Below are 109,934 nucleotides of genomic sequence, written 5' to 3' on the forward strand. Positions count from 1 at the left end.
GCCGCGCCGCCCGTCTTGGTGGGCCACCCGGCGTTGGGAGCGCGGTGTCTATTGAACCCCGAACTCCCTGTCAACGTCCGCTTCTGACTTTGTGCAGCGCTTCTGCAGTCCGGTGTGGAAGGCAACAGCTTTCCGCCCCGGCGCTCAACAAGACCGCCGCCGATGTCGTCCGCTTGACGCGAGGTGGCGGCTTTTATGGAACCGCCAACCCTGTGTCAACCGAGTATTTCCGAACTTGCTGCTAAACCTCATCGGCCTGGCTGCAGAGCATAAAACTCCGCGGCAGCGCCGTAAGCGCGGCCTTCGCAAGTCCTGTCCTACTCGGAAAGGACGCGCAATATGACGAGATTTCGCGGCAAGCGCAAGAGCGAAATGGAGCTTTTCGCCGACTTATCCACACCCCCGCGCTACAATCGGGGCGTCAGGCCGTTTCGATATAGGCTTTCAGCGCCCCGGCCTCGGCTTGCACGCTTTCGATCTTGCGTTTCACCACATCGCCGATCGACACAAAACCGCTCATGCGGCCATCATCCATAATGATGATGTGCCGGACGCGCTTCTCGGTCATCAGCTCCATGAGTGCGTCTATATGGGTGGTGGAACTGGCCGTTACGAGCGCCCGCGTCATCACCGAGGAGACCGGCTGGTCCAGTACGGCTGCACCGTCACGTGAAATGGCCCTGGCCAGATCGCGTTCGGAAAACACGCCGGCCACATCACCGTCCCTGTCGGCCACCACAACGGCACCGATGCGGTGTTCGGCCAGTACGTGCGTCGCCTCTGCCAGCGTTGTGTGAGGCGCAATTGTAATGACGTCCCTGCCCTTTTGGGCGAGTATCGCGGCAACATTCATGGCTGCCTCCATATCGGCAAGATTGCCTGTAGGGATGATGCCTCAAGCTGGTCCCGGGCGCAAATTGTCTCCTTGAACTGGCAGAAACATGCCGGAGGGGTGCTTTCCATGAGCAAAAGACGCGGGCTCGAACGCAATCTCGATCGCTGGATTGCTGCAGGCTGGGTCGAACCAGCGCACCGTGACGCCATCCTCGCCGATCACGCGCAAAGGCCCGGCCACTGGAGCGCTGCAGGCGCCGGCCTGATTCTCGGCGCGGTCCTTCTGGCGCTTGCCGCCCTGTCTTTTGTCGCAGCCAACTGGGCAGCGATGCCGCAGCTGGCGCGCTTCGCGCTGATTCTCGCCGCACTATGGGCGGCGCTGGGGGGAGCCGGCGAAAGCTTCCGGCGGAACAACCCGGCGCTCGGCCACGCTCTGGCGCTTGTAGGGGCATTCCTGTTTGGCGCCGCGATCATGCTCACAGCCCAGACCTTCAATATCAGCGCGTTCCGCAATACCGGCATATTGATCTGGGCGCTTGGCGCGCTTGCGGTCGCCGTCGCCATCCCGTCCCGGCCAGTGCTCGCGCTGTCCGCCTTGCTCGCCGGTAGCTGGATGGTGCTTGAAACCGTCAATCCGCTGACGCCCCGCATCGTCTGGCTGTTTGTTCCGCTATGGCTGGCAGTTACCGGCCTCGCCATCCGGATGGAAAGCCGGCTCACGGCAAACCTGCTCGGCGCGGGATTGCTGGCCTGGCTTTATACGCTGGTGCGATGGGCAGGCGGCGGTGAAGGCGAGCTGTCCACACCGGCCCTCTTTGTGTCCCTTGCACTCATCTGCGCGGCTGGAACGCTTGCCTTTGCGGTTGCTGAGGAACGCGGCCTGGCCATGAGCCGAATCATTTCGCGCTGGCTGATGACCGGCGCCGTCATCAGTGCATTTGCTGCCCAGTTCGCCATTGCCCGCGCCAGCGACGGGGCGACCACCGGCCTGCTGCTCACTGGCATGGTCAGCATTGCCGCCATCACCATGCTTGCTCTCATGCGCGTGCGTACAGGCGCGATGCGGCCGGTCACGGCGCTCACGGTGCCGGCAATCGCGCTTGCCGGCCTGCTGCTCGCACTGATTCCCTGGTTCGCTCCGGGATGGGTAGGCGCGCTGGAAGTCCTGGCAGGCATTGCTGTCTTCGCGCTGGCTGCCGCCATGGTGGCTGAGGGCGCACGTGCAGGGCGCGGCTTTACTGGCGGGCTGGGCCTTGTGCTTTTCATCGCGCAGGCCTTGCACGTCTACACCGCCCTCTTTGGCAGCCTGCTCGATACGGCCCTCTTCTTTCTGGTTGGAGGGCTGTTGCTGATTGCGATGTCGGTCATCGCCATGCGGCTTCAGAGCCGCAAACACGCACGTACGACGGAGGCTCAGCCATGAGCGTGATGATTCGCCTGTCTCTCATCGCCGCCGCCATGACGGCGCTGCTGGCGCTGATGGTCATTAATCAGGCTGCCGCGCGCGCAGGCGGGACCGAGATTCGGCTCACCATGGAGCCGGTTGATCCGCGCGATCTGCTGCTGGGACATTATGTCGAGCTGGTTACGCCCCTGCAGCGCCTTGAAACCGCGCAGCTGCAAGGCGGAACTGAGCATGTGTTTGAGCAGGGCGACCGGATATGGGTCGAACTGGAGACCGGTCAGGACGGCTCCTCCCTGCCCGTATCGGTCTATCCCTCCCCGCGCAGCGGCACATTTATAGAGGGCCGCGTCCGGTATGCCGGCAGCCTTGGCGAAGAGCCCGGCCAGTGGCTGACGGTCCACTATAATATCGAGCGCTATTTCGCCTCGCCTGAAGCGGCACTCGAACTGGAGGCACTGCGCAACGAATCGCGCCTGCGCCTGATCGTGTCACTGGGCGGTTCAGGCAGCGCGGTGATCCGCGGCCTCGAAATCGATGGCGAGGACCATATAGACCGGCTGTTCTAGCCCCGCCTGAACACCCTCACAAAGACCGGATAGAGCAGCATGCCTGCCAGCAGGCCACCGACATGGCCGGCCCAGGCGATGGGTATGGAATAGAAAATTCCGCCAATCGCGATCAGCGCATTGATCAGCAGCCATGGCACGGCCAGACGCAACATCCCGGTCCGCCCCCCTGATGCCCACCCGGCAGCGGCAAACACGCCCGACACCGCCGTTGACGCCCCGACCATGAAGGTCGGCTCATTTATATGGACGAGCGCATGCAGGCCCGCTCCCGCGATGGCACAGGTGAAATAGAAGGCCAGAAATCCCGCAGCAGCGGAAACGCCACGCCCGAACGGCGCAGCCGCAGCGCTGCCTGCGGCCAGCAAAATTCCCATGTTGAGCAGGACATGCCACCAGCCGGCATGGACAAAGACATGCAGAATGTAAGGGCTGAGGCCCGCCAGCGGCGCTTCGGGCGGCGGGCGCGGCAGCATGTCGGGCGCTGTCACCAGCGTGCCAGACCACATGATCAGCCCATGCAGGGCAGGACTGTTGGCGGCTGCCCAGCTATCCACAGCATGCACGGCGAGCGTCAGCACACACAAAGCCAGCACCAGCCCCGATACGCCTGGCCCCAGAAACGGCGCCCTGACCGGCCCGGCGCTTGCTGCAGATGGCAGGGGCGGCTCTGACCTGGCGAGGCCCTCGGGTTCACGTTCGGTCAATGGCTCTTCCTTTTTTTGCAGGTTCACCGGAACCGCAACTGGCACACGCGTTGCAGCCACCAGGTCCAAGCGTATCCAAACAGGACACTGGAAAAGATTATGCCGCGTTTTGCCAAAGTCACCCTCACCGCCGCAGCGCTGGCCATGATTGCCACACCGCTGGCGGCTGCGCAGCAGGCCAGCGACAACTGGAACCAGCCCTACGGCATGGCAAGCGGCGAAGAGAGCAGCCCATATGCCGGTCAGCGCGGGCGCGGTGCCAACCGGGTTGTTATCAATGGCATCATCCAGACAGGCGTTGGCGTCTCGGCGCAAGGCACGGTCACGGGTTCTACCGGGCTTGGCGGCGGGGTCGGCGGCAGCGGCCAGTATACCGGCTCGTCCGCGACCGCCATCGCAAACCAGCTGAATGTCGTGGTGAACGGCAATTACAACACCGTCGTCGTGAACTCGCGCCAGATCAATAATGGTGACGTGACGGCCAATGCCAGCAGTTCCAGCACCCAGTCCCGTACGAGCAGCCCGCTCATCTCCGGTGCAGCGCCGTCGGTTGCTGGCACGGAATCTGCTGGAAGCACGCTGAACGTCATTCCTCAGGCGACCGTGCCTGCCCCCTCCTCTGATCCCAATCGGGAGCCCTAGACATGACCCGCATCAAAAGCCTCCTGGTGGCTGCCGTATCGGCGCTGACCGTGTCGGCCTGTGCCACCTCCAATTCCGGCTCTGACGGGCTGTACGCCACGCCGACGGGCAATGCGCCGGTGACGGCCAACCCGACCCCCTATTCGCAGGCCCTGGTCTGCCTTTCCGGCCATGCGCGCCAGCAGGGCCGCCCGGCCCCGCGCGTCGCGGTCGGCCGCATTGCGGACTATACCGGCCAGCTCGCCCCTGAAGGCGGAACGCGCGTGACGCAAGGTGCATCGCTGATGGCGATGAGCGCCTTTGCCAAGGCCGGCGCCCGTCTGGTGGAGCGTTTTGACACGTCTGTCGCCGAACTGGAGCTGCGCTATACCAACAGCCAGCTGATCGGTGACGAGAACGAGCAGCAGGGCTTCCGCCAGATCTACGCGGGCGCCATGCCTGGCTCTGACTATTTCCTCGTCGGCGGCATTACCGAGCTGAACTCCAATATCCGCTCCAACGGCCAGGATCTCTTTGCCGGTGACAGCGTGGACTCTAGCCCGGCGGGCGTCTTCTCGCGCCGCATCTATGTGATGAATGTCGCGCTGGACCTGCGCCTTGTGGACAGCCGCACGCTCGAAGTGGTCGACGTGGTTTCCTACCAGAAGCAGATCATCGGCCGCGAAATCTCGGCTGGCATGTTCGCCTTCTTCGGTGACGCGGTGGTGGATCTGTCCGCCGGTGGCCGCTCGCTGGAGCCAGTCCAGCTTGCCGTTCGCGCGGTTATCGAGCGCGCCGTGCTTGAAATGTCATCCCAGCTTTATGGCGTCTCGGCGGAAGCCGTCTGCCAGTTCAATGACCCTATCGGACCGTCGAATGTTACCGGCGGTGTCCAGCTCAATACGGCTTATGCCGGTTCGGAGGCTCCTTATGTCCAGGCTCGCACTGACGTCAATCGCGGCCATGACCGCCGCGATAGCGACATCCGCAGCGTCCTTCGCGGCGTCTATCGATAGGGTCGAGAACGACCAGGCCAATAGCGCCCCGGTCGACGCCACTGTCGAGATTGACGCCGTCACGACGGAAATTGCGACCACCATCGCAACCGCGCAAAGCAACTCCGCCGGCGGCAGCTTCGCCAGCGAGGCGGAAGTCACATCCACCCAGGTGACCGATGGCGCGACGAGCGCCACGACCGGCATCGAAGCCGATTCGGTGTGGGGGCTGTCGACCGGGTTTGCGACCGCTCAGGGCAATGCTCTGACGGTGGACGCCGAAAACGGTCTGGCGATGGACGCCGGGCAGACTGCTGGCGCAGGCGCCAGCGTGTCGGCCCTCTCCGCCCTGCGTCTGAACACCTATGGCGGCAATACCGCGCAATCGGCAATGGCGACCGCCAACGCTGTCGAGGTTATGGGCTCGGGCAATATGCCGATGAATGTCCGCCAGTCTTCCGAGGCGGATGTCGAGGCGCGCTCGCAGATTGAGGCCGAAGAGGTCGAAACCGCGCTTGCCACGGCGCAGAGCGCGGGCAACAGCCTGACCGTGACCGGCTATGAGGCCAATATCATCGCGCTCGCCGACCAGGAAAATAGCGGCAATGTGCGCTCAACCGTCGATGCGGACATCGCCCATGCCAACTGGGGCGTCACCGCGATGAGCGAGGCTGCCGGCAATACAGCATCCACCCAGAACGACTGGGGCTATGGCCATCTGCAGGGCAGCCAGACCAATTCCGGCGAGGTGCGCGCCACGACAACGCTGGCCGTCGGCACGTTCGGTGACGGCCCGGTGGTCGGCTCGTCTCACGCGGTTGGTAACAACGCGCTGGTGTCCAATATCGGGGCAGATGCCTTTAGCGGCGTGACGCAGAACAACTCCGGCGCCGTGACGGGTCAGGTCTCCATGCAGCTGGGGACCGGCATGGCCGCCTACGGCACCAGTTCGGCCATCGGCAATGCGCAGTCTGCCTATATCTGCGCGACCTGCCCTGTGGGACTGAACGCCCAGGTCAATCAGGTCAATTCCGGCGCAATCAGCTCGATCACCCAGATGCAGGCCAATGGCTATGTCGGCGGCATGACTGGCACGGCAACAGCCGTCGGCAATGTCTCGACCTTCTCCACCATTGGTGGCGGGAACTAGACCAGGTCGTCCAGATCGACATTCAGCGCTCCGGCCAGCCGCTTGAGCGCTGATACGCTGCCCTCCTTGCGTCCAGTTTCGATCTCCGACAGGAAGGCCGGGCTGATCCCGGCCTTGGACGCCAGCGTCCGCGCCGTCAGTCCGCGATGACGGCGCCAGATACGCACCGGATTGCCGCCAGCCACCAGCTCGGCGACCACGCTGGCCGGAACCAGCTCTTCCTCGCCGCTGCGCACGCGCGCCGAAACTTTCCCGGCCGCCGCTATATCAGCCGCGTCCAGAAGCGCCTCGTACTGCTCCAGCGGAATGACCACCAGCTTTTCACCGGACGGCGTGGTTATGGTTTGCATGGCACCGCTCCTACTCATAGACACCGCCTCGCGCCGCAATCTTCAGGATCTCAAGTACACGGCCCTGATCGTCCATGATGACCCGCCAGTCCCCCACCCGCAGGCGGAGATAAGGTGATCCGGACAGAACCTTCACGTTATTGGCCAAGCTTGCGGGATCTTCAGCGAACTGACTTATCTTGGCCATGATGCGGCGTGCATCCGTGCCCGGCATACGGCGCAATGCCGTTACCGCCTGCTTGCTGTAAGCAATCTCTTTCACATCTTATATTCGCCTAGAGCGAATTCATGTCAAGATTTTCTAGAAAAACCCCAGCGTGTCCGCTTGCGGGTTGCTGGCCATCAGCCGGTCAAGACCGGCATTATAATTGGCAAGCTGGGCCTGCAGATAGGCTGGCACCGTCCCGCCCTTCTTGCCCGCACCCGGACCTTCCAGCAGCTGTTTGAGCGCAGGGTCCTGCGTGAGCTCGCGCCAGGCGCGCTGGACAACCGTCATCGCTTCAGTCAGCGCTTCATTCGCGGCAAGAGCCGCATCGCGGCTGGAAATATTATAGCTGCCGCCAAGCCTGAGCGAGAAGGTTGGGGGCGCAGCCGCGCTTTCATCGCGCGAGCCTTTCTTGGTAAGCGATTTGCCCGTGATCGTGCCGGAGGGAAGCCCCAGGCTTTCCAGCGCATTCTGGCCGTCGGCCCCGGCTTTGAGCTCGATGCTGACCCCGTCGCGCGGCGTGATTCGCAGGAACTCTTCGCCCGTGCGCCGTCCGACAGCCGACGTGCCATTCAGCAACAGCACCGCATTCAGCTTGAAGGTCAGCGAGCGCATGGTCTCACCGGCCTCGATCGTAATCTTGCGCTGGCGCCCGCCATTGACCGAGATATAGAAATGATCGCCCGTCCGCGCCGCGCTCTGGGCCGTTACCACCCGGCTGTCGGCATAGACGATCTTGCCACTCGGCAGGCCGAGTTTTGACAGGACCGAATCGCCCTGCGGATCGACGACAATGCCTGCGCCTTGCGAAACACCGCCGCGCCCTGAAATCTGCTGAGTCCACTCATGCGCGCCGGTGGCCGCATCGAACCCGGCCGCGAACGCATTGCGCGTACCGTTCTGGTTTGCGCCGGGCAGTTCGCCATTTGTCGTGCCGGACAGATAGACCTTGCCGCCGCTAACCTGGATGCCGGTGGCGAGATCATCTACGCCCGTGCCCAGGAATGTCGTGTAGCTGACCGAGGCGCTGGCCCCGTCCTCGATCTTTACCAGGAATGCATCCCGGCCGCCCTCATTCGCTGCCAGAGGCGCGCTCGGCGCGAAGGCCGCCCCGGCGCCGCCTGTCAGATAGATCGCGCCGTCATCATCCACGGTGATAGCCGTTATGCGGCCGCCGCCAAGCGAGCCCATATCGAGCGTCCAGACCGGATCGCCCGTGCCGTCATCGCCGGGCGCGAACTTGGTGATGACCGCCCGCCCGTCAACCTCGCTGGCAATCAGCAGGCCGCCATCCTGCGCGGTTGTCACGGCACGCGCGCGTTCAATACCGGCGCTGGCTTCCACGCCGCGCGTATAGAGTACGCTGCCGTCTGCCCCGATCGCGCGGACATAGCCATCAAGGCTGCCCTGATTGGTCATGCCGCCAAAACTGCCGCGCGCTTCACCGACAACGAAAATCGTGCCGTCATCGCCAATGGTCACGGCGTTGGCACGGTCATCGCCGGCTGCGCCAAAGCGCTGGGCCCATTGCTCCACGCCATCGGCATTGAATTTCACGACAAGGGAATCCTCGCCGCCCAGATCGTTCGTGCCGCCAAGCGCGCCTTTTACCGATCCCGCAACGACGACATTGCCAGCGCTGTCCACGGCCACCGATGCGCCATTGGCCTCGCCCGCTGCACCCAGCACCCGGCTCCACACTTCCTTGCCGTTGGAATCGTAGCGCATGAGGACCAGATCGGACTCGCCCTTGATATCCTGCCCGTTCACCGCCGAGCTGGTGCGGCCAACGACATAAATGCCGCCATCGGGGGCCTGCGTAATGGAATCGATGGTCAGCGGGTTGGCTGTTTCAGAGCTGCGCGTCTCGCCGCCCGGCAAAGGCACCTCGGTGATGGTACCGTCCGCTTCAATGCGCTGTGCAAACTGGACAATGGGCGTGCCATCCAGCCCGGTGATTTTTGAGAGCTGACCAGCCGCGCTGTCGCCTGTCCCGGTCACGCCTGCCATGTAGATGGCCGGCTTGCCCTGCGGCGCAGAGAACGAAACCTGCTCGGTCAGCACCCCACTGATGCGCAGCGCCCAGTCATTGGCCGTGACGATGCCCGCAGGCCCCACCTCGCCCACGCGGACAGCCGAAAAGCGGGTGATGATCTCCTGCTCTTCCAGCTTTGAATTGATGAAGTCGGTGACGTTGCCCATCGTGCGCGGCGTCGCGCCCATTTCGGACAGATCGATGGCGACATTGATGTCGCCGCCATTCTTGCGCACCGTCACCGTGAACTCGACATCGCCCTGGAAGGCCGTCACCGCCTGATCGGCCGGGCCTTTGTGAATGATGCCGGTTGTGTACTCGCTGATACCGCGGCTGACCGCGACTTCGCTCTCCGCCCGGGTAAGCTGGGTGTTCTTCAGAACGGAAATCTCGTCCAGCTTCAGCTTGGAAAAAAAGTCATCCATCTGGCCAAGACCTTCCTGGAAACGGCGGTTCCAGAAGGCCAGATCGGCCGGATTGGCATTGCGTTCACTGGCCGCAGCGGCCAGCGATTGCAGCGCGCGAAGGCCGGTGAACATCGCGTAGAGCTTTTTCTCGTCCTGGCTGACATTCAGCTTGGAAAAAGCGCTGGCGCCTGAATCGAAGAAGCGGCCATTGGCCAGAACCGAGCGGCGCACCGCGTCCAGCGCCGTTACCTCGCCGCGCGGATCCCAGGGCGGTAGCACATCCTTGTCGCGCGTGGAGCCTTGCGTCTGCTGCAAGGGCGCACGCGCGTTTGCCGCCGCATTGCGCGCAGCGTTCTGTGCGGAAAACCACGCACCCAGAACATCGCCTGACAGGCCAGCAATCACGTGTCGCTCCTGCGGACAGAATCGTCCACCAGCCAGTCTCGCAAACCATCACCAACAAAAGGTTAGCCCGTTGCGCATCTGCTCCTGCGGCGTCAATCAAGGCTAAGAGAGTGTTAACGGCTGCGGGCCGAAGGTTAACGCGCATTCGTGATTCGATATTTCCTTGTGAGGACAGATGAGCGCCACAGCGTCCAAAGCCACTGCCCCGGCCGCCGCGAAAGGCGATCTGGAGCCGCTCTTCCTGGGCCGGGATTTTCGCGCTCCGCGCATGAATCTCGATGGCAAGACCGTGCTGATTACCGGCGGCACCGGCTCGTTCGGGCATCATTTCGTGCGAACCGTGATCGAGGAGTTCAAGCCGAAGAAACTCATCATCTTTTCGCGCGACGAGCTGAAACAGTATGAGATGGCGCAGCTCTTCCCGCCCGCGCAATATCCCTTCATGCGCTATTTCATCGGCGATGTGCGCGATGAGGGGCGGCTGGATATGGCGATGCGCGGAGTGGACGTGGTGATCCACGCAGCTGCGCTCAAACACGTGCCGATTGCCGAGTACAACCCGTTTGAGTGCATCCGCACCAATGTGTTCGGCGCAGAAAATGTGGTGCGCGCGGCCATCAAGCGCGGCGTGAAGCATGTCTGCGCCCTGTCCACCGACAAGGCGGCCAACCCGATCAATCTCTATGGCGCGTCCAAGCTCGCCTCTGACAAGATTTTCAGCGCGGCGCAGAATATCGGCGGCGAGGACGGCCCGGTCTTTTCGGTGGTGCGCTACGGCAATGTGGTGGGGTCACGTGGCTCTGTCGTGCCCTTCTTCAACAAGCTGATTGCCGAAGGCGCCGACCATCTGCCCATTACCGACGAGCGCATGACCCGCTTCTGGATCACGCTCACCCAAGGGGTGAATTTCGTGCTGTCCTCGCTGGCCATGGCCAAGGGCGGGGAGATTTTCGTGCCGAAAATCCCCTCCATGCGCACGACGGACCTGGCCCGCACACTCGCCCCCGGCCTGCCGCACAAGATTATCGGCATCCGCCCCGGCGAGAAGCTGCACGAGATCATGGTGCCCGAGGACGATGCCCGTTCAACAGTCGAGCTGGAAGACCGCTATGTCATCGTGCCCCCGCAGCGCACAACGCTGATGGCGCAATGGCTGGACGCGGGCGCAGCCGCCCCTGACGGCTTCTCCTACGCCTCTGACAGCAATCCTGAGCGGCTCGACGCACGTGCGCTGCAATCCCTGCTGGGACAGGCGTTCGGCGGGTAGTTGCCTACCCCAACACCTCACCCAGCGCCGCGCACACCCGCGCCACATCGCCCGTCTGCATCCGCGTGAAGAGCGGCAGCGATAATGTCTGCGCATAATGAGCCTCGGCCCCCGGCAGATGCAGAGCGCCATAGCGCTGCACATAATAGGGCTGGGTGTGGACCGGGATGTAGTGGACCTGCGTGCCGATACCGCGCGCTTTGAGCGCATTCATCACCTCAGCGCGCGTGCGCCCGGCTGCGTGGAAATCTATTCGCACATTCATCAGATGCCGGCACGGATCACTGCCCGGCGGATCGGCAGGCAGGCGCACTAGCGGCGCGAGAGCATGCAGGTGCTCGCGATAAGCTGCCGTCAGGGCGCGGCGCTTGGCGGCGAACTGCGCCATGCGGGCGAGCTGCGCCCGGCCAAGCGCGGCATTGATGTCCGGCAGGCGGTAATTCCAGCCCAGCGACGCCATCTCATGATACCAGGGCTCGTCCGCGCCTTCGGCCCGCTCAAACCTCGCCGCATCGCGTTCAATGCCATGGCTGCGCTGACGCGCCATGCGGGCGGCGAGATCGGGACTGTTCGTGGTTACCATCCCGCCCTCGCCCGTGGTGAGCGATTTGACCGGGTGGAAGGAGAAGGTCGCCGCATCGCCATGCTCACACGCTCCAACCATGGCGCCTGATGCGCCGCGCGAGCCGATAGCGTGACAACTGTCTTCCACGATGGCGAGATCATGCTGGCGGGCGAGGCCCGCAATCGCCTCCATACCGCACGGCACGCCGGCCAGATGCACCGGCAGCACCGCCTTCGCCTTCCCGCCAGCACGCTTGAGCGCGGCGGCCAGCGTATCAGGCGTCAGCAGGCCCGTCTCAGGATCCACGTCGGCAAACACTACCTCCGCCCCGCAATAGCGCGCGGCATTGGCCGTCGCCATGAAGGTGATGGACGGCACGATGCAGACATCCCCCTCGCCCACCCCCAGCGCATCCAGCGCGAGATGCAGCGCCGTCGTGCCATTGGAGCAGGCAATGGCGTAAGCCGCGCCGGTGAACTCCGCGAACTCCGCCTCGAAAGCGGGGATTTCCGGGCCCGTGGTGAGATAGTCCGATTGCAATGCGCGCACTGCCGCTGCGATGTCGTTCTCATCAATGTCCTGGCGCCCATAGGCGAGAAAATCGGCCTGCTCGGTCATTGATCCGCTCCATCGCGTTCGTGTTGCGCGCCAGCATGACGTGAGTCGCGTGTCCGCCAGCTCTCGCCCCGTTTGCGGGCATAGTGGCCCCATCAAGGAGCACAGACGGCGATATTCGCGTTAACAACTGGGAAATACGAAGTCCATATTGACTCATCTGCCGCCGCGTCACGCGATGTTCATGCGGTTCTGGTGATCCGTATTTGCAGAAAAACTTGAGGCCGTGTCCACACGGCCTCATTTCCTGTGCGCATAAAGCACAGATGTTATTCAAGATTTCTGACATTTAATCATTGAGGTATTTTTACCACATTTCGCTGCGTTGCAGCGAAACTGCATCAAATGATGTTGCAGCGCGTCAATGCCTACGCAAAGCTATTGTGACAAAGCGCGGCGTCAGACCAGCGCGAAGCCTCTGCAATGCGATCCCGCCAGCCCCGCACAACGACGCGGAGGAGACGGCGCGATGTATAATTCTGCAGCGTTCGGCTGTGACGGCATGTCCGGCACCGGACCGATCTCCTCTGTTTGCCCGCCGGCTTCCGGCTCAAAAACATACAACAGGGGATTATCCATGCATTCAGACACAATCGGCGCGCCGCGGCGCGCGCGCCCGCTTGCCTGGGGCTGCGCGCTGGCGCTTGGCGGCGCGATAGCCTTCGCCGCGCCCGCAGCGGCCCAGGTTACAGATGAAGCAGCCTACATCTTCAACACGCTGCTTTTCCTGATCGGCGGCTTTCTGGTGATGTGGATGGCGGCGGGCTTCGCCATGCTTGAGGCCGGCTCGGTCCGCGGCAAGCACGCGGCTGCCATCTGCCTGAAAAACATCGGCCTTTACTCCATCGCTGGCATCATGTTCTACGCCGTTGGCTATAACCTGATGTATTATGGTGTCGACCAGAGCGGGGGCTATTTCGGTATTCCCTTCCCCTGGTCGCCGGGCGAACTGACCGGCGATGAGGTGATCGACGTGGCCGAAAACGGCTACTCGACCGCTTCCGACTGGTTCTTCCAGATGGTGTTTGTGGCCACCACGGCCTCCATCGTGTCCGGCGCCGTGGCAGAGCGTATCCGCATCGGGGCGTTTTTCCTGTTCGTGGTGGTCCTGACCGCCGTGATCTACCCCATCCAGGGCGCCTGGACGTGGGGCGAAGGCTGGCTGGACGCTGCAGGCTTCTCCGACTTTGCCGGCTCGACGATCGTTCACTCGGTCGGCGGATGGGCGGCACTGGCCGGCATCATCCTGGTGGGCGCGCGCACGGGCCGTTTTGTCGACGGCAAGGCCATACCGATGCACTCCTCCAGCCTGCCACTGGCAACGCTCGGCACGTTCGTGCTCTGGCTCGGCTGGTTCGGCTTTAACGGCGCCTCACAGCTCGCGCTCGGTTCAGCGGCAGACGCGACCGCCGTCGCGCAGATCTTCGCCAACACCAACATGGCCGCTGCCGGCGGCGTGGTGGCCACCTACCTGCTCACGCTGGCTCTGGGACGCGGCAAGGCCAATCTGGGTGCCGTGCTGAACGGCGCGCTGGCTGGGCTGGTCTCCATCACGGCAGAACCGCTCACCCCCACTATCGGGCAGGCCATCCTGTTTGGCGCCGTCGGCGGCGTCATTGCGACCTTCGGCGCGATCCTGCTGGAGAAGCTCCGCCTGGACGATGTGGTCGGGGCCATCCCGGTCCACCTGTTTGCTGGCATCTGGGGTACGATGATCGTGCCGCTGACCAATCCGGACGCCAACTTTGTCACACAGGCTATCGGCATAGGCGCTATCGGCGCATTCGCCTTCACCGCCAGCTTTATTGTTTTCCTGGTGCTGAAGATCACGGTCGGCATCCGCCTGAAGCCTGATGAAGAGACGGTAGGCGGCGACTACACCGAGCTTGGCCACAGCGCCTATCCGGAGTTCCTGCCGGGAAAGGACAAAGCCCCGGCTACCAGCTGACACAAATGGCGGACCGGGGGGAGCACCCTCCCGCCCGGCCGCCCTTCATCGGTCAGCCCGGGGCAGGACAGCCTGCACCAGACATGGTTTCACAACCGCGTCCGGCGCCGGCAGGCAAGCTTCGCAAACGTGAAAAGCAGGTGCGCCCGCCAAAACGGCAACGCCTGTTCCAGCTGACCATTCTCGATCTCACCTGGGCCTCGCCAGCGCCAAAAAGCTGGCCGGCTCCGGTGCGGTCCAAGGCGCGCGCAAGCTCAGGGGCCCGCACGCCTTTCAGAACCGGCGGCCGGAAAACCGGCCAGCCATACACCCAAGGGGATTAGACATGAAACATCTCATCAGCTCGCGCTACCGCGCATACGGCCTTGCCGCGCTTCTGGCGGCATCTGCCTCTCCGCTCGCCCTGGCACCGTCCGCTCAGGCACAAGAGGCCATCACCATCGAAGCAAACGTCGCTCTGGTCAGCGATTACCGCTTCCGTGGCATCTCGCTTTCAGACCGCGATCCGGCCATTCAGGGCGGCTTTGACATCAGCTTTGCCAATGGCTTCTACGTTGGCACCTGGGCTTCCAGTATCGAGCCGGTGGGCAATTCCGAACTGGAGCTGGACCTGTATGCCGGGTTCGCCTTTGAGGCGGCGGGCGCCGAGTTTGACGTCGGTGCGCTCGTCTACACCTATCCGGGCGAGTCCGACGTGCATTACTGGGAGTTCTACGGATCGGTCGCATTTACGACCGGAGCCCTGGAGTCCACCTTCGGTGTGGCCTACGCGCCTGAACAGGACAATATCGGCGGAGATGACAATCTCTACCTCTATTACGATGCCAGCTATCCCTTGGGCGATAGCGGTCTCAGCCTGATCGGCGGCATCGGCTATGAGACGGGCGCTTTCGGGGACCCGGACGGCGATGGCGATGACAAGTGGAACTGGTCGCTGGGGCTGGCATGGAGTGCCCTCGGAGTGGACTGGTCACTGGCCTATATCGACACGACCGAGAGCCTGAGCGAGGGCAACTCGACGGCAGTTCTGACCATTTCCAAGGCCTTCTAGCCTTTTAGCGGAATGCAGAAAATGCGAAGGGCGCAGCCTTGCGGCTGCGCCCTTTATTCGTCCCCCTCGGACGAAACCTATCGTCCGAAGAGCGACAGGATGATCTGCGGTTCGGAGTTGGCGATCGAGAGGGCCTGGACACCGAGCTGCTGCTTCACCTGCAGGGCGGTCAGCTGCGCGCTCTCGCGTGCAAGATCGGCGTCCACCAGGTTTCCGACCCCGGCGGTGAGACTGTCATTGAGTTTGCCGATAAAGGTCCGGTGCGCCTCCATCTTCTTCAGGTCAGAGCCGAGCCGTGCCAGCGCCGCGTTCACGTTATCAAGGCTGGCATTGACGAACGACACCGCGCTCGCCGCCAGCGTCACCGTGCCAAGGCTGGCTGTGGCAGACAGGGTCATGATCGTGCCAGAGAAGCTCATATCCTGCGTGTTCAGCGTGACCGAACGGGCGGCGTCCGCGTCCGCCAGGAAGGCGATGCCGTTAGGTATGGTACCGTTGAGCATGTTCGCGCCGTCAAAGTCGGCATTCTGCAGAATGACCTGGATCTGGTTGATCAGTGCCTTGAAATCGCTGTCATAGGCAGCACGCGAGAAGCTGTCGATGGAAGCGTCCATCGCGGCCGTGGCCTTTTCTCGCATCTCGATGAGAAGGTCCGAGATGGCCTCGCCTGCCGCTATGGCCACATCGCCGATCGACACCGCCCGGTCCAGCGATGTCTTGACCGATCCGAGCGCGCCAATATCGGCACGCATAGACTGGGCCACGGCAAACACCGAGGAATTGTCCTTAGCGCCCGCAATCTTCAGGCCGGTATTGATCCTGTTCTGGGTGGTCTGCAGATCAATGTTGGTCTTGTTGAGATTTTGCAATGCGAGCATCGCGGATACATTTGTCTGGACGCTTAGCGCCATCGGTCTTCTCCCAGAGTCCCGCCGCCTTTTGGCAGCCCTTCGCGTATGACCGAGCAAAAGCGGGGCCATCAGGGTTAATCTGGGATTAGCTCAATATAATCAGTGCGTTTGCCGGAATCAAAAATGCCTTCGCCGGGCCAGCAGGCCAAACGAAGGCAAAAATTCCCTGCCTGTGCCGGTCAAAATCTGCCGGGCAGGCACTCAGCTCAGGCCGTTTCGTTTATCAGGCCGCCAGTCTCATTTCTCAGGAAGGAGACAAGATCACCAAAGCTTTCCGGCGGCCAGCGGCGCAGCGTTTCGCCCGTGTCAGGGTCCATAAGCTTGTAGATGAAACGGCCGGCCTTGTCCTCGTCCCGCTCAATCTGCAAACGGGTGCGGCCCGTCGCGCTTAGCTGGGCGCGCATCTCTTCAATGGCTTCGCTCTGGCGCAGAGTGTCACGGGCATCGGGGTTAGGCTGGCGTGCGCCCTGCTCCACCGGCTGAACCACGTTGGCCGCCGCGCTGACAGGGGCCGCGCTCATGGCGATGCCGGTGACCGGCACAACGAGCTCCCGCCCGGATATGGCTGTAATAGCGTTCATAACATCACCTGGCTGGCGCTTCTACATTCACGCGCCCCCAAATCCCCTTGAAAAGTCCAATCCCTTTCAGCGCCCGCAGGGCCAAAGTCCCGTTGAAAAAGAAAGCGGCGGAGGCAGAACCCCACGTAATGCCCCCGCCACTCTCCCCACCACTAACCTAGCGGAAGAAGCCCAGCACCGTGGACGGTGCGGAGTTGGCGATCGACAGCGCCTGGATGCCAAGCTGCTGCTTGACCTGCAGGGACTGCAGACGTGCCGATTCCTTCGCGAGATCGGCGTCGACAAGGTTGCCGATACCTTTTTCAAGGCTGTCGGAAAGCTTGCTGACGAACGTTTTGTGGATTTCCAGCGACTTCGAACCCGTACCCATACGCGCGAGCGCAGAGTTCAGGTTGGTCAGGGCCGATTCGATTGCGGTCACAGCTGCAGAGGCATCAGACTGCGTGGCAATATCCGTACCACCGGACAGGCCGAGAATGGTGCCGGACAGTGACAGGTCTTCGTCTGACACGTTGATCGTGTTGGTGCCCTTGGCATTGGCCAGAGCCGAAATGCCACCGGACATCGAGCCGTCGATCAGGTTGGAGCCGTTGAACTCGGCGTTTTCCACGATCGTCGAGATCTGGTCACGCAGAGCCTCGAAGTCTTCATTCAGAGCCGTACGCGACGCACTGTCAAGTGACACGTCCGAAGCGGCCAGCGCCTTTTCCTTCATCTCGATCAGAAGATCGGAGATGGCGTCACCGGCGGCCAGGGCCACGTCGACGGTAGAAATGGCAAGATCGAGGGAGTTGTTGACAGCACGCAAGCTGCCGACTTCCGCCCGCATGTTCTGGGCGATGGCGTAGATGCCGCCATTGTCCTTGGCAGACGAAACAGCCAGACCCGTGTTGATACGGTTCTGGACGGTTTGCAGCTGCGAGTTGGTTTTGTTGAGGTTTTGCAGGGCGACCATTGCGCCCGGATTGGTATTTACACTAGCCATTTCTTGGCTCCTTTCACGTTCTATGGTGTGACGCGCGTTTTGCGTGCCAGGTCTTCTGACCCGACCGCTCCCCAGCAAGGGCGGGGCCAAGTCGAATCACTTTCCCCGGGGAATCTGAATTTCAGATAGGTTTCAGTGGGTTGGCTCACACGTCAAAACAACCGCCTCAACGGCACCCGGCATTTTTTGCCCATTAAGCGCGCATTTACCCGGCAGATATTGCCCAGGCGGCACTTCTTGCCGGTTTCCGAATCAATAATTTTTGTTGAAATTCAATGATTTGCTAACAAACTCTTAACGCCGCGCCTGGCCAGAAAAAAGGGGCCGCCCCGAAGGACGGCCCCGCCATTCTGCCTCTACCGGAAGAAGCTGAGTACGGACTGCGGCGCAGAGTTCGCAATCGACAGGGCCTGAATGCCAAGCTGCTGCTTGACCTGCAGGGACTGAAGCTTTGCGGACTCTTTTGCCATGTCCGCATCGACAAGATTGCCGATACCGCTTTCCAGAGCGTCAGAGAGTTTTGTGACGAACGTCTGATGGATCTCCAGCGCCTTTGATTTGGTGCCCAGACGCGCAAGCGCGCTGTTCACATTCTCCAGCGAAGTGGCGATCTGCGAAGCAATATCCGAAGCGGCAGTCGCCGTACCAAACGAGGCGGTCGAGGACAGCGTCACGATGGTGCCGGACAGAGAGAGATTCTCCGTGCCGACCGTGATTGTCTTCGAGCCGTCCGCATTGGCAAGGGCAATGAAGCCGTCCGTTGCACTGCCATCGATCAGGTTGAGGCCGTTGAACTCGGCGTTCTCGACAATGGTTGCGATCTGGTCGCGCAATGCCTTGAAGTCCTCGTTCAGAGCAACCCGGCTTGGCGTATCGAGCGACGTGTCGCCGGCTGCCAGAGCCTTTTCCTTCATTTCGATAAGCAGATCAGAAATCGCCTCACCCGCGGCGAGCGTAACATCGGTCGTCGAGATGCCGCGGTTCAGACTGTCCTGAACGACACCATACGCGCTCACATCCGACCGCATACGCTGGGCAATGGCGTAGATGCCGCCATTATCCTTCGCGTTTGCGACCTGCAGTCCGGTATTGATCCGGTTTTGCGTGGTTTGCAGTTGCATATTGGTCTTGTTCAGGTTCTGCAGGGCCACCATGGCCCCATAGTTCGTGTTCACAGAATTGGTCATTGTGGGGTTCCTCCATTCTGGAAGTGGGTAAGGGACGTTTTGTCCTGCTGCGCTACGCGCAAACCCCATGCCGGTTCGGCGCCTCGCGCCGCCCTCGCAGGCCTATGATTTCTATGTGGAATTATTCTGCCCGGCGAACCGCTCGCCCTGCCCGGTCAAAACTGCCGGACGCGTTTGGCCTGACCGGCAAAAAGCGCCGCTCCGGCAACCGGGCACAAAAAAAGGCCGGACAGGCGTCCGGCCTCACTGCTCGCCATGCCGTGCGGGCATCACGCCGCGCTGGCGGCGCCCTGTCCCTGGGGGGCGAGCCCCTGCATGATGGTGCGGTTGATCTCGATGAGAGTATCCACCGCGTCATTGTCGCGTATCGCGTCGCTGGTCTGGCGCGAGACAAAGATGGACAGCGAAATGATCGCGGCCCGCAGCGATTCCGGCAGCTTGTTGTCCTCACTGGAACAATCGGCGGCAAACGCCGTCCACATGCGGCGGTTCCAGTCCAGCGCGTCGGCGCGTTTTGACAGCTCCGACGCCCCGCACTCACGCGCAGCCAGCAGCGCGCGCGTCACCTGGCCGAACAGCCGGTATTCTGCTGACCGGGGATCTTCAGTGCGCGCAGCAGCGGTCTGGTAGGCTTGGTAAGACATGAAACGGTCTACCCTTTCGCGGCGGCCGGCGTGCGGCCCGTGCGTTGATCTTCGTACGTGATGAGCTTGCGGCAGCGGATGAGCGCCTTGTAGAAATCGCCCGCCATGACATCGCGGCTGACCGATACGCAATCTGCCAGCACTTCGGGGTTTGTCAGCGCGTTCATGAACTCGGTCATGCGCAGGACGAACTGGTCATAAACCGCGCCCTCGGCCCGCCCCTCCAGATACATCATCATCACCGGGAAATAGATACGGCGTGCAGGGCTGTCGGCCTCATGCTCCTGCATGATGTCCTTTTCACGCAGCACCGACGCCTTGTTCTGGAGAACCAGTATCGCGCGCCGGTCGCCGTTTTCGACAACAGCGCCGTTGAGCACGAATTTCTCGCCCGGCTTCAAGGACAATTTCAGCGGCATGGATGGGCCCCCTTAACAGATCATGCAGATGTGCAGCCCCTGTTGATAGCGATATTCGGCAAACGGGGTGAAGAAACCGTTGCGCACGCCACACAAACTGCACATCGCCAATCGTTAGCAGCTTCTTAATCGAAGCAGGCCTGTGTGGATCAGACCTATGCAATCCAGCCGGCAGGACGCGACCATGAGCATGCTTCTCGATCTTGATGCGGAACTCGCAAAAGGCGTTGAGGACATCATCAACCCGTCGCAGGAAGCGCGCACCACCGCCATACCCGGCCTGGACCTGGACGCCAGCCCCGCCGCCAAAGCCGATCCGAAAATCGCAGCCCGCCTGCGCCGCGCCATGTCGCTGGTCGACGAAGGCAAGGCTGCAGACGGCGCGCGCATCGTCCTGAAACTGCTGGACTCACACCCCGAACACCCGGTCGCCAACCAGGCGATGGGCATGGCGCTGGAGCATCTGGGCCGGCTGTCCAAGGCGCTGGAATTCTATGAGCGCTCGCTGCAGCGCGATCCGGCCAATCCCGAGATTTACAAAAGCCTTGGCGTGCTGGCCTCCAAGCTGGGACTGTTGCCGACCGCAGAAAAATTCATGCGTATCTATTTGCGCATGACCCCAAATGCGAAGGGCGGCGCGGTTCAGCTGGCCAGCATATTGCGCGACCAGTCAAAGTTCGAGGATGCGATCGAACTCCTGCGCCAGGCGATCTATGGCGATCCGGAAAATGCCGATCTGTGGAATGCGATGGGCACCACCGTGATGGAGAGCGGGGACGCCGCCGAGGCCATCACCTTCCACGCCGAAGCGCTCCGGCTCCGGCCGGGCTATGCCCGCGCCGCGCACAACCTTGCCCATGCGCTGGAACTGACCGGCGATGTTGAAGGCGCGCTGGAGCACTTCAAGACAGCCATCGACAATGCGGAAGCCGAGCCCGACCGGATCATTTCCACCCACGGCTATTCGCACACCTTGCTATCCGCGGGGCGGCTGGCGGAGGGCTGGGACCTCTACCGGGCGCGCCTGAACATGCACTACCGCTTTGCCACCAATTTCCTGATCCCCTCCCGTCCCTGGGATGGCGCTGATCCGGCAGAGCTGGACGGCAAGACGCTGGTGGTCATCGGGGAGCAGGGTATTGGCGATGAAGTGCTGTTTGCCAGCACCTTCCACGACGCGCAAAAGGCCGTCGGCCCGGAGGGCGAGCTGCGCATCGCGTGCGAGAAGCGGATGGTCCCGCTGCTGCAGCGTTCCTTCCCGAAAGCCATTGTCGAGCGCCACTACACGGTGGAGCGCGAAGGCCGCCAGCACCGCCACGCCCCGGACCTGTTCAAGGACGGCAAGGCCAATCTGTGGACCCCGGCCGGTAATCTCTGCCGCGCCTTCCGCTCCAGCACGGATGACTTCCCGGATGAGCCCGGCTTCCTGACCGCCGATCCGGCCCGCGTGGCTGCCTTCAGCAAACAGCTTGCGGCGCTGGGTAGCGGCCCCAAGGTGGGCGTGCTGTGGAAGTCATTGAAAATGAACGCCGCGCGCTCCAAACACTTTGCGCCGTTCGAGATGTGGAAGCCGATCCTGAAAACGCCCGGCGCCGTTTTCATCAACCTGCAATATGGCGATGTGGACGAGGAGCTGGCCGACGCCGAAGCGCGCTTCGGTGTGAAAATCCATCAGCCGCAAGACATTGATCTGAAGGATGATCTCGACGGCGTGGCGGCGCTAGGCAAGGCCTGCGATCTGGTGCTTGGCCCGATGAACGCTACCACAAACCTCACCGCCTCGGTGGGCGGGCAGGTCTGGTTCATCCGCCCGATTGCGGTAAGCTGGACGCTGCTGGGCCGCGACCAGATGCTCTGGTATCCCCAGACGCGCACCTTCACCGGCAACCGCTATCGCGACTGGGCAGGTGGCATGAAGAACATGGCGGAAGCCTTTGCGGGATTTGTGAAAGCGCACAAAGCTGAAGTGGCCTAGGCCAGCGCCCTGACCACCTCACCCAGCGCATCGCGCAGGAAGAACGCACCGGCCTGTCCGCGCCCCAGCACCAGAGTATCGGGGAAGAGCTCGGCAAGGCGCTCGCCATGGGCCTTCTGCTGGGCGGCAAGGCCGGGCGTCGGCAACGGAAAGCCCTGACGCACATGGGTAATCGCCTCTGCCAGCACACAGGTGCCAGGCGCGAGAACGCCCATGCGGGCCAGCTCGTCTGTGATCTGCGCTGACGGCGGAGCCTCGCTGTGGTGGGCGTTGAGGATCACCTCCACAGTCAGATGATATTGCCCGTCCCGCATCGGGCGGCCTTGCACATTCGGATAGAGCGTGACGCGGTAGCTGGCAAAGGCCGGATCATAATTGGTGATGTAAAACAGGTCCGTAGCAAACGCCCGGTCGACCACCACATGATAGAGCGCGAGACCGGAGGTCATCCTTGGCGGCGGCCCCGGCGGCAGCGCGCCAGCGGCCCGCAGCAACAAGGCGCCCGGCACACTCCAGACCAGCCTGTCTGCATCAAGCAGGGAGCCATCCGTCAGCGTCAGGCGTGCGCCGCCCGCCGTGCCCGGCTCCACCTTCTCGGCGGCGAGCCCGGTGCGGATGGTGACACCTTCTTCGCGGGCTATGGCCTCAAGCCTCTGTGCCCAAAGGCCAATTCCGCCCCGCGCCGGATAGCGGAACACGCGCGACGGGTCCGACGGCGCGCCCTCATCGCGTGAGTGGAAGGCGAGGCGCGCATCGTGAACCGGATCGGTTTTCAGCTCGCGGGTGCGTTCGGGGGTGAACATCACCAGCCGCGACAGGCCGTAAAGCGTGGCCACGCCTGGCGACAGTTCTTCCGGGGCAAGCCCTGTAATCTTTGTGAGCGCAGGCGCCAGCACATGGTCCAGCGCGGCTGCGCCGAACTTCGCTTTCAGATATTCATCAACCGTTTCAGCATGTTCGTCGCCGCCACCGGCTTCGAAATACCCTGCCTCCACCGCCTCGCGGGCACGGTCAGGCACCCATTGATGTCGAGAAACCCGGTTGCTTTCTGAAACCGCCCGGCGAAGAAGGAGCCAGACGGCAACTGGTTGAACTCAAGCCAGTTTTCACGCGGGGCCAGCGCGTCGTCATCGAGGCTCGCATCACCCAGGCGTGGTACGAAGCGTGTGCCATTGTCGAACTCGAAGCCGTCTATCACGGGGAGCGAGCGCATCAACCCGCCAAGCTCGCTCTCGCGCTCCAGCAGCGTGACGGCAAAGCCCTTGCGTTTCAGCAGGATGGCCGCCACCAGCCCGACCGGGCCGCCTCCGACAACGACTGCGCCGCTCATCGTCCTGTCTCCGTGAAATGCTTCTGGTATACGCCGCCATTCATGGCGGCCACCTCCGGGTGGGCGTCCAGAAAAGTGACGACATCATAAAGGCTTATCGCCAGCGGATCGCCGCCAATGCCCTTCAGCAGCGCCTCCATCATCGCCATGTCGGCCGGCTCATCGACCGTAATCCGGTAGTCTGGCCGCCTAAGCTCTTGCGGCGCCTCCATTTTTACCAGCCGGAAGCGGTCGGGGCGCGTATAGAGGAAGGGCGTCACGTGCTCGCGCTCGAAGGGTTCGGCGGCTTCGCGGGCCGCGATCTCCAGCGCGGCACGGGCGATGATTTCTGCGTTGATTCCGCGTGGATAACCGCCATCTGACCCGCAGGACAGATGGTCCGGGCGCTCAGTGGCGAACACGCCCAAGGCCTTGTCGATCAACGCAGAATCGATGAGCGGGCAGTCCGCCGTCACGCGGACAATCGTGTCGGCTCCGGTGAGATGAAGCGCCCCGGCAAAGCGGGATAAAACATCATCGCGAGAGCCGCGGGCGACGGGGATGGCGAGATCAGCGCAGAGATCGACGATCAGGTCGTCGGCCTCCTCCGCGCTGGTGGCGACGATAATGTCAGAGAGGGTTTCGCTGCGCTGGAGGCGCTCGATCACGAGCTGTAGCATCGGTCGATTACCCAATTCCATCAACACCTTGCCCGGAAGCCGCGAAGAGGTCATGCGCGCCTGGATGATCGCTGCAGCCTTCATGAGAGCCCCTCCAGACAGAGCGCCGCGACCCGGTCTGCGGCCCCGGCATCCACGATATTGAAGGCGCGCGCAGCACGGGCATTTATATCCGCCGGACTATCCAGCGCCGCAAGGATAGCCCGCGCCGCCGTTTCCGGTTCAGGATCAACGGCGAGCGCCAGCTTCTGCGCATCCAGCGCGAAGACGTAATCCGCCGTCGTGTCCCACGGCAGGCAGAAGGCCGGCCGGCCAAGCGCAAAAGCCTCATAAGTCGTACGCCCGCCCAGCGTCACCACGACATCGGCGCTGGCCATCGCACCGGCAAGCGACTTAGGTTGATCAATGATTTCAATGCTTTCACCGACCGATTCAAGCAGGTTCAGCCGCCTCTGCGCCTCCCACCCAGCCCCGATGAGCGCGGTCAGATGGAGGGATAGACCGGAATGGGAGGATAGACGATGAAGCGCCTCCACCAGCGGTTCGGTGAGCCTTCCGGGATCAGAACCACTCAAGGCAATCAATAGCTTGGCATGACTCCCCCCCAGCGGATAAGGGGCTGGCGGGCGCAAGGCCAGCACGTCAGGGCGGACCATGTGGAGATGGGCCCCCACCTCTATCCGCCGCGCCTTGGGCGGGCCGGACTCGGTCAGCACCGGATCATCAATTATCGCCAAGTCGCAGGGAAAATAGCCAATTCTGGAACTGGCGAGCAGCGCGATCCGCCCTGCCCCGGCGGCATAATATGCCTCGCTATCCGCCACCGAGAGATCGGGCCGGTCACAGATCAGCAGATCGCATGGTATCGCCGCTTTCAGGGCGGATAGGGCGGCCTGCCGGTCGGGGACAAGCTGGACCTGAGCCCCCTCCACTTCGATGAAGGTAGCCAGGGAAACCGGTGCTTCTGCAATGACTTGCACCTTCGCGCCGCGTTTCAGCAAAGCAGGGATAAGTGACTGGCAACGGGTGAGATGACCGATCCCGGCATCCCCGCCTCCCGCCGTCCAGATCAATACCCGCATCAGGCCTTCAGCGCCTCCCAGGTGAGGACAGAGCCCCGCTCAAGGTCTCGCGGCACGGCCATTCCGATAATCTTTTCAGCATCATAGGGGTCGATGCCGTGACCCGGACGTTTTGTTTCCAGGTGATCGGCCGTGATGACCTCGCCCGCCTTGAGGCCGCGCTTAAGTATCAGGGATCTAACGGAAACTTCGCGTTCACGCACCTCGGACGGCAGAATGCCGGTGCGTACACCGCCGATGGCCGCCTCCAGACGGCGGATTTCGCGGCAGAGATCGCTAAACTCCTGAGGTGATGAGGAAAACCAGTGGTCCGGCCCGTCCGCGTCCTGATCATAGGTGACGTGCCGCTCGATAATCTTTCCCCCCAATGCCACCGCACCCAGCGCAGCAGTGATACCCACGGTGTGGTCTGAAAAACCTATGACGGCGTCCGGAAACACCCCTTTGAAGGCGGGGATAGTAGCCAGGTTCACCTCTTCCATCGGCGCGGGGTACTGGGCGAGGCAGTGGAGCACCGCAAACGGCACGTTTGCCGCGCGCAGCGTGTCGACCGCGCGGACGGTTTCGGGCAGCAGCGATTTTCCGGTCGAGAGGATGACCGGCTTGCCGGTACGGGCCAGATGCTCGAGGAGGAATCTGTCACGCACATCCGAGGAGGCGACTTTCCACAAGGGCACGTCGAGACGCTGAAGAAAATCGACGCCATCAAGGCTGAACGGGGTGGAGAAGGGAATGACGTCCTTCGACTTTGCGTAGTCAAACAAGGATTTATGCGCCGCGCGCGGCAGGGCCAGCCGGTCAAACAGCCCGCCAATCGTCTCGGTGCGCTCGCGGCCCTCCCGCCCCCAGGTCAGCACCCGGTCCGGGTCAGCCACCAGCTCGGCGGCGCTATAGGTCTGAAATTTAACGGCATCTGCGCCCGCAGCCGCCGCCATATCGACCAGTTCGCGCGCGCGCTCCGGGTCGCCATCATGGTTTGCGCCAATCTCGGCGACGATAAAGCAGGGCGCGTCCCCGCCGACCGTGCGGCCCGCAACATTGAAACTCGCCGCCATCAGCCTGCCTCCGCCCAGAACACCGTCCAGACATGGCGTTCGGTTTCGTTTTGCTTCCAGAGCTCCACCCGCTCCGCGTTCGAGATGGCAAAGCCAGATGCTTTCAGCATCGCCTCGCCCGCCGCCCGGTCATGGAAGGAGTAGAGCGCGCCGGCATAGGGGCCAGCGCGGGCGTCCAGCAGATACGTGCCCCCGCCCTGAGGCGCGCCGAGCCCGGCAAACCAGCTTTCCGGGTGGCGGAACTTCACCCACAGCATGCCGCCGGGTTTGAGCAGTGCGCGGGCGCGTGCAAACCCGTCTGCCATGCCAGCTTCAGTATCGATGAAGGGGCTGTCCCAGACGATGAGGTCAAACGGCTCGGCCGGAGACAGCACGTCCTGAAACGCACCGGTCAGCACGCGCGCCTTCATGCCCGCAGCGGACAGGATCGCGCGGCAGTTATTGGCGGCGTCTTCGGAGATGTCGACGCCCAGCGTTTCAAAGCCCTGCCGCTCCAGCGCGAAGAGATTGCGGCCATTGCCGCAGCCAATCTCCACCGCGCGGCGCTTCGCGTTTCCGGCACGGTCTGAAAAGCGCGTGCCCAGGAAGCGCACCAGATTTTCGTCCGGCCAGCTCAAGACATGGGCCAGCGCCTCCGCCCCCCAGAAGGCGGCAACGCCGGTGCGCACTGCGCTTTCCTCCGCCATCATCTGCTCTCCACCGGCACAAGGGCCGCCAGCCGCCCGGCCATGCGCGTGCCCTCCAGCTCGTCTGCGGTCAGCATCACCATGAAGCCGCGCTGCAAGGCGCTGGCCCCGTCAATCAGGGGGCCAAGCAACGCGCCTTTTTCCAGCTCGCACTTGACCGCGATTCGCCCCGCCTCCGCGATCAGGGGTGCAAAGTCCGGCGTGGCGGCGACGCGCCCAGGCGGCACGGGCAGGAAGGAGAAGAAGGCGGGCCGCTGGAAGGTGAGCGGCGCCATCACCTGCCCCATCAGCACCAGCGAGATGAAGCTCTCCATCACGTTCTGGCCATGGCAGAGCGGGAGAAGCGCGGAATGGATGGCGTGGCCCGAAGGGCGCGGCGCGAGCTCAATGAGGCTCACCTGCCCCTCATCGCTGACCATCATGTCAGCATGGAAAAGCACGTTATCGCACTGAAGCGCGCCAAAGGCCTTCGCGGCGATGGCGGCCACTTGCGGGCTGACCGCTTCGCCTGCCGGGTTTTTGGCGAGATAGCTGATCGCCTGGCGGTGCGGCGCAGGGGTGAGCATTTTCCAGCGGATCGACAATAGCCGCACCTCGCCCCCAATGACCGCGCCATCGACGCCGATCTCCCGGCCCGTCAATGCTTCCTCGGCGAGCCAGTCAGTGCCGTCAAGCGCCACCGGCAATTCGCCCTCCCGCTCCACCAGCACCACGCCTCTACTGCCAGAGCCGGAGCGGGGTTTGACGATGAGCGGGAAGCCCAGAGTCTCCGCCGCCGCGCGCAAACCGCTCGCGTCACCAATGCTGATCTGGCGCGCCATCGGCACGCCCGCATCTGTGAAGGCCTCGCGCATGGCCTGCTTGTCATTGGCAAGGCGGGCGGCGTGTTCGGTGACGCCTTTGAGGCCCAGCGTGTCATTGACGATGCCGGCCGTGATGAGGGGCCTTGCGAGCGGGGCGGGCACGAGGAAATCAGGACGGAACCCGGCAGCGATCTTCAGCACGGCGTCCGCGTCCATCAGATCGACATGGGCAAAGCTGTCCGCTGCGCCCGCGCCTTCCGCATCGGAGCGGCCATCGAGCGCCAGCACCTCAGCGCCGAGCGCGCGGGCAATGGCGATCGGGTCTGCCTGTTCTCTCCCGGCCCCAATGGCGAGCGCGCGCATGATCCGTCCCTGCCGTCTTCCTGGTGCAACGCAAAAGAAAATGCCGTGCGGCACTCGCGATTTGCGTTTTCGCGTTCTAGTTTCTCACCTTAGGTTTGACAGTGAAACGCACCACTAAGGGGTTAACGATCATGCGCTTTGAAGGCACCAGCCAGTATGTCGCGACAGAGGAACTGGCCGCAGCGGTGAACGCGGCCGTCACGCTGGAGCGGCCCTTGCTGGTCAAGGGCGAGCCCGGCACCGGCAAGACAGAGCTGGCCCGCCAGATCGCGAGCGCCATGAACGCCCCGCTGCTGGAATGGCACATCAAGTCCACCACCAAGGCCCAGCAGGGGCTTTACGAGTATGACGCGGTGGCGCGCCTGCGCGACAGCCAGCTCGGCGATGGCAAGGTGCACGATGTCAGCAACTACATCCGCAAGGGGAAACTCTGGGAGGCCTTCACTCACGAGACGCGGCCGATCCTTCTGATCGACGAGATCGACAAGGCCGATATCGAGTTTCCGAACGACCTTTTGCAGGAGCTCGACCGGATGGAGTTCCATGTCTACGAGACCGGCGAAACGGTGAAGGCGGAGGTGCGCCCCATCGTCATCATCACTTCGAACAATGAGAAGGAATTGCCGGACGCCTTCCTGCGCCGCTGCTTCTTCCATTTCATCGCCTTCCCGGACGAGGAAACCATGCGCGCAATCGTGGAGGTACACTTCCCGGGCCTGAAAGGCCGCCTGCTCTCCGAAGCGCTGAAAAAATTCTACGAGGTGCGCTCCGTGCCGGGCCTGAAGAAGAAGCCCTCAACCTCGGAGCTTCTCGACTGGCTCAAACTCCTGCTGGTCGAGGACGTGGACCCGGAGCTGCTGCGCGAGAAGGATCCGCGCAAACTCATCCCGCCGCTCCATGGCGCCTTGCTGAAAAACGAGCAGGACGTGCAGCTCTTTGAAAAACTCGCCTTCATGGCAAGGCGGGATGCGGCGCAGTAGGGGGAAGTATGGGGGGCTGTGAGAATTGTACTTTAGTGGCTAACGCCGATGCGTGGGCCACCATTGTGAGCGCAGTCGTCGGAGCTATGGCTTTGGTGATAGCCGCGTGGATAGCAAAAGCGGGCATTTCCCAGGCAATACGACGGAAAGTGGCGCTCGACCGCGTAGATTTGGCTATCGAAGCGCTTAAGACATATATCAAGGCGCGAGAGGCAATTAAGCAGATTAGAACAGAAACTTACCACCCAAGCGCAGAAGAGCTGGACGATCTTGATACAAAGAGTTCGCTAGAAAGATACAAACACATCAACAGATTACGTATAAGTAAATACTCCAATTTATTTCAAGAATGCGAGAGAATACACATTCTTTTAGAAATATACTATGAAGATGTGGCGCATCAATATTATTATATATTAAAGGTTTGGGAGGATTTAAAACGATCAATACAGTACTATTCCGACCGCGCTGCCGGATCGCGTGACGCTTACACTACAGCCGCTCAAGAACTTTACGAGAAAACAATAAAAATCAAAAATAACGGTGAAGATGAAATAGAAAACACTATAAGAACAAACTACGATCATTTAAATAATATACTCAAAAAGCAAGTTATTGGAAAATCTCAAATTAAAATTTCTTTGCTGTTTTTTGATATTATTGTCTTAATGAGATAACCCCGTGCTTTCCCGCTTCGCCTCGCAATCGCGCCCCCCCACCACCACACCCATTTTGGAACCCATCTGCCCTGACGGGGTTAATAGGGTGAAGCGTCCGGTATCAAAGACCGGGCGTGACCCCCAATGCCTGAACCAAGGAGGCTCCCCATGGCGACGAGTGCCAGCAAGCGCGTAGAAGACATCCGCAAAGAGGGTGAAAAGACCCTGAAATCGGTCAGCCGGGCTGCCGAGAAGGAACTGGAAAGCGCTGCGAAGACCACGCGCCGTCAGGCCCGGAAAGTAGCGCGGCGCGCCGGGAAAATCGAGGACCAGGCCGTCGGCTACGTCAAGGACAACCCCTATACATCGCTCGGCGTCGCAGCCGGCGTCGGCATGCTCGCGGGCGCCCTGCTCGCCCGCCGCTAGGGCTTTACGCATGGCAAGATAGCGCGCTTGCGGGCAGCCCCCGCGAGCGCCTATCCTTGCCGCCATGTTCCATCGCTTCTTCACCGAACTGCGCGCCGCCAAGGTCCCCGTCTCGACACGGGAATACCTCACTTTGCTCGAAGCGCTGGAGAAGGGCGCGGTCTCGCCAGCGATTGACGATTTCTACGCGGTCTCCCGCGCAGCGCTGGTGAAGGACGAGCGCAATTTCGACAAGTTCGATCAGGTGTTCGGCCATGTCTTCAAGGGCGTGGAATTGCTGGGCGAGATGTTCAACGAGGCCGAAATCCCGCAAGACTGGCTGCGCAACGAGATGCGCCGTCATCTGACCGAAGAGGAAATGGCCGAGCTGGAGGCGATGGATTTCGACGAGCTGATGGACACGCTCAATCAGCGCCTCCAGGAGCAGACCGAGCGCCATGAGGGCGGCAATAAGTGGATTGGCACGGGCGGGACGAGCCCGTTCGGCCATTCGGGCTATAACCCAGCCGGCGTGCGCATCGGGGGCACGAGCCAGCAGAAAAAGGCCGCCAAGGTGTGGGAGGCGCGCCGCTACAAGGACTACGATTCCGACCGGGAGCTGGGCACCCGCAATCTGAAACTCGCTCTGCGGCGCCTGCGCAAATTTGCGCGCGAGGGCGCGGCCGAGGAGCTGGACCTTTCCGGCACGATCAACGCGACCGCCAAGCAGGGCTGGCTGGATGTGAAGATGCGCCCGGAGCGGCGTAACGCCATCAAGGTGCTGGTGTTTTTCGATGTGGGCGGGTCGATGGACCCCTATATCCAGCTGACCGAGCGGCTCTTCTCGGCGGCGAAATCCGTCTTCAAATCGCTCGATTATTTCTACTTCCACAACTGCATCTATGAGGGTGTGTGGAAGTCGAACCTGCGCCGCCAGTCCGAGACGATGGCGCTCTTTGATGTGCTGCACAAATACCCGCACGATTACAAGGTGGTGATCGTGGGCGATGCCTCGATGGCGCCCTACGAGATCACCCATCCGGGCGGCTCGGTGGAGCACTGGAATGGCGAGGCCGGCGCGGTCTGGCTCAAACGCCTGGTCGACACCTACCCCCACCTGATCTGGCTCAACCCGCAGCCCGACAAATGGTGGCCGCACACCTATTCCATCGAGCTGATCCGCCAGATCATCGGCCCGCAACGCATGTTCCCCCTCACGCTTGAAGGGCTTGATGGCGCGATGAAGGAACTGGCGAGAAGGTAGGGATGGTGGGGTTTCTCCCCCCGTTTACGGGGGGAGTGGCCTGAAAGGCCGAGGGGGGGATTCTTACAATGCTCCCCCCTCCGTCAGCTACGCTGACACCTCCCCCGCAAGCAGGGGAGGAAAGAGGCCGGCTCGGGGGCGGGGTCCCCGGCGCGCAGCGCCGCAAGCGCGAACGCGCGCCCGCGACTTTTCGCGGAACATCGCAGCCCGGATGGGCTGCGGAACTAAAAAGCCCCCTACCCCGCCATCGCATGATCACCCGCATGGGGCAGGGACAGCGCGCTTTCCACGCGGCGCACCCAGCCCTGCACGGCGGGAAAGTCTGCAAGGTCAAACCCGCCCTCATGCGCGACGCGGGTGTAGGCGACCAGCGCAATGTCAGCCAGGGTCAGCTGCTCAGCGACGAAATACTCGCGCGCCAGCAGGCGCATCTCCATCACGCCGAGCGCGCGGCGCCCCTTGCTGAGAAGGTCCGGGTCGAGATCGCTGGCGCGGCGGGCATGGAATCTGAGCTGGCTGCGGCGCACGGCGATATAGGGCTCGTGCGAGTATTGTTCCCAGAACAGCCATTCCATCATCTTGGCCCGGTCGAACGGGTCTTGCGGGATCAGGTCCGAGCCTTCGGCCATGTAGGTGAGGATCGCATTGGACTGGGCGAGCGTGCGGCCATCGCTGCGCTCCAGCAGCGGCACCTGGCCCGCCGGGTTCAGCGCGAGAAACTCATCGGTGCGGCTGGCGCCCTTGAAGATGTCGATCTCGATCCATTCAATATCCAGCCCCAGATGGCGCGCCGTCCACAGCGTCTTCAGGCAGTTGCCGCTTTCCTTGTGACCATAGAGTCTGAAGGCGTCCATTTGCCGCTCCCACATCCGCCAATCCATTGCCCGGCATGGTAGAAGCGCATATGCGATTCTGACAGCGCAATCGGGCACGGGGTGTATGAAGGCTTTCCAGCCGCGCCTTCGGGCCTGTATGACGGGGCCATGCCTGACAGGATGTTTGCGACATGACACTGCCCTTCGACGCCGATGATCTGAACCGCCGCACGCCGCCGCAGGACTGTGCCAGCATGACAGAGGTGCGTGACGGGGTGGACCGGCTGGACCGGGCGCTGATCGGACTGATCGCCGAGCGCACGCGCTATATGGACGCCGCTGCGCGCATCAAGCCGTCACGCGATGTCGTGCGCGATCAAGACCGGATCGAGGATGTGATTGCCAAGGTGAAGGCGGCGGCGCGGTCCGCTGGCGTGCCGGAGACCCTCGCCGAGCCGGTCTGGCGCGAGCTGGTAGAGCGCTCCATCCAGCATGAATTGCAGGTGTGGGACGCCACGCGCGAACCGCAGCGCAAACGCTCTTAGGACCTAGGCCGCGCGGCGTTCCAGCTCGGTATCAATGGCGCCCAGGGTTTCATCGGCCACGGTGCGGATAGCCTCCAGCGCAGCCGGATCATTCGCCCTGCTTTCCTGCGCAGCACACGCATCGCCCAGCGCCATCGCGCCCACGCCGCGTGCGGCGCCTTTTAGCGTGTGGAGCAGTCTTTGCCACAAGACCGCGTCATCGCCAGCGCGCGCCAACGCATCGAGCGTGGAGACGATCTGGCCACGCAAAAGCCCGTACAGCTCCACCTCCAGCGCCACATCCCCGCCGGTATAACGGTGGAGGTGTGTGCCATCGAGCAGCGTTGAGCCTGCGTCTGTCCGGCTTTCATCCAGCATGAGAGTTTGTTTCCCTGACTGGTGCGGATTGTGAGGGCCCGGCGTTAACACTTGGCTCACAAACACGCTTAACAAAGGAACAAACCGCACCTGATTTCCGTTGCCCTCTGGCAAGCTGCCCTTTGGAACCCTAGCTTGTCCGGTAGACACACCGCTGGCCGTGTGCATGTTTGCGCCCGGCGTATCCGTCCAGACACATCCCGGAGGAGACGCTCATCATGTTGTTGAATTTCACCGCCCGCACTGCCGCCCTGGCCCTTGCCAGTTTTGGCTTCGCTGGCGCTTCTGCCTGTGCAGAAAGCGCTGCCACCCACCAAGAGGAGACAGAATCCATGAGCGCCTTTTCCCTCCCCGGCCTGCCTTACGCCTATGACGCGCTGGAGCCGGTCATTGATGCCGAAACGATGGAGCTGCACCATTCGCGCCACCACCAGACCTATGTAAACGGGCTGAACAGCGCGCTGGAAGGCCGCTCCGACCTGCAGGGCACCTCGCTGGAAGACATTCTGGCCCGCGTGTCGGACCTGCCAAAAGCCTTCCGCAATCATGGCGGCGGTCACTGGAACCACACCTTCTTCTGGGAAAGCATGACCGCGCCGGCCGATAGCGGTGCGCCCAGCGGCGCACTGGCCGAAGCGATCAACGCAAAATTCGGCTCGCTCGACGAGATGAAAAGCCAGTTCAATTCCGCTGGCGCCGGCCAGTTTGGCTCTGGCTGGGCCTGGCTGATCGTCAATGGGAATGGCGAGCTGGAAATCACCGCCACACCGAACCAGGACAATCCGCTGATGGATGTTGCCGAGACACGCGGCACACCGATCCTTGGCAATGATGTCTGGGAGCACGCCTATTACGTCACCTACCGCAATCGCCGCGCCGACTATCTCGACGCCTGGTGGCAGGTGGTGAACTGGGATGTCGCGTCTGAGCGCTATGACGCGGCTGTGGCGGGGAACTAACCCCGTTCCACTTGCACGGATTGATGCAGCAAGCCCCGGACGGAAACGTCCGGGGCTTTTGTTTTGCTGGGGCTGACATAGCTAGCTGAAGCATCATATAGTTTTCTCATGCAAAGCAAGTTTGATAGATCTGTTTATGTTTTCGACTTATTTGGAGTCGTTATTTCATTTGACGACTCACTAGTGAGCAAACGCATCGCCCGGCGCTGCGAGGCGCCCGAAATCGCATTGCGGGAGCTGCAAGATGTAGTGTCGACACAGCAATTAATCACCGGAGCGATGTCGCTGAGTGAGCTGTATGAGGATATTCGCTCAAAGCACGGTTTAAATCAGGACTATGATGGCTTCCTGTCAGAATGGAAGAAGCCATACAGCGAACTCATGCCGGGAATAGATGGCCTCATAGACACACTAAGCAAATGCGCCAAACTGGTGTTGTTGTCGAACGTGGATGCGTACTATTGGCCAACGATTGAGGATCGCCATCCGATCATTAGCCGGTTCGATCACAAGGTTCTTTCCTTTGATTGCGGAATGGCGAAGCCGGACCCAGAGATCTACGCATACACCGAACGCGTAGCAGGTTTCCTGTCGGCAGACTGCCTGTTCCTGGACGACAAGATGGAAAACATTGAGGCCGCCGAGAAAAGAGGCTGGTCCGGGCACTGTTTCACCTCTGTTGCGGCGTTCATGAACGCTTCCGCCACTCCTTGAGGCTGTTTGCTTCAGCCGCCTCAATCGCCGCGAACATGGCCGCAAGCCGCTCATCATGTTCCTGCGTCCAGCGCTGTGTCTCGAACTGGCGGGCAAGGTCTTCCGCCGCCGCGCGGGCAAAGACGGTCTCGCCCGCCGCCAGGCCTGCTGATACCTTCTCTTCACAGAGATCGGTGGCCAGCGGCACGAACTCCAGCACCAATGGGCGCAACGTCTCCACCGCGCCCGCGTCGTCTCCGGCTGCGCGCTGGGCCAAGGCCGCATTGACACGCGCGAACACCGCGCTCATCCGGTACTCATAGCCCAGCTCGCCTTCCGGGCCTGACGGTCCGGTGCGCAACAGAGCCTCATCGAAATAATCGGCCAGCTGGTTGAAGCGCCTCTGCGCAAGGGCGTATTCGCCTTCGCGGTAAGCCTGATAGGCCTGCCCGGCGGTTATGCGGTAGCTGTGGCCATAGGCCATCCATTCCAGCGCCAGAAGCGTGTAGAGCGGCGGCGTCTCCAGCGGCCAGTCTTCTGGTGTTTCATTGTACCAAAGCGGCGCGGGTTCCGCTGCGCCCGCCAGGGGTGCTGAGACGCCGCTACAGGCCATCACGAGGACGATGAGGGCAAGGAGGCATATGCGCATGAGACGGCTCCAGCGGGGCGAAAACCGCCCTTTGCGGCCATGTCAGCAAACCTGCGCCAGTCCGCAACTGAAAAGGCTGGTCAGGCCCATATCAATGTCTCCTCCCGCTTGCGGGCGGGGTGAGAAGCGAAGCTTCGAACGCCCGAAGGGCCGAGGGGGGGGAATCTGAGGGAAAAAGCTCCCCCCTCCGTCTGGCAAGCCAGACACCTCCCCCGTAAACGGGGGAGGACATCGTTCTAGCCCGCCCTAATCGCTAGCGGTGAGTAACATCGTGCTCCATCAGCATGCGGATATAGCGTGTAAAGGGGATGCCTCGCGATTTCGCCTTCTCGCGCACGGCGTCCAGCAATGACTGCGGAACGCGCAGATTCACCTGTGCGCTTTTTTTGGCGAACTCGAAGGATGCAGGCTTGAATCCGGACAGATCAAACTCCGTCAGATCAGCCTGATCGACAAAGCGCTCCGCCTCTTCGTCAGACTTGAATGACGGGAAGGTCTTAAGTGTCTTTTTGGCGCTCATAATGATCGACCTCCTTGCGATGCATGTAGCGGGCGCTGATCGGGCGGATCAGGGTGTTTCCCCTCCTCGTCCGGAACGTGAAGACGATGAACAGGTATCGACCGTCGGCATTGCGGCCTATCGCGTTCAACCGCTCTTCCACGGCCACACTCCGATCCGGAAAGACAGCCGGATCGTGCATCAGCGCATGCTCAATCTCTGACCGGGAGACACCGTGCTTGCCACACTTGGGCCAGTTCCCATCGTCCCAGTCGAACCCGGCTACGGACGCGACCATGATGCACTATATACCAATGTATATACAAATGCCAAGCCAGCAACGGGGGCTTGGTGTCCAATCGGGCCGCTGTCAGTGCGCCTGATTCACCCCGCCCGGCGCGCCTCGGCGCCGCCTTCAGACAGCACGTCTTCGCGCACGGGGCGCGGCGCGCCGAAGAGATGGCCCTGACCATAGGCGATGTCGAGATCGAGGATTTCGACCACCATCGCCTCGGTCTCGATCTTCTCCGCGATAATGTCGACGCCATAACGGGCAAAGAGGCTCGCTATGTCTTCGGGCGCAATCGTGCCGGGCTCGCGGCCCGCCACCGGCATGTGGCCGCCTGCCATCTCGATCAGGCGCACGCCCTCCACCTTGGCAAAGCGCACGCCCGCGCGCTGCAGCTCGGCCAGATCCAGATTGAGATTGCTGACCTGATCGATGGAGAAGCGGAAGCCGTAATCGGCGAGCCTTGCCATGTGGCGCGCGGCCACCGAGGAACGCCCGTCAAAAGCCGCCTGCGGCATCTCGAAGATCAGCGAAGTGGCGAGATCGGAATTGCGGCGCAGGAAATCCAGGAAGGGCGGGAAAAACTCCTCATCGGTCAGCGAGCGCACCGAGATATTGCAGAAAATCCCCACGCGCCGGTCCGACTTGGTCAGCTTGCGCACGATCTGCACGCAGCGCAGCAGAAGGAGATTGTCCACCTCGGCGATGAGGCCATGCTCCTCAGCGGCTTTGAGGAAGCCCGCGGGCGTGACCACATTGCCCTTGGCATCGCGCAGCCGGGTGAAGCCCTCATAAAAATACGTGCGCCGCTGGGGCAGGCCGACAACCGGCTGCAGGTAAAGATCGACCCGGTTGGCGTCGAGCGCATCGCGGATCAGCTCCACGCGCGCTGAGCTGGACACGTTCGCCGCCGGGCCGGCGCCCGCCATTTCCAGCTTTTGCAGAATCTCGTTGAGCAGCTCATCGCCCGGCCCCTCATCGCGCGCCGGCACGGCTGAGCGCGCATAGGTAGCAGGCGTAATCTGGGCTGACGGGCGGGCAGGCTGCGTGGCGAGCTGCGTTTCCACCTCTTCGATGCGCGCGCTGGCCAGCTCCAGCTCCTCGATCAGGGAGAGGTTCGCCGCACGCAGCTCATGCAGTGCCTTCTCGGTCGCCCGGCGCTCCTCGGCGCGCGCGGCTGCGGCATGCGCCTGTCCGGCGATCAGGAACACGACCGCGCCCATCACCCAGGCAAGCCCTGAGCTCATCAGGCCAAACCGCTCGAACGCCAGCGCCGCCACGATGGCAAGCATCGCGTAGGTGATGACGACGAGCATGTCTGTCGTGCGCGGTATGATGGCGAGGCCTCCGTTACGTCCCCGTCAGGCGCGAATCGCACCTGTGCAAGCGCAGTCTATGCTGTACCGGGCCATCCTGTCAGACCTCTTTCCAGTCCGGGAGCTAATCAACCAGGGTAATTTCCAGCTCTCTCAATGCATCGTCCAGACGCTCTGCACGGTCCAGATTGATCGCATGCGAGGCCCAAAGGGCCGACTTCACGGCACGGTCATAGACGGCGATGCAGTCAACCCCGCTGATGCGCGATCTGTACAACAGCCCTTGCACGGAGGGAATCGCATGCAAGGCGGCGCTGAACTGCTGCGCCAAAGTCTGGTTTCTCGCTGCCGCAATATCCGTGTTCACATTCAGCACCTGCAGGGCAAGACCGCGAACGTCGAGGACGGGCAAGGCTCGGCGGACAGCAATCTCGCTGACAACCCAGCGATCAAGCTCGCTCTCTGCCAGATCGCGTGAGACACCGCCTTCAAACCTGTCCCGGATCACCGCTTCAGCAATCGCGGTTTCAAGATCGAGCCCCGCATAAAGCACCTTGAAACTGCGATTGCCCGGCGGCGGAGAAAAACGGGAAAGACCGTGGCCGGTTCCCAAGGGGTCGTCGCGGTGCCGCCGTTTGAATACGCGCAACCAGCGGTTACCGGTGTCAAGACCTGATAGGTCCACCGTGAACCGGCTGACCCTGTTGTGGTTCAGGTTCACGACCGTCAACCCAGGCTGTACTCGGCGGCCCGCACGACCGCTTCGCGGTTACCATCCTTCAGCGCCTCCAGAGGCGCGCGGTGTGCAAAGGCATGGTGGGGGGTCAGCAGCCACCGCCAAGCCACCTTTGGATCGCCATCAGCAAAATCCAGCACCTCGCGTATTCCGTCGAGCGGCGCGTTGTCAGCGAACTGGCTGACCGGGTAGACGTGGGCCCTCCGTCCGCGGGGAAAGGCAATCACCAGCCCGTCCCGCCGCCAGTTGTTCAGGGTGGTGCGCGATATTTCGAAGCGCGCGGCCAGCTCGGACGGCCCCACGCAGATACCTGCCCAAGATTCCAGAGACATCGGCAATGCCATCTGTTTGCGGCGTGCATCCGCGTCTGCACGGCTTAACGGGCGTCCAAGCTCCGATCCTGACGGTATGTGCGGTTGCGGCCCGCTGAATTCATCCGGCGCTACACCCACCTGATGCTCATCCAGCCAGCGAAGGATCACATCATGGAGGGCTCTCAACGCTGCCGGCCGGTGCTTTTGCGGGACCAGCACCACACCCTTGATCAGGGCCGAAACGTCATTTTGAACCTGAGAGGTAATATGCGCCACTTCCGGCTCTGCGATTTCCTGGCCGACGCGCCGAGCAAACGCCTGCAGCGACTCTTCATCAAGGCGTATTACAGCCTCAGAAACGTCAGCACGGGTGTCAAAATCAGCCATAAGACTATCCTCCTGACCGATACAGATAGCGCATATTGTACAGTTTGTCCATATTGTGCAGTTTGAGCGATTTGCAGGTCACGAAAAAGGGCTGCCCATAAACCTGAATTCCCGGAAGCGCGCAGCGCTGTCCGGGACCTTGTGCAGAATAGTTTTGAGACAGGCCCCGGATCGCTGCGCGTCCGGGGGTTCATTTCCGGGGCGGCCACGCAAAAGGGGCAGGCCTTTCAGCCTGCCCCTTCCACAGATCACAGCACCTGCAAACCTAGCTGGTGGTGTGCGGCGCGATCTTGATCTCGACGCGGCGGTTCAGAGCGCGGCCCGCATCGGTGGCGTTGGAGGCAACCGGATAATCCGGGCCAGCGCCAGTGATGAAGAAGCGGCGGCCATCAACGCCGACCTGCTGCAGATAGCCGGCAACGGCCTGCGCACGCTGCGCCGACAGGCGCATGTTCAGCTCACGCCCGCCGGTGGAGTCGGTATGGCCGATCACGTCGACATAGGTCGCCGGATAGGTCTGCAGAACGTCGGCCACATCGTTGAGGATGGGGAAGAAGTTCGGCTCGATATTCGACTGGCCGGTAGCGAAGGTCACATTGCCCGGCATGACCAGATAGAGGTCCTGGCCTTCGCGGCGCACGGTCACGCCGGACCCGCGCAGACGCTCGCGCATCTCGCGCTCCTGACGGTCCATGTAATTGCCGACAGCGCCGCCCGCGAGAGCGCCAATGCCCGCGCCGATGAGCGCGTTGCGGCGGTCATCGCCACCCGCAAGCGTACCAAGCGCTGCGCCAGCCAGCGCGCCGCCAAGGACGCCCGTGCCGGTGCGGTTCTGGGTGACATTGCCGTACTGGTCGGTGGTGGTGCAGGCCGCCGCCATGGTCAACGCCATGCCGGCAACAGTAAGAGAACGAAAGATCATGGCTATCAAGCTCCATGGTGACGTTAAAAAGTTAGGCCCCGAAGACTAGCGCGTCCGGCCGCCTCTGGCCACGAAACTTACATGACAGAGAGATGAACGCAGCTTGAACAAGCCGGGTAAACGCATGAGTGCGAAAAAGGCTCCCGGCAATCGCACCCGCCCCTTGACGCTAACCGGCCCCCTGCTTATCTCCGGCCTGCTGGCAGCCGGGAGCATCGAGTGCTAACGGGACTGAGCCAGAACTCATTTGTTTGCGGGCGCCAACTGCCTGCGCCCAGAAAATGGAGACGTGACGCGATGACTTTTCGTCCTCTGCATGACCGCGTGCTCGTGAAGCGCGTCGAGGAAGAATCCAAGACCAAGGGCGGGATCATCATTCCCGACACGGCCAAGGAAAAGCCCCAGGAAGGCGAAGTGATCGCCGCTGGCAGCGGCACCATCAAGGATGATGGCACCGTGCGCCCGCTGGACGTGAAAGCCGGTGACCGCATCCTGTTCGGCAAATGGTCGGGCACCGAAGTCACGGTTGACGGCCAGGAACTCCTCATCATGAAGGAATCCGACATCCTCGGGATCGTCGGCTAGGTCTGGTCCAAACCTTTCCCTATTCAATCGACTGATCGAACAAGGAGCTGACGCTTATGTCCGCTAAAGAAGTCAAGTTTGGCGCCTCTGCGCGCGAACGCATGCTCAAGGGTGTCGACACCCTTGCCAATGCCGTGAAAGTGACCCTCGGCCCGAAAGGCCGCAACGTGGTCATCGAGAAGTCCTTCGGCGCGCCGCGCACCACGAAAGACGGCGTTTCGGTCGCCAAGGAAATCGAACTGGAAGACAAGTTCGAGAACATGGGCGCCCAGATGGTCCGCGAAGTCGCTTCGCGCACCAATGACGAAGCCGGTGACGGCACCACGACCGCCACGGTTCTGGCCCAGGCCATTATCCGCGAGGGCATGAAGTCTGTGGCCGCCGGCATGAACCCGATGGATCTGAAACGCGGTATCGACAAGGCCGTGCTGAAAGTGGTCGAGGACATCAAGGCCAACTCCACCCCGATCAAGGGTTCTTCGGAGATTGCCCAGGTCGGCACGATCTCTGCCAATGGCGAAAAGGAAATCGGCGAGATGATCGCCCGCGCCATGGAAAAAGTCGGCAATGAAGGCGTCATCACGGTCGAGGAAGCCAAATCCCTCGAAACCGAGCTGGATGTCGTTGAAGGCATGCAGTTCGACCGCGGCTACCTGTCACCCTATTTCGTGACCAATGCCGACAAGATGGCTGTCGAGCTGGATGACCCCTACATCCTGCTGTTCGAGAAGAAGCTGTCCTCGCTGCAATCCATGCTGCCGGTCCTGGAAGCCGTGGTGCAGTCCAACCGTCCGCTGCTTATCGTGGCTGAAGATGTCGAGGGCGAGGCTCTGGCCACGCTCGTCGTCAACAAGCTGCGTGGCGGCCTGAAAGTGGCTGCCGTGAAGGCTCCGGGCTTTGGTGACCGCCGCAAGGCCATGCTGGAGGACATCGCTGTCCTGACCGGCGGCCAGGTTGTCTCTGAAGATCTCGGCATCAAGCTGGAAAACGTGACGCTGGACATGCTGGGCACGGCCAAGCGCGTCTCGATCACCAAGGACGACACCACCATCGTTGACGGTGCTGGCGAGAAGTCCGCGATCGAAGGCCGCGTGAACCAGATCCGCAAGCAGATCGAAGACACCTCGTCTGACTACGACAAGGAAAAGCTGCAGGAACGTCTGGCTAAACTCGCCGGCGGTGTGGCCGTGATCAAGGTCGGCGGCGGCTCTGAAATCGAAGTGAAAGAGCGTAAGGACCGTGTTGACGATGCCCTGAACGCCACCCGCGCTGCGGTGGAAGAAGGCATCGTGGCCGGTGGCGGCGTGGCCCTGCTCAAAGCGGCCAAGGCCCTTGAAGGCCTGGAAGGCGACAATGCCGACCAGACCCAAGGCATCGCCATCATCGCGCGCGCCATCCAGGCGCCGATCCGCCAGATCTCCGAAAACGCCGGGGTCGAAGGCTCCATCGTTGTCGGCAAGATCCTGGAAAACAGCTCGCACGGTTTCGGCTTCAACGCCCAGACCGAAGAGTATGGCGACATGTTCGCCTTCGGCATCATCGACCCGGCCAAAGTGGTGCGTACTGCCCTGCAGGACGCGGCCTCTGTCGGCTCGCTGATGATCACGACCGAAGCGGCCGTTGCCGAACTGCCGAAGAAAGATGCCCCGCCGGCCATGCCGGGTGGCGGCATGGGCGATATGGGCTTCTAGGAAGCTTCTATCCCTTCGGAATACGGAAAAGGGCGGCTGGCAACAGCCGCCCTTTTCTATTTGTGCGGGCTAGGACTCAGAGCGAAGAGCGAACTCGCCGGAAACGAGCCCGCGCGGAGCCCCATCCGCCGTCACCGCCCCCACTTCGAACGACACTGCGGCGTGCCGTCCGGACGTCAGGCGAGGCGTCGCCAACACGCGCTTTTCCGTCACCGACACGCCGCCCAGCTCATTTCTGCGCCATTCGACCGCTTCGAAAACCTCGAACTCCCAGACCAGTTCACAGGCCGGCCGCCGGGCGGCGCGCGCACCCTCCTCAGGCGCCTCCACCGCGCACGCATTCACGATGATGACGAGGCCATACTGCGCCTCGAGCGGCTGGTCCTCCAGGAAGAGCATCACCGGCTCGCCCAGTGCGATCCGGTAATCGCCCGACATGCTGGAGGACTGCGTCGCTTCAGCAACCCGCAGCGCGAATCCAACCTCTACGTCCTCGGCATTTGCCATCGGCGCAAACAGCAGGACCGCCGTGCCCATGGCTGCTGCCGCAGCGGCCCCGATGCCGCCGAATACCCATCTATGACCCTTCATAATTGTCTCCTTCAAGCCTTCAGCCAACGCCGACAGCTGCCGGGGCCGGGTTCTGAGATATTCCAGGATCAGCGACCGGATGACGGCCCCGCTTGAGACGCCTTCCTCGCGGCATCGCGCGAGAAACTCCTCCTTCAGCTGGTCGGGCAGGCGCACGTCCAGCTTCGCGTTGGCTTTCAGCTTTTTGATCCGGTCGCGTTTCATGGCGTCTCCCAGCGTGAAGGCTCTTTGGGAAGCCAAGCTAGCAAATGCGTGTCATGACGCGCACAAAATCCGTGTCGGACATGCGTTTTTCTTGGCAAACTGACCCGCGCTGTCATGGCCCGGCTTGCCTTTTCACCTCGTCATTCCAGAAAGCCCGTTAGGGCTAAGAACCCAGTTGATTTAAAAAAGGGCCTGGGTTGCGGGTCTGCAGCTTCGCTCCGCCCGGAATGACGAAGGGCGGGGCGAGGAAAAAAACGCCCCTACCCCCCTCACATGCCCCTCAAGCGCATCGAGGCGGGCGGTGGCATGGGCGATATGGGCTTCTAGGAAGCTTCTATCCCTTCGGAATACGGAAAAGGGCGGCTCATCTGAGCCGCCCTTTTTGTTTCTCAGTTGGACGGAATTTAAGATGGATGTCATGTCGCGGTAAGGCGCCGCACCCCTTTATTTCCCCCATCAAGGGAGGAACACGTCCATGAAACATCTCATCTGGGCCGTAGCGGCCAGCCCGCTGCTCATCGCCGCCACACCGGCTCCGCCAGAACCACCTCATCCGCCGCGCATGGTGATGGTCGAGCGGCCCGGAGCGCCTCCCGCCCCCGCCGCACCGGGCCGTCATGCCCGGGTGATGCTGGAATTCACGCTTGATGAGGAGACGGGCTGGACGGACGAACACGACGCCATTCTGGACGAGGCAATGGAATCCCTGCGCGCGGCGCTGGATGCCCTGCCCGGCCGCGTAGAGGCCGATGTCGGCCTGCACTGGCGTGACCGCGAGTTTGGTCCTGCGGACCGGGAACGCGTCCGGGCGATGGTCGAACGCGCCCGCGACCGGGCCGCCGAGGCGCGCGCTGAAGGCGAGCATGCAAGGCAGGCCGCACACCTTGCCCGCCTGCACGGCGAACGCGCCCATGCGATCGGCCTGCGCGCCGGTGCGCGCGGGATGGAAGCGGGCCTGCGCGCCATAGACGAGGCGCTGGAACGCGGTGAGGTCACGCGCTACGGCGAAACCCGCCCGATGACGGCGGAGGAGCGTGCAGAGCTGATAGAGACCCGCGCGCGCCTCGAAGCGCGCATGGCAGGGTTCCGCGATGAACACGCCGTGTTCCTGGGCGATGATGCCGAGGGCGAGCGCCGCGTGGTCGTCCTGCGCCGCGACGGCGCGCCCCCGGAGACGATGGAATGGCGCGACCGTTCACAGCGCCGCAATGTCCGCATTGAAGACCGCGATGGCCGCCTGCGCGTCTGGCTGGACGGCGAAGAGCTGGAGGGCGATGCCCTCACCAGCTGGCTCAATTCCGGCGAGGGCCAGCGCATGACCCGCCAGCGCCCGGAACCGCCACTGCCGGGAGGGGAGTGAGGGGAAAACATTTGTCATGGCCCGGTTTATCCGGGCCACCCATGCCTGAGAGCTTGTATTTCGGGCCGTAAAGCGGCCCGCAAGGCCGACCGGCCGCCCGCGACTTTTCGCGGAACATCGCAACGCGGATGCGTTGCGGAACTAAAGAGGCATGGGTCCCCCGGACCGCTTCGCGGCCGGAGGATGACAGCCTTGCTGAGCCGTACGCGAATCCAAATCAAAAAAAAGGCCCGGCATCCAGAAGATGCCGGGCTTTGAAATTTTGGTTGGTCGATAAGAGACGTCTCCTCCCCAGAGCCGTCACTCAAGAAGACAAGACGGTCAGGCCCTGTCTGTTAATGAAACTGACTCGATGGCTCGCATCCGTCAACCCTCTAATGCAAGGCAGGTTTTCGTTTTTGCCGCAGCGCACCCATTATCCGCGCGCGGACAGACGGGTGAGGATCGCCGATACCAGCTCGCTGCGCGGCACCGAGAATTGCTGTTTCTGCTCTTTCCACTCATCGCGGTCGGTGATCGATTCGGCCAGCTGTGCGCCGAGTTTGAGATCCTTGATCTGGACGGTGCCGCTGGCGAACTCCTCCTCACCGCAAATGACGGCAAAGGCCGCATCGCGCCGGTCGGCGTATTTGAGCTGCTTGCCCATATTGCCATTGCCGGTAAAGGCTTCCGCGCGCAGGCCCGCGCTGCGCAGCTCAGCGGCCATCGCGAAATAATCTGCCATGCGCGCCTTGTCGGCAGCGACCACGATGACGAGCGGCGCAGCATCAGCCCCTTCCAGACGCCCCAGCGCGGAGAGCGCGGCAGCAAACCGGCTGACCCCGAAGGAGAAGCCCGTCGCGGGAACCTGCTGGCCGGTAAAGCGGGCGACGAGATCATCATAGCGCCCGCCAGAGGCCACCGAGCCGAACTGCATCGGGCTGCCATCGGGATAGGTGGGGGTGGCCAATAGCTCGGTCTCGAAGACCGGGCCGGTATAATAGCCAAGGCCCCGGACGACCGACGGATCGAACACGGCCAGCTCTTCCGGGATACCCAGCGCCGTCAGGATGGCGTTGATCTCCTCAAGCGCCTCTACCCCGGCCCTGGCGGCGGTTTCGCCTGCACTGCCTGCAAGGCGCGCGGTCACTTCCGCGCGGGTGCCGCCGGCTTTTGAAGCTTCAAGAAAGCCCAGCACGCGCGCGCGGCCCGCCTCGTCCAGCCCGGCCCCTTCAGTGAAGTCGCCGCTTTCGTCCTTGCGGCCCTTGCCGAGCAGAAGCTCCACGCCCTCCATGCCCAGCCGGTCCAGCTTGTCGATGGCGCGCAGCACGCGCATGCGGCGGGTATCGTCGGCGGACCCAAGGCTTTCCAGCACACCATCGAGCAGGCGGCGATCATTCACGCGGATGACGAAATCGCTGTCATTCAGGCCAGCCGCGCGCATCACTTCGGCGGCGAGCGCAATCATCTCCGCATCGGCGGCAGGGCCGGACGCGCCGACATTATCGGCGTCGCACTGGACGAACTGGCGGAAACGGCCCGGCCCCGGCTTCTCATTGCGCCACACCTCGCCAAACTGGTAGCGGCGATAGGGTTTGACCAGATTCTGAAAGCCTTCGGCGGCAAAGCGCGCGAGCGGAGCGGTCAGGTCATAGCGCAGCGCCATCCACTGCCCGTCATCATCCTGCATGGCGAACACGCCCTCATTGGGACGGTCTTCGTCTGGCAGGAACTTGCCGAGCGCATCGGCATACTCGAACGCAGGTGTTTCCAGCGGCTCAAACCCCCAGCGCTCATAGACGGCAGAGGCAGCGCTCACCAGCGCGCGCTCGGCCCGGATCACATGGGCGGCCCGGTCCTCGAACCCGCGCGGGCGGCGCGCCTTGGGACGGAAGGTTTTCTCTTTGGCCATGGGTGTGATCCGTGAAACGGGAATGGAAACGGTATCGAAAGGAGGGCCGGAGTAGCCTTTGCACGCGCCGCTTTCAAGCGGCCCGCCCCTTGCACGATCATCAACTAGCCGTCCAAACTTTAAAGGCCAGTGTTCCAATGCAGCTCATACGCGCCCTCACCGCATGCCTTCTCCTGCTCGCCGCTGGCAGCTCGCCTGTCCTTGCACAGGATGCGGGACAGCTGATTGCACTCTCTGAGCGCTTGCAGGGCGAGGCCGAGGCGCGGGCGGACGCTCTGGAGAATGGCGGCGTTCCGGCCATCGACGCGGACGATGTGTTTCTCGGCGATACCGCCCGCTTCTCGTCCGACATGCGCGCGCTGGCGCTTCATATCGATGCGCATGGCGGCCCGGCTGATCTGCCTTGCATCTTCCGGGGCATGGCCGAAGACGCCGACATGCGCCGCACGTCGCTGGAGGCGGACCCGGCCAGCGTAGAAGACTATCGCCAGCTGGCGCGCACCTTCTCCCACGCCGTCATCATCGCGGCGGACGTGGAAACCGAAGGCCCGGATACCGGCTTTCCGCCTTCCTGTCCGTCTGCGGGATAGATGAAGCCCCGGACGCGCAGCGATCCGGGGCCTCTCTCAACGTGTTCTGCATCCGGTCCCGGATGGCCCTACGGGCCTGCAGGAGTTCAGATCGAACTGTTGCTGAACCCCCGGAACCGCGTTCGCGGTATCCGGGGCCTGTTGCGATCACCTGCTTCTAGTCGACGTATTTCACATTGCAGCCATAGGGCTGGGTCTCGGGCGTTTCCACCTCTTCACCCGCCAGCACGGCATTGAGCGCGATCTGCGCATAGGGGATGGGGTCGGGATCGCCAGCGCGCGGACGCGGCTGGTCATCAATGCCGCCATTATAGCGCAGCGTGCCTTCACCATCGATGACATACATTTGCGGGGTGGTGCGCGCATCATAGGCCCGGCCAATCACGCCTTCCGGGTCCATGAAGACATGGGCGACATTCGCCCCGCGCTCGACATTCAGCTCCAGCGCGCGTTCGGCGCTGACATAGCCCTGCTCGCCGGGGGCCGAGGAGATCACCTGAATCCAGACGACATCATTGCCGGCCGCTTCATCCTGCAGGGACTGCATATTGCCCTGATAGTGGCGCACGACGAACGGGCAGTCATGATTGGTCCATTCCAGCATCACGGTCTGGCCGGAGAAATCGGCCAGCGTTACCGTCTCGCCGGTCGCGGTCGTGGCGGTGAAGTCGGGCGCGCGCTCGCCAATGACAGGCTGTGCATGGGCGGCAGCGCCGAAGCTCAGCGCGGTCGCAGCCAGAAGGCTGGCGGTCAGGGTAAAGGTGCGGCGGGAAATGGCCATGGCGGGAAGTCTCCTCATTGTGAAGGTCAAGGCTTCGAGTGGCACTAGTTACCGGCGGCAGCCTCCACCGCCCGGATCATGATGGTCTCAGTCAACAGCGGCGGAAGGATGTCCGGCTCTCCGCCATCTGCCGGGTACATAAGGTAGAACGGAACACCGGGCGCGCCATGCTCGGCAAGCACCCCGGCGATCACAGGATCGCGGTTGGTAAAGTCGGCGCGCAGCAGGGCGACATTGTTTTCGGCGAAGGCTGACCGCACGCGATTGTCTGCCAGCGCGCCCAGCTTGTTGACCTGACAGGTCACACACCAGGCAGCCGTAAAGTCGACAAACACCGCGCGCCCCTCGCTGCGCAACTCCTCCACCCGTGCCGGGCTCCACTCCTCATACTCACCATTACCCGCAGCAATGGCCGCTGGTTCCAGATTGGCTGTTGTCCAGAGTGCGCCGGCGGCCAGCAGCACACCGGCAATGCCTGCCGCACGCGAAAGCAGGGTCGGCGAGCGAAGGGCCCAGACTGCAAAGCTGATCGCCAAAAACAGGACGAGTATCCAGAGCACGCCAGCTGCGCCGGTCTGCACGCTCAAGACCCAGACGAGCCAGATCGCCGTGGCAAACATGGGGAAGGCGAGGAATTGCTTGAAGCGCTCCATCCACACGCCGGGTTTGGGCAGGAAGGCGAGAAGGCGCGGCTCGAAGCTGACAATCACGAAGGGCAGGGCCAGGCCCACACCCAGGAAGGCAAAAATGGTCAGCGAGGCAAGCGGCGGCTGGGCCAGCGCGAAGGCGAGCGCGCTCGCCATGACGGGAGCCAGACACGGTGCGGCCACGAAGACAGCCAGAACGCCGGTGAGGAACGCGCCGGAGCGGTCATTGCCCTGCACATGGCCGCCGACACTCTGCAGGGACGTCCCGATCTCGAAAAAGCCGAGGAAGTTGAGCCCGATGAGGAACATCAGCGCGGCAAGGCCGGCGACCACCCATGGCTCCTGCAGCTGGAAGCCCCAGACCTCCATGCCGCCAAGCCCCCGCAAGGCCAGTACCAGCCCGCCCAGCGCCAGGAAGGTGAGGATCACCCCTGCCCCGAAGATCAGGCCCAGCTCGCGCGCATGGGCGCGCTCGGCGCCGCGCTTCTGCACGATGGTGAGCGCCTTCATGGAGAGGATCGGGAACACGCATGGCATGAGATTGAGGATCAGGCCGCCAACAAGCGCAAACAGTGCCGCCTGCCAGAAGCTGATGGCCGGGGCAGGCGTGCCGCCGCCAGAGCCGCCGGTTGCTGCCGTGACAGGCGCCGGCGCGGCCAGATCATTGACCTGCTCATCCGCTACAGCCGTCACCTCGATGACGCGGCGCTGCCAGTTGCGGCCCGTAAACGCCTCGAACGACAACACCCCGGTGTAATCGGCATTGATGGCATTACGGGTGAGGAAGCCGGGCGTCAGGTCGATACGGGCAAACCCGTCCTCGATGCGCGCGGGCTGCGGCGCGCTGTGATTCACCACACCGCCATCATGCGGGAAGAAATAGAGCTCGCGTATTCCGTCCGGACCGGGCGCGAATGTCTCGCCTGCCAATGACAGGATCAGGGCATCGCCGTCATGGGTCAGGCCAGCTTCTATGTCCACGCCGCGTTGCGGTGCCAGAGCGAAGGCTGCCTCGATCAGACGGGCGCCATTGGCATCGTCAACGCTCTCTCCGATCTCCAGTGTAATCTCGAACGTGGCATCCTCGGGGATGCAGATATCCTCGCAGACCAGCCAGGTGCCTTCGCCCGTTATGGTGATCGTGCCGGGCTCTGCATCGGCTGGTACCGTCACCGGCACGGGAAGCGTGACCTGGTCTTCATAGCCGTAATTGGTCAACGGGCCGATCCGGTAGGTCGAGGGCGCAGGCCACACCATGTCACCAACGGTCCAGCCCTCGGGAAGGTCCAGGAACAGGCGGGTCGCCTCGCCGCTATCGCCGGGATTGCGCCAGTAGGTATGCCAGTGCGGGGTGATTTCCTGATGCAGGGCGAGGCGGAAGGTTTCGCCCGGCGCTACCGAGCTGCGGTCGCTGACAAGGCTCGCCTCGACCATTGGCCCGCTGGCGCTTTGCGCAGCCGCCAGTCCGGTCGACAGGAAAAGGGCGGCCAGGCATCCGGCAAGAAAGGCACGCAACAAGGCAGTCTCCCTACATTCATCTTCCGATGCAGCCCGACAGATATAGCTGCCATTCCAGTCAGTAACGAGGGGGGCTGACGGTCTTGTGATCCAGCGGCGCAAACCGGATATGCAAATGGCGGCCCCGCAGGGACCGCCATTTTAACTCTACCGCCGTATGAAGCCCGGTTTACGCCTCGGGCGGGGGCGGCGCCATGGTGGGTCGCGACATGGAGGACGAGGTCACCTCACCAGCACGAAATGCCGCACGCGCCATGATCTGCTCCCAGCGGGCCTGGGACAGCACATGGGCATAAATCGCGCCCAGATAGCTGTTGTCACGAAGCTCCTCGAGTGTCTTGCTCGGCAGCTCGCTCAGCTTCTTCAGGGAGAGCCCCCAGTAGGTAGCCACAACCTGCGGCTCCCCAACCGGATTACCGGCCTGATCGCGAGGCTGGAAGCGGGTCGTCTGCTCTTCAAACATATCCAGCTCTTTCATGCGGTCCACGAAGAGCTGGGTGACGGCCACATCGCTCTCGTAACGGCGCACGAATTCGATGGCGCGTTGCGTGAACTCGGTCGGCTTGCCGTCAGCATCGAAGAACTCGAAGTCTGGCTTGTCAGAGAAGAGGTGGGACTGGGTATCCACGCAGACCGTGAAACGGTCCTTCTCTTCGGTATGGACCGCGCCCACAAACGGGTAGCGGCGAACGAAAGCCGGCACATAGTGAAACGGCGCGTACTCGCTGGTCTTCGAGTCGACAAACAGGTTTTCACCAGCCTGCAGCCCCATCACCGCCACGGAAATCTTGGATTCGCCGAGAAAGATAATCGGATAGTCACCGCCCGCAGAGGCAAATTCACCAACCGTCACCGGCACGAAATGCGTTTCGTTCAGAAAATCGAACGGACGGTCGCCGTACTTCAACCCTTTGCCCTTGTGGAGCTGGGCGTTGAGCGGTTCGGGCTTCTTGTAAAGCGGCAGCGTGCCCTGGATCTGGGGCGCGCCGGTTGCGGCATCAGCCATGGAAAATTCCCCTTGAAAAAACACTTGCAGGCTTGTTAGCGGAGCAACCTTTCCAAGGCAACACAGCCCCGCACGTTATTGGTGCGGGGCTGTATGCAAGCCTCTTGCCAGCAGCAATCAGAAACGTGTCGCCAGCGCCACCCGCACATTCCGGCCCGGCAGCGGGATGTAATCCTTCAGGAAGGAGGAGTGAATGCGCGCTTCCTCATCGGTGATATTGCGCACCGCGAAAATCAGCTGGACATCACGCTCGGCAAACGGACGCCAACGGGCATCCGCATTGAGCAGCGTGTAACCATCCGTCGGCAGTTCGTTCTCGAACACGCGTGTCTGCTCGCTCACGAAGCGGGCTTCGGTACGCAAGGAGAGCGGGCCATTGTCGGCGGTGACCGAAAGCGCACCAGACATCGGCGAGATGCGCGGCAGATTGCCTCCGCCATCGATTTCGCCGCGCACATAGTCGATGCTCGCCTCTCCAGTGAAGTCAAAACCTGACAGGGCAAACAGCGGCGCACTCACGCGCGCTTCAAATCCGTAGAGGCGTGCGTCTTCCTGCCGGAATTCCAGAACCGGCAGGCCATCCTCTTCGGCGCCCGTCGGGAACAGCTCGATGAAGCCGTCATAGTCGGCATAGAACACCGACGCTTCCGCGCTGAGGCCGCCCGCGGACGTGTAACGTGCCGTGCCTTCAATCGACCACGCCACTTCCGTTGACAGGTCCAGATTGCCCACCTCATAGGCCTGGGTGGCCAGGTGAGGTCCGTCTGCATACACTTCCACATCGCTGGGCGCGCGTTCGGAACGTGACAGCGTGCCGGCCAGGAACCAGCCCTCTGCCGGGCGCAGGAATACCGCGCCCGAAGCCGAAACGGTGTTGAAGCGGCGATTGGCGCTCTGCGCCGTCAGCTCACGCGTGTCGGCACGGGCACCGATCTCCACGCCCCAGCTGTCAAAGTCCCAGCGCTCGGTAGCAAACAGGCCGAAATCCTGCGTGGTGACAGCCTCGATGAACGCCTCATCGCCGGTCGCTTCAAAGTCCTGGGTCAGCGCCGTGGCGCCCCAGGCACCCTGACGCTGGTTTCCATGGCCGTGCCGCAGCTCAACGCGGGCTTCAAAGCCCTCCTTGTCGAAAATGGTCTGCTCGTCATCCTCGATTTCGGCGTGAACATAGTCGGCATAGGCCAGCGACCAGCGCACCCGGTTAAAGAAGCCGTTGAGGGCAATCTCGCCGCGCAGATCCACACGGCTCTGCTCCAGCACAAGGCGCGGCGCGTGCTCATGATCATGCTCGTGGTCGTGATCATGGTCATCATCGTCGTGATCATCATCATGGTCGTCGTGATGCGGGTGGACGTGGCCGGGAATGCCGTACTCGGCCTCGGTGCGCTTGAACCCGATGCCGACAAAACCCCAATTACCCACAATCGACGCACCCAGCGAGCCGGCCTCAAACACATAGTCGGTGTCCGGGGCGAAGCCGAAGGCCTCGTCGTCATGGTCGTGATCGTGGTCATCGTCATCGTGATCATCATGGTCATGATCGTGGTCTTCCATGGCCCGCAGGCGCGCGGATTCCGCAAAGCCCGGAATGTCGTAGACACCCGCCTGACGGCGCTGGAATTCGCCTTGTGCGACCAGCTCACCCCAGACAAAGCCACCGCGGACAAAGCCCTCGCGGCCTTCATTGCCTGTAGTTGCGCCCAGATAGACTTCGCCGAAGACCGGGTTTTCCGGCATGGTCTCAGGGATACGGCCATCGAACACGTTCACCACGCCGCCAATCGCGCCGCCGCCAAACCCGATCGCAGCCGGGCCGCGCAGCACTTCAACGCCCGTGGAGCCGAGCACATCCACCGCCACAGCGTGGTCCGGGCTGGAGGAGGAGGCATCAAGCCCGTCGAGCCCGTTGATCAGCACGCGCACGCGCTCTGAGCCGAGCCCCCGGATAACCGGGCGGCCGGACGCAGGGCCAAAGAAGGTCGTCGACACGCCCGGCAGACGCTCCAGCGTCTGGGCTATATTGCCGGACAAATCACGGATCAGATCATCGCGGTCGAGCACATCCACCGAGCCGGTCACGGAATCGCGCGACACCGCCAGCGCCGAGGAGGTCACCGTGATGGTTTCCACCTCGTCAGCGAGTGTGTCAGCCAGCGCGCCGCTGGAAGCGGCAGCGAGGACGGAGACGCTGGCGGCCAGCATCAGGGAGGTGCGCGCGTGTTTCATGATGGCTCCTGCAGTCGTGGGGAGATCACGCCGCCGGACAAGCCAACAGCGCAACGTTATACTGTTGCGCGACGTCATATTATTACATAACGCTCGCTGGCAACCCCGCGCGCTGCACCCATATGCAGAAAGGCTCGCGCTTTTGCCGCGATCGCTGTATCGGTGAGGCTTATGGGACACACGCACACCAGTACCGAGACCAAGCTCGCCAAGGCCGACGCCCTGTGCGCGCAGAAAGGCCTGTCGCTCACCCCCTTGCGCAAGCGCGTGCTTGAGCTGCTGCTGGAGGCGGGCGGGCCGGTGAAGGCGTATGATCTTCTGGCTGCGCTGAAACCCGATGGCAGCGCCCAGCCACCAACCATTTACCGCGCGCTCGACTTCCTCACCCAGGCAGGCCTTGCCCACCGGGTAGAGGCGCTCAACGCCTATCTGGCCTGCGTCCACGGGCATGGTGACGAGATCGCCGAGCTGTTCATCTGCGAGACCTGCGGCACGGTGCGCGAGCAGCACGCCCCTGCCCTGCCCGATCATACCCCGGAAGGGTTTCAGATCGCCCGCTCCGTGCTGGAGCATTACGGGCGCTGCGCAGCCTGCAGCAAGGCGTGACGCGCCAGCCCGAACCGGCCTAGGCTTTTACCGGTCAGACAAAGAGGCGGGAGGCCAGCATGCAAGAGCTGTGGCGCGGCAATGCGAATGCGTGGGAGTGCGATGAGCTGGGGCACATGAATGTGCGCTTCTACATCGCCAAGGCCATGCAGGCGGCCGGCACGCTGTCCGACCTCGCCGGCATGCGCCATGCCTTCCGCAGCGACGCCATCGCCACGCTGATCACACGCGAGCTGCAGGTGCGCTATCTGGCCGAGTGCCATGCCGGTGTGCCGCTGGTCATCCATGGCGGGGTGACAGAAGTTGGCGAGGACAGTTTGGAGCTGGCCCTCATCATGGAGCACACCGTCAAGGAGCGCCCGGCGGCCAGCTTCCTGATACGCCTCGATCATTGCGATCCGCGTTCGGGCAAATCCTTCAACTGGTCAGACCGGCTGCGCGAGGGGCTGGAGGCGCTGCGTATCGAGCGGCCTGCCGAAGTGACGCCGCGCACCCTCACCGCCTCCAAACCGCGCAGCGACATCTCGCTGAAGCTCGCCGACAGGCTGGGCATGGCGGTGACAGGGCGCGGCCGCTTCGGGCCGGAAGATGCCGATATTTTCGGGCGCATGCGCGCGGAATCCGCCATCGGCAAAACCTCCGACAGCGTGATCCATTTCAGGGACGGCTTCCCCGAAGAATGGTCCGCCCATGGCGACGGGGCCGGGCTGGAGCTTGGCGGCGCGCTGCTCGAAGCGCGCATCATCTATCGCCGCCTGCCTTTGCCCGGAGATGGCTATCTGATGCGTTCCGGGCTTATCGGCGCGAACGAAAACGTCCGCTCGCTGGTCCACTGGATGCTGGACCCTGTTAGCGGCCAGCCGCTCTGGTCCATCGAAGGCGTCGCCTGCATGATGGACCTCAAGGCCCGCCGCCTGTTCAAGACACCGCCTGACCGGCTGGCGGAATTGCGGGCGAAGGTGATTGAAGGTTTGAGCGTTTAGGGGGCTCGCGCCATTGATAGCTGGGAGATAGCTGATGAAGTATTCTCGCGAAAACGCCGCGCTCCGCTTCGAAGGCTTTCTGGCTGGGAATGACGGAGAGCCTACAGACGAGCCTGCGGCCGTGGTCATACACCTGCCGGACCAAGCCAGTGCAACCAATCCGGCTATCTTGGTCGAGGTGTTTCGTGGCGACCTGACATCGCCCTGGACCACCAAACGCATCTGCGGCGAACACACTCTTCAGTCGCTATCCATGGCTCTTCGGTTTTCTGAAGCGCTGATTGCAACTTTTCGTTGATTTTTGTCGCGAGCGGCGCTAGCTCTGTCCAACCTCCATAGTTTGGCGGAGAGAAAGAAATGAATATATATCGCATTGCCGTTACCGCGATCTTCCTTGCTTTCGTTGCAACCACTAACGCCGACGCCCAAAATAATCCTAGTAGTGGAGCCTGTCTCGATTTCCGGAATTGCAATTCTGGCTCGCCGGGGCTGAACGATCCGCATGGGCAAATATTTGATAGCTCTTATTTGAACTACCTAGCCGGGCAATTTGGTGCCAGATTAAGCACCTTCCAGTGCCTCGCCGAAGAGTGCCAAATGCCAAAAGCCGAGTGCGAGGCCTACTGCGACCGCATTTACAACAACATTATCGAATGGTGCCGCAGCCTGAGGACCAGCCAAGAGCGAGCAGTATGCTATGGCGACGCTTCCGCTGAATACGGGCGATGCCTTGCCCGCTGCCCAAGAAGCTAGCAGGCCCTACCGGCTTGCCAACCGAACTGTCGAGAGGGGCGCAGCCAACAAAAAAACCCCGGTGCGTCACCGCACCGGGGCTCTTCGTCAGTCATTCACCTGAAAATCAGGCCGCCTTCTTCGGCGCGAAGCGGGCGTAGAAGGTTTCCTTCTTCGCCGCCATGTCGCGCAGGAGCTGGGGCACCTCGAACGGCTTGCCGTACTTCTTGGCGAGCTCGTCGGCACGTGTCACGAACACGCCGGTGCCAACCGTGTCGATGAAGGAGATCACGCCGCCGGTATAGGGCGCAAAGCCCCAGCCGAGGATCGAGCCGACATCGGCCTCGCGCGGGTCTTCAACAATGCCTTCGGCCATGGTGCGGGCCGCCTCGATGGCTTGCGCGTAGAGGATACGGTCCTTGATCTCGCCCACGCTGGGCTGCTGGTCTTCGGGCAGCAGCTTGCCGCCCGGAGCGAACTGACCCAGCTCGTCCCACAGGCGCTTGCCGCCCTCCTCATAGACGTAGAAGCCCTTGGCATTCTTGCGGCCATAGCGGCCGAGCTCATACATCTTCTCGATGACCTGTGCGTTGGGCGTGTCTTCGAACTGGTCGCCCAGATCCTTCTTGGTCTGCTGGAGCACCTTGTAGCCGAGATCGATGGCCACCTCGTCCTGCAGGGAGAGCGGGCCGACGGGCATGCCCGCCATCTTGGCCGCATTCTCGATGAGGGCGGGTTTCACGCCTTCGGTCAGCAGATACATGCCCTGCTCGATATAGCGCATCACGCAGCGGTTTGCGTAGAAGCCGCGCGTATCGGCCACCACAATCGGCGTCTTCTTGATCTTGCCGACGAAATCGATGGCGCGGCTGACGGCGAGATCGCCCGTCTTCTCGCCCACGATCAGCTCGACCAGATTCATCTTCTCGACCGGCGAGAAGAAGTGAATGCCGATGAAATTGTCCGGACGCTCCGAAGCCTTCGCCAGCGAGCTGATCGGAATGGTGGAGGTGTTGGAACCAAAGATCGCGCCCTTGGGCATGACAGCTTCGGCCTTTTTGGTGATCTCGGCTTTCAGGTCGGAGTTTTCAAACACCGCCTCGACGACGAGATCGACGTCTTTCAGCGCGCCGTAATCGGTCGTCGCGGTGATGAGGTCAGCCAGCTTTTTGGCCTTCTCCTCGCTGATCTTGCCGCGTTTCACGCCCTTGGCGAAGAAGTCGACCGCGTGCTGCTTGCCCTTGTCGGCGCCTTCCTGATTGACGTCGATCAGCACAACCTCGATCCCGGCCTGGGCCGACACGGTGGTGATGCCCGCACCCATGAAGCCTGCGCCGATGACGCCGATCTTCTTGATCTCGGATTTCTCCTGACCGGCGGGGCGGCGGCTGCCCTTGTCCAGCGATTGCTTGGACAGGAAGAGCGAGCGGATCATGTTGCGGCTTTCCGGGCGCATCAGCAGCTTGGTGAAATAGCGGCTCTCAATGCGCAGACCCGCATCCATCGGCACCTGCAGGCCCTCATAGACGCAGGACAGGATGTAGCGCTGGGCCGGGTAGTTGCCGTAGGTCTCTTTAAGCAGCATGGGGGACGCGCCGCCGAAAATCTGCATGCCCTGCGGGTGGAAAGGACCACCGCCGGGGATTTTGAACTTGTCCTGATCCCAGGGCTGCTTCGAGCCGAGCGGATTGGCCTTCACCAGCTCTTTCGCCTTGGCAACGATCTCCGAAGCAGGGGCCACTTCGTGGACCACGCCCTGCTGCTTGGCAGTGTCCGCATCCAGCTGCTTGCCCTGCAGCATGACAGGGGCCGCATTCATCACGCCGACAAGGCGCGGCAGGCGCTGCGTGCCGCCACCGCCGGGCAGAACGCCGACAAGGCTTTCGGGCAGGCCGAGCTTGGCGCCGGTATCGTTCGCCATCACGCGGTAATGACAGGCCAGCGTCACCTCGAACCCGCCGCCGAGCGCGAGGCCATTAATGGCCGCCGCGACCGGCTTACCGCAGGTTTCCAGCGCGCGCAGCTGCGAGTTCAGGCGGAAGGCAGTGTCAAACAGCTTCTGCTTGGCTTCCTCTTCGGACAGACCTTTCAGGTCCAGCATGCCTGCGCCCAGCTCGGAGAGGTCCGCGCCTGCGCAGAACGCCTTCTTGCCGGAGGTAATGACCGCGCCTTTGATTGCGTCGTCAGAGCCGATCTTGTCGACGATCTGGCCCAGCTCGGCCATCACCGCGGCCGAAAGCACGTTCATGGATACGTTGGGTGAGTCAAAGGTGATGAGGGCAATGCCGTCGCCATCCAGCTCGAATTTGAAATGTGTGTAGCTCATTTTGTTTCTCCTGCGCCCTCGCCCTTCGAGACGCCACGTTGTGGCTCCTCAGGGTGAGGGCTTGGTTCTGTGCTGTTGTCCCTCATCCTGAGGAGGCCGTCAGGCCGTCTCGAAGGACGAGGGACAGGCAAACCCTGTGACCTAGACCCGCTCGATGATGGTGGCTGTGCCCATGCCGCCGCCGACGCAGAGCGTGGCGAGCGCCGTGCCCTTGCCGGTGCGCTCCAGCTCATCCAGCAGCGTGCCAAGGATCATCGCGCCGGTCGCGCCGAGCGGGTGGCCAAGCGCAATCGCGCCGCCATTGACGTTCACCTTGTCGTGCGGGACGCCTAAGTCTTCCATGAAGCGCAGAACGACCGCGGCAAACGCCTCGTTCATCTCGTAAAGATCGATGTCGGATGCGCTCATGCCGGCTTTCTTCAGCGCCTTGCGCGCAGACGGGGCCGGGCCGGTCAGCATGATGGTCGGCTCGGACCCGATGGAGGCCATGGAGCGGATGCGCGCGCGGGGTTTCAGGCCCAGTCTCTCGCCCATCTCCTTGTTGCCAACCAGAATGGCCGCCGCGCCATCCACGATGCCGGACGAGTTGCCCGCATGGTGGACGAAGTTGATCTTCTCAACGTCCGGATAGCGCTGGATCGCCACGTTATCGAGCCCCACAAAGGCCGCGAGATCACGGAAGGCGGGCTTCAGGCTCGCCAGTGACTGCATGTCGGTTTCGGGGCGCATATATTCGTCATGGTCCAGCTGGGTGAGGCCGAGCTGGTTCTTCACCGCGACGACCGACTTCTTGAAGCGGCCTTCATCCCACGCCTTCTTGGCGCGCTTCTGGCTCTCCACAGCGTACGCGTCCACATCATCGCGCGAATAGCCATATTTGGAGGCGATGAGATCAGCGGAGATGCCTTGCGGCACGAAGTAATGGTCAAACGCCATTTCCGGATCGACGACCATCGCGCCGCCATCAGAGCCCATCGGTACGCGGCTCATGGCTTCCACGCCGCCGCCAATGGCCATGTCGGCCTCGCCGGACATGACTTTCGCAGCCGCCAGGTTCACCGCCTCAAGGCCAGAGGCGCAGAAACGGTTCACCTGAAAACCAGACGCCGTCTCGGCATAGCCGGCATTGAGCGCCGCTGCGCGGGCAATATTGCCGCCCTGCTCGCCCACCGGCGAGACGCAGCCCAGGATCACGTCATCAATGACGCTGGTATCGAGATTATTGCGCTCGCGGATCGCCTCGAGCTGCTGGGTAGCCAGCTGCAGAGCCGTGATCTCGTGCAGCGTGCCGTTCTTCTTGCCTTTGCCGCGCGGGGTGCGCGTGGCGTCGTAAATATAGGCGTCGGTCATGGGAGACTCCCTGTTGGCGGTTTCTTATTGGCAGCGGTATCGGATCCAGTCGTAATGACCGTCCTCCACCGTGATTTCGTCCGGGCCGGTGGCCCTTATGGTCAGTGTCCTGTCAGGCTCGCTCTGGCCTTCGGCGGTGCAGGAGACACGGGCAAAGCTCATATCGCCTTCCCGGCCCAGCGTGTTTACCGCGCAGACAAGCTCGTAAAGGGCCCAGCGCTCGGCGGTGAGCGTGAACATGCCTTCGCGTTCGCAGGCGCGGCTCATGCCCCAGCGCCCGGCGAAATTGGCGTTGAAATGGTCGAAAGCGTCGTCAGGCGCGGGTTCCACGCCAGCTTGCTCTGCCTCATCCTCAACGGTCATGCCGTCAACCGGGTCTGGGCGCATATCCTCTTCCGGCGGACGCTCGGGCGGCTCGCACGCGGCAAGCATGACGGCAGCGGCAAGGGCGGTGAAAAACATATAGCGGGTCATCGGGAATCTCCGTTTCCGGCCCCCTTCACCACTACGTCGAAATTCACCGAGTTCGCGATGAAGCAGCGCTCATGGGCCTCGTGATGAAGCCGGGCGATGTCTTCAGCGCCCGGGCGCCTGTCACCTGAAAAGGTTATCCCGGGCCGAAGTTCCACGAATGTCATGCCCGTGCGCCCATCCTCGCGCTTGCCGAGCGCGCCAATCGCCTTGTCCTCATAACGGTCGACGGTGAAGCCCGCCTTGGCGGCCAGCGCGAGGAAGAACAGCATGTGGCAGCTGGAAAGCGCCGCCACGATAGCCTCTTCCGGGTCCACCGCCGCCGGGTCCGACATCGGCTCCGGAACCGAGCTGGGTGCCGACGACCCCGCCACAACCGCCCCGCCATCAAAGTGCCAGTCATGGCGCCTTGAATAGCGGTTGGACGCGAAGTCCTGGCCATCGCGCTCCCAGACAATCGTGGCGGTGTGTTCGCTCATCCCTACAGAGTCCGTGAGATCAGCAGCTTCATGATCTCGTTGGTGCCGCCATAGATGCGTTGCACACGCGCATCGCGCCACATGCGGGCAATCGGGTACTCGTTCATGAAGCCATAGCCGCCATGCAGCTGCACGCATTCGTCCACCAGCTCGCACTGGATGTCGGTGACCCAGTATTTCGCCATGGAGGCGGTAGAGGCATCGAGCTTGCCCTGGATGAGCAGGTCCGAGCAGTGCTGGACGAACACCTCGGCGATGGTCGCCTTGGTCTTCAGCTCGGCCAGCTTGAACTGGGTGTTCTGGAACTCGATGATGGATTTGCCGAACGCCTTGCGGTCCTTAACATAGGCAATCGTCTCGGCGAGCGCGCGCTTCATCATGCCCACGCCCTGCACCGCGATCTGCAGGCGTTCCTGCGGCAGCTGTTCCATGAGGTGGATAAAGCCCATGCCCTCGCTCTCGCCGAGCAACGCGTCGGCCGACACCCACATATCCTCGAAGAACAGCTCTGCCGTGTCCTGGGCTTTCAGGCCCACCTTGTCGAGATTGCGCCCGCGCCGGAAGCCTTCCAGCCCGTCGGTTTCCACGAGGAAGAGCGAGGTGCCCTTGGCGCCGGCCTTGGGATCTGTCTTGGCCACAACGATGATGAAATTGGCCGTGCCGCCATTGGTGATGAAGGTTTTCGCGCCATTGATGCGATAGCCATTGCCGTCTTTCACGGCAGTGGTTTTCACGCCTTGCAGGTCGGAACCTGCGCCCGGCTCGGTCATCGCAATCGCGCCGACATATTCGCCGGAAATGAGCTTGGGGATCAGCTTTTCTTTTTGCTCTTTCGTGCCGTAATGCCAGACATAGGGGCCGACGATGGAGTTGTGCAAAGACGCGCCCCAGCCATCCACGCCGAGCTCCGACACGGCCATGTGGAAAGCGTAGTCGTGGCGCCAGTCGCCGCCCGCACCGCCGAACTCTTCTGGCGCTGCCGGGCAGAGAAGCCCGGCTTCACCGGCCTTGGTCCAGACTTCGCGGTCGACCGCGCCTTCCTTCTCCCAGCGGTCGCCATGCGGCAGGCATTCCTTTTCCAGGAAGCCGCGTACGGCATGATCGAACATATTGACGTCTTCCTGGTCGAGCCAGGCGGGCTTGGGATTGGCCAGAATGGCGGCGGCATTGGCGGACATGGGGGTCGTCTCCTCCGGTCTAGTCTTGTTTCGTGTTTCCAGCCCTCGTGCTTCGAGCGTCACTGCGCTCCTCGACATGAGGGCTGACGGCGAACCCTCATCCTGAGGAGCGCGTCAGCGCGCCTCGAAGGATCAAGGGTTCGCAAGTCATCAGAACTGCTCAGCCGTCAGCGCCATCATGGTGTCGGCGCCGGCCTCCACCTTGGCCAGATGCGCGTCGGCGTCGGGCAGCCAGCGCTGCAGGAAATAGTGCCCGGTCGCCAGCTTGGAGGCGTAGATCGGATCGTCAGAGCCTTCCGCGATCTTCTCCAGCGACACTTTCGCCATCCGCCCCCACATCCAGGCAAAGCAGGTCAGGCCAAAGAGGTGGAGGTAATCGGTCGAGGCCGCTCCGGCATTGTCGAAATTCTCAAGACCCTTCTCGACCAGCCAGTTGGTGGCTTTCTGCAGCTTGGCCTTGGTCGCGGCGAGGCCGTCCAGGAAGGGCTCCAGCTCCTTATTGCCTTTATTGTCGGCCACGAAGGCGTCCATCTCGGCAAAGAAGGTGTTGATCGGGCGCATCCCGTTCATGGCGAGCTTGCGGCCCACCAGATCGAGTGCCTGCACGCCGTTGGTGCCTTCATAGATCAGGGTGATGCGGGCATCGCGCAGGAGCTGTTCGATACCCCATTCGCGGGTGAAGCCTGACCCGCCATGGATCTGCAGGCCTTTCGAGACGCTGTCATACCCCTTGTCGGTGAGATATGCCTTCACGATCGGGGTGAGCAGCGCCATGTAGTCGCCCGACTTGGTGCGGGTTTCCTCGTCGGCCGCCTTGTGTTCGAGATCGCCCTGCAGCGCGGTCCACAGCGTGAAGGCGCGGCCCGCCTCGACGAACACTTTCTGGTCCATCAGCATGCGGCGCACATCGGGATGGACGATGATCGGGTCGGCGGGACCATCAGGATTTTTCGGCCCCGTCAGCGAACGGCCCTGAATGCGGTCCTTCGCGAACGCCAGCGAGTATTGATAGGCGGTTTCGGCGAGCGCCAGACCCTGCAGGCCAACGCCGAGGCGCGCCTCGTTCATCATGACGAACATGATGCGCAGGCCCTTGTTTTCCTCGCCGACGAGCCAGCCGGTCGCCTCGTCATAATTCATCACGCAGGTGGCATTGCCGTGAATGCCCATCTTCTCTTCCAGCCCGCCGCACTTCACGCCATTGCGCTTGCCCGGATTGCCATTCTCGTCGGGGATGAATTTGGGCACCACGAAGAGCGAGATACCCTTCACGCCAGCAGGCGCACCCTCGACGCGGGCGAGCACCAGGTGGATGATGTTCTGGCTCATCGGATGTTCACCGGCCGAGATCCAGATCTTCTGACCGGAGATTTTGTAGGTGCCATCGCCATTGGGCACCGCCTTGGTGCGCAGCATGCCAAGATCGGTACCGCAATGCGGCTCGGTCAGGTTCATCGTGCCTGACCACTCGCCGGAGATCATTTTGGGCAGGTAGAGCTGCTTCTGCTCGTCAGACCCGCCGACATGGAGCGCCTGTGCGGCGCCCCCCGTAAGGCCCGGATACATGCCGAACGCCATATTGGTGGCCGTCACCATCTCGTTGAAGGCAAGGTTCAGATAGTGGGGCAGGCCCTGCCCGCCATATTCGGGATCGGCAGAGAGTGCCGTCCAGCCACCTTCGGTCAGCTGGTCATAGGCTTCTTTAAAGCCGTTGGGGACTACCACTTCGCCGTCAGGCTGGAGGCGGCAGCCCTCATGATCGCCTACCTTGTTGAGCGGGTAGAGTACGTTCTCGCAGAACTTGCCGCCCTCTTCGAGAATGGCATCGACAATATCGGCGCTGGCATCGGAAAAGCCCGGCAGATTGCTGTATTGCTGGATGTTCAGCACATCGTTGAGGACAAAGCGCTGGTCACGGATAGGGGCGCGGTAGCTGGGCATGAGGAGTATCTCCGGTATTGATGTCCTGGGTGTGTTCTAGGGGTGCTCCCGCGGGGCGGGCGCATCGAAAATCTAGGGCTGGTCTGGCGGTCCGACAGACCATTGCATCAGGCGCGCAGCGGCCAGCGCCTCGAAGGCGCGCGCGCGGCGCTTGATGTCTTCAGGCGGATCGCGATCATTGAGGCGCTCCTCCATCCACACGACACCCGCTTCCAGCTCGCCTATCGCATCGTCAATGTCGTCGCGCTGGCGCTTCAGATCTTCGATGCGCGCGCGAAACCGCAGGATCGAGTTTTCCAGATGCCCGCGGCTGGCATGTTCGGTCGCCTCAAGATCGAGCATTTCCTTGATCTCGGCTAGCGAAAACCCGACGCGCTTGCCCCGCAGGATGAGGATAAGCCGGGCCCGGTCCGCAGCCGTATAGAGGCGCGTAGCCCCTTTGCGCTGCGGCGTTATGAGCCCCTGCTGTTCGTAAAAGCGCAAGGCGCGCGGCGTCACACCGAACGATGCGGCCAGATCGCGGATCGAATAGAGTGTCTCTGCACAGGGTGACGCCGTCATGCACGCACTGTCCGCGAAGTTGACGTTCACGTCAACGTCAATTCGAGTTAACGTCAGACATACTGCATGCCGCCTTGACCGCGCCCCAATGGCGCGCTTGGCTCTGCGCCAAGCCTGCGCCGGAGGAAAAACATCCAATGTCTGTCAGCACCATCTTACTGGCTCTGTCCCTCGCGGCAACGCCGCCAGCCGGGCCGTCGCGGCTTGACCCGACCGACATTGAGGCGCTTGAAGCGCTGCTGCGCGCCATGGATGCCCCGGCAGAGGAGCAGGAGGCAGCCAGTGATGGGGACACCTCAGACGAGGCCGCTGAGGACGACGCAGTCCTGGAAGATACGGGACTGGACGAGGAAGCTGCAGAAGAAGAAGCCGGAGACGGCAGCGAGGCGCCAGAGCCGGACGCCGGAGCGGCCGCCGATGACGATGAGCCGGCTCCGGCAGCCTCCGCTGAAGCCAGCCCCGCCCCCTTGCCGCACCGCATGACGCCCCATGTGGGTATGGACCAGTATGAGGCCGTGCGCGGCTCGGCTTTTGGCAGCGCTCTGGCCCTGAACTGGCAGGTGACTGTCGCGCCGCTGGACGATTCCGGCGCACCCTATGCGGATGTGGCGTTTGAGGACGAAGCTCACATACAGTCACGCACCTTTTTCGCCGGAAGCAACTGGGCCGGAGAACGCTCGGTCAATGGCGTCTGGATTTATGATTTCGAGGCAAGCCGCATCCTGCGGCTCGATGCCGCTGGCAGCACCTACACCAACACCTCCGCCTTTGCCGCCGCCCGGCGCAATGTTGATATCTACGCCGCCCTCTCGGGCGGCGGTCAGGCAGAGGAAATCGCGTTCGGTCCGCAGACGAGCTTCCACCGCTTCTGGCTGGAGGCAGCGATGGGTGTCGCCGCTGCGCCGGCCGGCCTGACGCACACCACACGCCCTGCAGACACGGAGGAGGGCGCCCTCTCCGGTGGAACCGTCACAAGCTGGTATCGCGGCGAGGATAGCCCTGCCATTGCCAGCGCCTGGACAGGGTGCAGCGGCGTGGAAATATCACCCGCCGGGCATCGCACTCTGATTACGGCCTTCGCCCACAGGCTGGCCATTCATCCTGACATTCTGACGGCCTTGCGCGATGGCGGCGAACCTGTATGCGGCCTGTCATTCACCGTCATAAGCCCCGAAACGCCGCAAGGGCGGGTCGAGCACTGGCGGCTGGACGGCACCGAACCACTGCCCTTCGACGCCTTCGGATTTGACGAAGCAACCCTTGCCCTCCCCGGTCAGGATCTCATCGAAGACAGCCTGCGGGAGACCATTGCCTCTGCGCTGAACGGTGGGCTGGGCGATCCACCCTCCCCACCCGATTTCATGGTGGAAATACAGAGCCTGCAGCGCGAAGACGACTTCGCCGGTGCCTTGCTCACCCTCGTGCAGGAGACCACCCATTTTGATCTATGCCCAGCCGAGACAATCGGTTCGGAGCGCCTCGCATGCGCCGGTGCCGAAAGGCTCGCCGGGGCAGGGACAGGCGATGCCGGGTTCGAGGCCATATCCGAAGCAACGCAGGCCGCCGGCGAAGGCGCGCACCGTCTCGCGGTGGAGCGCCTCCTGCCCTACCTGGACCGTGATGGTCACGCAGGCTCGGCCGCCCGCGCCATGGTGGCCCGCCAGCTGATTGAATGGGGCGAAGAAGGGTTGGCCGAACACCCCGGCCTCGATCCGGCCGGGCTGCTCACCGAGGCGCTGGCGATGGATCCGTTTGCCGCGAACCTCTACTGGCATCTGGCCATGCGCTATATGGTAGCCGGGGCGCCCGATGAAGCGTGGTATTTCCTTGATACAGGACGGGCCCTGCCCGGACGCGCGTCCACGCCGACGCTTGGCCAGGCAGAGGCGCTTGAACAGCGCCTGCGCTTGCTCGCCCCGGCGCTGTTTCCGGGCAATGCAGCACAGTGAGCCGAATTTAAGGAAACTTTACGCGCCGTTAACCGCATCGCGGGTTCTTGTTAACCGTTAAGGACGGGGGTGGAACGCCCGTGTGCAACGGATAGCTGTGGAAACACCACATATTGCGGTCAGCGATCCTGTTTACACAATATTAACCGTTCCGCTACCCTCGCCCTATCGGGTCGGGAGCGCGTGAGTCGGATGACATCCGGGACACCTTGGAGCGTTAAAGGCATCGACCCGCGCGCGCGGGCGATGGCCAAGACAGCTGCGCGCCGCCAAGGCATGACGCTTGGCGAATGGCTGAACCGCGTCATCCTTGAAGACGGCCCGCTGTCCAGTGACTGGTCGGACCGGCTGAGCGCCTTTCCCGGCTTTACTGCATCGCCCGACGGTGTTGGCGGCGGCGGCGATGATGATCTTCACGAAATGATCGCGCGGCTGGGCGCCCGCATCGAGGCAGCTGAATCGCGCGCGCAACTGGCCATTTCGGGCGTCGATCAGTCAGTAAACGGTCTGGCCCGGCGTCTGGAGCGTATCGAGGACGGGCTGGAGGACGAGGAAGAATCCACCCAGGCCGCCCTCACCCGCATGCGTGCCAGCCAGGACGAGCTGATGGACCGGCTGCGCAAGCTGGAGCGCAATGGCGGCAGCGGCGATACTGCGCCGGTACGCGCAGTCGAAGCCGCGCTCGGCAAGGTGGCTGCGCGGCTGTATGAAACCGAACGTGATTTCCGCTCCGAGATTGACGGCCTGCTGGACCGTGAGGACCGCCGCAAGGACGGCGCGGAAAAGTCGATCCGCACGCTGGCCGAACGTATCGACGAGGCCGAGCGGCGCACGCGCGCCGAGGAGCAGTCACTGCGTGATCTTGTGGAGCAGCGCCACAAGGACATGACCAGCGCGCTGGAAGGCGTGCATGACGGCTCCCGGGCCATGCAGCGCCGTCTGGTGGCAGCGGAAAGCGCGACCTTCCAGGCCGCCGATGCGCTGGCCAAGTCCCATGAGCGTCTCGAAGCGCGCCTTGCCCAGCTGGAGCAGGGCAGCGGCTCTGCCATGACGCAGGAACAGTTCCAGCAGCGCTTTGACCGGCTCGCGACCGAGCTTGCCGAAGTGATCCGTGATACGCGCCGCGAGTTTGCCGGCCAGCTTGATGCGCTGGCCCGCTCCGGTGGTCAGGGCGGGCGTTTCGAGCAGGCCCTGCAGGCCACTGAAGCGCGCCTCTCTGCGGCAGAAACGCGTCAGGCCGATACGCTGGCACGCATCAGCCAGGAAGTATCGCGCCTTGCCCGCGCCATTGACCGGCGCTTCACGGACAATGAAAGCCGTATGGAAGCGCGCCTGCGCGAAGAGGAGCAGCGCCGCAGCCAGCTTCGCAATCAGGCCGATATTGAAAGCCGTCTTGACGATGTGCGCCGGGAAAGCAGTCATGCTGTCCGGCAGATCGGCGAACAGGTGGCAAAGCTGGGCGAGACCCTGGCCGAAAGAGTAAGCAATGCCGAGGAACGCTCTGCCAGAGCGCTGGAGGCAGCAGGCGAACGCATGGCCCGCGTGGTCGAAACACTCGATGCCAATGGCCGCGCCCGGTCAGACGACGATGTGCTTCAGGAGCGCATCGCCGCCTCCGAGGAGCGCACTGCCGCACGCATAGCCGAGGCCATGCAGGGCGTGCATGCGCGCCTCGACGCGGCCCGCACCGAAACGTCAGAAGCCCTGTCGCCCGTTCAGCGGGCCATGACGGCGCTGGCCGAGCGGCTGGAAGCCATCGAGCAGAACGCGCTGCATGAACCGCCGCGGCGCAAAATGCCCGCCGCTGCGTTTGAAAAGCGGGCCGAAAGCGCCAGCGAACCCGCGCCGGAAGCCGACAGTTTTGCAAGCCCGCTCAAGCCCCCGCCCGGCCAGCGCGAGGCAGCCCTGCAGGGCGAGTTTGCCATTAGCGGCGCTGGCAGCTTCGTCGTCGCGGTGGAAGACCCGCTGACCGGCCCGCAGCGCCAGGAGTTTGAACAATCCGCGCAAGACAGCGGCGAGGAAGATGTCTGGCAGGAAGCACCCCGGCCAGCGCCCATGCCCGAACCTGCGCGCCGCACACGCGCCGCCCAGGTGCTTGGCGCCACTGCCGACGCTGAATTCCTGTCCGCCGCCCGGCGCAAGATCCGTACAGGCGGCTCGGATCCGGCGCGCTATGACTATACGGCCGCACAAGCGCCTCAGCCCGAAGGCTCACGCAGCCGCTGGCTGCTGGCCGGTGTGAGCCTTCTGGGCTTCCTGGCGCTTGGGGCCGCTGCTGCCTTCGTCCTGACCGATGGCTTCAATCGCGGAACCCAAACCGCGCAGAGCGACATCTCGGCCGAAGCGCTCTCCAGCCTGTTTGCCGATGTGCGCACCGAACCGACCGCTCCGGCAGAACCTGCCAGCGCAGACGAGAGCGCATCAGCAAGCAGCGGCGAGGCCGCGCCCGCAGACGCGCTGGACGCGCCGGTCGAGGTGAGCGCGGCTCCGGCGCGGCCCGTTCAGACCCCCTCGCCTTCCACGCAGCAGGCAGAAGCCCCGGCAGTGGTCCAGCCTGCCGCCAACACGCTTCCCGACACGCCGCTTACCCTTGAGGCAGCAGCGACCGCCGGTGATCCGGTTGCCCGCTATCAGCTGGCGCTCCAGCGCTTTGAGGCAGGGGACACGCAAGGCGGCGTTACGCTGATCCGCAGAGCCGCCGAGCAAGGTGTGCCCGACGCCCAGTTCCGTTATGGCCGCATGCTGGAGCGCGGCGAAGGTGTGACCGCTGACCCCGATGCCGGGCGCCAGTGGATGGTGCGTGCTGCAGAAAACGGTCACTTGCGCGCCATGTACGAGGCAGGCGTCGCCTATGTGAACCAGCCCCCCACCCCCGCCAACCAGCAGGCCGCGGCACGCTGGTTTGAACAGGCCGCCCTGCACGGCATGGGCGACAGCCAGTTCAATCTCGGCCTGCTGTTTGAAGAAGGCTTTGGCGTGCCGCAAAGCGCCGCTGACGCCTATGCCTGGTTCCTCATCGCAGCAGCGGGCGGAGACAGTGCCGCCTCCGAGCGCGCCGCCGGCCTGCGCCGTGAACTCTCTGCTGAAGAGCGTGCCGCTGCGGAAGACGCTGCACGCGGTTTCGCACCGCGCACCCTGGATCCACAAGCGCAGGGACGCTACCCCGCCCAGACCTGGGAACAGGGTGCAGGCACGCGCCTGATCGCCCGGGCGCAGGAATTGCTTTTCGCCATGGGCTATGGTTCCGGTCAGGCTGACGGGGCTTATGGCCCGCAAACCCGCGAGGCAGTGGTGGCATACCAGCGCGCGCAAGGACTGGAAGCGAGCGGGGCGATAGACACCGCTCTGGTTGCCCGGCTCGAGCGCGGCCCGTCCCGGTAGGGCGGGGCGATGGACATCTACCTTCCCATTGCGGAAGTCTCGGTAAATATCTTCCTGATACTGGGCCTTGGCCTCGCCGTCGGCTTCCTCTCCGGCATGTTCGGGGTTGGCGGCGGCTTCCTGATGACGCCCGTCCTGATCTTTATCGGCATCCCGCCTCCGGTAGCGGTGGCGACACAGACCAACCAGATCGTCGCCTCATCGGCCTCCGGGGCGATTGCCCATTTCCGGCGCAAGAGCCTTGATCTGAAAATGGGGCTCTACCTGCTGGCAGGCGGTGTGGTGGGGTCGGTCGGCGGCGTCTGGCTGTTCTCCTTCCTGCAGGCCACCGGCCAGATCAATCTGGTCATCTCGCTGTGCTATGTCGGCTTTCTCGGCATTATCGGCGGCCTGATGTTCGTGGAGAGCGCAGGCGCGCTCTGGCGGCGCTACCGGCAGGGCAAGACGGGCATCACGCCGCGTCCGAAGCGGCGCAAGCGCGGCCTGATAGATGCCCTGCCCTTCAAGGTGCGCTTTCCGGTCTCCGGCCTCTATATCAGCCTGATCCCGGTCATCGGCATTGGCGCACTGGTCGGCCTGCTGGCGGCCCTGATGGGCGTGGGCGGCGGCTTCGTGATGGTGCCGGCGATGATCTACATCCTGCGCATGCCGACCTCGGTGGTGATCGGCACATCCCTCTTCCAGATCCTGTTTGTCACAGCGCTGACCACCTTCCTGCAGGCGGCCCAGAACCAGACGGTCGATCTGGTGCTGGCGGCCCTGCTGATCGTTGGCGGCGTCATTGGCGCGCAGTTTGGCGCCCGTGCGGGCCAGCGCATCCGGGCAGAGGAATTACGCGCAGCGCTGGCCCTTATGGTGCTGGCGGTCTGCCTCAAACTCGCCTTCGATCTGGTGTCCGATCCGGTCGATATGTTCGAGCTGATGGAGACCACCGGAAGGGCCGCGTCATGATCCGCTTTCTGCTCATGGCGCTGCTGATTACCGGGACGGCCCATGCCGCGCCGGAGGATGAGATACAGCCCGTCGGCATCGTGGCCGCCCTCACCCAGGAAGTGGTGGAGATACGCTCCAATTTCTCCGGCGCAGACTTTCTGGTCTATGGCGCGGTCACCGGCCTTGCCGAAGGCGACGACATTGTCGTGGTTGTGCGCGGGCCGCAGGAGGATTTGCGCGTCATGCGCAAGATCCGCACGCTCGGCATCTGGATCAACCGGGCGCCCATCGCCTTTGAAAACATCTACGGGTATTACGCCGTTGCCTCCACCCGCTCGCTAAGCCAGTTCGCCACCTTCTCGTCACTGCGCCGCGAAGCCATCGGCATGGAGCATTTGCGCCTGTCTGCGCCCGCCCATGAACGCGAGGAAACGCGCTTTGGCGTAGGCGGCGTGGTGGTCACGGAGCTGGGCGCGGAAATCGTCGATTACCGCCGGGCGGTGGTGCGCAACCGGGCGCGCGACGGCCTCTACGTGGAATCCCCCGGCGGGGTGGAGATACTCGATGGCGGGCTGTTCCGCGCCGATGTGCGCCTGCCACCCGTAACCCCGGTGGGCGAGTATGCGCTCGACATCTACCTGTTCCGTGACGGCGTACCCATCGCCAGCCGCCGGACGACGCTGGAGGTGCGCAAGGCCGGGTTCGAGCAGGCCTTGTATGATTTTGCGCATGATCACGCGCCGCTCTATGGCATGATTGCCGTCATCATCGCGCTCCTGTCAGGATGGGGCGCGGCAGAAGTCTTCCGCCGCAGATAGGAATACCGACCATGCTCAGACAGCTCAGCGAAGCGCCCGGCACCCCGCTTCTTCTCGGATTTGCCGGTCTGGTGCCGTTCTTCGCCGGCGCATTCGGCATCGCGCTGGGCGGCCAGGCAGGGCTGCAGGCCGCAAACTTCCTGCCGATTTATGCGGCTGTCGTGCTGTCCTTCCTGGCGGGCGGGCGCTGGACCACCGAGATCGTGCTGCGCGCCGATGCGCCGCGCACCGGCGTTTTGCTGCTGGCTGTGCTGCTCTCGCTGTCGGGCTGGTTTGCGGTGCTCCTGCAGGTCTGGAACCGGCCTGACCTGCCCTTTGATACCGAGCTGGCCGGATGGGGCATTCTGATTGCCGGTTTCGTCATCCAGTATCTGTGGGACCGCGGCGCGGTGCGCGGCGGCACCCTGCCACGCTGGTATCTGCCCTTGCGGCTGGTGCTGACGCTGGGCGCGGTGATCGGGCTTGGCGCAGCGCTGGCCATACGGGCGATGTAGGGGCAACACACATCGCGTTTCACCGGCGCAAGCCGGTGCCCAGTCTCTTTTTTGTTCCGCAACGCATCCACGTTGCGATGTTCCGCGAAAAGTCGCGGGCGGCCGGTCGGCCTTGCGGCCCCTGATGGGGCCGTCCTGGCTCCCCGGCGCGCAGCGCCGCAAGCGCGAACGCGCGCCCGAGCTAATGCGAGGCACGACGCACGGATGTGCGGAGCATCACTAAAAGATAACCTCTAATCCCCCAGCACGCTTTTACCCGTCACGCGGTAGACCCGGTCCCGGCCGAGCATCCAGACATCGGGCGTGCGCTCAAAGTGCGCCGCAAAGGCATCATCACGCACATTCAGCCCGCCCGTATAGGCGCCGAAGGCTGGCAGGATGAGGCGGCTGCCATCACTGGCAAAGGCACGGCGGCGGACCGAACGGCCCTTGTGGGAGACCTTCGCGCAAGGATGAAGATGGCCCGCCACCTCTCCGGGTGACGCGCCTTCACGTGGCTCATGGCGCAGGGTGAGGCCGTCCAGCTCCATCTCCCCCGCCAGCTCTCCGCCATAGCGCGGTGACGGCGCAGGATCGTGATTGCCGGCAATCCACACCCAGCGCTCCACGCAAGCCACCAGATCCTTCAGGAAGGCTTCGTCCTCGCCATGCATGCGCGCTTCGGCTGTCTGGTCGTGGAAGCTGTCGCCGAGCGCGATGACCGTGCGCGGCTGCACGCGCACCATCGCATCGGCGAGGCGGGCCAGCGTTGCGCGCGTGTCATAGGGCGGCAGCATCACGCCCTTGGCGGCGAAGGATGATCCCTTCTCAAAGTGCAGATCGGCGACGATCAATGCCGACGCGCTTTCCACGAACGCCACGCCCGACACATCGGCGAGCACCGGCACGCCGTTGACGTTTATATGCTGAACCATGGGAGCGGCAGCCTGTAGCATCTGCCCAGACAAGCGCGTTCCCCATCCGTTCGTCAATCCGCCTCTTGCAGGGCGCGCACATCGCCTGCTCTTAGCGCATTGATATGGCATGATATTTTCTCCACCGGCCAGTCCCACCAGCTGATCCGCAACAGCGCGGCGATGGTGGCGCCGTCAAAGCGCTTCTTCTTCAGCTCTGCCGGATTGCCCGCAACGATGGCGTAGTCGGGCACATCGCGGGTCACCACGCTGTGCGCGGCTATAATGGCGCCATTACCGATGCGCACGCCCGGCATGATGACCGCCCCGCGGCCGATCCAGACATCATGGCCGACGACCGTGTCGCCCTTGTATCCGCTGTCGAGGGAGCTTTCCTCAAAGCCCTTTTCCCAGCCGCCGCCGAATATCTGGAAGGGATAGGTGGAGATGCCATCGAGCGCATGGTTCGCGCCATTCATGATGAAGGTGACGCCGGTGGCAATCGCGCAGAAGCGGCCAATGACCAGCCGGTCGCCGGTGAAGTCGTAATGGTAGAGGACGTTGCGGTTCTCGAACTCTTCAGGCGCGTCCGGGTCGTCATAATAGGTGTAGTCGCCGACCTCGATATTGGGCCGGGTGATGACGGGTTTGAGAAAGCAGACGCGGTCAAATCCCGCCATCGGGTGCGGGTTCATCGGATCAGGACCATGCATGGGGTAGTCACCTTTCACGCCCGCGCGCCAGATGGCGGGGCGTCTCTATTGCCAGTTTGGGCGGAGAGGGCGCAGGGCGCGCCTTGAAAGGTGCTAGTTCATAATAGGCCTATTGTCGGTCTGCGCAGGCACAGCGTCAAGGTCTTGCCGCCTCCTCGATCAGGTCTTCGGACGCGGCTTCCAGGATGGCCTCATGGGCCTCGCCATAGACCGGCTCACGCCCGATCTCCAGCATGACCGGGACCGCCAGCGGCGAGATGCGCTCCAGCGAAATTGCATCAATCCGGCCCTCAATGGCGGCGAGCCGGTCCGACAGGCGGCGAATGTCCAGAAGGCCCGTCGCCGCATCGGCCCAGGCCGCCTGAAGCAGGATATGGTCAGGCTCATGCTCGCGCAGCACGTTGTAGATGAGGTCGGAGGAGAAGTTGACCTGCCTGCCGGTCTTTTCCAGCCCCGGATGGCGGCGCTCGATCAGGCCGGAGATCAGCGCACAATGGCGGAAAGTGCGCTGCATCAGCACGCTTTCATTCAGCCACGCATCGAGATCATCACCCATCAGATCGGGCGAGAACAGCGCAGCGAAATCCACGCCTGCCATATCCTCCAGCGCCCAGACCGAGAGCGCATATTCGTTGGCGACATAACCCAGCGGTTTCAGCCCCAGCCGCTCCAGCCGGCGGGTCAGCAAAACGCCCAGCGTCGCATGCGCCAGCCGCCCCTCGAACGGGTAGCAGACCAGATAGTGCTTGCCCGCACGCGGAAAGGTTTCCACCAGCAGGCGGTCAGCCTGTGGCAGGCGCGAGCGAAGCTGCTGCATCTCCAGCCATTCGCGCACCTGATCTGGCAGTTTCGGCCATTGCTCCGGCTCGCTGACCAGCTTGCGCACACGCGCCGCCAGATAGGTGGACAGCGGGAATTTCCCGCCCTGCCAGGAGGGGACTTTGGGGTCTTCACCGCTCGCCCGGCTGACGAAGAGATCGGTCTGGCTGGTGCCTTCAAAGCGCAGCACCTGCCCGGCGAAAAGGAAGGTGTCGCCGGGGCTGAGCTGGTCTGCGAACCATTCTTCCAGCTGGCCTAGGCGAGGACCGGCGGCGCGCAGGCTTTTCGCACCGCTGCGCGCGCTGACCACGCGCACATCCAGCATCGGGCTTTCCACGATAGTGCCGATATTGAGCCGGTGACGCTGGGCGGCATTGCGGTCGCGCGCCCGCCACAGCCCGTCCCGCCCTTTCACGATGCGGCAGAAGCGGTCATAGCTGCCAAGCGCGTAGCCGCCGGTCGCGACGAACTCCAGCACGCGGTCAAACGTCTCGCGCGGCAGGCCGGTATAGGGCGCAGCGCGGCAGATTTCGGCATAGAGCGCGTCCGCCTCGAACGGATCACCGCAGGCGCGGCCCATCACGTGCTGGGCCAGCACATCGAGCGCGCCGCTCTTTAGCGGCTCGCCATCGAGCGCATGTTCGGCCACGGCATCGCGCGCCGACAGGCACTCAAGATGTTCAAACCGGTTGGTGGGCACCAGCACGGCGCGTGACACTTCATCGAGACGGTGATTGGCCCGGCCCAGACGCTGGATCAGGCGCGACGTACCCTTGGGCGCGCCGAGCTGCACCACTAGGTCCACATCGCCCCAGTCAATGCCCAGATCGAGCGTGGAGGTACACACCACCGCGCGCAGTTTTCCCGCCGCCATCGCCCCTTCCACCTTGCGGCGCTGCTCGACGCTGAGCGAGCCGTGATGGAGCGCGATGGCGAGGTTGTCCTCATTGATGCGCCAGAGCTGCTGGAAGGCGAACTCGGCCTGAGAGCGCGTGTTCACGAAGACCAGCGCGGTGCGCGCGGTTTTCAGAAGTTCATACACGCCCTCCATGGCGTGCTGGCCCATATGGCCCGCCCAGGGGATGCGCGCATCGGGGGTAAGGATAGACACCTCAGGCTCAGCCCCCGCAGCGCCGCGCACGATGCGGGTGGCGAGCTTCAGGCTTTGCGGATCGCGCGACAGCCAGCGTGCGTGGCCCTCCACATCCTTCACCGTCGCGGAAAGGCCGATACGGCGCGCAGTGGGCGCATAATGGCTGATCGCGGCGAGACCCAGAGCCAGCAGATCACCGCGCTTTTGCGGGGCGAGCGCATGGACTTCATCCACGATTACGGCCTTGAGGTCGGCAAAGAACGCCGCGCCATTTTCCTGCGCCACGAAAAGCGCGAGCTGTTCGGGCGTGGTCAGCAATATGTCGGGCGGCGCAGCACGCTGACGGGCGCGTTTCGATTGCGGGGTGTCGCCCGTGCGCGTCTCGATGCGAAGTTTGAGCCCCATCTCGTCTACCGGCACCATCAGATTGCGCGCGACATCCTGGGAGAGCGCCTTGAGCGGCGAGATGTAGAGCGTGTGCAGGGCGTGGGGCCGGTCCTTGCCCGCGCCCTCGACCATCCCTGCCAGCTCGATCAGCGAGGGGAGGAAACCGCCAAGCGTCTTGCCGCCGCCTGTCGGCGCGGTCAGCAGAACATCTTCGCCTGCTTTGGCTGCCTCCAGCATGGCCAGCTGGTGGGCGCGCGGCTGCCAGCCCCGGCTGGCAAACCAGCGGTCGAAAAGCGGCGGCAGGCCGGGAACGGGAGAGGCATTATCCATGTCCCCCACAGATAGAACCAATGCCGCTTCCGGTCGACAATTTCACCCTGCCTGCCTAGGTTCCGCACCAGACAGTCATCATCCAGGAGCGCAACATGAAGCGTGCAACTCTTCTTCCGCTGGCAGGCATGCTGGTTCTGGCCGCTTGCGGCGATCAGGTCGCCACAGGAGACGGTGATGCCCGCGAGGTTGTCGTCGGCGCGGCGCACACGCAAGAGCGCCTCAACTACCCGACCACGCGCACCGTGGAACAGATCGACACCTATCAGTCCGCATCCCGGGGTGAAGTCGAAGTCGCCGACCCCTATCGCTGGCTGGAAGAGGATGTGCGGGTAAGCCCGGAGGTGGCCGCATGGGTTACGGCGCAGAACGCCGTGACCAACCGCTATCTGGAAAACCTGCCCGGTCGCCCCATGATCGCCGAGCGCCTGCGCGAGCTATGGAATTATGAGCGCCTGTCCACGCCTGCGGCGCGCGAGGGGCTGTATTTCTACGCCTATAATGACGGCCTGCAGGACCAGTCGGTCTATATGGTCCGTGACGGGCTGGACGGCGAAGGCCGTATCCTGATCGATCCCAACACGCTGTCAGAAGACGGCACGGTGGCGCTGGCCGGCACCTGGCCAAGCCCGGATGGCCGCTACGTCGCCTACATGCTGCAAGATGGCGGCTCTGACTGGCGCATCGCGCAAGTGATCGATGTCGAGACCGGCGAGATGCTGGAAGACCGGATTGAGTGGATCAAGTTTTCCAACCTGTCCTGGGCAAAGGATGGATCGGGCTTCTTCTACTCGCGCTATCCCCAGCCGGCCGAAGGTGAGGAATTCACCTCGCTGAACATGGATCAGGCGATCTATTTCCACGCGCTGGGCACCGGCCAGAGCGAAGACCGCCAGATCATGGCCGATCCGGAAAACCCGGAAGTCAGCTGGCGCGCAGGCGTGAGCGATGATGGCGACTATCTCTTCATCTATTCCTCCGCCGGCACTGACGGCAATGCCATCCATATCCTCGACCTGACCGATGAAGACGCCGAGCCGGTGGCGATCTTTGAAGGGTTTGACAATAACCACTCGCCCGTCGGCAATGATGGCGAGACCTTCTTCTTCATGACCGATCTTGATGCGCCCAACCAGCGCATCGTCGCGGTTGATCTTTCCGATCCCTCAACCCTTACCGACATCGTCCCGGCAGGCGATTTCCCGATCTCGGCGGCCAGCCATGTCGGCGGGCACCTGATCGTGCGCACGTTCGAGGATGTGCGCTCGGTCGTGCGCGTTCATACGCTGGAGGGCGATGAGGTGCGCGAGGTGGAACTGCCCGGCCTTGGCGTCGCTGGCGGTTTCAATGGCCGCCCGGACAGCCCGGAAACCTTCTACAGCTTCACCAGCTTCAACCGGCCCGGCACGGTCTATCGCTATGATGTGGAAACGGGCGAGAGCACCCTTTTCCATGAAGCACCCCTCACCTTTGATCCCGATGACTATGAAGTCAGCCAGGTATTCTATGAGAGCACGGGCGGGGTGCAGGTGCCGATGTATGTGGTCCACCACCGCGATGTGACGCCCAATGGCGAGCGCCCTGTGCTGCTCTACGGATATGGCGGCTTCAACATCCCGATGACGCCCGCCTTTGATGTGCGCCGTCTGCAATGGATGGAGATGGGCGGCGTGTTCGCGCTAGCCAATATCCGCGGCGGTTCGGAATATGGCCGCGACTGGCATGATGGCGGCCGCCTCGCCAACAAGCAGAACGTCTATGACGACTTCATCAATGCCGCCGAGCACCTGATCGAGCTGGGCTGGACAAGCCCCGCCAATATCGCCATCGAAGGCCGCTCCAATGGCGGGCTGCTGGTCGGCGCCGTCGCCAATCAGCGCCCGGACCTGTTTGCCGCCGCCCTGCCGGGCGTGGGCGTGATGGACATGCTGCGCTTCAACCAGTTCACCGCAGGCCGCTTCTGGGTGTCGGACTATGGCAGCCCGCAGGACCCGGATATGTTCGACGTGCTCTACGCCTACTCGCCGCTGCACACCATACCGCAAGGCGAAGGCTATCCGGCGACGCTGGTGACGACCGCCGATACAGATGACCGCGTGGTTCCCAGCCACTCGTTCAAGTACATCGCGGCGCTGCAAGCCACCGATACCGGCAATGCGCCCACCCTCATCCGTATCGAGACCCGCGCCGGACACGGCGCAGGCACCCCGGTCTCCATGCTGATCCAGGAAACGGCCGACAAATGGGCCTTTATCGCCTTCCACACCGGACTGGACCTGAGCCAGCCACAACGAACGGAATAGCCAGGATGGAACAGACAAATGCCCTCGCACGCCTTGAGGCAATCCATGACGCGGTGAAGGCGGTAAATCGCGGGCCGGGCAATGCTGCCGCCTGGTTCGCCGCCTATGCGCTGACGCCCTCACAGGCTCAGACAGATGAAGCCGTTGCCGACATGCAACTGACCCGGGAGGCGCTAAAATCCAGCCTGGGCGGCTGGCGTGCGCCAACGGGCGACCTGCTCTGGATCTATGCAGCCCTGCTGGCAAGCCATGGCAAGACCGCGCAGGCCTTCCTAAAGGTACGTGATGCCCTGCGCGAGGACGAGAAGGCTTCCCGCACGCGCAAGCTCCATGAGGGTGGCAGCCGGGCCGCACTGGTCCTGACACTCGCAGATGCCACGTCCGCGCAAGCTGTCAGGCGGTTCTTCTCGATCAAGCAGGCCATCCTGCCTTCATGGTGGCGGGCCAATCCGGAGGTGACGGATCTGTTTGCCGCCTCCCACGCTGCGCGCGATGAGAGTGGCGACAACGTCCAGCGCCAGCGCGAAGCGGCCATGGCGGTGTTTGAAGCGGACCAGGCGGCGCGCGGACTAAAACGCGAAGGCGCACGCCTCAGCGTGCTTTACCAGCAGCCGGCCAACGAGGTGCTGAGCCGCTTTCTTGCCCTCCGCGAGGCTGTGAAAGCGCACCGCAAAATTCGCTATACCGGCAATCACCATATCTGGATGGAATGGGCCGCCCAGGGCGTCACGCCCGCTGATCTGCCCGTGATCGAGGCGAACATGGAAGCGCTCTCCAAAGTGCCGCAGACCGGGGCGGCGCGGCTTCGCCTCGCCCAGCTTGTCTGGCTTGGCGAACGCACGGATGGCTCGCTGGGCGCACTGGCGGCCATGTCGGCCATGATCGCCGCACAGACGATGGCGATTATCGCTATCACGAGCGCAACAACAGCGGTCGTCGCCACCTCGGCAGGGCGGTAGGCGGGCTTTGTCTTGCCGCCACTGCCCGTCAGTGGAACAATGGCGTCCATGAGACGCGATGAGCTTCTGGCCCGCCTGCGCGAACTGAAGCCGTGGTTTGAGGACCACGGCATCATTCGCGTGCGCGTGTTCGGCTCCCATGCCCGCGACGAGGCCGGCCCCGACAGCGATGTCGATCTGCTGGTGGAGTTTGCTCAAACACCCAGCCTGATCGGCATGATCGGGATCGAGCGTTCGCTTGCAAATGAACTCGGTTGCCCGGTCGACCTTGCAACCGAGCGTGGCCTGAAGCCGCGCGCGCGCGCCCATATTGCCGCAGAAGCTGTCGATGCCTGAACGCAGTGATCGCGACTGGCTAAACGACATACTTGATGAGATCGCGCTAGCGTGCCAGCTCACCCAGTCGATGGGCTATGACGCCTTTAGCGCTGACCCGTTCGCCCAGCGCGCCCTGCTGCACATGCTGCACATGCTGCAAACCATAGGCGAGGCCGCGGGCAAGCTTTCGCCAGAGACGCTATCAGCAATTCCCGGTGTGCCCTGGCCCGATATTCGGGGCATGCGGAACCGCATTGTCCACGGCTATTTCGGAATCGATATGGAGGCTGTCTGGCGGACCGCGGCCGACGACCTTCCTGAGCTCGAAGCAGCGATCCGAAAAAGCGGATTGGCCATAGCCCCCTAAACGCCTTGCCGCGTACCGGTGCCAGTGAGACAATAACGCCCATGAAACGCGATGAGCTTCTGGCCCGCCTGCGGGAGCTGAAACCATGGTTTGAAGACCATGGCATCATCCGCGTGCGCGTGTTCGGCTCCCACGCCCGCGACGAGGCCGGCCCCGACAGCGATGTCGATCTGCTGGTGGAGTTTGCAGAAAGCGGTGCGCCGGACCTCTTCAGTTTCTCCGGCATTCGCCTTGAGCTGGAAAAGCGGCTGGGCTGCTCTGTGGACCTGCTGACGCCACGCTCCCTGTCACCGCGGATGGCACACCGTATTCAAGACAGTCTGGTCGATGCCTGAACGGGGTAAGTCTCACGACTGGAAAGTTCTCGTAGCCGACATGATCGAGCATGCAGGCTATGCCCGCTTTCATGTGAAAGACATGGACCGGGACGACTTCTGCGCGGACCTGAAAACCGTACATGCCGTCACACGTTGTGTGGAGGTGATCGGAGAAGCAGCCCGTCATGTCCCGGCGGACATCCGTCAGCAGGCTCCCGGTATCCCTTGGGGACAAATCGTCGGGACACGACATATCCTCGCGCATCACTATGGCCGCGTCGATCCGGTATTGCTCTGGAACCTCGTAACCGCACGGCTGGAACCGCTAGAAACGGAGCTACAGGCGCTGCTTGCCGCGGCCCCCTAAACGCCCTGCTCGATCATCCGCTTATAGCCCTCACGGGCATGGGCGCGCTTCAGCCAGTCTTTCGTAGCCGGCGCGTTGTCCAGCAGGCCGGACTTCTCCATGCCATCAAGCTGGAAGCCCATCAGGCAGTCGGCAGCCGTGAACATATCGCCCGCAAACCAGGTGTGGCGGGCAAGATGGCTCTCGATAGTGGCCGTTGCCTTGTCGCGCTCGCCCGTCATCCAGGCTGCCAGCAGCGAATCCTGCAAGCCCGTGGCGCGGGTGAAGACAAGGATCAGGCCGGGCAGGAAGGGCGAGCCCTCCGCTGCATGCATCCATTCCAGATAGCGCGCAAATTCGGGCCGCCCGGGCTTGGGATGCAAGCGGTGCTCAGTGTCGAACACGGCAAGAATATACTGCGCGATCGCGCCCGTTTCGGCGATCACCTGCCCTTCATGCTCCAGCAGGGGCGCCTTGCCCATCGGGTGAACTTTCAGCAGGTCCGGCGGGGCGAGCCGCGTCTGCGCATCACGTTCATGGCGCACCAGCGTGTAGGGCAGGCCCAGCTCCTCCAATAGCCAGATAATGCGCTGGGAGCGCGAGGCATTGAGGTGATGGAGGACAAGGCTCATCAGGTGTTTCCTTGAAAAGCAGGCATGCCCGCAGCCCTGGGGGCTGCGGGCGGATACCGGCTAGTTGGCAGCCGGCAGGGTGTAGCCGACCTCTGCGCCCGGTCCGAGCGGCAGGCCGAGATAGACCCAGGCGATCGTCATGGCGATGCCGGTGATCATCAGCCAGACCGAGTAGGGCAGCATGGCTGCGGTAAGCGAACCAATGCCGAACTCAGGCACCCAGCGGCGGGCAAACACCAGCACCAGCGGGAAGTAGACCATCAGCGGGGTGATGATGTTCGTGGCGCTGTCACCGACGCGATAGGCCGCCGTGGCCATTTCCGGGCTGATCCCGAGCAGCATCAGCATCGGCACGAGGATAGGCGCCATGAAGGCCCATTTCGCGCTCGCCGAGCCGACGAAGAGGTTCAGCACGCCGGCAAACAGCACGATCAGGCCCAGCACGATCGGCAAGGGCAGACCTGACTGCTGGATCGCGTTGGCGCCGTTGACGGCCGAGATGATCCCCAGATTGGAGAGGTTGAACATCTCCACGAAGTACGCCGCGGCAAAGGCCAGCACGAGATAATAGCCCATATCCTTCATGCCGCCGGCCATCATCTCCACCGTATCGCGGTGGGTCTTGATCGTACCCGCTGCCATGCCGTACGCGACGCCTGCCGCGAGGAACAGGATCAGGAAGCCAGCCACCAGCGAGGTGAAGAACGGGATGAGTTGCTGGGTCACTTCCAGCGTGGGGTCAGGGTTCAGCAGAGGCGGATTGCCACCCCAGATCGACAGGGCGCCAAAGCTGACCAGCTCGACCATGTCCACGGTCAGGAACAGCCACAGGAAGACAACAGCGAGAACCGCCAGACCCGCGTGAGCGAGACCCTTCTTCTGACCGGCCGTCAGCGGGGCATCAGGATCATCATCCGCATCATCGCTGCCGGCAACGGCGCCGCCGGTCCATTTGCCGAGGCGCTTTTCGATAATGCCGTCCGTGACAAACCAGATCACCGGCAGGTAGATGAACGTCATCACGGCGATGAAATACCAGTTGCCGGCAATGTTCATCACCCAGTCGGTCACCAGGCTGCCTACCGCCGCTTCTGTAATGCCAAACAGCAGCGCGTCGAGCTGGCCGGGGAAAAGATTGGCGGAGAAGCCGCCTGACACCCCGGCAAACGCGGCCGTAATGCCCGCGATCGGATGCCGGCCGGCCGCCGCGTAAATGACACCCGCCAGAGGGATCAGCACCACATAGGCCGCATCGGCAGCAAGGTTTGCCAGCATCGCCACCAGGGCGACAGCCGGGGTCAGGAGGAAGCGCGGGGCGTTGCGCACGGCTGCGCGCATGGCGGTGCCGAACAGGCCGGCACGCTCGGCGACACCGGCGCCCAGCATCACTACCAGCACATAGCCAAGCGGATGGAAGGAGGTGAAGATCGTCGGCATGCGCACCAGCAGATGCTCGATCAGCTCTGACCGGAACAGCATGCGCGCGGGCTCCACCACAGGCGAGCCGTCTTCATTCACGCGCACCGGATGCTCGACCGAGACGTTCAAGAAATCGGTGATCACCGAGACAACGATCAGTATGCCGATCAGATACGCGAAGATGATGACCGGGTCGGGCAGCTTGTTGCCGGTCTTCTCGATCCAGCCGAGAATACCTTTCTGGCGCTCCTCAACTGCGGGCGCGTCTACGTTTGCCATATTGCTTTCCCCCTTGGCGCGCCAACCGTCTGTCAGGCCAGCGACTGCGCATTATCACCGAGCGGAACGGTCTGGGCCGTCCGCAAGGGGCTAAGGTTAAGCATTCACGAGGCCTTTAGGAAACCCTGCTTTTTCCGTTCACCGGCAGGTTCAGACAGTGCGCCGGCGCAAGGCGCGGCCCCGCCACATGCGCAGTTCGACCTTTGCCCTGATCCATGCTAGAGGCCCGCTTCGTTCGGAAATCATTGGGAAAAGGATGTCCGCTCATGGAATTTGGCGGTGAGCTCGACGGTCAGATCGGCACGATGCTGGAATATCTGACCACGCTGGGCGTGGCGGTGCTGTCCAATGTTGCGCTGGCTGCCATCATTCTGGTGGTTGGCCTGTATCTGGCCGGATTTATCTCGCGCCGGGTACGCCAATGGGCGGTAGATCACCCCAAGATCGACACCACGCTGGCCGTCTTCTTCGCCTCGATTGTGCGCTATCTCATCGTCGCTGTGGTCATCATCGCGGTGCTGACCCGCTTTGGCGTCGAAACGACCTCGCTGGTCGCCGCCCTTGGCGCGATGACGCTGGCGGTTGGTCTTGCCTTGCAAGGCACGCTCTCCAACGTCGCCGCCGGCGTGATGATCGTCTTTTTCCGCCCCTACAAGATCGGGGATTTCGTTGATATTGGCGGAGCCTCCGGCACCGTGCGCGACATCACCCTGTTCTATACCGAGCTGACCACACCCGATAACCGCCAGGTGATTGTTCCCAATGCGCAGTCGTGGGGACGGGTCATCATCAACTTTTCCGGCTATTCGACACGCCGCGTCGATTTCATGTTCAGCGCATCCTATGACAGCGATATTGAAAAAGTGCGCAGCACGATCCGGCGGGTGCTGGAAGATGACGAGCGCGTCCTGCCCATGCCTGAAGTCGTGGTGGAAGTGGCGGCCCACGGCGCGTCCTCCATCGACTATACGGCGCGGGCGTGGGTCAACTCGAGCGATTACTGGCCCTATTTCTGGGAAAAGACCCGGCTGATGAAGCTGGCCTTCGACGCCGAGGGCATCGAAATTCCCTATCCGCATCAGGTGCATATCAAGAAGGAAGGATAGGCGCGATTTTCGCCTCACACGTGCCGCAATCTTTGCGCTAATCTGGCCCCATGAACGACACGCAAGCCCCGCGCAAAACCTTCCTGCAACGCCTCATCGCGGTGCGGCTGAGGGATTTACTGGTCCTGTTCCTGCTCTGCGTGCTGGCAGGCGTGGTGCTGGCTCTCTTCAATGTCGATCCGGCAGAGCTCTGGGTCGATTTCTTCGGTACGATTGCGCGCGCCTGGGACCGCTTCTTCCTGATCATCACCGAATCGCTCGGCTGGTCGGTGCGCTACTTCCTGCTGGGCGCTGTTCTGGTCATACCGATCTGGATCGTCTGGCGGATCATCTCTGCCGCCAGCCGCCGTTCCTGAGCGAACTTACCCGCCATTAACCCTGTCCAAGGTTTGAGCGGGCAATGGACAGCACCTGCTGCTAGCTTGCCTTCTCAAGGGAAGCGTTGCGTGGCGGGAACACGATGAAGCTTGATGATATCGAGACCAGCACGCCTGTGCGCGTGCCCGTGTCCAGCCGATGGCAAGACCGCCCCATCCTCGTTGTTGATCCATCCAACTTCCTGCGCAGGCTGATCGCCGATGTGCTGCGTCACGCCGGCGCCGACCACGTATTCACCTTCGCGAACGAAGAGACCGGCCTGTCGGCTGCCACCACCTATGCGCGCCCGATCATCATTTCGGACTGGTCGGGCCGTACATCGCCGGGACCGGCCCTGACGCGCGCCCTTCGCCGCAAGAACCTGCCCGTGCGCCGGGCGCCCATCATCGCGCTGGGAAATAACGGCCAGATGCGCGAGATCGAGCGCGCGCGCGATGCGGGCGTGAATGCGTTCCTGCTCCGCCCTGTATCGCCGGCCTCGCTCTTCGCGCGGCTGGAGGAAACCGCGAGCCGTCCAAGGCCTTATGTGGAGACCGAAACCTTCGCCGGGCCAGACCGCCGCATCCGCCCCAACCAGAATGGCCGCATCGCGTGGAAGCGCGGCGTGGATGTTGAGTCCGGCCTTGCCACACCGCTTGAGGCCGCCCTCGCCCAGGCAGATGCCATGGCAGAGGCCATGATGCGCCAGGGCGACATGATCGCGGCGCGCGTCGGCCGCTCCTTGCGTCAGTATCTGGAAACGGTGCGCGATGTCGGCCCGCGCGAAACGGAAATCATCACCCTGCACCGCTCGGCCCTGCGCCGGCTGCAGGAGTTCGAAAATGCGCCCGATGCCCACCGCAACGAGCTGGTCAACGGTCTGGAAGAAATCACTGCCCGCAGGCTCGCCGCCTGACATCGCCCCCCCTGGCTGCGGCTCTGAACGCAGCACTGGCCTTATCATGCGCTGCCCTTTAAAGGGCAGGCATGGCCGACGATCTGCAGACCCTTCTGGATACCCTCGCCCCGCTGCTGGTGGATGGTTCGCCCCATGCGGTGGCGCTCGGCTTCAAGCTGGAGCGCATCGAACCGGACGTCGCCGAGATGCGCGCGCCCTACCGCGATGATCTGATCGGCGATCCGGATACCCGCGTGCTGCATGGCGGGGTGGTGACGGCGCTTCTGGACCATGTCTGCGGGCTCGCCGCCATTTCGGGGCTGGGCGGCAAGCATGCCACCGCCACGCTCGATCTGCGCCTAGATTACATGCGCCCGGCAGAACCGGGACGCGATGTGGTGGCGATAGCGCGCTGCGTGCGCGCCTCCGGCCTTTTCGCCTTTGTCAGTGCCATCGCCCATGACGGGGATGAAACCGATCCGGTTGCGACCGCTGCCGCCGCCTTCATGGTCACTCGCGTCAGTCAGGAAGCGGCCGAGAAGGCAAGGCGTGCCTTTGGCCAGATCAGCAAGGTGGAAGAAGAATGAGCCCGCTGGAGCCCCTGCTTTCGAGCCCGTACGTGCAGATGATGCGCGTGCGTTTCGATGGTCATGGCGACGAGCTGACGGCCATCCTGCCCTACGCCGACACGCTGGTCGGCAATCCGCTGATCCCGGCTTTGCATGGCGGCGCGATTGGCGCCTTCATGGAGATCACGGCCTCCGCCGCCCTGCTGGCAGGGACGCGCCTCGCGGCCCTGCCCAAGCCCATCGATGTGTCCGTCGACTATCTGCGCCCGGCGCGCCCCCAGGACGTATATGCCCGCGGCATAATCACCCGGCAGGGCGCACGTGTGGCCAATGTGCGTGTGGAAGCCTGGCAGGACCGCCGGGCTGCGCCCGTCGCCGCCCTGCACGGCCATTTCCTGATCAAGCCCGAAGGGGAAGGCTAGCTCCATCCTCTGTCATCCTCCGGCCGCGAAACGATCCGGGGGATCCATGCCTCTTTTAGTTCCGCAACGCATCCGCGTTGCGATGTTCCGCGAAAAGTCGCGGGCGCGCGTTCGCGCTTTTCGGAAGGCGTCCCGCCGTCCGCAAGGCCGACCGGCCGCCGGGCACTGCCTGTCCCCGGCTTGATCGGGGATTGCCCGAAGCGACGCACGGATGTGCGGAGCATCAGGAAAAGATGGGATGTCCTCCCCCGTTTACGGGGGAGGTGTCGAGCGCAAGCGAGACGGAGGGGGGATGTTTTATTATGAGTTCCCCCCCTCGCCGCTTCGCGGCACTCCCCCCGTGAACGGGGGGAGACACCATGGGTGGCTAGGACTTAGCCAGCGCCTCACCCAGAGCCGCGCCGCTATCCCAGGCCAGCTCTGCCCGCCCGCCAAGGCGCCAGTCGCCCGCGCACCCGACCGTCCCAGTTTCATCAAGGGCAAACGGCGTACCGGGCGCCTGTTCGCTGAGCGCATAGCGCCAGCGATGGGCCGCGCTCCAGACCGGGCGCGCCGGAAATCCGAAACGTACATGCGCCTCTTCAAGAAGATTGCGGACCACGGCGTCAGGGCTGGCTTCCAGATTGGCCCGCGACCAGCCCGTTGTGGCATGCAGTATCCACGCTTCCGGCCCGGCCCGGCCCGGACGTGACCCCATGCGCGCCATCCAGGCGAGCGCGCCGCCATAGAGCTTCGCGCCGTCAAAGCCCGGATCGAAGGGCGCATTCAGCACCGTCATCACCGCCTGACACGGGCCGATTTGCGCTGTGTTGGCCTGCGCTATCTGCGTTGAAAAATCACCGTCCGTGCGCGCCAGCAGATCACTCATCTGTTCAGGCGGTATGGTGATCGCGACCGCATCGAAGGGCCCTTCCCGGCGCCCATCATCGCGCACCAGCGTCCAGCTGCCCGCCCCGCCCTTGAGAGCCGCCACCCGCGCCCCGAACTGCACATCAAGGCCGTCCAGCGCGTGTTTTACCAGCCCATTCATGCCCGGCACGCCGATCCAGCGATCTTCCTCGCGCAACGGCTCAACATTGCCCCGCCGGTCTATCGAGACCAGCCGAGCATCCCAGACCGCGGCCGCGCCGGCATCGCGCGCATCATGCATAAAGGCCGAGAACGCCGCACCGCGCGCCGTGATGAATTGTGCGCCGTGATCGAAACCCGCCTCGCCCAGAGGGGTTTCAACCCGGCGGGTGGATAGCCGGCCGCCCGGCCCCCGCCCCTTGTCAAAAAGCTGGCAGCTATGTCCAGCCTGGACCAGGGCGCGGGCGCAGGCCGCGCCGGCAAGCCCGGCTCCGATGATGGCAATGCGGCGTGTCGCCATGTCCCCTTTTCCTGCCCTCGTGTCCGCCTAGATTAGCGCTTAAATGACCCGGAAAACCCAAACACAAGATCAACACGCTGCAAACGCATTTGAATATGGCGCGTGCGAAGTCTTTTTCGATGGCAGCTGCCCGATGTGCCGCGCCGAAATCGGCTTTTACCGGCAACAGGGAGCGGACGCTGCCTTTCATGATGTTGCCGCATCGCCCGACATGCTGCCACCTTCTCTGAGCCATGAAGCGGCAATGGCGCGCTTTCACGTCCGCACGCCTTCCGGCGAGCTGGTAAGCGGCGCGCGCGCCTTTGCCGAGCTGTGGAAAGCCACGCCCGGCTGGCGTTGGCTGGGCCGGATCGCCGCTGCGCCGCCGCTCGTCTGGGTACTGGAGCTAGCCTACCGGCTCTTCCTGCCGGTCCGCCCTTTCTTGCAGCGCCTTTGGCGCAGGTTGGCCCGATGAGGCGCAAGGGCGATTTGCCTGAGAAGATATGCGCGGCCTGTCGCCGTCCCTTCACCTGGCGCAAGAAGTGGGAGCGGGTCTGGGACGAGGTGCGCTATTGCTCGAAGCGCTGCTCGGGCGAGGCGAAGAAGGCACGGCAGAAAACTGCGCCTTAAATCATGTTCACGCGCGCGCCATCAAGGCGCAATCTTTCCTGATCCACAGTGACACTCGCACGGACGCAAAAGACCGGGACACCAGATCCCGAGCCGTCCGGGCGAGGTTGGTTCGTCACTCAAGGAACAAGGAAACATACCCCATGAAAGCTCTCCCCCTCATGCTCACCGCAATGGTGGCACTCGGCATCAGTGCGCCCTCATTCGCGGCCCCTGGCCCGACGCGCATCGTTGAGTATCGGGCTGCCGAACTTCAGTCATCGGAAGGCCGGGAGTCTGTTGAAGCCCGCATCGAACAGGCCGCCCGGCAGGTGTGCAGGCAGAACGCCTTGCGCGGGATCGAGCGCCACGCAATCGAAGCGCAATGCCGCGAAGACGCGCGGCAGCATGCCCTCAACGACCTCCATGCGAGCAATCACATGGCGGCCAGCGCGCCTGCTTCCGCTCGCCATGTGCGGGTCATAGTCGCCAGCAGCTCGCGCTAACGCGCCCGCAACAGTTTGCCCGGCTCTGTTTCCCCTTTGCCGAGGCAGGCACTGGCCCTCGCGTCCCCCCTGGCGCGAGGGCCATTTTTCATCAGGCAAAGTCATTTTCCAGCACGATACGGTAGCGCGGCTTGCCCTCGCGCAAGCGCTGGAAGGCCTCGTCAATCTGGCTCATCGGCATGTACTCGACATAAGGCGCTATAGAATGGCGCGCGCAGAACTCCAGCATTTTTCCCATTACGGCGGGGCTGCCGACGGGCGAGCCGGAGACTGATTTCTGACCTCCGATCAGGCTGAAGGCCGGCACCGGAATGGGTTCGGAAATGACCCCGACCGTGTGCAAGCGGCCCTTGGGTGCCAGCGCGGCGATATAGCGGTTCCAGTCCAGCGGTACAGCCACGGTCGAGAGGATGAAATCATGCCGGCCGGCCTCGGCTTTCAGCGCGTCTTTTGAACGGCTATCGACGACCCTGTGCGCGCCCAGCGCGCGCGCTTCCTCGGCTTTGGAGCCTGTGGACGTAAACGCCGTTACCTCACAGCCCCAGGCTTTGAGGAACTGGACGGCGAGATGGCCGAGCCCGCCAATCCCGATCACGCCCACCCTGTCGGTCGGCTTCACACCAAATTCGAGAATAGGCGCAAACACGGTGATACCCCCGCAGAACAGCGGCCCGGCGCTGCGCGCATCCAGCCCCTCGGGCAGCTTCACCGCCCAGGCCGCTTGCAGGCGCACGGCGTCAGCAAATCCGCCATGGCGGCCAAGCGCGATGCCTTCAGAGTCCTTGCAGAGATTATGATCCCCGCCCATGCAGTTGTGGCAGGTGAGGCAAGAGCGGGACATCCAGCCCGCACCCACCCGGTCGCCGGGTTTCAGGTGCGTCACCGAGCGGCCCACCGCCGCCACTGTGCCGACCACTTCATGGCCCGGCACCAGCGGAAACTGCGTCTCGCCCCATTCCTCGTCCAGCAAGGAGAGGTCGGAGTGGCAGAGCCCGCAGGCCTCCACTTTCAGCTCCACCTCATCATCGCCCAGAGGGCCGGGATCAAAGCTGATCTGTTTGAACGCTCCGGCGCGTTCACTTGCGGCATAGGCACGGATCATGGCTGGGGTCCTCAGGCTGGGGCAGATGGCAATCACACCCCGCAAGCTAAAGTGAACACATCGCGTTTGCGAGGGCGCCGGTTTGGATTTATGCGGCGCACATGGCATCTGCATCGCCCCTCACCCGCCGGAAGGTTCTGGCCCTCGCCCTGCCGATCATGGCGGCGAATATCGCAACGCCGCTGGTGGGGCTGGTGGACATTGCCGTCATAGGCCGCACCGGCACCACCGCCGAGATCGCCGCCGTGGCGCTGGGCGCGCTGATCTTCAACTTCATCTTCTGGGCCTTCGGCTTTCTGCGCATGGGGATGACGGGCCTGACCGCGCAGGCAGACGGGCGGGGTGACGAGGCGGAAGTACGCGCCAGCCTCTTACGCGGCATCATTACCGGGCTGGCCATAGGATGCGTCTTGCTGGCGGCCCAGTGGCCCTTGCGCGAACTCGCCTTCACCCTGTTTTCCGCTGAGAGCGGCGTGGAGGCAGCGGGGCGGGCCTATTTCGATGCACGCATCTGGAGCGCGCCTGCGGCGCTGGCCGGATTTGCGCTTTATGGCTGGCTGATCGGGCTGGGGCGCACCGGCATGGCGCTCGCCCTGCAGGCCGTGCTGAACGTCATCAATGCCGCGCTTTCCATCCTGTTTGTGGCCGGATTTGGCTGGGGCGTGGCCGGTGTCGCCTGGGCGAGCACGCTGGCGCTGTGGCTGCATCTTCTGCCCGGTATCGCCATTGTGGCGTGGATACTGCGCAGCCGGATCGCGGCTTCTGTCCCACTCGCGCTCATTCTGGCGCCTGCTGCCATACGCCGCCTGCTGGGCGTCAACCGCGACATCTTTCTGCGCACGCTGGCTTTGCTGGCGGGCTTTGCCTGGTTCAACGAGGCGAGCCTGCGCGAAGGTACTGAGGTGATGGCTGGCAATGCGGTGCTCCTCCAGTTCATCTCCATCATCGCCTATTTCCTCGATGCCTTTGCCCATGTGACCGAGACCGTGACGGGCAAGGCGGCGGGAAAAGGCGACTGGAAGGGGCTTAAACGCGCGCTGCGCCTGACAACCGAACAGGCTGCGGGCTTTGCCGTGCTGGCAAGCCTCATGCTCCTGCTGGCCGGCGAAGCGCTGATCGGCCTCATCACCACAGACCCCGCCACGCGTGGGGCGGCGATGGCCTATCTGCCGCTCTGCGCGCTGGTGCCGCTGATGGGATTTGCCAGCTGGCAGCTGGACGGGCTGATGATCGGCACGACCAGAGGCCCACTCATGCGCAATGCGATGATCGCGGCGCTATTGATCTATCTGGCGCTGGATTCTGCGCTGCGCCCGGCCTTTGGTGGGACGGGACTGTGGCTGGCGTTTCTGGGCTATTACGTCGCGCGGGCAGGCACGCTCAGCTTCGGCCTTTCAGGGCTGAAGCGCGATGTGACCGCTCAGGCGTCCACGCCCACCGCTTCGGCCAGAGATGTATAGCCGTCAGCTTTGAGGCGCGCGGCGAGACCGTCGCGCAGCCGCTTTACCAGACCCGGCCCTTCATAGACGAGCGCGGTGTAGAGCTGGACCGCGCTCGCGCCTGCCCGGATCTTTGCGTAGGCGCTGTCGACCGAATTGATACCGCCCACACCAATCAGCGGCAGGTCCGGTCCGGCGGCTTTACGCACCTGCCGCAGCACTTCGGTGGAGGCTTTAGTCAGCGGCGCGCCAGACAATCCGCCCGCCTCGCCCTTGTGCTGGCTTTTCAGGGAATCCGGCCGGGCGAGCGTGGTGTTCGACACGATGAGGCCGGAAATGCGGTTCGCCATCGCCACGCGCACGATGGATTCAATGCCCGCTGCATCGAGATCAGGGGCGACTTTCAGGAAGACCGGCTCGGTCCAGCGCGCATCATTGACGCGAGAGAGCAGCGCGCCCAGCGCCTCCTCACCCTGCATGTCGCGCAGGCCCGGCGTATTGGGCGAAGAGATATTGATGGTGAAGAAGCTGGCGAGACCCTTGAGCGCCTTGACCAGCATCACATAATCGCCCGCCCGGTCCTCGCTATCCTTGTTGGCGCCGAGATTGATGCCAACGATACCGGGCTTTCCCGCGCGCGCCTCCAGGCGGGTTTTCAGCGCGTCCAGCCCCTCATTGTTGAAGCCCATGCGGTTGATGACGGCGCGGTCCTCGCGCAGACGGAAGAGGCGCGGCTGCGGATTGCCAACCTGAGGGCGGGGCGTGACCGCGCCCAGCTCCACAAACGCGAAACCCGCCGCCAGCAGCGCATCAGGCGCTTCGCCATTCTTGTCATAGCCTGCGGCCAGACCGACCGGGTGCGCCAGCTCTATGCCTGCGATGGAGGTTGCCAGAACGGGCTCGGCGTCTGCCGCCAGTTTCGGGCCAAGACCGGCTGCCAGCGCCTTCAGGCTCATCTTGTGGGCGGTTTCAGCCGGCAGAAGCGTGAGGCTTTTCGCAGCGAGATCAGCAAGCGCCATTACAGCTCCTCCGGCAGGCGCCAGCCGCCCGTATCGTCACGCCGCAGAATATGCACAGACATAATCGCGGCGAACGGCAGCGCCCCGTAAATATGCGGAAACAGCTCTCCGCCGCGCGACTTTTCCCATTTCAGACTGCCGCCCAGCGCCTTTGCGTCGATCACGGCCAGCGCTACGCGCTCCACGCCCTCAAAATGGGCTGCAAGCGTGCCTTCCAGCTGATGGCGGGCCGAGCAATGGATGAAGCCATCGGCTTGGTCGTGGGCCTCGCCCTCATAGCTGCCCGACAGCGCGGCAGCGCCCAGCACGGCGGGATCGGCAAAACGGTAGATCACATCATCAGTCATGGCATCGCTCTAGACCGCCAGCAACGCTCCGGCAAGGGCGGGCGCAAGGCTTGACATTCTTCCCCGGCAGAGGAATAAATTCCTTACCATTAACGAAGGAGGCGCGGCCATGCTCACCCACGCCCAGGTCTGGCGCGGTATTGACCGGCTTGCCCAGCGCGCAGGAACGACGCCATCCGGCCTCGCCCGGCAAGCGGGGCTGGACCCGACCACCTTCAACCCGTCAAAGCGCGTGGCCTCATCGGACAGCAAGCCGCGCTGGCCCTCCACCGAGAGCCTGGCCAAGGCGCTGGAAGCCGCCAAGGTCAGCTTTGCCGAATTCGCAGGCCTTGCCACCGACACGATTGCCGGACGCTCTGTGCCGCTGATCGGTCTGGCACAAGCCGGCAATCAGGGCTTTTTCGATGATGCGGGCTTTCCGGTCGGGTCCGGCTGGGAAGAGGTGATCTTTCCGGGGCTTGATGACGAGGCGTGCTATGCGCTGGAAATCTCCGGCGAATCCATGCTGCCGGTTTACCGGCCCGGAGACCGGATCGTGGTTGCCCCCCACGCCCAGCTGCGCCGCGGCGACCGGGTGGTGGCCAAGCTGCGCTCCGGCGAGGTGATGGCCAAGGAGCTAGGCCGCACCACGGCGCGCACGGTGGAGCTGGTCTCGCTCAACGCCGAGTACGAGACCCGCGTGCTGGATGTCAGCGATCTGGTCTGGATGGCCCGCATCGTCTGGGCGAGCCAGTAGGGCTAACGCTCCATCTCGGCCACGGCGAGGCGGGCGGCGTGGGCGGGGTCATCCTCAAGCGCGCGCAGAAGCGTGCGGGCACGGGCGCTGATTACCGTATCGAGCGCAGCATCAAGGCCCTCGCGGGGTGACAGGTCAGCCGAGCGGGCAAGCTGCGCGCGGGCCGCATCCAGATAAACCGCCTCTCCGCTGGCGAGCAGGGCGACGGCGAAGAAATAGGCGATCACGGGATCGTCCGGAGCACTCGCAATGGCCTGACCATAGGCCTCCATCCCGTCTTCCAGGCGGGCGCCGAGCGCGCGTCCGCCACCCCGGCGTACTACCTCGAAATGCCAGGCGCCCAGCATGGCCGGTCCCCACGGATCATCCCCATCCAGCGCCATGGCCCTTTCGATATGGGTTTTGCCCTGCTGGGGCAGGCGGCGCATGAAGGCGCGCAGCGTGCCGGTATAGCGCCCCTCAAACCCTATCGCCGCAGCCATGCGCAAATGGGCCTCGGCAAGGCTCTCATCGGCAGCGATGGCCGCTCTGGCGTGGCGGGCTAGCCGGTCCGCCACGTTGCGGCGGTTTTCTGCCCTATCAGCCACCAGAAGCGCCAGCGCAGCTCCGGCGGCAAGGGCCTGCGCTTCTGCGGACGGGTCTGCGCTGGCAAGCGTCTCGGCGCGGACGAAATCACCCGCCGCATATGCTTCGCGCGCCGCAGGCAGATCGGCCATTGCCGGAGCCGACAACGCCAGCACCACAAGCACAGCCATCAGATGTTTTACGCCCGCCATCACGCACCACCCTCACCTGCTCTCAACGGCAAGATGAGCGCGGATCATGGCAAGGTGAAGGCCTTGGCCGGTTCTGGCAGACCAAGGCGGATTTGACGCCAGGCAAGACCGGCATGTAACCTCAGCGTGCAATCGGGGAGAGCAGAAATGACAATACTTGCCGCATTGGCCGTCAGTCTCCTGTTGGCCGCTGACACGCCCGTTCCCAGTCTTCTCGGTTACCCGCCCTGCTCCACCGCCGAAGCCTTCAATCCCGGCGAGAACGCAGACCTCGCCCTGCGCCGCGAGATCGCGCTGGAGGCCTGCCGCGTGCCGCTGGCGCTTGGTACAGGCGATGTCGAGGCCCTGCTGGGCGATGAGAACTTTGCGTTCGAGGTTGATGGCGAGGAGCTGGTGATCGCGCGGCGCGGCAGTGATCTTGTCAATGGTGTGCTCAACACCCGGCTGGCACCTGTTGCCAGCGCCGAGGGGCTGTTTGCCAGCCGTTTCCGGATGGCCCGGCTGAACGCAGGCCTGCTGACCTTCTACGTCATCTCGATCGATGGCGACCGGATAAACATGGACGCCACCTTTTCGTGGCGTGGGCCGGATGCCCCTCTGGTTCCTGAAGAGGACGACGAAGGGGAACTTGCAGGTGAGTTGTTAGAGACGGTGCTGTGGAGTGAGGCACTGGGAGAAACCCGCCGTCTGCGCGTCTATCTGCCGCCCGGCCACGATGCCGGCAACAGCTATCCGGCAGTATTCTTCACCGATGGAGAAGCCGAAAATGTGGCGCGCAGGCTGGAACCTGAAATGCTGGCTGGCCGCCTGCCCGCCATGGTGCTGATCGGTGCCCTAGCTGGTCAGGCCGGGATCGTCGAGGATCGCTCCGATCTGGCAGGCGATCTGCGCAATGTGGACTACCTTCCCGGCGGCTCTGGCACCCTTAACCGCTTTGATGCGCACCTCACCTTCTTCGCTGACGAATTGGTGGAGCACGCTCTGGAGAACTGGGGCATCAGCCCTGATCCGGCCCTGCGCGGTGTTTTCGGCTATTCCAGTGGCGCTGCCTTTTCGCTGCAGGCCGGTTTTCGCCGTCCGGACAGGTTCGGCCACGCCTTTTCCATGTCCACGGGGCATGGCCCCATCAACGACGCAGGCACGGCGCCGGACAATGCGGCCCGCTTCTACTTCACCGCAGGACGGTATGAGAGCCTCTTCATGTACCACGCCCGCATATCAGCCGCAGCGCTCGATGCCGCTGGCTATGATGTCCGCTTCGAGACGTTTTCCACCGGTCACACCCGCGAGGCCGATACGATCATGCTGATCCCGTTCCTGCGTGATGCGTTCGGCGTCGATTAGTTCAACCACTGCCAGTTTGACGCGGCGACTATTGGCTGCCAACCTGAACGTGTAGATCAGGGAGGGCACATAATGATGATCGCAACGGCCGTGGCGGCCAGCCTTCTGGTTCTCGTCGACAGCCCAGACCCCGATCTGCTGGATTATCCGTACTGCTCGGCCGCAGAAGCTTTTGACCCGGCAGGCGACGCAGACCTCGCCCTGCGCCGAGAGATTGCACTGGATGCCTGCCGTCTTCCGCTGGCGCTGAGCCTTGGCGACGTCGAGTCGATGCTCGGCGATGAGGATTTCGCGTTCGAGATTGACGGCGAGGAACTCGTTGCCGCGCGGCGCGGCAGCGGCGCAAACCGCCTGCACGGTGCGCTCAACGCCTCGCTGCCGGAGCTGGAGGGCACCGACGGGATACATGCGGCCCGGTTCCGGCTGGCGGAACTTCAGGCCGCATGGCTCAAATTCTACGTGTTTCCCGAAGGCGCCACCCAGATCACCCTCGACATGATGCCGGGATGGGAGGGGCCCGATGCACCGCCGAAAGCCGTTGTGGAGAACGATGGCGGGATCGAGGGCGAGCTGATCGCCACCGAGTTGTGGAGCGAGGCACTGGGCGAGACGCGCCGCCTCTACGTCTACCTGCCACCTGGCCACGATCCCGCTGCCAGCTACCCGGCGGTGTTCTTTGGCGATGGCGGAGTGGTCAATCATTTCGGCCGCCTGATCGAACCGCGCATAGCGGATGGCAGCCTGCCGCCCATGGTGCTGGTGGGCGCAGAGTCCGGCCAGCAGGGTATTGTGGAAGACCGCTCCGACGTTGAGCGCGACCTGCGCAATGCGGACTATCTGCCCGGCGGGATTCGCGGTGTGGATCGCTTCGACGCGCACCTGATCTTCTTCGCCGACGAGCTGGTGGAGCACGCCATCACACACTGGGGCGCCAGCCCAGATCCGGTCTTACGCGGCGTGTTTGGCCGTTCCAGCGGGGGTGCGTTCTCACTGCAGGCAGGGTTCAGGCGCCCTGACAGATTCGGTCACGCCTTCTCCATGTCCACGGGCCGTGGCCCGGTGCGCGAAGCCGATCCGGCTCCTGAGAACGCCGCACGTTTCTACTTCGCGGCCGGACTGTATGAGCCCACCTTCCTCTACAACGCCCATATATCGGCCAATGCCCTGCAGGCCGCGGGCTATGAGGTCCGCATAGAGGCGCTGGCGGCAGGCCATACGCAGGAGATCGACGAGGTCATGCTGATCCCGTTCCTGCGTGATGCGTTCGGCGTCGACTAGCCCTTGCTCAGATCTTCGCCATCCAGCGCGCGGCGGATGAGGGCAATCGTGCGCGGCAGGCCGTAGATCGCGGCAAACCCGCCAAAGCGCGGGCCTTGCGACTGACCGAGCAGCACTTCGTAGAGCGCCTGGAACCAGTCACGCAGCTGTTCAAAGCCTGCATCCTTGCCGGCGGAATAAACCTCGGTCTGGATCAGCTCTGCGTCGCGTTCATCGGGTGACAGCGCTTCGAGACGCGCCACGAGGCCTGCCAGCCCTGCCCGCTCCTGCGCGTTCGGCGCGCGGTAGGATTTGGCCGGTTTGACGAAGTCCTCATAGTAAGCAAGGGCATAGTCGGCCAGCCGGTCGAGGAAGGGCTCGCTCGCCGGGCTCGCGTCCGGCGCATAGCGGCCGATAAAGCCCCACAGCGTCTCCTTGCTGGACGCGTTTGCCGCCGAGACGAGATTCAGCATCAGCGCGAAGGAAATGTCCGCGCCGGGGGCTGGCGGCTCGCCGGAATGGATGTGCCAGACCGGGTTCTCGATACGCTTGTCCGGCTCCTGCCCGGAATAGGCGGCCAGATGCTGGCGATACTCATCCACGGCCTTGGGGATGACATCGAAATAGAGCCGCTTGGCTGTTTTCGGCTTCTGGAACATGTAAAGCGACAGGCTTTCAGCCGGCGCATAGCGCAGCCATTCCTCCACCGCGATGCCATTGCCCTTGGTCTTGGAGATTTTCTCGCCCACCTGATCCAGGAACAGCTCGTAGCAGAACTGCACCGGCGGCTCGGCGCCAATAATGCGGCAGATACGCGAATAGATGGCACCATTGACCTGGTGGTCCTTGCCATACATCTCGAAATCAACGCCCAGCGCGGCCCAGCGCGCGCCAAAGTCCGGCTTCCATTGCAGCTTGGTGTTGCCGCCGGTGACGGGCAGGGTCAGCTCCTCGCCATCCTCATCATCAAACGTGATCGTGCCGGCCTTCGCATCGATGGCTTTCATCGGCACGTAGAGCACGCGGCCCGTTTTCGGGCTTAGCGGCAGGAAGGGGCTGTAGGTGGCGCGGCGCTCTTCCCCGAGTGTCGGAAGCATCACCTTCATGATGTCGTCATAACGCTCCAGCGCCGTCAGCAGCATCTGGTCATACGCGCCGGAGCGGTAAAGCTCGGTCGCGGACAGAAACTCGTATTCAAAGCCGAACCCGTCCAGAAACGCGCGCAGGCGGGCATTATTGTGGTGGCCAAAGCTCTCATGCGTACCGAACGGATCGGGCACATCGGTCAGCGGGCGCTGGAGGTGGGCTTCGAGCTTTTCCGGGTTGGGGATATTGCCCGGCACTTTGCGCATCCCGTCCATATCGTCGGACACACAGATGAGGCGGGTCGGGATTTTCCCCTCGGTGAGCACCTCGAACGCATGGCGGACCATGGTGGTGCGCACCACCTCGCCGAACGTGCCGATATGCGGCAGGCCGGACGGGCCATAGCCGGTCTCGAACACGACGGGCTTTGAGGCATCGCCGCGCTTTTCCACGCGTTTGAGCAATTCCCGCGCGAGCTCGAACGGCCAGGCTTTGGCGTTGGCGGCTAGGGCGGAATACTCAGTCATGGGACGGGCGTCCTGTCTGTCGTTGAAGGATGGGCTGGCAGGTAGACCTCACACGCCCAACCGTCAATGACAGCTCTGCCCTCAACCCTGCCCCTCAGCCTTCTACGCCATCGTCAAAAATCGCCTCGATGGGCTGACCAAACAGGCGCGCGATTTTGAACGCCAGCGGCAGGGACGGATCATACTTGCCGTTCTCCAGCGAGATCACGGTCTGGCGCGACACATCCAGCTGCTCTGCCAGATGCGCCTGACTCCAGCCGCGCTCACCGCGCAGATCTTTCAGCCGGTTCTTCATTCGACGCGCGATGTCAGGATGGCGGCCGCGACACCATAAATCGTCGCAAAGGCCGGGAAGAGAAAGATCGCGTCAAACGCCGGCAAGCTGGCATGGAGTGTGACAAGCGCCCAGAACGTCACCAGACACAACACCGCACCCGCCGATATCGCCGTCGCGGTTATCATCAGCGAGCGGATCATCTCGTCACTTTCGACGATAATGTAGACCCACACGACGACCCATCCCGCGACCAGCCCGATGGGCAGGCTTTGCACCAGACCCTTGAGAAATCCGTCCAGTCCGGGAACGTAATGAATCGAGGCCATCAGCGCCGCCACATAGGCCATCACCAGCCCGGCCTGCAGAGGGATCAGCCAGGATGCCTTGATCTCATGGCGCGGGGCCGCTGGCGCATTGGCCGCCATCTGTGCAATGCGATTCTCGCGCACCCAGAGGAAAAAGCTGGCGATGGTTGCGCCACCGGTAACGGCCAGAACCACAGGTTCACCGCCCCTGCCCACGAGAGCGAACATAAACGCAATAAACAGACAGATTGTCAGGAGAAGCAGCAGGAAGGCCAGCGTGCCGGTCGCCCGGATGGGATGGAGCACACGCGCCCGCTGGTCTTGAGAAGCGTTCATCAAAAAGAGTCCTCCGCTGACGCCTAGTGATAGCGCCGGCTGATAGCGAACAGGGAGACGTAGTAAGCCGCCACAGCGATCACGACCGTGAAGGCTGGCTGAAAGGGTCCCCATTGCAACAACGCTGAGGCCACTGCCAGGCTCGAGACGATCATGACCGCCCCGCCGCAGCCAACGGCCAGGGCGGTCATGTGAATACGCTGCTGAAGCTCGTCGAGGGACCGTATCAGGACGACGAATTCGTATGTCCCGCACGCAATGCCAGCCACCGCCAGAAGCGCGGCGAGGACTGGCCATATCCCGCTGCCAGGCGCCTGGGTGGCCACGGCGATCACAGCAGTCATCACGACCGCCAGAATCGCCAGGGACCGCCAGATGTAACGCCGCCGTGCGGCTGGAGGTGCAGTGTGGGTTTCAGGGACGAGATTGATCATGGCATCCTTCAGGCTTGATGCGCCTCACCAGGCTTCCGGGCGCCAGTAAACAGGCGTACCAGCCAGTGGCGGTTGGCAAAGGCTGTCCAGCCCAGAACGAACATGGTCAGCCAGAAAAGCGCCTCGGTCGCCAGTGCCGCTGCAATCAGCGCAACCACAAAGACCGCCCGCGGCGCGTCCAAAAAATACGCGGCCCCCGCACCCGTCCAGGCCAGCAAAGTTGCAGAACCGGCCAGCACGACCAGACCGATGCGAAGTTTCTTTGAGAAAGTCATAATTCACCTCCGTTGTAAAGCGTGCTTTACGATGTAGCGTCAAGCTCGCTTTACGTCAAGGGTGCTTTACAACATTTTTTCGCAGGACGCCCGAACTGGCATTTGGTGCCGTTTATGATAATAATTATCATAAGGTCAAACTGATGGAGACGTCATGCCCAGCAGCTACGCCCTTGGCGGGCATTTCGAAAGCCTGATGGACGAGTTGATCGCCTCTGGCCGCTATAACTCGAAAAGCGAGATCATCCGGGACGGGCTGCGCCTGCTCGAAGATCGCGAAGCGCTGCGGCAGGCGAGGCTCGAAGCCCTGCGCGCGGCCATCGCGGAAGGCGCCGATAGCGGCCCCGGCGTTGACGCGGATGCGGTGTTTGACCGGCTGGAAGCGAAGTACCAGGCGATGGCGCAAGGCGCTGCAGAGTGAGTTTGCGCTTTTCGCCCGCAGCGGAACGCGATCTGGAAGCGATTGCCGACTATATTGCGCAGGACAATCCGGGGCGGGCGCTGAGTTTCATCGCAGAGCTTCGGCAGACAGCGGCGGACATCGAAGACAACCCGCTTGCGTGGCCAGAACGCTCCGACCTTCTACCTGGCCTGCGGATGCGGCCGTTCGGGCGATACCTGGTCTTTTACAGGCCGGATCAGAACGGCGTTCGGATTGAACGGATATTCCACGCCAGCCGGGATGTTGGTGGCGGCAACGTTTAAGAGCCGTCAGCTCCACCGATGGCTGGATCAAGATAAACGAAAACCGGGCCCCTTTCGGAGCCCGGCACTTCCGGCATTCCTGCGATGAATGCGCTTACTTGTTCGGCTGCGGCGTGACGCGCAGGTAGGGCTTGATCTTCTTGTAGCCCTTGGGGAAGAGCTTGTCGGCGTCGGCGTCCGACACGCTCGGCACCACGATCACGTCATCGCCATCGGTCCAGTTCACGGGCGTGGCGACCTTGTAGCCATCGGTCAGCTGGAGGGAGTCGATCAGGCGCAGCACCTCGGTGAAATTGCGCCCTGCGCTCGGCGGATAGGTGAAGGTGGCGCGGATTTTCTTGTTCGGGTCGATCACATAGACGGCGCGCACCGTCACCTTGGGATCAGCTTTCGGGTGGATCATCGTGTAGAGGGTGGAGACCTCCTTGTTCACGTCCGCGATGATCGGGAAGTTCATCGCCGTGCCTTGCGTCTCCTCGATATCCTTGATCCAGGCCTTGTGCTGGTCGAGCGGATCGACCGACAGCGCGATGGCCTTGGCGTTCCGCTTGGCGAACTCGTCTTTCAGCTTGGCGGTAAAGCCGAGCTCTGTTGTGCAGACGGGCGTGAAGTCGGCCGGGTGGGAAAAGAACACCACCCATTTATCGCCGATCCAGTCATGGAAGCGGATCGGGCCTTCAGTGGTGTCGGCGGTGAAGTCCGGGGCGGTATCGCCAAGGAGGAGGGACATGATCTGTTAGCTCCGTTTGTCGGCTGTCAGGGCGTTATGCGCTTTACTTAGGGAGCGGGCTTGGGCGATGTAAGGTCATCGCGCCTCCACCCCTCGTTCAGATTTACTGGCGGACCCAATATGCCCAGCCTCATCATCATGCGCCATGCCAAAGCCGTCGACCGGATAGAGGCTGAAGACGATTTCGACCGCGGGCTGACCACGCGCGGTCATGAGGACGCGGCCCGTGCCGCAGACGCCATGAAGAACGCCGGGCTGATAGCGGATTTTGCCCTGGTCTCCCCTGCCCGCCGCACGCGCGAAACCTTCAAGCCGCTGAGCGCCATCTTCCCCGGCGCCAAGCTTGAAGACCCGATGGCGCTCTATCATGCCTCGCAGGAAATGCTCGAGCGGGCCGTGACCGAAGCGCTGGAGGGCGGCTCACAAGCCATCGTTCTGGTCGGGCATAATCCCGGCATAGGCGAATTTGCCCACGCCCTCGCCGCACGCGCAGACGCCATGGAGGGCGTGCCCTATGGCTGGCCGACCAGCGCCGCCATCGCCTTTGATCTGGCCGATGCCAGCCTGATGCGGCTCACACGCACCTTCCTCTTCAATCCGAAGGCGTGATTCGAAACGATTCGCCTCAAAGGTTAATTTGCATTAACCATACCCGCCGTTCCGCAGGGAGCTGGCGGCAATGGGGCATGCAGTGGGGCAAAGATCACGCCGCGCACCAGCGCAGGCGCAGATCATTACCGGCGCATTCAAGGCCACGCGCAACCATGCGCATGCCTATCGCGCCGCCTATGGCCTTGCAGATGAAGCCCCGCAGGCGAGCGCTGCCCATCCACTGAGCGTCCCGCGCTCCCTGTGGGCCGGCCCGGCCGGGTTTCTGGCTGTGCTTGAAACGATAAGCCCCGGCCTGGCGCTGGCGGTCATGGGGGCGCTGGCCTCACTCCTCTTTCTGGGTGTGGCAGGCTTGCGCTTTGCCGCAGCGGTTCTGCCTGCATACACCAGCCCGCGCCGCACGCTGTTCTCTCACGCTCTCCCCTCGATGACGGTGATCGTTGCGCTCCATAAGGAGGCCTCTGTTGTCTCCGGGCTGGTCAGGCAGCTCGCGCAGATGGACTATCCACGCGACCGGATGGATGTCGCCCTCGCCATAGAGGCCGATGACTGGGAGACATTGCGCGCCGCCCACGCAGCGGCGAGAGCCCATGCCAGCCGCCTGCCGGTACGGGTCATGGCGGTGCCACCCGTCGGGCCGCGCACCAAGCCCAAAGCCCTCAACTTCGCGCTTCAGCGCACCACAGGAGCGCTTGTTGCGGTCTATGACGCGGAGGATGCCCCCGCCCCGCAGCAGCTGCGCGCAGCGGCAGAAGCCTTCGCGGCTGACCCGGCGCTTGGCTGCGTGCAGGCGCCGCTGGGCTGGTATAACCGTTCCGAAAACTGGCTGACGCGCATGTTCGCGCTGGAATATGCCGCGCAATTCCACGTTATCCTGCCGCTATTCTTGCGGATGGGCTGGCCGCTGCCGCTGGGCGGCACCAGCAATGTGTTCTTGCGCGATGCCCTTGTGGCCAGCGGCAGCTGGGATTCCCACAATGTCACCGAGGATGCGGATCTGGGTTTCCGGCTGGCACGCCATGGCTGGAAAACCGGCATGATAGACCATGGCACGCTGGAAGAAGCGCCCGTTACGCGCCGCGCCTGGATAGCGCAGCGCAGCCGCTGGCTTAAGGGCCATGCGATCAGCTGGTGCGTACAGATGCGCCAGCCCGGCGGCCTCACCGGTGAAAGCGGCCTGCGCGCCATGGCCTCCCTGCAGGCATCGCTTGGGGTGAACGTGCTCAGCGCGCTGATACACGGGCCGGCGGCGCTGTTTGTGATCTGGATGATCGCCGGCAGTCTGGCGGCTGGACAGCTTCCCTGGATCATACTGCCCGTAGCTGCGGGATATGGCGCAGCCATATTCGCGGCGGCACGCGGCGCACGGCGCGCTGGCTTCCGGGCAGGTGCGAGGGATCTGGCGGCGCTGCCGCTCTACTGGCTCTTGCAGACGCCTGCCGCCATACGGGGCTTGCGCGAAATCGCCAGCCAACCCTATGTGTGGACAAAGACCGAGCACGGCGTCACTGCCCAGCACAGGATGGCCCCTGATGAGCCTCACCCTCACGCTCATCCTGATGATTGCGGCACTTTCCCTGTTCGCCTTCAGCGCGTGGCGTAGCGGGCGGCCATCAGACCCGCTGCGCGGCCCAAGGATGGTGCCCTGGACGCTGATATGCATCGGCCTTGCCGTGTTCCTGCTGCTATTGCTGGCCCATCTGCTCAGCTTTATCGGCATCGAAACCGGCCAGCGTGTGCGGACCTTCTAGATCGACACCGCTATCAGCCAGACAAACAGCGCGGCGAAAAACGCGATCAGTAGCCACCTTCCCCAGCGCGGCAGCCACAGCCAGCCCGCCACGATGCGGTCGCCCACCGCATAAAGCACCAGCCCCATGGCGAAATAGCGCAGGCCCCGCCCCAGCGTAATGGCCAGCGCAAACCACATGCCGCCAACCCCGGCCAGCCCTGCAGCGAGACTGGTCAGCTGTACCGGCACAGGCGTCAGCATGGCGGCAAACACGGCCACCGCGCCGCCGGTCTCGATACGCGCGCGGGCGTCTGACAGGGTTGCTGCCGCGCCGCTATCATCAACGATCATCGGTGCAATGGTATCAAAGGCCAGCCGGGCCAGCGTGTAGACCAGCAGGCCGCCAAGGATGGACCCCAGAGCCGCCGCGGCCGCGGCCGGAAAGACATACCGGCGCCCGCGCAGCATCTGCGCCGCCAGCGGCAGGGCCACCGGCCACGGGAAGATCGTGGAATCGATGAAGGAGCCAACGAACAGGGCCGGCACCGCCCATTTTCCCCGCGCCGCGCGTATCAGGCGCAGGCGGAACAGCCGCACGGTTCGCGACCAGCCTCCTGGACGCGGTCGGGGTGCGGGGCGGGTATCTGGCTTGCTCATCACCCGCGTGTCTTAGCCCGCTTGAGGGTCTGCGGCAAAAGCGGCGATACGCCGCTACCCACCTGGCACGCCGGTCTGGAAACTTTCCACCAGCGAACCTGTCACCAGCCGCCAGCCATCTACCAGCACGAAAAAGATCAGCTTGAAGGGCAGCGAGATGATGACTGGCGGCAGCATCATCATGCCCATCGACATCAGGATGGAGGCGACCACCAGATCGATGATGAGGAAGGGAATGAAAAGCAGAAAACCGATCTCGAAGGCCCGGCGCAGTTCGGAGATCATGAAGGCGGGCGCCACCACATGCAGCGGCGTGGCCTCGGGCGTTTCGGGCTGGACCTGCGCAATGTCGAAAAACAGCGCCAGATCATCCTCGCGCGTATGGGCCAGCATGAACATCTTCACCGGCGAAGTAGTCCGCTCGAACGCCTCCTCGGTTTCAATCTCCCCGTCCAGATAGGGCTGGATGCCCTCGCCATAGGCCTGCGTGAACACAGGCGCCATGATGAAGGCGGTCAGGAACAGGGCGAGCGATACCAGCACCGCATTGGGCGGGCTCTGCTGCAGGCCGACAGCCGTACGCAGCAGGGACAGCACGACGATGATGCGCACAAAGCTGGTCGTCATGATGAGGATGGACGGCGCCAGTGACAGCACCGTCAACAGGATGACGAGCTGGATCACCCGCTCGGTCAGCCCATCCTCTTCGCCCACATCAATGCTGACCGATTGCGCCTCGGCCATGCCGCCAAACGCCAGTCCGGCCATCAGCAGCCCAAGCGCGAGGCTCCAGAAAAGCGCTGATCTGGAACGCAGCCACGCCATCAGGACTGACCCTCCGGCGCAGCTTCATCGCCCGTGTCCGGCTCCACAGGTTCAAAGCGGGGCGGAGCAGGACGCCGGTCCAGCACCGTCTCACCGGCAAGGCCCAGCAGGATCACATGCTCCTCATCGTCCACGCGCACCAGCACCACGCGGCGGCGCGGATCGAGCATGAGGGTGGAGGCCACTTCCATGCGGCGCGGCGCATTCGGGCGCTGAATATTGGGGAGGAAATGGGCAAGCCCTGCCCGCCTCGCCAGCAGCGCCAGCCCGCCAAGCAGACCCAGCACGAGCAGAAGCGCCGCGAAATAGCGTCCAAAATCCATTACGTCCATCTGGCGCGCTCCCCGGCGGAAGGGCGCAGCCCCCTTGGGCGCCCGTCCGTTTTGCGGACTTCAACCGCTAGCGGGAGTCGCGCCTTTGGTTAAGCCACTCTTAACCGCATCAGCACAAGGGTGGGGATGGAGCCTTGCGCGCCAGAATGGCTGCGCCGAAAAGGGAAGCGAAACGCATGCGTCCGGATGACATTCCTGTCCTTGGCATACTGCGCCAGGCGCTCGGCTATCATTCCGACCGCCAGCGCGTGATTGCCGAGAACGTCGCCAATGCCAACACGCCGGGCTATGTGCCTGATGATATTCCGCAAAGTGAGTTCGCGCGCGCCCTGTCTGGCGCCCAGAGCACCCGCCGGGTCACGCTGAACGCCACCGAAGCGGGCCATATTCAGGGTCGGGTCAATTCTGGCGGATCGGGCGCATGGCGCTCCATGGCAACGCCTGACAGCGAAACCACGATCAACGGGAATGCCGTGGTGCTGGAAGAGCAGATGGTGCGCTCGGGCGAGAACCGGATGCGCTTTGAAACCGCACTCGGCCTTTACCAGAAAAGCCTGTCGCTCATCCGCATGGCGGCCCGCGGGCCGGGCGCATAAGGCAAGGGAAGGATATAGATCATGTCCAACAACGCTTCAGATACCTTGCAGATCGCCGCGGCGGGCCTTCGCGCCCAGTCCGCGCGCATGCGCATCATCGCGGAGAACCTGGCCAATGCGTCCTCTACCGGGCGCACGCCGGACGAAAACCCCTATCAGCGCCAGATGCCCGTTTTCCGCGCCGAACTGGACCGCGTTACCGGAGCAAACCTTGTGCGCATGACCGACGTGCGCGCGGACGAATCGGAGTTCCGTCTGGTCTACGAGCCGGGCCACCCGGCCGCCAACGGAGACGGCTATGTGCGCTATCCGAATGTCTCCAGCCTGATCGAGCTGATGGACATGCGCGAGGCGCAGCGCTCTTACGAGGCGAACATGAACATGGTGGAAGGTACGCGGCGCATGATGGAGCGCACGCTGGACCTTCTGCGCCGCTAGGAAAGTCTGGAGACTGAACGATGGATCTCGCAGCCATCCGCGCCTATGCGCAGGCCGCCCGCCAGGTGGCCGCCCCGAACGCCACTGGCGCCGCCAGCGCGGGCAATCCGGTCGCCTCCGGCTTTGGCGACATGGTGATGAATGCGCTCAGCGAGACGCAGGCCGTCATGCAGGCGTCCGAAAGCCTGACCGCACAGAATGCCGCCGGACAGGCCGAGCTGGTGGATGTCGTTACCGCCATGGCGGCCGCTGAAGTGCAGCTGGAAACGGTTATCGCCGTGCGCGATCAGGTGATCCGGGCCTATCAGGAAATCCTGCGCATGCCGATCTAGTGCCTGAGGCTTTAAGCCTCAGGACGGCCCCTGCTCCCCGCCCGCCTCGAAACGGCGCGCAAATCCGGTCAGAAACGCATCCATCGTGCCCCGGCTGGCGAGGCTGGACACCAGCTCTGTCAGACGGCGGTCGCCCGGCGCGGGCAGTTCGGTGGTAACCAGGCTGAAGCTGCCGCGATGACGCGTCACCGCCATGCGATCACCGTAACGGGCTTCAACACGTTCCAGAGAGCCACTATCCCCGGCCAGCGCATAGGCAATCGCCGCGCGCATGACATCGCGTGCCTCGATCTCGCTCAGCGGTTCATCCTCACGCCAGCGCGCGCCCAGAACAGCTTCCAGCCCGCGCGCGGCATTGGCCCAGTCACGCTGCTCCCATGCAATATCGGCCCGCAGACGGCGCGCCTGCGGGCTGTCATCATCGCCGATCATCTCAAGGGCGTGATCAGCCCGGCCGAGACCGGCCATGGCCCGTGCTTCCAGAAGGCGGCGTTCAGCGACGAGCGCGGGCGCCAGCCCGGTCACGCGGGTCGCGCGCAAAGTACGCAGCGCATCTTCATGGCGGCGCCCCATCAGATAGATCACGGCCAGATCAGAGGCGATGGCCGCACGCGCCTGCGCGGGCATGGAACGGTTATCGACCTGATGCTGGAGGAGCTGGGCTGCCGGATCGAGCAGATCAACCGCCACCAGCCGCTCGGCCACGCGGCGCACCATCCGGTCGCCATCGGCCCCTTGCGGGGTCAGCGATGCATACTCGTTAAAGAGGGACAGCGCCTCGAGCGGCGACATGCGCGCGGCCTCATCGCGCAGGAACAGGCGGCGGAACAGCGCGTCCATATCGCTCGCAATAGCCCGCGCCGCCGCGCTGCCGGGCTGGCGCAGACGGGCCTGGCTCATCACATCCAGCGCATCGCCAAAACGCCCGGCCTCTGCGTAAAGCTCGCCCAGCTGCCGGGCTGCTTCCAGCTCGGTATCGTCTCCGCGCCAGCGCAGGGCGATGCTTGCCAGCGTGTCTGCAGCCTGTGTAGGCGCCACCCGTCCTTCATCCAGCTCAAGGCGGACCTGATTGAGAAGGGAAGCGGCCTGGATAGGCAGCCACGGGTCTTCGGCCAGCGCCGCGAAACGCCGGATCGCCTCGTCATTGCGCCCTGAGAGGGCAGCCACACGCGCGGCGGCAAATTCAGCTTCGGCGCGGGCCTGCGGATCGTTGAGCTCAGGGTCCATCCCCTCCAGCACACGCAAGGCGGCGCCGACATCGCCGGTCTCGGCGGCAGCGCGGGCATAGGCAGACTGCACCCGTGCGCGCCAGAGCGGATCGAAGAAGAAGCTGCTTCCTTCGGCGGCATCAAACCGGCGCCGCGCTTCAGCCCAGTCAGACCGGCGCGCCGCGACCAGCCCGCGCCAGGGCTGCGCGGCCGGATCCTCGTTGAGTGCCGCGCCAGACAGAAACACTTCGGCACGCGGCAGCCGCCCCACCATCAGCATGGCGATACCGTTGACCACGCGCAGCTCTGCACTGCCAGCCAGCTCGGCATCGGCCTGTGCTGCCAGACGGGCCGCGCCGAGGGCTTCAGGGGCCAGCTCCCACGCCAGATAGAAACGCGCCAGATTGAGCAGCTCGCGCGGCTCGCCGCCTGATGCGCGCCGCAGGGCCTGCGTCAGTCCTGACTGATAATCATCTCCGCCGCGCCATGCCACAAGGTCAGCAAAGCCGGGCGATGTCGGCATCACGGCACTGTCGGCGGACGCAGGGCCGCCCGCGCGCGACAGGGCCATGCCGCCCGGCCGGGTCAGCTCTGCACCGCCCTCGCGCAGGACAAGCTGAAGATCGTCCGCCAGCGGCTGCACGGCCACGCCATGCACAGACGGCAATATGTGCGCCTCGACCATGCGGTAGGGCATGAGAACGCCGCTCTTGGCTCCATCAGCGGTCAGCACCAGAAGGCTGTCACCCAGCACCGGATCATCCACCCGGACCACCGAGCGGGCACCTTCCTGACCGAGCCGGAGGCGGGCAGGCTGGCCGGGCAATGTCTCGCGCATCAGCACGACAGGGCGCGGCGGCTGGTCCACACTGTCACGCAGGGCAACCGTCCAGGTCGCGCCCGCAGCCACCGGATCAGGCAGGGTGGCCTCGGGAGACTCGATGCGCAGGGCGGTATAGTCCTCGCCTGCCACGATCTGGTATCCGCGTACATGGCGGCGCGGCGCCTCTGCAAGCTCGGACACGTCCAGCTCTGCGGCGGCATCAAAGACCAGCCACACCGCATCCGGGCGCCGGAAAACGGCAAGGCCCGGCAAGTGTGCCCATTCAAAATGCAATAGCGCGTCATTGCCGCTGCGCGTCAGGCGGACCGGCACAATGCCGCTATCAGGCACCGGGTCCGGCCGCGCGGCTGGCTGCGCAGCCTCTTCAACCCGTTCCGGTTCAGGCGGCGCTGCCGCTTCTTCATCAGCAAGGCCTGCCAGCACGGCCAGCATGGCTTCAGGCGACACATGCCCCGCTGGCAGCACGTCCAGTACGATGCGCCGGCCCTCCTCATCATCCCACGCGCGGACGGTGGCACCGTCCTCCAGCAGCACGGTAACGGTAAGGCCGGTATCCTCATTGGCTGCGCGTACCATCTCGATCAGGCGCGGCGGGCTGGCAGAAAGCCGGCGCAAATCGGCTTCGCCCGGCGCATCAAAGCGCAGCGCCGCCCGGCCATTTGCGCTTTCCAGCGTGTAGCCGGTGCGCGACGGCCAGATGAACTCGATGCGCGTATAGTCCGCCGCCTCACCCGAGCGCACGGCGACATTGGCAGGCGGAGGCGGCACATTGGCTGCCGCCGCCCGCTCGGCAGCGGCCTGCGCCTCGGCACGGGCATTCCGCTCGAACTCGGACACAATAGGGGCCGGTGCCGCGGCGCCGGGAGGCGTCAGATCAATCGCGATGACGTTATGGGAGACGCTGACATGCGGCTCGGCCTGCAGGTTCAGCGCAAGACGCAAGGCCCGCCCGTCCTCGTCGAGCCGCGCCATGGCAACAAGTCCGCCTGTCTGAGCCGGGATCGAGGCAGCATCAAAAAAGACAGGCTGTGAAAAGCGCGCAACCAGCACCGCGCCGGCCGCTATCTCGGCATCCGCCGACAGCTCACCGCCCATGGACTGGGGATAGGTCACAACAAGGCGCGTGCTGGCAGAGCTACGCTCGACGGCAACGCTGCCTGTTACCTGCGCCCACGCGTCAGCGCTCAGCCCCGCAAGGAGCAGCGCCCCGGCAAGGGCGGCGAGCCTAGCTGTCCCGGCCGGCAAGGCGGGCCTCCACCTCGGTCTGGGTCTCCGGAGGATTGGCGCGCGAGCGCAGCCGCAAGGTCAGCTCTGCGGCAAAACCGGGATCCATCTCCGCCAGGATTGCCGCATAGCGCCGTGCCTGATCGCGCTGCAGGGATTCAGCCAGCAGGACCAGCGTGTCCTCATCCATGCGCGACATGATCGCAGCCGCGTTTTCCGGCTCCAGCTGGGCATAGACCGAGACGATCTCGCCAACACGGCGCTCGCGCTCGGTTTCCAGCGTGCCCAGAAGTGTTTCCAGACTGGTCTCCAGCGCCTCCATACGCGCGATGCGCGCCTCGATACGCCGCTCGGCAACTTCCAGAAGCGCCTCGCGGGTATCAAGCTCATCCTCGCGCATATCGAGCTCCACACGCCGGTTCTCCACCAGTTCGCAAAGCTGGAACTGGGACCGCGTGACATTGAACTCGTCCGGTTCGGCTTCAAAAGCCGGGGCGGGGGTTGCCGCTGGCGGCGCGGCGGCAGGCTGATCCACAGCTTCCGCCCGCGGGGCCAGCACTTGCGG

116 protein-coding genes (1 of these 116 cut by a window edge) are annotated in these 109,934 nt (G+C 63.4%); 54 read left to right on the plus strand and 62 right to left on the minus strand.

From position 1 onward, the window contains the following. Positions 1-421 precede the first annotated feature (421 nt). On the minus strand, positions 422-853 hold the full coding sequence (locus X907_RS10785) for a CBS domain-containing protein (protein ID WP_127567861.1): 432 nt from the start codon (positions 851-853) through the stop codon (positions 422-424). Positions 854-961: 108 nt separating this feature from the next. Here X907_RS10785 and X907_RS10790 point away from each other — a divergent pair, with 108 nt between their 5' ends. Continuing rightward, positions 962-2,257, plus strand: coding sequence for a DUF2157 domain-containing protein (locus tag X907_RS10790; RefSeq protein WP_127567864.1), 1,296 nt, complete (start codon positions 962-964; stop codon positions 2,255-2,257). Further along, the gene (locus tag X907_RS10795; RefSeq protein WP_127567866.1) at positions 2,254-2,805 is read left to right on the plus strand and encodes a GDYXXLXY domain-containing protein; all 552 of its coding nucleotides are present in this window, start codon (positions 2,254-2,256) and stop codon (positions 2,803-2,805) included. The genes X907_RS10790 and X907_RS10795 overlap by 4 nt, the downstream gene beginning before the upstream one ends. On the opposite strand, the gene X907_RS10800 is transcribed toward X907_RS10795, so the two are convergent. Next, complete coding sequence (locus tag X907_RS10800) at positions 2,802-3,512, minus strand: rhomboid family intramembrane serine protease (protein WP_127567868.1); 711 nt, start codon at positions 3,510-3,512, stop codon at positions 2,802-2,804. The two genes, X907_RS10795 and X907_RS10800, sit on opposite strands and share 4 nt — an antisense overlap. 99 nt (positions 3,513-3,611) lie before the next feature. On the opposite strand from X907_RS10800, the gene hfaA reads away from it, so the two are divergent. Genes hfaA through hfaD form a run of 3 tightly spaced genes read left to right on the plus strand, consistent with a single transcriptional unit; the run spans position 3,612 to position 6,278 of the window. Further along, positions 3,612-4,154, plus strand: coding sequence for a holdfast anchoring protein HfaA (hfaA, locus tag X907_RS14455; RefSeq protein ID WP_170175537.1), 543 nt, complete (start codon positions 3,612-3,614; stop codon positions 4,152-4,154). Positions 4,155-4,156: 2 nt separating this feature from the next. Further along, on the plus strand, positions 4,157-5,149 hold the full coding sequence (gene hfaB, locus X907_RS10810) for a holdfast anchoring protein HfaB (protein WP_127567870.1): 993 nt from the start codon (positions 4,157-4,159) through the stop codon (positions 5,147-5,149). Continuing rightward, positions 5,064-6,278 carry a holdfast anchor protein HfaD gene (gene hfaD, locus X907_RS10815; RefSeq protein ID WP_127567872.1) on the plus strand — a complete coding sequence of 405 codons (1,215 nt, stop codon included), beginning with the start codon at positions 5,064-5,066 and terminating at the stop codon, positions 6,276-6,278. The genes hfaB and hfaD overlap by 86 nt, the downstream gene beginning before the upstream one ends. Here the strand turns inward: hfaD and X907_RS10820 are convergent. Genes X907_RS10820 through X907_RS10830 form a run of 3 tightly spaced genes read right to left on the minus strand, consistent with a single transcriptional unit; the run spans position 6,275 to position 9,680 of the window. Beyond that, positions 6,275-6,628: a helix-turn-helix domain-containing protein gene (locus X907_RS10820; protein WP_127567874.1), complete on the minus strand. Its 354-nt coding sequence runs from the start codon at positions 6,626-6,628 to the stop codon at positions 6,275-6,277. The genes hfaD and X907_RS10820 overlap by 4 nt on opposite strands. A 10-nt stretch (positions 6,629-6,638) precedes the next feature. Continuing rightward, positions 6,639-6,890, minus strand: coding sequence for a type II toxin-antitoxin system RelE family toxin (locus X907_RS10825; protein WP_127567876.1), 252 nt, complete (start codon positions 6,888-6,890; stop codon positions 6,639-6,641). A gap of 39 nt (positions 6,891-6,929) precedes the next feature. Next, a complete protein-coding gene (locus X907_RS10830) occupies positions 6,930-9,680 on the minus strand; it encodes an SMP-30/gluconolactonase/LRE family protein (protein ID WP_233352317.1) in 2,751 nt (916 codons plus the stop codon). 175 nt (positions 9,681-9,855) lie between these two features. Between X907_RS10830 and pseB the strand changes: the two genes are divergently transcribed. Beyond that, the gene (pseB, locus tag X907_RS10835; RefSeq protein ID WP_127567878.1) at positions 9,856-10,947 is read left to right on the plus strand and encodes a UDP-N-acetylglucosamine 4,6-dehydratase (inverting); all 1,092 of its coding nucleotides are present in this window, start codon (positions 9,856-9,858) and stop codon (positions 10,945-10,947) included. A 4-nt stretch (positions 10,948-10,951) separates the two neighbouring features. Here pseB and pseC read toward each other — a convergent pair whose 3' ends face one another. After that, a complete protein-coding gene (gene pseC / locus X907_RS10840) occupies positions 10,952-12,130 on the minus strand; it encodes a UDP-4-amino-4,6-dideoxy-N-acetyl-beta-L-altrosamine transaminase (protein WP_127567880.1) in 1,179 nt (392 codons plus the stop codon). A 574-nt stretch (positions 12,131-12,704) separates the two neighbouring features. Here pseC and X907_RS10845 point away from each other — a divergent pair. Together X907_RS10845 and X907_RS10850 are read left to right on the plus strand one after the other, a co-directional pair. Continuing rightward, positions 12,705-14,075: an ammonium transporter family protein gene (locus X907_RS10845; protein WP_127567882.1), complete on the plus strand. Its 1,371-nt coding sequence runs from the start codon at positions 12,705-12,707 to the stop codon at positions 14,073-14,075. A gap of 325 nt (positions 14,076-14,400) precedes the next feature. Continuing rightward, on the plus strand, positions 14,401-15,126 hold the full coding sequence (locus X907_RS10850; protein ID WP_127567884.1) for a TorF family putative porin: 726 nt from the start codon (positions 14,401-14,403) through the stop codon (positions 15,124-15,126). A 77-nt stretch (positions 15,127-15,203) separates the two neighbouring features. Here the strand turns inward: X907_RS10850 and X907_RS10855 are convergent, their stop codons facing one another. The 6 genes from X907_RS10855 to flbT form a co-directional block, all read right to left on the minus strand. Next, positions 15,204-16,037 (minus strand): flagellin, encoded by an 834-nt coding sequence (locus tag X907_RS10855; RefSeq protein ID WP_127567886.1) that lies wholly within the window; start codon positions 16,035-16,037, stop codon positions 15,204-15,206. 206 nt (positions 16,038-16,243) lie between these two features. After that, positions 16,244-16,618 (minus strand): flagellar protein FlaG, encoded by a 375-nt coding sequence (locus X907_RS10860; protein ID WP_127567888.1) that lies wholly within the window; start codon positions 16,616-16,618, stop codon positions 16,244-16,246. A 157-nt stretch (positions 16,619-16,775) separates the two neighbouring features. Further along, positions 16,776-17,603 (minus strand): flagellin, encoded by an 828-nt coding sequence (locus X907_RS10865; protein ID WP_127567890.1) that lies wholly within the window; start codon positions 17,601-17,603, stop codon positions 16,776-16,778. Between the two features lie 356 nt (positions 17,604-17,959). Beyond that, positions 17,960-18,790, minus strand: a complete 831-nt coding sequence (locus X907_RS10870; RefSeq protein WP_127567892.1) for a flagellin — start codon at positions 18,788-18,790, stop codon at positions 17,960-17,962. Between the two features lie 269 nt (positions 18,791-19,059). Further along, a complete protein-coding gene (gene flaF, locus X907_RS10875) occupies positions 19,060-19,434 on the minus strand; it encodes a flagellar biosynthesis regulator FlaF (protein WP_127567894.1) in 375 nt (124 codons plus the stop codon). An 8-nt stretch (positions 19,435-19,442) separates the two neighbouring features. Further along, positions 19,443-19,853: a flagellar biosynthesis repressor FlbT gene (gene flbT / locus X907_RS10880; protein ID WP_127567896.1), complete on the minus strand. Its 411-nt coding sequence runs from the start codon at positions 19,851-19,853 to the stop codon at positions 19,443-19,445. A 184-nt stretch (positions 19,854-20,037) separates the two neighbouring features. Here flbT and X907_RS10885 point away from each other — a divergent pair, with 184 nt between their 5' ends. Further along, complete coding sequence (locus X907_RS10885; RefSeq protein WP_170175538.1) at positions 20,038-21,828, plus strand: tetratricopeptide repeat protein; 1,791 nt, start codon at positions 20,038-20,040, stop codon at positions 21,826-21,828. Here X907_RS10885 and X907_RS10890 read toward each other — a convergent pair. The 7 genes from X907_RS10890 to X907_RS10920 are packed head-to-tail and all read right to left on the minus strand — an operon-like array spanning position 21,825 to position 27,806. Continuing rightward, positions 21,825-22,847, minus strand: a complete 1,023-nt coding sequence (locus X907_RS10890) for a phytoene desaturase family protein (RefSeq protein WP_127567900.1) — start codon at positions 22,845-22,847, stop codon at positions 21,825-21,827. The genes X907_RS10885 and X907_RS10890 overlap by 4 nt on opposite strands. Next, positions 22,757-23,158 (minus strand): NAD(P)-binding protein, encoded by a 402-nt coding sequence (locus X907_RS10895; protein ID WP_127567902.1) that lies wholly within the window; start codon positions 23,156-23,158, stop codon positions 22,757-22,759. The genes X907_RS10890 and X907_RS10895 overlap by 91 nt, the downstream gene beginning before the upstream one ends. Further along, on the minus strand, positions 23,155-23,901 hold the full coding sequence (locus X907_RS10900) for a cytidylyltransferase domain-containing protein (protein WP_127567904.1): 747 nt from the start codon (positions 23,899-23,901) through the stop codon (positions 23,155-23,157). The genes X907_RS10895 and X907_RS10900 overlap by 4 nt, the downstream gene beginning before the upstream one ends. After that, positions 23,898-24,899 (minus strand): glycosyltransferase, encoded by a 1,002-nt coding sequence (locus X907_RS10905; RefSeq protein WP_127567906.1) that lies wholly within the window; start codon positions 24,897-24,899, stop codon positions 23,898-23,900. The genes X907_RS10900 and X907_RS10905 overlap by 4 nt, the downstream gene beginning before the upstream one ends. Next, positions 24,899-25,954 (minus strand): N-acetylneuraminate synthase family protein, encoded by a 1,056-nt coding sequence (locus X907_RS10910; RefSeq protein ID WP_127567908.1) that lies wholly within the window; start codon positions 25,952-25,954, stop codon positions 24,899-24,901. The genes X907_RS10905 and X907_RS10910 overlap by 1 nt, the downstream gene beginning before the upstream one ends. Next, positions 25,954-26,643, minus strand: a complete 690-nt coding sequence (locus X907_RS10915) for a class I SAM-dependent methyltransferase (RefSeq protein WP_127567910.1) — start codon at positions 26,641-26,643, stop codon at positions 25,954-25,956. Before X907_RS10915 ends, X907_RS10910 begins: the two co-directional genes overlap by 1 nt. Continuing rightward, positions 26,640-27,806 (minus strand): ATP-grasp domain-containing protein, encoded by a 1,167-nt coding sequence (locus tag X907_RS10920; RefSeq protein WP_127567912.1) that lies wholly within the window; start codon positions 27,804-27,806, stop codon positions 26,640-26,642. Before X907_RS10920 ends, X907_RS10915 begins: the two co-directional genes overlap by 4 nt. 131 nt (positions 27,807-27,937) lie before the next feature. On the opposite strand from X907_RS10920, the gene X907_RS10925 reads away from it, so the two are divergent. The 4 genes from X907_RS10925 (at position 27,938) to X907_RS10940 (ending at position 31,114) form a co-directional block, all read left to right on the plus strand. Continuing rightward, positions 27,938-28,786 carry an AAA family ATPase gene (locus X907_RS10925; RefSeq protein WP_127567914.1) on the plus strand — a complete coding sequence of 283 codons (849 nt, stop codon included), beginning with the start codon at positions 27,938-27,940 and terminating at the stop codon, positions 28,784-28,786. Between the two features lie 35 nt (positions 28,787-28,821). Continuing rightward, a complete protein-coding gene (locus X907_RS10930; protein ID WP_127567916.1) occupies positions 28,822-29,463 on the plus strand; it encodes a hypothetical protein in 642 nt (213 codons plus the stop codon). A gap of 150 nt (positions 29,464-29,613) precedes the next feature. Next, on the plus strand, positions 29,614-29,871 hold the full coding sequence (locus X907_RS10935; protein ID WP_170175539.1) for an ElaB/YgaM/YqjD family protein: 258 nt from the start codon (positions 29,614-29,616) through the stop codon (positions 29,869-29,871). Between the two features lie 64 nt (positions 29,872-29,935). Next, positions 29,936-31,114: a vWA domain-containing protein gene (locus tag X907_RS10940; protein WP_127567921.1), complete on the plus strand. Its 1,179-nt coding sequence runs from the start codon at positions 29,936-29,938 to the stop codon at positions 31,112-31,114. Between the two features lie 236 nt (positions 31,115-31,350). On the opposite strand, the gene X907_RS10945 is transcribed toward X907_RS10940, so the two are convergent. Then, positions 31,351-31,968: a glutathione S-transferase family protein gene (locus X907_RS10945; protein ID WP_233352319.1), complete on the minus strand. Its 618-nt coding sequence runs from the start codon at positions 31,966-31,968 to the stop codon at positions 31,351-31,353. Positions 31,969-32,120: 152 nt separating this feature from the next. On the opposite strand from X907_RS10945, the gene X907_RS10950 reads away from it, so the two are divergent. Next, positions 32,121-32,474 carry a chorismate mutase gene (locus X907_RS10950; RefSeq protein WP_127567924.1) on the plus strand — a complete coding sequence of 118 codons (354 nt, stop codon included), beginning with the start codon at positions 32,121-32,123 and terminating at the stop codon, positions 32,472-32,474. Between the two features lie 3 nt (positions 32,475-32,477). On the opposite strand, the gene X907_RS10955 is transcribed toward X907_RS10950, so the two are convergent. Next, positions 32,478-32,831 carry an Hpt domain-containing protein gene (locus tag X907_RS10955; RefSeq protein ID WP_170175540.1) on the minus strand — a complete coding sequence of 118 codons (354 nt, stop codon included), beginning with the start codon at positions 32,829-32,831 and terminating at the stop codon, positions 32,478-32,480. 332 nt (positions 32,832-33,163) lie between these two features. Between X907_RS10955 and X907_RS10960 the strand changes: the two genes are divergently transcribed. Then, complete coding sequence (locus tag X907_RS10960; RefSeq protein ID WP_127567928.1) at positions 33,164-33,790, plus strand: superoxide dismutase; 627 nt, start codon at positions 33,164-33,166, stop codon at positions 33,788-33,790. A 108-nt stretch (positions 33,791-33,898) separates the two neighbouring features. Beyond that, on the plus strand, positions 33,899-34,504 hold the full coding sequence (locus X907_RS10965; RefSeq protein WP_127567930.1) for an HAD-IA family hydrolase: 606 nt from the start codon (positions 33,899-33,901) through the stop codon (positions 34,502-34,504). On the opposite strand, the gene X907_RS10970 is transcribed toward X907_RS10965, so the two are convergent. The 7 genes from X907_RS10970 to X907_RS11000 all read right to left on the minus strand — a co-directional run bounded on the left by X907_RS10970 (position 34,479) and on the right by X907_RS11000 (position 39,595). Further along, positions 34,479-35,132, minus strand: coding sequence for a hypothetical protein (locus tag X907_RS10970; RefSeq protein WP_127567932.1), 654 nt, complete (start codon positions 35,130-35,132; stop codon positions 34,479-34,481). The two genes, X907_RS10965 and X907_RS10970, sit on opposite strands and share 26 nt — an antisense overlap. 253 nt (positions 35,133-35,385) lie before the next feature. Further along, positions 35,386-35,652, minus strand: coding sequence for a CopG family antitoxin (locus tag X907_RS10975; protein WP_127567934.1), 267 nt, complete (start codon positions 35,650-35,652; stop codon positions 35,386-35,388). Further along, positions 35,630-35,929 (minus strand): BrnT family toxin, encoded by a 300-nt coding sequence (locus tag X907_RS14790; RefSeq protein ID WP_127567936.1) that lies wholly within the window; start codon positions 35,927-35,929, stop codon positions 35,630-35,632. Before X907_RS14790 ends, X907_RS10975 begins: the two co-directional genes overlap by 23 nt. An 86-nt stretch (positions 35,930-36,015) precedes the next feature. Then, a complete protein-coding gene (locus X907_RS10985; protein WP_233352322.1) occupies positions 36,016-37,236 on the minus strand; it encodes an EAL domain-containing protein in 1,221 nt (406 codons plus the stop codon). Positions 37,237-37,360: 124 nt separating this feature from the next. Next, entirely contained in the window at positions 37,361-37,957 is a 597-nt protein-coding gene (locus tag X907_RS10990) for an RES family NAD+ phosphorylase (protein ID WP_335808304.1), read from the minus strand. Positions 37,958-37,962: 5 nt separating this feature from the next. Continuing rightward, the gene (locus X907_RS10995; RefSeq protein ID WP_127567942.1) at positions 37,963-38,673 is read right to left on the minus strand and encodes an antitoxin Xre/MbcA/ParS-like domain-containing protein; all 711 of its coding nucleotides are present in this window, start codon (positions 38,671-38,673) and stop codon (positions 37,963-37,965) included. Positions 38,674-38,938: 265 nt separating this feature from the next. Next, positions 38,939-39,595, minus strand: coding sequence for a YiaD family glycine zipper/OmpA-like lipoprotein (locus tag X907_RS11000; RefSeq protein WP_127567944.1), 657 nt, complete (start codon positions 39,593-39,595; stop codon positions 38,939-38,941). Positions 39,596-39,892: 297 nt separating this feature from the next. On the opposite strand from X907_RS11000, the gene groES reads away from it, so the two are divergent. After that, positions 39,893-40,180, plus strand: a complete 288-nt coding sequence (gene groES, locus X907_RS11005; RefSeq protein ID WP_127567946.1) for a co-chaperone GroES — start codon at positions 39,893-39,895, stop codon at positions 40,178-40,180. Positions 40,181-40,236: 56 nt separating this feature from the next. Then, a complete protein-coding gene (gene groL, locus X907_RS11010) occupies positions 40,237-41,871 on the plus strand; it encodes a chaperonin GroEL (protein ID WP_127567948.1) in 1,635 nt (544 codons plus the stop codon). Positions 41,872-41,940: 69 nt separating this feature from the next. On the opposite strand, the gene X907_RS11015 is transcribed toward groL, so the two are convergent. Beyond that, complete coding sequence (locus X907_RS11015) at positions 41,941-42,666, minus strand: ribbon-helix-helix protein, CopG family (RefSeq protein ID WP_127567951.1); 726 nt, start codon at positions 42,664-42,666, stop codon at positions 41,941-41,943. A gap of 475 nt (positions 42,667-43,141) precedes the next feature. Between X907_RS11015 and X907_RS11020 the strand changes: the two genes are divergently transcribed. After that, positions 43,142-44,026 (plus strand): hypothetical protein, encoded by an 885-nt coding sequence (locus X907_RS11020; protein ID WP_127567953.1) that lies wholly within the window; start codon positions 43,142-43,144, stop codon positions 44,024-44,026. A 415-nt stretch (positions 44,027-44,441) separates the two neighbouring features. Here X907_RS11020 and hisS read toward each other — a convergent pair whose 3' ends face one another. Next, positions 44,442-45,917, minus strand: a complete 1,476-nt coding sequence (hisS, locus tag X907_RS11025; RefSeq protein WP_127567955.1) for a histidine--tRNA ligase — start codon at positions 45,915-45,917, stop codon at positions 44,442-44,444. 137 nt (positions 45,918-46,054) lie between these two features. Between hisS and X907_RS11030 the strand changes: the two genes are divergently transcribed. Continuing rightward, on the plus strand, positions 46,055-46,507 hold the full coding sequence (locus tag X907_RS11030) for a hypothetical protein (RefSeq protein ID WP_127567957.1): 453 nt from the start codon (positions 46,055-46,057) through the stop codon (positions 46,505-46,507). Between the two features lie 157 nt (positions 46,508-46,664). Here X907_RS11030 and X907_RS11035 read toward each other — a convergent pair whose 3' ends face one another. The 4 genes from X907_RS11035 to X907_RS11050 form a co-directional block, all read right to left on the minus strand. Further along, a complete protein-coding gene (locus X907_RS11035) occupies positions 46,665-47,288 on the minus strand; it encodes a redoxin domain-containing protein (protein WP_127567959.1) in 624 nt (207 codons plus the stop codon). A 44-nt stretch (positions 47,289-47,332) separates the two neighbouring features. Beyond that, positions 47,333-49,453: a protein-disulfide reductase DsbD family protein gene (locus X907_RS11040; protein WP_127567961.1), complete on the minus strand. Its 2,121-nt coding sequence runs from the start codon at positions 49,451-49,453 to the stop codon at positions 47,333-47,335. Between the two features lie 169 nt (positions 49,454-49,622). Further along, entirely contained in the window at positions 49,623-50,459 is an 837-nt protein-coding gene (locus tag X907_RS11045; protein ID WP_127567963.1) for a SapC family protein, read from the minus strand. A 117-nt stretch (positions 50,460-50,576) separates the two neighbouring features. Further along, positions 50,577-52,685: a TonB-dependent receptor gene (locus X907_RS11050; protein ID WP_127567965.1), complete on the minus strand. Its 2,109-nt coding sequence runs from the start codon at positions 52,683-52,685 to the stop codon at positions 50,577-50,579. A gap of 171 nt (positions 52,686-52,856) precedes the next feature. On the opposite strand from X907_RS11050, the gene X907_RS11055 reads away from it, so the two are divergent. From X907_RS11055 to X907_RS11065, 3 genes are read left to right on the plus strand one after another with little or no spacing between them, the layout of a single operon-like run. Next, entirely contained in the window at positions 52,857-53,291 is a 435-nt protein-coding gene (locus X907_RS11055) for a Fur family transcriptional regulator (protein WP_127567967.1), read from the plus strand. A gap of 59 nt (positions 53,292-53,350) precedes the next feature. Beyond that, positions 53,351-54,274 (plus strand): thioesterase family protein, encoded by a 924-nt coding sequence (locus X907_RS11060; RefSeq protein ID WP_127567969.1) that lies wholly within the window; start codon positions 53,351-53,353, stop codon positions 54,272-54,274. Between the two features lie 34 nt (positions 54,275-54,308). Beyond that, a complete protein-coding gene (locus tag X907_RS11065) occupies positions 54,309-54,572 on the plus strand; it encodes a hypothetical protein (RefSeq protein WP_127567971.1) in 264 nt (87 codons plus the stop codon). 561 nt (positions 54,573-55,133) lie between these two features. On the opposite strand, the gene X907_RS11070 is transcribed toward X907_RS11065, so the two are convergent. From X907_RS11070 to X907_RS11100, 7 genes are all read right to left on the minus strand, one after another. Then, positions 55,134-57,332 carry a 3-hydroxyacyl-CoA dehydrogenase NAD-binding domain-containing protein gene (locus tag X907_RS11070; RefSeq protein ID WP_127567973.1) on the minus strand — a complete coding sequence of 733 codons (2,199 nt, stop codon included), beginning with the start codon at positions 57,330-57,332 and terminating at the stop codon, positions 55,134-55,136. A gap of 141 nt (positions 57,333-57,473) precedes the next feature. Next, complete coding sequence (locus tag X907_RS11075; RefSeq protein ID WP_127567975.1) at positions 57,474-58,682, minus strand: acetyl-CoA C-acetyltransferase; 1,209 nt, start codon at positions 58,680-58,682, stop codon at positions 57,474-57,476. A 24-nt stretch (positions 58,683-58,706) separates the two neighbouring features. Beyond that, positions 58,707-59,156 carry a hypothetical protein gene (locus X907_RS11080; protein WP_127567977.1) on the minus strand — a complete coding sequence of 150 codons (450 nt, stop codon included), beginning with the start codon at positions 59,154-59,156 and terminating at the stop codon, positions 58,707-58,709. Beyond that, a complete protein-coding gene (locus tag X907_RS11085) occupies positions 59,153-59,632 on the minus strand; it encodes an OsmC family protein (protein ID WP_127567979.1) in 480 nt (159 codons plus the stop codon). The genes X907_RS11080 and X907_RS11085 overlap by 4 nt, the downstream gene beginning before the upstream one ends. A gap of 2 nt (positions 59,633-59,634) precedes the next feature. Next, positions 59,635-60,810, minus strand: a complete 1,176-nt coding sequence (locus X907_RS11090; RefSeq protein ID WP_127567981.1) for an acyl-CoA dehydrogenase family protein — start codon at positions 60,808-60,810, stop codon at positions 59,635-59,637. A gap of 150 nt (positions 60,811-60,960) precedes the next feature. After that, a complete protein-coding gene (locus X907_RS11095; protein WP_127567983.1) occupies positions 60,961-62,751 on the minus strand; it encodes an acyl-CoA dehydrogenase C-terminal domain-containing protein in 1,791 nt (596 codons plus the stop codon). Between the two features lie 72 nt (positions 62,752-62,823). Further along, the gene (locus tag X907_RS11100) at positions 62,824-63,312 is read right to left on the minus strand and encodes a MerR family transcriptional regulator (RefSeq protein WP_127567985.1); all 489 of its coding nucleotides are present in this window, start codon (positions 63,310-63,312) and stop codon (positions 62,824-62,826) included. Positions 63,313-63,449: 137 nt separating this feature from the next. Here X907_RS11100 and X907_RS11105 point away from each other — a divergent pair, with 137 nt between their 5' ends. From X907_RS11105 to X907_RS11125, 5 genes are all read left to right on the plus strand, one after another. Further along, positions 63,450-65,261: a hypothetical protein gene (locus X907_RS11105; protein ID WP_127567987.1), complete on the plus strand. Its 1,812-nt coding sequence runs from the start codon at positions 63,450-63,452 to the stop codon at positions 65,259-65,261. Positions 65,262-65,453: 192 nt separating this feature from the next. Beyond that, a complete protein-coding gene (locus X907_RS11110) occupies positions 65,454-68,642 on the plus strand; it encodes a peptidoglycan-binding protein (RefSeq protein WP_127567990.1) in 3,189 nt (1,062 codons plus the stop codon). Positions 68,643-68,651: 9 nt separating this feature from the next. Further along, positions 68,652-69,593, plus strand: a complete 942-nt coding sequence (locus X907_RS11115; RefSeq protein ID WP_127567992.1) for a sulfite exporter TauE/SafE family protein — start codon at positions 68,652-68,654, stop codon at positions 69,591-69,593. Then, entirely contained in the window at positions 69,590-70,393 is an 804-nt protein-coding gene (locus X907_RS11120; protein WP_127567994.1) for a TIGR02186 family protein, read from the plus strand. The genes X907_RS11115 and X907_RS11120 overlap by 4 nt, the downstream gene beginning before the upstream one ends. 11 nt (positions 70,394-70,404) lie before the next feature. Continuing rightward, positions 70,405-70,887 (plus strand): DUF3429 domain-containing protein, encoded by a 483-nt coding sequence (locus tag X907_RS11125; protein WP_170175543.1) that lies wholly within the window; start codon positions 70,405-70,407, stop codon positions 70,885-70,887. Positions 70,888-71,120: 233 nt separating this feature from the next. Here X907_RS11125 and pdeM read toward each other — a convergent pair whose 3' ends face one another. The 3 genes from pdeM to X907_RS11140 all read right to left on the minus strand — a co-directional run bounded on the left by pdeM (position 71,121) and on the right by X907_RS11140 (position 75,122). Then, on the minus strand, positions 71,121-71,801 hold the full coding sequence (gene pdeM, locus X907_RS11130; protein ID WP_233352324.1) for a ligase-associated DNA damage response endonuclease PdeM: 681 nt from the start codon (positions 71,799-71,801) through the stop codon (positions 71,121-71,123). Positions 71,802-71,854: 53 nt separating this feature from the next. After that, entirely contained in the window at positions 71,855-72,493 is a 639-nt protein-coding gene (locus X907_RS11135; RefSeq protein ID WP_127567998.1) for a CatB-related O-acetyltransferase, read from the minus strand. 136 nt (positions 72,494-72,629) lie between these two features. Beyond that, the gene (locus X907_RS11140) at positions 72,630-75,122 is read right to left on the minus strand and encodes a ligase-associated DNA damage response DEXH box helicase (protein WP_127568000.1); all 2,493 of its coding nucleotides are present in this window, start codon (positions 75,120-75,122) and stop codon (positions 72,630-72,632) included. A 95-nt stretch (positions 75,123-75,217) separates the two neighbouring features. Here X907_RS11140 and X907_RS11145 point away from each other — a divergent pair, with 95 nt between their 5' ends. Genes X907_RS11145 through X907_RS11170 form a run of 6 tightly spaced genes read left to right on the plus strand, consistent with a single transcriptional unit; the run spans position 75,218 to position 79,753 of the window. Next, positions 75,218-77,425, plus strand: coding sequence for a prolyl oligopeptidase family serine peptidase (locus X907_RS11145; RefSeq protein ID WP_127568002.1), 2,208 nt, complete (start codon positions 75,218-75,220; stop codon positions 77,423-77,425). A gap of 5 nt (positions 77,426-77,430) precedes the next feature. Continuing rightward, positions 77,431-78,384 (plus strand): hypothetical protein, encoded by a 954-nt coding sequence (locus X907_RS11150; RefSeq protein ID WP_127568004.1) that lies wholly within the window; start codon positions 77,431-77,433, stop codon positions 78,382-78,384. A gap of 48 nt (positions 78,385-78,432) precedes the next feature. Then, positions 78,433-78,720 carry a nucleotidyltransferase family protein gene (locus tag X907_RS11155; protein WP_127568006.1) on the plus strand — a complete coding sequence of 96 codons (288 nt, stop codon included), beginning with the start codon at positions 78,433-78,435 and terminating at the stop codon, positions 78,718-78,720. Continuing rightward, on the plus strand, positions 78,713-79,069 hold the full coding sequence (locus X907_RS11160; protein WP_127568008.1) for a HepT-like ribonuclease domain-containing protein: 357 nt from the start codon (positions 78,713-78,715) through the stop codon (positions 79,067-79,069). Before X907_RS11155 ends, X907_RS11160 begins: the two co-directional genes overlap by 8 nt. Before the next feature lie 41 nt (positions 79,070-79,110). Next, on the plus strand, positions 79,111-79,404 hold the full coding sequence (locus tag X907_RS11165) for a nucleotidyltransferase family protein (protein WP_127568010.1): 294 nt from the start codon (positions 79,111-79,113) through the stop codon (positions 79,402-79,404). Continuing rightward, positions 79,397-79,753 (plus strand): HepT-like ribonuclease domain-containing protein, encoded by a 357-nt coding sequence (locus tag X907_RS11170; RefSeq protein WP_127568012.1) that lies wholly within the window; start codon positions 79,397-79,399, stop codon positions 79,751-79,753. Before X907_RS11165 ends, X907_RS11170 begins: the two co-directional genes overlap by 8 nt. On the opposite strand, the gene X907_RS11175 is transcribed toward X907_RS11170, so the two are convergent. Both X907_RS11175 and X907_RS11180 read right to left on the minus strand, forming a co-directional pair. Next, positions 79,750-80,364, minus strand: coding sequence for a glutathione S-transferase family protein (locus X907_RS11175; protein WP_127568014.1), 615 nt, complete (start codon positions 80,362-80,364; stop codon positions 79,750-79,752). The two genes, X907_RS11170 and X907_RS11175, sit on opposite strands and share 4 nt — an antisense overlap. A gap of 60 nt (positions 80,365-80,424) precedes the next feature. Then, a complete protein-coding gene (locus X907_RS11180; protein ID WP_127568016.1) occupies positions 80,425-82,062 on the minus strand; it encodes an AbgT family transporter in 1,638 nt (545 codons plus the stop codon). Between the two features lie 266 nt (positions 82,063-82,328). Here X907_RS11180 and X907_RS11185 point away from each other — a divergent pair, with 266 nt between their 5' ends. From X907_RS11185 to X907_RS11205, 5 genes are all read left to right on the plus strand, one after another. Continuing rightward, positions 82,329-83,168, plus strand: a complete 840-nt coding sequence (locus X907_RS11185; RefSeq protein ID WP_233352326.1) for a mechanosensitive ion channel family protein — start codon at positions 82,329-82,331, stop codon at positions 83,166-83,168. Positions 83,169-83,218: 50 nt separating this feature from the next. Continuing rightward, positions 83,219-83,524: a DUF6460 domain-containing protein gene (locus X907_RS11190; protein ID WP_127568018.1), complete on the plus strand. Its 306-nt coding sequence runs from the start codon at positions 83,219-83,221 to the stop codon at positions 83,522-83,524. Positions 83,525-83,628: 104 nt separating this feature from the next. Beyond that, positions 83,629-84,441: a response regulator gene (locus X907_RS11195; protein ID WP_127568020.1), complete on the plus strand. Its 813-nt coding sequence runs from the start codon at positions 83,629-83,631 to the stop codon at positions 84,439-84,441. 71 nt (positions 84,442-84,512) lie between these two features. Continuing rightward, complete coding sequence (locus X907_RS11200; protein ID WP_127568022.1) at positions 84,513-85,010, plus strand: PaaI family thioesterase; 498 nt, start codon at positions 84,513-84,515, stop codon at positions 85,008-85,010. Further along, positions 85,007-85,414, plus strand: coding sequence for a PaaI family thioesterase (locus tag X907_RS11205; RefSeq protein WP_127568024.1), 408 nt, complete (start codon positions 85,007-85,009; stop codon positions 85,412-85,414). The genes X907_RS11200 and X907_RS11205 overlap by 4 nt, the downstream gene beginning before the upstream one ends. A 367-nt stretch (positions 85,415-85,781) precedes the next feature. Here X907_RS11205 and X907_RS11210 read toward each other — a convergent pair whose 3' ends face one another. Then, positions 85,782-86,783: an NAD(P)/FAD-dependent oxidoreductase gene (locus X907_RS11210; RefSeq protein ID WP_127568026.1), complete on the minus strand. Its 1,002-nt coding sequence runs from the start codon at positions 86,781-86,783 to the stop codon at positions 85,782-85,784. Between the two features lie 43 nt (positions 86,784-86,826). Between X907_RS11210 and X907_RS11215 the strand changes: the two genes are divergently transcribed. The 3 genes from X907_RS11215 (at position 86,827) to X907_RS11225 (ending at position 87,877) form a co-directional block, all read left to right on the plus strand. Beyond that, positions 86,827-87,237: a thiol-disulfide oxidoreductase DCC family protein gene (locus tag X907_RS11215; protein ID WP_127568028.1), complete on the plus strand. Its 411-nt coding sequence runs from the start codon at positions 86,827-86,829 to the stop codon at positions 87,235-87,237. Next, positions 87,234-87,392 carry a DUF2256 domain-containing protein gene (locus X907_RS11220; RefSeq protein WP_127568030.1) on the plus strand — a complete coding sequence of 53 codons (159 nt, stop codon included), beginning with the start codon at positions 87,234-87,236 and terminating at the stop codon, positions 87,390-87,392. Before X907_RS11215 ends, X907_RS11220 begins: the two co-directional genes overlap by 4 nt. A gap of 143 nt (positions 87,393-87,535) precedes the next feature. Beyond that, a complete protein-coding gene (locus tag X907_RS11225) occupies positions 87,536-87,877 on the plus strand; it encodes a UrcA family protein (RefSeq protein ID WP_127568032.1) in 342 nt (113 codons plus the stop codon). Positions 87,878-87,968: 91 nt separating this feature from the next. On the opposite strand, the gene ahr is transcribed toward X907_RS11225, so the two are convergent. Beyond that, positions 87,969-88,979: an NADPH-dependent aldehyde reductase Ahr gene (gene ahr / locus X907_RS11230; protein ID WP_127568034.1), complete on the minus strand. Its 1,011-nt coding sequence runs from the start codon at positions 88,977-88,979 to the stop codon at positions 87,969-87,971. Between the two features lie 101 nt (positions 88,980-89,080). Here ahr and X907_RS11235 point away from each other — a divergent pair, with 101 nt between their 5' ends. After that, a complete protein-coding gene (locus X907_RS11235) occupies positions 89,081-90,439 on the plus strand; it encodes an MATE family efflux transporter (RefSeq protein WP_127568036.1) in 1,359 nt (452 codons plus the stop codon). Here X907_RS11235 and X907_RS11240 read toward each other — a convergent pair. Next, positions 90,400-91,437 carry a quinone-dependent dihydroorotate dehydrogenase gene (locus X907_RS11240; protein ID WP_127568038.1) on the minus strand — a complete coding sequence of 346 codons (1,038 nt, stop codon included), beginning with the start codon at positions 91,435-91,437 and terminating at the stop codon, positions 90,400-90,402. The two genes, X907_RS11235 and X907_RS11240, sit on opposite strands and share 40 nt — an antisense overlap. Then, on the minus strand, positions 91,437-91,784 hold the full coding sequence (locus X907_RS11245) for a DUF952 domain-containing protein (protein ID WP_127568040.1): 348 nt from the start codon (positions 91,782-91,784) through the stop codon (positions 91,437-91,439). The genes X907_RS11240 and X907_RS11245 overlap by 1 nt, the downstream gene beginning before the upstream one ends. A 109-nt stretch (positions 91,785-91,893) precedes the next feature. On the opposite strand from X907_RS11245, the gene X907_RS11250 reads away from it, so the two are divergent. Further along, positions 91,894-92,520, plus strand: a complete 627-nt coding sequence (locus X907_RS11250) for a S24 family peptidase (RefSeq protein ID WP_127568042.1) — start codon at positions 91,894-91,896, stop codon at positions 92,518-92,520. Between the two features lie 2 nt (positions 92,521-92,522). On the opposite strand, the gene X907_RS11255 is transcribed toward X907_RS11250, so the two are convergent. Next, positions 92,523-93,296 (minus strand): hypothetical protein, encoded by a 774-nt coding sequence (locus X907_RS11255; RefSeq protein ID WP_127568044.1) that lies wholly within the window; start codon positions 93,294-93,296, stop codon positions 92,523-92,525. Between the two features lie 147 nt (positions 93,297-93,443). On the opposite strand from X907_RS11255, the gene X907_RS11260 reads away from it, so the two are divergent. Beyond that, positions 93,444-94,640 (plus strand): alpha/beta hydrolase, encoded by a 1,197-nt coding sequence (locus X907_RS11260; protein ID WP_127568046.1) that lies wholly within the window; start codon positions 93,444-93,446, stop codon positions 94,638-94,640. A 72-nt stretch (positions 94,641-94,712) separates the two neighbouring features. Continuing rightward, positions 94,713-95,918, plus strand: a complete 1,206-nt coding sequence (locus X907_RS11265; protein WP_127568048.1) for an alpha/beta hydrolase — start codon at positions 94,713-94,715, stop codon at positions 95,916-95,918. Here the strand turns inward: X907_RS11265 and X907_RS11270 are convergent. The 5 genes from X907_RS11270 to X907_RS11290 all read right to left on the minus strand — a co-directional run bounded on the left by X907_RS11270 (position 95,915) and on the right by X907_RS11290 (position 99,137). Further along, complete coding sequence (locus tag X907_RS11270) at positions 95,915-97,510, minus strand: lysine--tRNA ligase (protein WP_127568050.1); 1,596 nt, start codon at positions 97,508-97,510, stop codon at positions 95,915-95,917. The genes X907_RS11265 and X907_RS11270 overlap by 4 nt on opposite strands. Positions 97,511-97,604: 94 nt before the next feature. Then, positions 97,605-97,805, minus strand: coding sequence for a helix-turn-helix transcriptional regulator (locus tag X907_RS11275; RefSeq protein ID WP_127568052.1), 201 nt, complete (start codon positions 97,803-97,805; stop codon positions 97,605-97,607). Next, the gene (locus X907_RS11280) at positions 97,802-98,428 is read right to left on the minus strand and encodes a hypothetical protein (RefSeq protein ID WP_127568054.1); all 627 of its coding nucleotides are present in this window, start codon (positions 98,426-98,428) and stop codon (positions 97,802-97,804) included. Before X907_RS11280 ends, X907_RS11275 begins: the two co-directional genes overlap by 4 nt. Before the next feature lie 23 nt (positions 98,429-98,451). Next, positions 98,452-98,862 (minus strand): hypothetical protein, encoded by a 411-nt coding sequence (locus tag X907_RS11285; RefSeq protein ID WP_127568056.1) that lies wholly within the window; start codon positions 98,860-98,862, stop codon positions 98,452-98,454. 8 nt (positions 98,863-98,870) lie between these two features. After that, entirely contained in the window at positions 98,871-99,137 is a 267-nt protein-coding gene (locus tag X907_RS11290) for a hypothetical protein (RefSeq protein WP_127568058.1), read from the minus strand. 154 nt (positions 99,138-99,291) lie between these two features. Here X907_RS11290 and X907_RS11295 point away from each other — a divergent pair, with 154 nt between their 5' ends. Further along, positions 99,292-99,558, plus strand: coding sequence for a type II toxin-antitoxin system ParD family antitoxin (locus X907_RS11295; protein ID WP_127568060.1), 267 nt, complete (start codon positions 99,292-99,294; stop codon positions 99,556-99,558). Next, complete coding sequence (locus X907_RS11300) at positions 99,555-99,842, plus strand: type II toxin-antitoxin system RelE/ParE family toxin (protein WP_127568062.1); 288 nt, start codon at positions 99,555-99,557, stop codon at positions 99,840-99,842. Before X907_RS11295 ends, X907_RS11300 begins: the two co-directional genes overlap by 4 nt. 94 nt (positions 99,843-99,936) lie before the next feature. Here the strand turns inward: X907_RS11300 and X907_RS11305 are convergent, their stop codons facing one another. Then, positions 99,937-100,572: a peroxiredoxin gene (locus tag X907_RS11305; RefSeq protein WP_127568064.1), complete on the minus strand. Its 636-nt coding sequence runs from the start codon at positions 100,570-100,572 to the stop codon at positions 99,937-99,939. Between the two features lie 120 nt (positions 100,573-100,692). Between X907_RS11305 and X907_RS11310 the strand changes: the two genes are divergently transcribed. From X907_RS11310 to X907_RS11320, 3 genes are all read left to right on the plus strand, one after another. Next, on the plus strand, positions 100,693-101,181 hold the full coding sequence (locus X907_RS11310; RefSeq protein WP_127568066.1) for a SixA phosphatase family protein: 489 nt from the start codon (positions 100,693-100,695) through the stop codon (positions 101,179-101,181). 70 nt (positions 101,182-101,251) lie between these two features. Further along, complete coding sequence (locus X907_RS11315) at positions 101,252-102,784, plus strand: glycosyltransferase (protein ID WP_127568069.1); 1,533 nt, start codon at positions 101,252-101,254, stop codon at positions 102,782-102,784. Then, positions 102,714-102,932 (plus strand): hypothetical protein, encoded by a 219-nt coding sequence (locus X907_RS11320; RefSeq protein WP_127568071.1) that lies wholly within the window; start codon positions 102,714-102,716, stop codon positions 102,930-102,932. The genes X907_RS11315 and X907_RS11320 overlap by 71 nt, the downstream gene beginning before the upstream one ends. Here the strand turns inward: X907_RS11320 and X907_RS11325 are convergent. The 3 genes from X907_RS11325 to X907_RS11335 all read right to left on the minus strand — a co-directional run bounded on the left by X907_RS11325 (position 102,929) and on the right by X907_RS11335 (position 104,727). Beyond that, positions 102,929-103,510 (minus strand): YqaA family protein, encoded by a 582-nt coding sequence (locus tag X907_RS11325; protein ID WP_127568073.1) that lies wholly within the window; start codon positions 103,508-103,510, stop codon positions 102,929-102,931. The two genes, X907_RS11320 and X907_RS11325, sit on opposite strands and share 4 nt — an antisense overlap. 114 nt (positions 103,511-103,624) lie before the next feature. Next, complete coding sequence (gene fliP / locus X907_RS11330; protein ID WP_127568075.1) at positions 103,625-104,395, minus strand: flagellar type III secretion system pore protein FliP; 771 nt, start codon at positions 104,393-104,395, stop codon at positions 103,625-103,627. Further along, complete coding sequence (locus X907_RS11335) at positions 104,395-104,727, minus strand: flagellar biosynthetic protein FliO (RefSeq protein ID WP_127568077.1); 333 nt, start codon at positions 104,725-104,727, stop codon at positions 104,395-104,397. Before X907_RS11335 ends, fliP begins: the two co-directional genes overlap by 1 nt. Positions 104,728-104,903: 176 nt before the next feature. On the opposite strand from X907_RS11335, the gene flgB reads away from it, so the two are divergent. The 3 genes from flgB to fliE are packed head-to-tail and all read left to right on the plus strand — an operon-like array spanning position 104,904 to position 106,093. Further along, positions 104,904-105,323 carry a flagellar basal body rod protein FlgB gene (gene flgB / locus X907_RS11340; RefSeq protein ID WP_127568079.1) on the plus strand — a complete coding sequence of 140 codons (420 nt, stop codon included), beginning with the start codon at positions 104,904-104,906 and terminating at the stop codon, positions 105,321-105,323. A gap of 21 nt (positions 105,324-105,344) precedes the next feature. Then, the gene (gene flgC, locus X907_RS11345) at positions 105,345-105,761 is read left to right on the plus strand and encodes a flagellar basal body rod protein FlgC (RefSeq protein WP_127568081.1); all 417 of its coding nucleotides are present in this window, start codon (positions 105,345-105,347) and stop codon (positions 105,759-105,761) included. Positions 105,762-105,781: 20 nt separating this feature from the next. Beyond that, a complete protein-coding gene (fliE, locus tag X907_RS11350; RefSeq protein WP_127568083.1) occupies positions 105,782-106,093 on the plus strand; it encodes a flagellar hook-basal body complex protein FliE in 312 nt (103 codons plus the stop codon). Between the two features lie 18 nt (positions 106,094-106,111). Here the strand turns inward: fliE and X907_RS11355 are convergent, their stop codons facing one another. Together X907_RS11355 and X907_RS11360 are read right to left on the minus strand one after the other, a co-directional pair. Next, positions 106,112-109,390, minus strand: coding sequence for a tetratricopeptide repeat protein (locus X907_RS11355; RefSeq protein ID WP_127568085.1), 3,279 nt, complete (start codon positions 109,388-109,390; stop codon positions 106,112-106,114). Further along, positions 109,371-109,934 carry the 3' portion of a MotE family protein gene (locus X907_RS11360; protein ID WP_127568087.1) on the minus strand. 120 nt of this gene lie beyond the right edge of the window, so the window shows 564 of its 684 coding nt (coding positions 121-684); its start codon lies beyond the right edge, outside the window; the stop codon is at positions 109,371-109,373. Before X907_RS11360 ends, X907_RS11355 begins: the two co-directional genes overlap by 20 nt.

This window comes from Glycocaulis alkaliphilus (assembly GCF_004000605.1).
GTDB lineage: Bacteria > Pseudomonadota > Alphaproteobacteria > Caulobacterales > Maricaulaceae > Glycocaulis > Glycocaulis alkaliphilus.

Excerpts from the sequence above, each read along its gene's own strand:
- X907_RS11320 (WP_127568071.1), top strand. The coding sequence starts at position 102,714 with ATGAGCCTCACCCTCACGCTCATCCTGATGATTGCGGCACTTTCCCTG.
- X907_RS11305 (WP_127568064.1), bottom strand. The coding sequence starts at position 100,572 with ATGTCCCTCCTCCTTGGCGATACCGCCCCGGACTTCACCGCCGACACC.
- X907_RS11200 (WP_127568022.1), top strand. The coding sequence starts at position 84,513 with ATGGCCGACGATCTGCAGACCCTTCTGGATACCCTCGCCCCGCTGCTG.
- X907_RS10945 (WP_233352319.1), bottom strand. The coding sequence starts at position 31,968 with ATGGACGCCTTCAGACTCTATGGTCACAAGGAAAGCGGCAACTGCCTG.
- X907_RS11265 (WP_127568048.1), top strand. The coding sequence starts at position 94,713 with ATGATGATCGCAACGGCCGTGGCGGCCAGCCTTCTGGTTCTCGTCGAC.
- X907_RS11335 (WP_127568077.1), bottom strand. The coding sequence starts at position 104,727 with ATGGACGTAATGGATTTTGGACGCTATTTCGCGGCGCTTCTGCTCGTG.
- flgC (WP_127568081.1), top strand. The coding sequence starts at position 105,345 with ATGTCCAACAACGCTTCAGATACCTTGCAGATCGCCGCGGCGGGCCTT.
- hfaD (WP_127567872.1), top strand. The coding sequence starts at position 5,064 with ATGTCCAGGCTCGCACTGACGTCAATCGCGGCCATGACCGCCGCGATA.
- ahr (WP_127568034.1), bottom strand. The coding sequence starts at position 88,979 with ATGATCCGTGCCTATGCCGCAAGTGAACGCGCCGGAGCGTTCAAACAG.
- X907_RS10785 (WP_127567861.1), bottom strand. The coding sequence starts at position 853 with ATGAATGTTGCCGCGATACTCGCCCAAAAGGGCAGGGACGTCATTACA.
- X907_RS11260 (WP_127568046.1), top strand. The coding sequence starts at position 93,444 with ATGACAATACTTGCCGCATTGGCCGTCAGTCTCCTGTTGGCCGCTGAC.
- X907_RS11030 (WP_127567957.1), top strand. The coding sequence starts at position 46,055 with ATGCAGCTCATACGCGCCCTCACCGCATGCCTTCTCCTGCTCGCCGCT.
- X907_RS11175 (WP_127568014.1), bottom strand. The coding sequence starts at position 80,364 with ATGAGCCTTGTCCTCCATCACCTCAATGCCTCGCGCTCCCAGCGCATT.
- X907_RS10900 (WP_127567904.1), bottom strand. The coding sequence starts at position 23,901 with ATGAAGGCTGCAGCGATCATCCAGGCGCGCATGACCTCTTCGCGGCTT.
- X907_RS11125 (WP_170175543.1), top strand. The coding sequence starts at position 70,405 with ATGCTCAGACAGCTCAGCGAAGCGCCCGGCACCCCGCTTCTTCTCGGA.
- flaF (WP_127567894.1), bottom strand. The coding sequence starts at position 19,434 with ATGTCTTACCAAGCCTACCAGACCGCTGCTGCGCGCACTGAAGATCCC.
- groES (WP_127567946.1), top strand. The coding sequence starts at position 39,893 with ATGACTTTTCGTCCTCTGCATGACCGCGTGCTCGTGAAGCGCGTCGAG.
- fliE (WP_127568083.1), top strand. The coding sequence starts at position 105,782 with ATGGATCTCGCAGCCATCCGCGCCTATGCGCAGGCCGCCCGCCAGGTG.
- X907_RS11185 (WP_233352326.1), top strand. The coding sequence starts at position 82,329 with ATGGAATTTGGCGGTGAGCTCGACGGTCAGATCGGCACGATGCTGGAA.
- X907_RS11105 (WP_127567987.1), top strand. The coding sequence starts at position 63,450 with ATGTCTGTCAGCACCATCTTACTGGCTCTGTCCCTCGCGGCAACGCCG.
- X907_RS11045 (WP_127567963.1), bottom strand. The coding sequence starts at position 50,459 with ATGGCTGATGCCGCAACCGGCGCGCCCCAGATCCAGGGCACGCTGCCG.
- flbT (WP_127567896.1), bottom strand. The coding sequence starts at position 19,853 with ATGCCGCTGAAATTGTCCTTGAAGCCGGGCGAGAAATTCGTGCTCAAC.
- X907_RS11075 (WP_127567975.1), bottom strand. The coding sequence starts at position 58,682 with ATGACCGACGCCTATATTTACGACGCCACGCGCACCCCGCGCGGCAAA.
- X907_RS10885 (WP_170175538.1), top strand. The coding sequence starts at position 20,038 with ATGAGCATGCTTCTCGATCTTGATGCGGAACTCGCAAAAGGCGTTGAG.
- X907_RS11255 (WP_127568044.1), bottom strand. The coding sequence starts at position 93,296 with ATGGCGGGCGTAAAACATCTGATGGCTGTGCTTGTGGTGCTGGCGTTG.
- X907_RS11215 (WP_127568028.1), top strand. The coding sequence starts at position 86,827 with ATGACCCGGAAAACCCAAACACAAGATCAACACGCTGCAAACGCATTT.
- X907_RS11225 (WP_127568032.1), top strand. The coding sequence starts at position 87,536 with ATGAAAGCTCTCCCCCTCATGCTCACCGCAATGGTGGCACTCGGCATC.
- X907_RS10955 (WP_170175540.1), bottom strand. The coding sequence starts at position 32,831 with ATGCTGGATGAAAGCCGGACAGACGCAGGCTCAACGCTGCTCGATGGC.
- pseC (WP_127567880.1), bottom strand. The coding sequence starts at position 12,130 with ATGACCGAGCAGGCCGATTTTCTCGCCTATGGGCGCCAGGACATTGAT.
- X907_RS10935 (WP_170175539.1), top strand. The coding sequence starts at position 29,614 with ATGGCGACGAGTGCCAGCAAGCGCGTAGAAGACATCCGCAAAGAGGGT.
- X907_RS11295 (WP_127568060.1), top strand. The coding sequence starts at position 99,292 with ATGCCCAGCAGCTACGCCCTTGGCGGGCATTTCGAAAGCCTGATGGAC.
- X907_RS11095 (WP_127567983.1), bottom strand. The coding sequence starts at position 62,751 with ATGCCCAGCTACCGCGCCCCTATCCGTGACCAGCGCTTTGTCCTCAAC.
- X907_RS11285 (WP_127568056.1), bottom strand. The coding sequence starts at position 98,862 with ATGATCAATCTCGTCCCTGAAACCCACACTGCACCTCCAGCCGCACGG.
- X907_RS10995 (WP_127567942.1), bottom strand. The coding sequence starts at position 38,673 with ATGGCTGATTTTGACACCCGTGCTGACGTTTCTGAGGCTGTAATACGC.
- X907_RS10910 (WP_127567908.1), bottom strand. The coding sequence starts at position 25,954 with ATGGCGGCGAGTTTCAATGTTGCGGGCCGCACGGTCGGCGGGGACGCG.
- X907_RS11055 (WP_127567967.1), top strand. The coding sequence starts at position 52,857 with ATGGGACACACGCACACCAGTACCGAGACCAAGCTCGCCAAGGCCGAC.
- X907_RS11115 (WP_127567992.1), top strand. The coding sequence starts at position 68,652 with ATGGACATCTACCTTCCCATTGCGGAAGTCTCGGTAAATATCTTCCTG.
- X907_RS11240 (WP_127568038.1), bottom strand. The coding sequence starts at position 91,437 with ATGGCGCTTGCTGATCTCGCTGCGAAAAGCCTCACGCTTCTGCCGGCT.
- X907_RS11250 (WP_127568042.1), top strand. The coding sequence starts at position 91,894 with ATGCTCACCCACGCCCAGGTCTGGCGCGGTATTGACCGGCTTGCCCAG.
- X907_RS11000 (WP_127567944.1), bottom strand. The coding sequence starts at position 39,595 with ATGATCTTTCGTTCTCTTACTGTTGCCGGCATGGCGTTGACCATGGCG.
- X907_RS11060 (WP_127567969.1), top strand. The coding sequence starts at position 53,351 with ATGCAAGAGCTGTGGCGCGGCAATGCGAATGCGTGGGAGTGCGATGAG.
- X907_RS11235 (WP_127568036.1), top strand. The coding sequence starts at position 89,081 with ATGGCATCTGCATCGCCCCTCACCCGCCGGAAGGTTCTGGCCCTCGCC.
- X907_RS11100 (WP_127567985.1), bottom strand. The coding sequence starts at position 63,312 with ATGACGGCGTCACCCTGTGCAGAGACACTCTATTCGATCCGCGATCTG.
- X907_RS10920 (WP_127567912.1), bottom strand. The coding sequence starts at position 27,806 with ATGCGCGCGCTCGCCATTGGGGCCGGGAGAGAACAGGCAGACCCGATC.
- X907_RS11310 (WP_127568066.1), top strand. The coding sequence starts at position 100,693 with ATGCCCAGCCTCATCATCATGCGCCATGCCAAAGCCGTCGACCGGATA.
- X907_RS10970 (WP_127567932.1), bottom strand. The coding sequence starts at position 35,132 with ATGCGCATATGCCTCCTTGCCCTCATCGTCCTCGTGATGGCCTGTAGC.
- X907_RS11205 (WP_127568024.1), top strand. The coding sequence starts at position 85,007 with ATGAGCCCGCTGGAGCCCCTGCTTTCGAGCCCGTACGTGCAGATGATG.
- X907_RS11035 (WP_127567959.1), bottom strand. The coding sequence starts at position 47,288 with ATGGCCATTTCCCGCCGCACCTTTACCCTGACCGCCAGCCTTCTGGCT.
- X907_RS11165 (WP_127568010.1), top strand. The coding sequence starts at position 79,111 with ATGAAACGCGATGAGCTTCTGGCCCGCCTGCGGGAGCTGAAACCATGG.
- X907_RS10905 (WP_127567906.1), bottom strand. The coding sequence starts at position 24,899 with ATGCGGGTATTGATCTGGACGGCGGGAGGCGGGGATGCCGGGATCGGT.
- X907_RS11220 (WP_127568030.1), top strand. The coding sequence starts at position 87,234 with ATGAGGCGCAAGGGCGATTTGCCTGAGAAGATATGCGCGGCCTGTCGC.
- pseB (WP_127567878.1), top strand. The coding sequence starts at position 9,856 with ATGAGCGCCACAGCGTCCAAAGCCACTGCCCCGGCCGCCGCGAAAGGC.
- X907_RS11015 (WP_127567951.1), bottom strand. The coding sequence starts at position 42,666 with ATGAAACGCGACCGGATCAAAAAGCTGAAAGCCAACGCGAAGCTGGAC.
- X907_RS11020 (WP_127567953.1), top strand. The coding sequence starts at position 43,142 with ATGAAACATCTCATCTGGGCCGTAGCGGCCAGCCCGCTGCTCATCGCC.
- X907_RS11245 (WP_127568040.1), bottom strand. The coding sequence starts at position 91,784 with ATGACTGATGATGTGATCTACCGTTTTGCCGATCCCGCCGTGCTGGGC.
- X907_RS11280 (WP_127568054.1), bottom strand. The coding sequence starts at position 98,428 with ATGAACGCTTCTCAAGACCAGCGGGCGCGTGTGCTCCATCCCATCCGG.
- X907_RS10870 (WP_127567892.1), bottom strand. The coding sequence starts at position 18,790 with ATGACCAATTCTGTGAACACGAACTATGGGGCCATGGTGGCCCTGCAG.
- groL (WP_127567948.1), top strand. The coding sequence starts at position 40,237 with ATGTCCGCTAAAGAAGTCAAGTTTGGCGCCTCTGCGCGCGAACGCATG.
- X907_RS11160 (WP_127568008.1), top strand. The coding sequence starts at position 78,713 with ATGCCTGAACGCAGTGATCGCGACTGGCTAAACGACATACTTGATGAG.
- X907_RS10790 (WP_127567864.1), top strand. The coding sequence starts at position 962 with ATGAGCAAAAGACGCGGGCTCGAACGCAATCTCGATCGCTGGATTGCT.
- X907_RS11050 (WP_127567965.1), bottom strand. The coding sequence starts at position 52,685 with ATGAAACACGCGCGCACCTCCCTGATGCTGGCCGCCAGCGTCTCCGTC.
- pdeM (WP_233352324.1), bottom strand. The coding sequence starts at position 71,801 with ATGGTTCAGCATATAAACGTCAACGGCGTGCCGGTGCTCGCCGATGTG.
- X907_RS11085 (WP_127567979.1), bottom strand. The coding sequence starts at position 59,632 with ATGAGCGAACACACCGCCACGATTGTCTGGGAGCGCGATGGCCAGGAC.
- X907_RS10845 (WP_127567882.1), top strand. The coding sequence starts at position 12,705 with ATGCATTCAGACACAATCGGCGCGCCGCGGCGCGCGCGCCCGCTTGCC.
- X907_RS11090 (WP_127567981.1), bottom strand. The coding sequence starts at position 60,810 with ATGTCCGCCAATGCCGCCGCCATTCTGGCCAATCCCAAGCCCGCCTGG.
- X907_RS11195 (WP_127568020.1), top strand. The coding sequence starts at position 83,629 with ATGAAGCTTGATGATATCGAGACCAGCACGCCTGTGCGCGTGCCCGTG.
- X907_RS10985 (WP_233352322.1), bottom strand. The coding sequence starts at position 37,236 with ATGCTCGTCGTCATCACCTACGCGATGCTTGCCATCGTGGCGGCGCTG.
- X907_RS11135 (WP_127567998.1), bottom strand. The coding sequence starts at position 72,493 with ATGCATGGTCCTGATCCGATGAACCCGCACCCGATGGCGGGATTTGAC.
- X907_RS11180 (WP_127568016.1), bottom strand. The coding sequence starts at position 82,062 with ATGGCAAACGTAGACGCGCCCGCAGTTGAGGAGCGCCAGAAAGGTATT.
- X907_RS11065 (WP_127567971.1), top strand. The coding sequence starts at position 54,309 with ATGAAGTATTCTCGCGAAAACGCCGCGCTCCGCTTCGAAGGCTTTCTG.
- X907_RS10850 (WP_127567884.1), top strand. The coding sequence starts at position 14,401 with ATGAAACATCTCATCAGCTCGCGCTACCGCGCATACGGCCTTGCCGCG.
- X907_RS10965 (WP_127567930.1), top strand. The coding sequence starts at position 33,899 with ATGCAAAGCAAGTTTGATAGATCTGTTTATGTTTTCGACTTATTTGGA.
- X907_RS10925 (WP_127567914.1), top strand. The coding sequence starts at position 27,938 with ATGCGCTTTGAAGGCACCAGCCAGTATGTCGCGACAGAGGAACTGGCC.
- X907_RS11145 (WP_127568002.1), top strand. The coding sequence starts at position 75,218 with ATGAAGCGTGCAACTCTTCTTCCGCTGGCAGGCATGCTGGTTCTGGCC.
- X907_RS11155 (WP_127568006.1), top strand. The coding sequence starts at position 78,433 with ATGAGACGCGATGAGCTTCTGGCCCGCCTGCGCGAACTGAAGCCGTGG.
- X907_RS11170 (WP_127568012.1), top strand. The coding sequence starts at position 79,397 with ATGCCTGAACGGGGTAAGTCTCACGACTGGAAAGTTCTCGTAGCCGAC.
- X907_RS11140 (WP_127568000.1), bottom strand. The coding sequence starts at position 75,122 with ATGGATAATGCCTCTCCCGTTCCCGGCCTGCCGCCGCTTTTCGACCGC.
- X907_RS11270 (WP_127568050.1), bottom strand. The coding sequence starts at position 97,510 with ATGACTGAGTATTCCGCCCTAGCCGCCAACGCCAAAGCCTGGCCGTTC.
- hisS (WP_127567955.1), bottom strand. The coding sequence starts at position 45,917 with ATGGCCAAAGAGAAAACCTTCCGTCCCAAGGCGCGCCGCCCGCGCGGG.
- X907_RS10915 (WP_127567910.1), bottom strand. The coding sequence starts at position 26,643 with ATGATGGCGGAGGAAAGCGCAGTGCGCACCGGCGTTGCCGCCTTCTGG.
- X907_RS10820 (WP_127567874.1), bottom strand. The coding sequence starts at position 6,628 with ATGCAAACCATAACCACGCCGTCCGGTGAAAAGCTGGTGGTCATTCCG.
- X907_RS14790 (WP_127567936.1), bottom strand. The coding sequence starts at position 35,929 with ATGGTCGCGTCCGTAGCCGGGTTCGACTGGGACGATGGGAACTGGCCC.
- X907_RS10895 (WP_127567902.1), bottom strand. The coding sequence starts at position 23,158 with ATGAGCGGCGCAGTCGTTGTCGGAGGCGGCCCGGTCGGGCTGGTGGCG.
- hfaA (WP_170175537.1), top strand. The coding sequence starts at position 3,612 with ATGCCGCGTTTTGCCAAAGTCACCCTCACCGCCGCAGCGCTGGCCATG.
- X907_RS10975 (WP_127567934.1), bottom strand. The coding sequence starts at position 35,652 with ATGAGCGCCAAAAAGACACTTAAGACCTTCCCGTCATTCAAGTCTGAC.
- X907_RS10950 (WP_127567924.1), top strand. The coding sequence starts at position 32,121 with ATGACACTGCCCTTCGACGCCGATGATCTGAACCGCCGCACGCCGCCG.
- X907_RS10795 (WP_127567866.1), top strand. The coding sequence starts at position 2,254 with ATGAGCGTGATGATTCGCCTGTCTCTCATCGCCGCCGCCATGACGGCG.
- X907_RS11190 (WP_127568018.1), top strand. The coding sequence starts at position 83,219 with ATGAACGACACGCAAGCCCCGCGCAAAACCTTCCTGCAACGCCTCATC.
- X907_RS10940 (WP_127567921.1), top strand. The coding sequence starts at position 29,936 with ATGTTCCATCGCTTCTTCACCGAACTGCGCGCCGCCAAGGTCCCCGTC.
- X907_RS10860 (WP_127567888.1), bottom strand. The coding sequence starts at position 16,618 with ATGAACGCTATTACAGCCATATCCGGGCGGGAGCTCGTTGTGCCGGTC.
- flgB (WP_127568079.1), top strand. The coding sequence starts at position 104,904 with ATGCGTCCGGATGACATTCCTGTCCTTGGCATACTGCGCCAGGCGCTC.
- X907_RS11080 (WP_127567977.1), bottom strand. The coding sequence starts at position 59,156 with ATGACCCGCTATATGTTTTTCACCGCCCTTGCCGCTGCCGTCATGCTT.
- X907_RS11275 (WP_127568052.1), bottom strand. The coding sequence starts at position 97,805 with ATGAAGAACCGGCTGAAAGATCTGCGCGGTGAGCGCGGCTGGAGTCAG.
- X907_RS11150 (WP_127568004.1), top strand. The coding sequence starts at position 77,431 with ATGGAACAGACAAATGCCCTCGCACGCCTTGAGGCAATCCATGACGCG.
- X907_RS11070 (WP_127567973.1), bottom strand. The coding sequence starts at position 57,332 with ATGAGCTACACACATTTCAAATTCGAGCTGGATGGCGACGGCATTGCC.
- fliP (WP_127568075.1), bottom strand. The coding sequence starts at position 104,395 with ATGGCGTGGCTGCGTTCCAGATCAGCGCTTTTCTGGAGCCTCGCGCTT.
- X907_RS10855 (WP_127567886.1), bottom strand. The coding sequence starts at position 16,037 with ATGGCGCTAAGCGTCCAGACAAATGTATCCGCGATGCTCGCATTGCAA.
- X907_RS11210 (WP_127568026.1), bottom strand. The coding sequence starts at position 86,783 with ATGGCGACACGCCGCATTGCCATCATCGGAGCCGGGCTTGCCGGCGCG.
- X907_RS11290 (WP_127568058.1), bottom strand. The coding sequence starts at position 99,137 with ATGACTTTCTCAAAGAAACTTCGCATCGGTCTGGTCGTGCTGGCCGGT.
- X907_RS10865 (WP_127567890.1), bottom strand. The coding sequence starts at position 17,603 with ATGGCTAGTGTAAATACCAATCCGGGCGCAATGGTCGCCCTGCAAAAC.
- X907_RS11110 (WP_127567990.1), top strand. The coding sequence starts at position 65,454 with ATGACATCCGGGACACCTTGGAGCGTTAAAGGCATCGACCCGCGCGCG.
- X907_RS10960 (WP_127567928.1), top strand. The coding sequence starts at position 33,164 with ATGAGCGCCTTTTCCCTCCCCGGCCTGCCTTACGCCTATGACGCGCTG.
- X907_RS11120 (WP_127567994.1), top strand. The coding sequence starts at position 69,590 with ATGATCCGCTTTCTGCTCATGGCGCTGCTGATTACCGGGACGGCCCAT.
- hfaB (WP_127567870.1), top strand. The coding sequence starts at position 4,157 with ATGACCCGCATCAAAAGCCTCCTGGTGGCTGCCGTATCGGCGCTGACC.
- X907_RS11315 (WP_127568069.1), top strand. The coding sequence starts at position 101,252 with ATGGGGCATGCAGTGGGGCAAAGATCACGCCGCGCACCAGCGCAGGCG.